At 73.8% G+C, this 114,805-nt stretch carries 93 protein-coding genes and 3 tRNA genes (2 of these 96 running past the window's edge); 59 read left to right on the top strand and 37 right to left on the bottom strand.

Going from position 1 to position 114,805, the window contains the following annotated elements; all coding sequences use genetic code 11:
• The 10 genes from ACZ466_RS02455 to ACZ466_RS02410 form a co-directional block, all read left to right on the top strand.
• Positions 1–498, top strand: the 3' portion of a protein-coding gene (locus ACZ466_RS02455; protein ID WP_378287101.1) for a transporter substrate-binding domain-containing protein. 342 nt of this gene lie to the left of the window's left edge; 498 of the gene's 840 nt are visible here — the last part of the coding sequence; its start codon lies beyond the left edge, outside the window; it ends in the stop codon at positions 496–498.
• Between the two features lie 111 nt (positions 499–609).
• Positions 610–1,737: a hypothetical protein gene (locus tag ACZ466_RS02450; protein WP_378287102.1), complete on the top strand. Its 1,128-nt coding sequence runs from the start codon at positions 610–612 to the stop codon at positions 1,735–1,737.
• Between the two features lie 191 nt (positions 1,738–1,928).
• Positions 1,929–2,921: a DNA polymerase domain-containing protein gene (locus ACZ466_RS02445; protein WP_378287103.1), complete on the top strand. Its 993-nt coding sequence runs from the start codon at positions 1,929–1,931 to the stop codon at positions 2,919–2,921.
• A gap of 151 nt (positions 2,922–3,072) precedes the next feature.
• A complete protein-coding gene (locus tag ACZ466_RS02440) occupies positions 3,073–3,834 on the top strand; it encodes a DeoR/GlpR family DNA-binding transcription regulator (protein ID WP_378287104.1) in 762 nt (253 codons plus the stop codon).
• The gene (locus tag ACZ466_RS02435) at positions 3,831–5,198 is read left to right on the top strand and encodes a 6-phospho-beta-glucosidase (RefSeq protein WP_378287105.1); all 1,368 of its coding nucleotides are present in this window, start codon (positions 3,831–3,833) and stop codon (positions 5,196–5,198) included. Before ACZ466_RS02440 ends, ACZ466_RS02435 begins: the two co-directional genes overlap by 4 nt.
• A 173-nt stretch (positions 5,199–5,371) precedes the next feature.
• Positions 5,372–6,595, top strand: a complete 1,224-nt coding sequence (locus ACZ466_RS02430; RefSeq protein WP_378287106.1) for a carbohydrate kinase family protein — start codon at positions 5,372–5,374, stop codon at positions 6,593–6,595.
• 30 nt (positions 6,596–6,625) lie between these two features.
• Positions 6,626–7,984 (top strand): extracellular solute-binding protein, encoded by a 1,359-nt coding sequence (locus ACZ466_RS02425; RefSeq protein ID WP_378287107.1) that lies wholly within the window; start codon positions 6,626–6,628, stop codon positions 7,982–7,984.
• Positions 7,985–8,025: 41 nt separating this feature from the next.
• Entirely contained in the window at positions 8,026–8,997 is a 972-nt protein-coding gene (locus ACZ466_RS02420) for a carbohydrate ABC transporter permease (protein ID WP_378287108.1), read from the top strand.
• Positions 8,994–9,785 (top strand): carbohydrate ABC transporter permease, encoded by a 792-nt coding sequence (locus ACZ466_RS02415; protein WP_378287110.1) that lies wholly within the window; start codon positions 8,994–8,996, stop codon positions 9,783–9,785. Before ACZ466_RS02420 ends, ACZ466_RS02415 begins: the two co-directional genes overlap by 4 nt.
• A 64-nt stretch (positions 9,786–9,849) precedes the next feature.
• Complete coding sequence (locus ACZ466_RS02410) at positions 9,850–12,534, top strand: sugar-binding protein (RefSeq protein WP_378287112.1); 2,685 nt, start codon at positions 9,850–9,852, stop codon at positions 12,532–12,534.
• Positions 12,535–12,591: 57 nt separating this feature from the next.
• Here ACZ466_RS02410 and ACZ466_RS02405 read toward each other — a convergent pair whose 3' ends face one another.
• Positions 12,592–13,272, bottom strand: a complete 681-nt coding sequence (locus ACZ466_RS02405; RefSeq protein ID WP_378287124.1) for a GntR family transcriptional regulator — start codon at positions 13,270–13,272, stop codon at positions 12,592–12,594.
• 253 nt (positions 13,273–13,525) lie between these two features.
• On the opposite strand from ACZ466_RS02405, the gene ACZ466_RS02400 reads away from it, so the two are divergent.
• Genes ACZ466_RS02400 through iolD form a run of 6 tightly spaced genes read left to right on the top strand, consistent with a single transcriptional unit; the run spans position 13,526 to position 19,946 of the window.
• Positions 13,526–14,524, top strand: coding sequence for a Gfo/Idh/MocA family protein (locus tag ACZ466_RS02400; protein WP_378287113.1), 999 nt, complete (start codon positions 13,526–13,528; stop codon positions 14,522–14,524).
• Positions 14,521–15,402: a TIM barrel protein gene (locus ACZ466_RS02395; RefSeq protein WP_378287115.1), complete on the top strand. Its 882-nt coding sequence runs from the start codon at positions 14,521–14,523 to the stop codon at positions 15,400–15,402. Before ACZ466_RS02400 ends, ACZ466_RS02395 begins: the two co-directional genes overlap by 4 nt.
• Before the next feature lie 17 nt (positions 15,403–15,419).
• Positions 15,420–16,346, top strand: a complete 927-nt coding sequence (gene iolC, locus ACZ466_RS02390; RefSeq protein ID WP_378287125.1) for a 5-dehydro-2-deoxygluconokinase — start codon at positions 15,420–15,422, stop codon at positions 16,344–16,346.
• Positions 16,343–17,251 carry a Cgl0159 family (beta/alpha)8-fold protein gene (locus ACZ466_RS02385; protein ID WP_378287116.1) on the top strand — a complete coding sequence of 303 codons (909 nt, stop codon included), beginning with the start codon at positions 16,343–16,345 and terminating at the stop codon, positions 17,249–17,251. The genes iolC and ACZ466_RS02385 overlap by 4 nt, the downstream gene beginning before the upstream one ends.
• A gap of 2 nt (positions 17,252–17,253) precedes the next feature.
• A complete protein-coding gene (iolB, locus tag ACZ466_RS02380) occupies positions 17,254–18,120 on the top strand; it encodes a 5-deoxy-glucuronate isomerase (protein ID WP_378287117.1) in 867 nt (288 codons plus the stop codon).
• Positions 18,117–19,946 carry a 3D-(3,5/4)-trihydroxycyclohexane-1,2-dione acylhydrolase (decyclizing) gene (iolD, locus tag ACZ466_RS02375; RefSeq protein ID WP_378287118.1) on the top strand — a complete coding sequence of 610 codons (1,830 nt, stop codon included), beginning with the start codon at positions 18,117–18,119 and terminating at the stop codon, positions 19,944–19,946. The genes iolB and iolD overlap by 4 nt, the downstream gene beginning before the upstream one ends.
• Positions 19,947–20,020: 74 nt before the next feature.
• Here the strand turns inward: iolD and ACZ466_RS02370 are convergent, their stop codons facing one another.
• The 4 genes from ACZ466_RS02370 to ACZ466_RS02355 form a co-directional block, all read right to left on the bottom strand.
• Positions 20,021–23,095, bottom strand: coding sequence for a PQQ-dependent sugar dehydrogenase (locus tag ACZ466_RS02370; RefSeq protein ID WP_378287119.1), 3,075 nt, complete (start codon positions 23,093–23,095; stop codon positions 20,021–20,023).
• A 102-nt stretch (positions 23,096–23,197) separates the two neighbouring features.
• Positions 23,198–24,364, bottom strand: coding sequence for a sugar phosphate isomerase/epimerase family protein (locus tag ACZ466_RS02365; protein ID WP_378287120.1), 1,167 nt, complete (start codon positions 24,362–24,364; stop codon positions 23,198–23,200).
• 147 nt (positions 24,365–24,511) lie between these two features.
• The gene (locus ACZ466_RS02360; RefSeq protein ID WP_378287121.1) at positions 24,512–25,687 is read right to left on the bottom strand and encodes an ROK family transcriptional regulator; all 1,176 of its coding nucleotides are present in this window, start codon (positions 25,685–25,687) and stop codon (positions 24,512–24,514) included.
• Between the two features lie 288 nt (positions 25,688–25,975).
• On the bottom strand, positions 25,976–28,831 hold the full coding sequence (locus ACZ466_RS02355; RefSeq protein ID WP_378287122.1) for an AfsR/SARP family transcriptional regulator: 2,856 nt from the start codon (positions 28,829–28,831) through the stop codon (positions 25,976–25,978).
• Between the two features lie 118 nt (positions 28,832–28,949).
• Here ACZ466_RS02355 and nuoH point away from each other — a divergent pair, with 118 nt between their 5' ends.
• The 4 genes from nuoH to ACZ466_RS02335 all read left to right on the top strand — a co-directional run bounded on the left by nuoH (position 28,950) and on the right by ACZ466_RS02335 (position 36,965).
• A complete protein-coding gene (gene nuoH, locus ACZ466_RS02350) occupies positions 28,950–30,206 on the top strand; it encodes an NADH-quinone oxidoreductase subunit NuoH (RefSeq protein WP_464042742.1) in 1,257 nt (418 codons plus the stop codon).
• Positions 30,207–30,267: 61 nt separating this feature from the next.
• Complete coding sequence (locus ACZ466_RS02345; RefSeq protein WP_464042740.1) at positions 30,268–33,627, top strand: DUF4132 domain-containing protein; 3,360 nt, start codon at positions 30,268–30,270, stop codon at positions 33,625–33,627.
• A gap of 90 nt (positions 33,628–33,717) precedes the next feature.
• Positions 33,718–35,544, top strand: a complete 1,827-nt coding sequence (locus ACZ466_RS02340; protein WP_378287846.1) for a glycoside hydrolase family 3 protein — start codon at positions 33,718–33,720, stop codon at positions 35,542–35,544.
• A gap of 167 nt (positions 35,545–35,711) precedes the next feature.
• Entirely contained in the window at positions 35,712–36,965 is a 1,254-nt protein-coding gene (locus ACZ466_RS02335; protein ID WP_378287845.1) for a DUF6777 domain-containing protein, read from the top strand.
• A 49-nt stretch (positions 36,966–37,014) separates the two neighbouring features.
• On the opposite strand, the gene ACZ466_RS02330 is transcribed toward ACZ466_RS02335, so the two are convergent.
• Both ACZ466_RS02330 and ectB read right to left on the bottom strand, forming a co-directional pair.
• A complete protein-coding gene (locus tag ACZ466_RS02330; RefSeq protein WP_378287844.1) occupies positions 37,015–37,281 on the bottom strand; it encodes a hypothetical protein in 267 nt (88 codons plus the stop codon).
• A gap of 21 nt (positions 37,282–37,302) precedes the next feature.
• On the bottom strand, positions 37,303–38,550 hold the full coding sequence (ectB, locus tag ACZ466_RS02325; RefSeq protein ID WP_378287843.1) for a diaminobutyrate--2-oxoglutarate transaminase: 1,248 nt from the start codon (positions 38,548–38,550) through the stop codon (positions 37,303–37,305).
• A 548-nt stretch (positions 38,551–39,098) separates the two neighbouring features.
• Here ectB and ACZ466_RS02320 point away from each other — a divergent pair.
• Together ACZ466_RS02320 and ACZ466_RS02315 are read left to right on the top strand one after the other, a co-directional pair.
• Entirely contained in the window at positions 39,099–43,394 is a 4,296-nt protein-coding gene (locus ACZ466_RS02320) for a Pls/PosA family non-ribosomal peptide synthetase (RefSeq protein ID WP_378287842.1), read from the top strand.
• A 127-nt stretch (positions 43,395–43,521) separates the two neighbouring features.
• Positions 43,522–44,124, top strand: coding sequence for a hypothetical protein (locus tag ACZ466_RS02315; RefSeq protein ID WP_378287841.1), 603 nt, complete (start codon positions 43,522–43,524; stop codon positions 44,122–44,124).
• Between the two features lie 113 nt (positions 44,125–44,237).
• Here ACZ466_RS02315 and ACZ466_RS02310 read toward each other — a convergent pair whose 3' ends face one another.
• From ACZ466_RS02310 to ACZ466_RS02265, 10 genes are all read right to left on the bottom strand, one after another.
• A complete protein-coding gene (locus tag ACZ466_RS02310) occupies positions 44,238–45,773 on the bottom strand; it encodes a class I adenylate-forming enzyme family protein (protein ID WP_378287840.1) in 1,536 nt (511 codons plus the stop codon).
• Positions 45,774–45,798: 25 nt separating this feature from the next.
• Positions 45,799–46,566 (bottom strand): TetR family transcriptional regulator, encoded by a 768-nt coding sequence (locus tag ACZ466_RS02305; RefSeq protein ID WP_378287839.1) that lies wholly within the window; start codon positions 46,564–46,566, stop codon positions 45,799–45,801.
• Between the two features lie 192 nt (positions 46,567–46,758).
• Positions 46,759–47,601, bottom strand: a complete 843-nt coding sequence (locus ACZ466_RS02300) for an SDR family oxidoreductase (protein WP_378287838.1) — start codon at positions 47,599–47,601, stop codon at positions 46,759–46,761.
• Positions 47,602–47,673: 72 nt separating this feature from the next.
• The gene (locus ACZ466_RS02295; protein WP_378287837.1) at positions 47,674–48,492 is read right to left on the bottom strand and encodes an enoyl-CoA hydratase/isomerase family protein; all 819 of its coding nucleotides are present in this window, start codon (positions 48,490–48,492) and stop codon (positions 47,674–47,676) included.
• A gap of 23 nt (positions 48,493–48,515) precedes the next feature.
• Positions 48,516–49,556, bottom strand: a complete 1,041-nt coding sequence (locus ACZ466_RS02290) for a phosphotransferase family protein (protein ID WP_378287836.1) — start codon at positions 49,554–49,556, stop codon at positions 48,516–48,518.
• A gap of 1 nt (position 49,557) precedes the next feature.
• A complete protein-coding gene (locus tag ACZ466_RS02285) occupies positions 49,558–50,658 on the bottom strand; it encodes a TIGR03857 family LLM class F420-dependent oxidoreductase (RefSeq protein ID WP_378287835.1) in 1,101 nt (366 codons plus the stop codon).
• Between the two features lies 1 nt (position 50,659).
• A complete protein-coding gene (locus tag ACZ466_RS02280; RefSeq protein WP_378287834.1) occupies positions 50,660–51,865 on the bottom strand; it encodes a cytochrome P450 in 1,206 nt (401 codons plus the stop codon).
• Positions 51,866–51,906: 41 nt separating this feature from the next.
• Positions 51,907–53,094 carry a cytochrome P450 gene (locus tag ACZ466_RS02275; protein ID WP_378287833.1) on the bottom strand — a complete coding sequence of 396 codons (1,188 nt, stop codon included), beginning with the start codon at positions 53,092–53,094 and terminating at the stop codon, positions 51,907–51,909.
• Between the two features lie 13 nt (positions 53,095–53,107).
• Complete coding sequence (locus ACZ466_RS02270; RefSeq protein WP_378287832.1) at positions 53,108–53,950, bottom strand: SDR family oxidoreductase; 843 nt, start codon at positions 53,948–53,950, stop codon at positions 53,108–53,110.
• Positions 53,951–53,960: 10 nt separating this feature from the next.
• Positions 53,961–55,427, bottom strand: coding sequence for an aldehyde dehydrogenase (locus ACZ466_RS02265; RefSeq protein WP_378287831.1), 1,467 nt, complete (start codon positions 55,425–55,427; stop codon positions 53,961–53,963).
• Positions 55,428–55,569: 142 nt separating this feature from the next.
• Between ACZ466_RS02265 and ACZ466_RS02260 the strand changes: the two genes are divergently transcribed.
• From ACZ466_RS02260 to ACZ466_RS02240, 5 genes are read left to right on the top strand one after another with little or no spacing between them, the layout of a single operon-like run.
• A complete protein-coding gene (locus tag ACZ466_RS02260) occupies positions 55,570–56,319 on the top strand; it encodes an SDR family oxidoreductase (RefSeq protein ID WP_378287830.1) in 750 nt (249 codons plus the stop codon).
• A 58-nt stretch (positions 56,320–56,377) separates the two neighbouring features.
• A complete protein-coding gene (locus ACZ466_RS02255; protein WP_378287829.1) occupies positions 56,378–57,640 on the top strand; it encodes a hotdog family protein in 1,263 nt (420 codons plus the stop codon).
• A complete protein-coding gene (locus ACZ466_RS02250; RefSeq protein ID WP_378287828.1) occupies positions 57,637–58,824 on the top strand; it encodes an acyl-CoA dehydrogenase family protein in 1,188 nt (395 codons plus the stop codon). Before ACZ466_RS02255 ends, ACZ466_RS02250 begins: the two co-directional genes overlap by 4 nt.
• Positions 58,821–59,615 (top strand): enoyl-CoA hydratase/isomerase family protein, encoded by a 795-nt coding sequence (locus ACZ466_RS02245; protein ID WP_378287827.1) that lies wholly within the window; start codon positions 58,821–58,823, stop codon positions 59,613–59,615. The genes ACZ466_RS02250 and ACZ466_RS02245 overlap by 4 nt, the downstream gene beginning before the upstream one ends.
• Positions 59,616–59,621: 6 nt before the next feature.
• Positions 59,622–60,872 (top strand): acyl-CoA dehydrogenase family protein, encoded by a 1,251-nt coding sequence (locus ACZ466_RS02240; RefSeq protein WP_378287826.1) that lies wholly within the window; start codon positions 59,622–59,624, stop codon positions 60,870–60,872.
• Positions 60,873–60,877: 5 nt separating this feature from the next.
• On the opposite strand, the gene ACZ466_RS02235 is transcribed toward ACZ466_RS02240, so the two are convergent.
• From ACZ466_RS02235 to ACZ466_RS02225, 3 genes are read right to left on the bottom strand one after another with little or no spacing between them, the layout of a single operon-like run.
• Positions 60,878–62,017 (bottom strand): acyl-CoA dehydrogenase family protein, encoded by a 1,140-nt coding sequence (locus ACZ466_RS02235; RefSeq protein ID WP_378287825.1) that lies wholly within the window; start codon positions 62,015–62,017, stop codon positions 60,878–60,880.
• Positions 62,018–62,027: 10 nt separating this feature from the next.
• Positions 62,028–62,891 (bottom strand): SDR family oxidoreductase, encoded by an 864-nt coding sequence (locus tag ACZ466_RS02230; RefSeq protein ID WP_378287824.1) that lies wholly within the window; start codon positions 62,889–62,891, stop codon positions 62,028–62,030.
• 1 nt (position 62,892) lies between these two features.
• A complete protein-coding gene (locus ACZ466_RS02225; protein WP_378287823.1) occupies positions 62,893–64,245 on the bottom strand; it encodes an ABC transporter substrate-binding protein in 1,353 nt (450 codons plus the stop codon).
• Positions 64,246–64,395: 150 nt separating this feature from the next.
• Between ACZ466_RS02225 and ACZ466_RS02220 the strand changes: the two genes are divergently transcribed.
• The 4 genes from ACZ466_RS02220 (at position 64,396) to ACZ466_RS02205 (ending at position 67,985) form a co-directional block, all read left to right on the top strand.
• A complete protein-coding gene (locus ACZ466_RS02220; protein WP_378287822.1) occupies positions 64,396–64,839 on the top strand; it encodes a nuclear transport factor 2 family protein in 444 nt (147 codons plus the stop codon).
• Positions 64,840–64,910: 71 nt separating this feature from the next.
• Positions 64,911–66,017 (top strand): acyl-CoA dehydrogenase family protein, encoded by a 1,107-nt coding sequence (locus ACZ466_RS02215; RefSeq protein ID WP_378287821.1) that lies wholly within the window; start codon positions 64,911–64,913, stop codon positions 66,015–66,017.
• Positions 66,011–67,141 (top strand): acyl-CoA dehydrogenase family protein, encoded by a 1,131-nt coding sequence (locus ACZ466_RS02210; protein ID WP_378287820.1) that lies wholly within the window; start codon positions 66,011–66,013, stop codon positions 67,139–67,141. The genes ACZ466_RS02215 and ACZ466_RS02210 overlap by 7 nt, the downstream gene beginning before the upstream one ends.
• 46 nt (positions 67,142–67,187) lie before the next feature.
• Positions 67,188–67,985: an enoyl-CoA hydratase/isomerase family protein gene (locus tag ACZ466_RS02205; RefSeq protein ID WP_378287819.1), complete on the top strand. Its 798-nt coding sequence runs from the start codon at positions 67,188–67,190 to the stop codon at positions 67,983–67,985.
• Here ACZ466_RS02205 and ACZ466_RS02200 read toward each other — a convergent pair.
• On the bottom strand, positions 67,970–68,683 hold the full coding sequence (locus ACZ466_RS02200; protein WP_378287818.1) for a GntR family transcriptional regulator: 714 nt from the start codon (positions 68,681–68,683) through the stop codon (positions 67,970–67,972). The two genes, ACZ466_RS02205 and ACZ466_RS02200, sit on opposite strands and share 16 nt — an antisense overlap.
• A 218-nt stretch (positions 68,684–68,901) precedes the next feature.
• On the opposite strand from ACZ466_RS02200, the gene ACZ466_RS02195 reads away from it, so the two are divergent.
• The 3 genes from ACZ466_RS02195 to ACZ466_RS02185 all read left to right on the top strand — a co-directional run bounded on the left by ACZ466_RS02195 (position 68,902) and on the right by ACZ466_RS02185 (position 71,884).
• Positions 68,902–69,882 carry a Rieske 2Fe-2S domain-containing protein gene (locus ACZ466_RS02195; protein ID WP_378287817.1) on the top strand — a complete coding sequence of 327 codons (981 nt, stop codon included), beginning with the start codon at positions 68,902–68,904 and terminating at the stop codon, positions 69,880–69,882.
• On the top strand, positions 69,875–70,573 hold the full coding sequence (locus ACZ466_RS02190; RefSeq protein WP_378287816.1) for a TetR/AcrR family transcriptional regulator: 699 nt from the start codon (positions 69,875–69,877) through the stop codon (positions 70,571–70,573). The genes ACZ466_RS02195 and ACZ466_RS02190 overlap by 8 nt, the downstream gene beginning before the upstream one ends.
• A 72-nt stretch (positions 70,574–70,645) precedes the next feature.
• On the top strand, positions 70,646–71,884 hold the full coding sequence (locus ACZ466_RS02185; RefSeq protein WP_378287815.1) for an amidohydrolase family protein: 1,239 nt from the start codon (positions 70,646–70,648) through the stop codon (positions 71,882–71,884).
• A gap of 12 nt (positions 71,885–71,896) precedes the next feature.
• Here ACZ466_RS02185 and ACZ466_RS02180 read toward each other — a convergent pair whose 3' ends face one another.
• Entirely contained in the window at positions 71,897–72,559 is a 663-nt protein-coding gene (locus tag ACZ466_RS02180) for a TetR/AcrR family transcriptional regulator (RefSeq protein ID WP_378287814.1), read from the bottom strand.
• Between the two features lie 176 nt (positions 72,560–72,735).
• Here ACZ466_RS02180 and ACZ466_RS02175 point away from each other — a divergent pair, with 176 nt between their 5' ends.
• From ACZ466_RS02175 to ACZ466_RS02105, 15 genes are all read left to right on the top strand, one after another.
• Positions 72,736–73,449 carry a GntR family transcriptional regulator gene (locus ACZ466_RS02175; protein WP_378287813.1) on the top strand — a complete coding sequence of 238 codons (714 nt, stop codon included), beginning with the start codon at positions 72,736–72,738 and terminating at the stop codon, positions 73,447–73,449.
• Between the two features lie 92 nt (positions 73,450–73,541).
• Positions 73,542–74,087, top strand: coding sequence for a TetR/AcrR family transcriptional regulator (locus tag ACZ466_RS02170; protein ID WP_378287812.1), 546 nt, complete (start codon positions 73,542–73,544; stop codon positions 74,085–74,087).
• Entirely contained in the window at positions 74,084–74,542 is a 459-nt protein-coding gene (locus ACZ466_RS02165) for a hypothetical protein (RefSeq protein ID WP_378287811.1), read from the top strand. Before ACZ466_RS02170 ends, ACZ466_RS02165 begins: the two co-directional genes overlap by 4 nt.
• A gap of 176 nt (positions 74,543–74,718) precedes the next feature.
• A complete protein-coding gene (locus ACZ466_RS02160; protein WP_378287810.1) occupies positions 74,719–75,465 on the top strand; it encodes an SDR family NAD(P)-dependent oxidoreductase in 747 nt (248 codons plus the stop codon).
• Positions 75,465–76,814: a class-II fumarase/aspartase family protein gene (locus ACZ466_RS02155; protein WP_378287809.1), complete on the top strand. Its 1,350-nt coding sequence runs from the start codon at positions 75,465–75,467 to the stop codon at positions 76,812–76,814. The genes ACZ466_RS02160 and ACZ466_RS02155 overlap by 1 nt, the downstream gene beginning before the upstream one ends.
• Complete coding sequence (locus ACZ466_RS02150) at positions 76,814–77,764, top strand: thiamine pyrophosphate-dependent dehydrogenase E1 component subunit alpha (protein ID WP_378287808.1); 951 nt, start codon at positions 76,814–76,816, stop codon at positions 77,762–77,764. Before ACZ466_RS02155 ends, ACZ466_RS02150 begins: the two co-directional genes overlap by 1 nt.
• Entirely contained in the window at positions 77,757–78,803 is a 1,047-nt protein-coding gene (locus ACZ466_RS02145) for an alpha-ketoacid dehydrogenase subunit beta (RefSeq protein ID WP_378287807.1), read from the top strand. The genes ACZ466_RS02150 and ACZ466_RS02145 overlap by 8 nt, the downstream gene beginning before the upstream one ends.
• A gap of 45 nt (positions 78,804–78,848) precedes the next feature.
• Positions 78,849–79,847 carry a sugar ABC transporter substrate-binding protein gene (locus ACZ466_RS02140; protein WP_378287806.1) on the top strand — a complete coding sequence of 333 codons (999 nt, stop codon included), beginning with the start codon at positions 78,849–78,851 and terminating at the stop codon, positions 79,845–79,847.
• Entirely contained in the window at positions 79,841–81,415 is a 1,575-nt protein-coding gene (locus ACZ466_RS02135) for a sugar ABC transporter ATP-binding protein (RefSeq protein WP_378287805.1), read from the top strand. Before ACZ466_RS02140 ends, ACZ466_RS02135 begins: the two co-directional genes overlap by 7 nt.
• Entirely contained in the window at positions 81,405–82,703 is a 1,299-nt protein-coding gene (locus tag ACZ466_RS02130; protein WP_378287804.1) for an ABC transporter permease, read from the top strand. The genes ACZ466_RS02135 and ACZ466_RS02130 overlap by 11 nt, the downstream gene beginning before the upstream one ends.
• A gap of 4 nt (positions 82,704–82,707) precedes the next feature.
• The gene (locus ACZ466_RS02125; RefSeq protein WP_378287803.1) at positions 82,708–83,187 is read left to right on the top strand and encodes a VOC family protein; all 480 of its coding nucleotides are present in this window, start codon (positions 82,708–82,710) and stop codon (positions 83,185–83,187) included.
• A complete protein-coding gene (locus ACZ466_RS02120; RefSeq protein WP_378287802.1) occupies positions 83,184–83,531 on the top strand; it encodes an L-rhamnose mutarotase in 348 nt (115 codons plus the stop codon). The genes ACZ466_RS02125 and ACZ466_RS02120 overlap by 4 nt, the downstream gene beginning before the upstream one ends.
• Positions 83,528–84,430, top strand: coding sequence for an amidohydrolase family protein (locus ACZ466_RS02115; RefSeq protein ID WP_378287801.1), 903 nt, complete (start codon positions 83,528–83,530; stop codon positions 84,428–84,430). Before ACZ466_RS02120 ends, ACZ466_RS02115 begins: the two co-directional genes overlap by 4 nt.
• Positions 84,423–85,499 carry a Gfo/Idh/MocA family protein gene (locus ACZ466_RS02110; protein WP_378287800.1) on the top strand — a complete coding sequence of 359 codons (1,077 nt, stop codon included), beginning with the start codon at positions 84,423–84,425 and terminating at the stop codon, positions 85,497–85,499. The genes ACZ466_RS02115 and ACZ466_RS02110 overlap by 8 nt, the downstream gene beginning before the upstream one ends.
• Entirely contained in the window at positions 85,496–86,533 is a 1,038-nt protein-coding gene (locus ACZ466_RS02105; protein ID WP_464042736.1) for a LacI family DNA-binding transcriptional regulator, read from the top strand. Before ACZ466_RS02110 ends, ACZ466_RS02105 begins: the two co-directional genes overlap by 4 nt.
• Before the next feature lie 57 nt (positions 86,534–86,590).
• Here ACZ466_RS02105 and ACZ466_RS02100 read toward each other — a convergent pair whose 3' ends face one another.
• From ACZ466_RS02100 to ACZ466_RS02075, 6 genes are all read right to left on the bottom strand, one after another.
• On the bottom strand, positions 86,591–89,362 hold the full coding sequence (locus tag ACZ466_RS02100) for a glycosyl hydrolase family 95 catalytic domain-containing protein (RefSeq protein WP_464042734.1): 2,772 nt from the start codon (positions 89,360–89,362) through the stop codon (positions 86,591–86,593).
• 687 nt (positions 89,363–90,049) lie between these two features.
• Positions 90,050–90,121: transfer RNA gene (locus ACZ466_RS02095), tRNA-Val, on the bottom strand.
• 22 nt (positions 90,122–90,143) lie between these two features.
• Positions 90,144–90,214, bottom strand: a tRNA-Cys gene (locus ACZ466_RS02090).
• Between the two features lie 42 nt (positions 90,215–90,256).
• A tRNA-Gly gene (locus ACZ466_RS02085) sits at positions 90,257–90,329 on the bottom strand.
• A gap of 43 nt (positions 90,330–90,372) precedes the next feature.
• Positions 90,373–91,347, bottom strand: a complete 975-nt coding sequence (locus ACZ466_RS02080; protein ID WP_378287798.1) for a CHAP domain-containing protein — start codon at positions 91,345–91,347, stop codon at positions 90,373–90,375.
• Between the two features lie 145 nt (positions 91,348–91,492).
• Entirely contained in the window at positions 91,493–92,281 is a 789-nt protein-coding gene (locus tag ACZ466_RS02075) for a universal stress protein (protein WP_378287797.1), read from the bottom strand.
• Between the two features lie 103 nt (positions 92,282–92,384).
• On the opposite strand from ACZ466_RS02075, the gene ACZ466_RS02070 reads away from it, so the two are divergent.
• Positions 92,385–92,975, top strand: coding sequence for a YceI family protein (locus ACZ466_RS02070; RefSeq protein ID WP_378287796.1), 591 nt, complete (start codon positions 92,385–92,387; stop codon positions 92,973–92,975).
• Positions 92,976–92,996: 21 nt separating this feature from the next.
• Here ACZ466_RS02070 and ACZ466_RS02065 read toward each other — a convergent pair whose 3' ends face one another.
• A complete protein-coding gene (locus tag ACZ466_RS02065) occupies positions 92,997–93,905 on the bottom strand; it encodes a LysR family transcriptional regulator (protein ID WP_378287795.1) in 909 nt (302 codons plus the stop codon).
• Between the two features lie 236 nt (positions 93,906–94,141).
• On the opposite strand from ACZ466_RS02065, the gene ACZ466_RS02060 reads away from it, so the two are divergent.
• The gene (locus ACZ466_RS02060) at positions 94,142–96,499 is read left to right on the top strand and encodes a LuxR C-terminal-related transcriptional regulator (protein ID WP_378287794.1); all 2,358 of its coding nucleotides are present in this window, start codon (positions 94,142–94,144) and stop codon (positions 96,497–96,499) included.
• A gap of 18 nt (positions 96,500–96,517) precedes the next feature.
• On the opposite strand, the gene ACZ466_RS02055 is transcribed toward ACZ466_RS02060, so the two are convergent.
• The 4 genes from ACZ466_RS02055 to ACZ466_RS02040 form a co-directional block, all read right to left on the bottom strand.
• Positions 96,518–97,045 carry a DinB family protein gene (locus ACZ466_RS02055; protein ID WP_378287793.1) on the bottom strand — a complete coding sequence of 176 codons (528 nt, stop codon included), beginning with the start codon at positions 97,043–97,045 and terminating at the stop codon, positions 96,518–96,520.
• 28 nt (positions 97,046–97,073) lie between these two features.
• Complete coding sequence (locus ACZ466_RS02050; protein ID WP_378287792.1) at positions 97,074–97,784, bottom strand: hypothetical protein; 711 nt, start codon at positions 97,782–97,784, stop codon at positions 97,074–97,076.
• A gap of 28 nt (positions 97,785–97,812) precedes the next feature.
• Complete coding sequence (gene atpB, locus ACZ466_RS02045) at positions 97,813–98,619, bottom strand: F0F1 ATP synthase subunit A (protein WP_378287791.1); 807 nt, start codon at positions 98,617–98,619, stop codon at positions 97,813–97,815.
• Between the two features lie 80 nt (positions 98,620–98,699).
• Positions 98,700–99,476: a maleylpyruvate isomerase family mycothiol-dependent enzyme gene (locus ACZ466_RS02040; RefSeq protein ID WP_464042730.1), complete on the bottom strand. Its 777-nt coding sequence runs from the start codon at positions 99,474–99,476 to the stop codon at positions 98,700–98,702.
• A 57-nt stretch (positions 99,477–99,533) separates the two neighbouring features.
• Between ACZ466_RS02040 and ACZ466_RS02035 the strand changes: the two genes are divergently transcribed.
• The 4 genes from ACZ466_RS02035 (at position 99,534) to ACZ466_RS02020 (ending at position 104,001) form a co-directional block, all read left to right on the top strand.
• Positions 99,534–100,457: a MerR family transcriptional regulator gene (locus ACZ466_RS02035; protein WP_378287789.1), complete on the top strand. Its 924-nt coding sequence runs from the start codon at positions 99,534–99,536 to the stop codon at positions 100,455–100,457.
• Positions 100,458–100,530: 73 nt separating this feature from the next.
• Entirely contained in the window at positions 100,531–101,655 is a 1,125-nt protein-coding gene (locus ACZ466_RS02030; RefSeq protein ID WP_378287788.1) for an LLM class flavin-dependent oxidoreductase, read from the top strand.
• On the top strand, positions 101,652–102,248 hold the full coding sequence (locus ACZ466_RS02025; RefSeq protein WP_378287787.1) for a CE1759 family FMN reductase: 597 nt from the start codon (positions 101,652–101,654) through the stop codon (positions 102,246–102,248). The genes ACZ466_RS02030 and ACZ466_RS02025 overlap by 4 nt, the downstream gene beginning before the upstream one ends.
• A 31-nt stretch (positions 102,249–102,279) precedes the next feature.
• A complete protein-coding gene (locus ACZ466_RS02020; protein ID WP_378287786.1) occupies positions 102,280–104,001 on the top strand; it encodes a hypothetical protein in 1,722 nt (573 codons plus the stop codon).
• A 22-nt stretch (positions 104,002–104,023) separates the two neighbouring features.
• On the opposite strand, the gene ACZ466_RS02015 is transcribed toward ACZ466_RS02020, so the two are convergent.
• The gene (locus ACZ466_RS02015; RefSeq protein WP_378287785.1) at positions 104,024–104,509 is read right to left on the bottom strand and encodes a MarR family winged helix-turn-helix transcriptional regulator; all 486 of its coding nucleotides are present in this window, start codon (positions 104,507–104,509) and stop codon (positions 104,024–104,026) included.
• 65 nt (positions 104,510–104,574) lie between these two features.
• Positions 104,575–105,141, bottom strand: a complete 567-nt coding sequence (locus tag ACZ466_RS02010) for a TIGR03086 family metal-binding protein (protein ID WP_378287784.1) — start codon at positions 105,139–105,141, stop codon at positions 104,575–104,577.
• Positions 105,142–105,254: 113 nt separating this feature from the next.
• On the opposite strand from ACZ466_RS02010, the gene ACZ466_RS02005 reads away from it, so the two are divergent.
• Positions 105,255–107,627: a terpene synthase family protein gene (locus tag ACZ466_RS02005; RefSeq protein WP_464042727.1), complete on the top strand. Its 2,373-nt coding sequence runs from the start codon at positions 105,255–105,257 to the stop codon at positions 107,625–107,627.
• Here ACZ466_RS02005 and ACZ466_RS02000 read toward each other — a convergent pair.
• Complete coding sequence (locus ACZ466_RS02000) at positions 107,572–108,912, bottom strand: acyltransferase family protein (protein ID WP_378287782.1); 1,341 nt, start codon at positions 108,910–108,912, stop codon at positions 107,572–107,574. The two genes, ACZ466_RS02005 and ACZ466_RS02000, sit on opposite strands and share 56 nt — an antisense overlap.
• A 196-nt stretch (positions 108,913–109,108) precedes the next feature.
• On the opposite strand from ACZ466_RS02000, the gene ACZ466_RS01995 reads away from it, so the two are divergent.
• Positions 109,109–109,759 carry a TetR/AcrR family transcriptional regulator gene (locus ACZ466_RS01995; protein ID WP_378287781.1) on the top strand — a complete coding sequence of 217 codons (651 nt, stop codon included), beginning with the start codon at positions 109,109–109,111 and terminating at the stop codon, positions 109,757–109,759.
• Between the two features lie 17 nt (positions 109,760–109,776).
• On the opposite strand, the gene ACZ466_RS01990 is transcribed toward ACZ466_RS01995, so the two are convergent.
• Entirely contained in the window at positions 109,777–112,728 is a 2,952-nt protein-coding gene (locus ACZ466_RS01990) for a hypothetical protein (protein ID WP_378287780.1), read from the bottom strand.
• Between the two features lie 372 nt (positions 112,729–113,100).
• On the opposite strand from ACZ466_RS01990, the gene ACZ466_RS01985 reads away from it, so the two are divergent.
• Together ACZ466_RS01985 and ACZ466_RS01980 are read left to right on the top strand one after the other, a co-directional pair.
• Positions 113,101–114,282, top strand: a complete 1,182-nt coding sequence (locus ACZ466_RS01985; RefSeq protein WP_378287849.1) for a zinc-dependent alcohol dehydrogenase — start codon at positions 113,101–113,103, stop codon at positions 114,280–114,282.
• Between the two features lie 64 nt (positions 114,283–114,346).
• Positions 114,347–114,805, top strand: partial view of a Ppx/GppA family phosphatase gene (locus ACZ466_RS01980; RefSeq protein WP_378287779.1) — the 5' portion only. 588 nt of this gene lie beyond the right edge of the window; only the first 459 of its 1,047 coding nucleotides appear in the window; it begins with the start codon at positions 114,347–114,349; its stop codon lies off the right edge, out of view.

Here is a 114,805-nt window from a genome sequence, read left to right as displayed (position 1 = left end):
AAGCTCAGGCTGGCGTTCGCGGGGCCCTACTACCTGTCGTACCAGGACATCCTCGTCCGGTCGGACGAGCGCGGCGTGCGCGCGGTGCGCGATCTGCGGGGCCGCAGGCTGTGCGCCGTCGAAGGGTCCGGTGCGGCCGAGCAGGTGATCGAGGAGCGGCAGGTGGCGGCCGTGCCGGTGCCGGCGCGCAGCTACGACGAGTGCGCGGCCATGCTCGCGGCCGGCCGGGTCGACGCGATCACCACCAACGACACGATCCTCGCCGGGCTGCAGAAGCGGCAGGGCCGGGGCTTCCGGCTGGTGAACGCCAGGTTCGGGGAGCGGCGCACCGGGATCGGGATGCGGCGCGACGACCCCGCCGGATGCGAGGCGGTCAACAAGGCGATCACCGAGATGTACCAGGACGGCACCGCGGCCAGGCTGCTGGCCAAGTGGTTCGGCGGCTCGGGCATGGACCTGTCGGTCGTGGAGGTGCCGCAGTTCGAGGGCTGCGAGTGAGCCGTCCCCGGTGGACGCGCCCCGCACCCGGCGGTAAGTGAGTTGCCCACGCGACGGCTATAACGATCCGCGTTCGCATCGCTACACACTGTGGGTGAAAGGGGTGATGGCGTGCGTTTCTGGTTCGGACGCCCAGCGGTGGCCGCCGCGGACGCCGCGAACGTGCCGGGGCTGGCGCCCCTGGGCTCGTTCGCCGGCTCGTCCTGGGACGCCAAGTTCAAGGCGGCCCTGTCCTACGCGGGCGCGCAGACCTACCGCCCGGTGATCGTGCTGCCGAACGACAAGATCGAGCTGTCCGGCGGCCCCTACCCCTTCCTGGACGGGCTGCGGCTCTCCGGCCCCCCGGGCGGGGCGGAGCGCGAGTTCGGGTCGCGGGGCCCGCAGACGATCGTCACCGCCAAGGGCAAGCCGCTGTTCTCGATGCCCAAGGACGGCGTCCGGTCGATGTGGATGCGCGGGATCCAGTTCCGCGCCTCGGGGACGGTCGACTGGATGGTCCGCGAGACCGACTTCGCCGGCGGCCCCATCATGAGCGACGCCACCTTCCTGGACGTCGGCTGGGTCGGATTCCGCTCGGTCATGCACGCCCGGCACCTGCGCGTGACGATCGACCGCGCCTACATCAACAACGGCACCGACGTGCAGCTGAAACTCGGCGGCAGCGACAACTACTACTTCACCGCCGGCCCGTCGTACATGTCCGGGTCGCTGAAGCCCACCGCCGCCGCGTACGTCCACTTCACCAGCATGTCCCGCACCCGCGTCGGCCCGCTCTACATCACCCCGCAGCAGGCCACGGCGTTCCGGATCGAGAGCGGTTTCGGCGGCCTGTCGTTCGAGGGCACGATCATCGACTGCACGGGACGGGACAAGGAGACCGCCTGCCAGGGTGCGGCGATCTACGTGCTCTCCGGCGAGGGGCACCTCTTCTCCAACCTCTGGTTCTTCAACTGCGCGACCGATCCCGGCTCCACCGGGCGGGTGGGCGAGAAGGGGCAGGTCTACATCGGCAAGGCCGCCAAGGAGATCGCGTTCGTCGGCTGCCAGTGGTCGGGCGGGGCCAAGCAGCGCGTCTTCACGCCCGCGGGCACGCCCGCGATCTACTGCGCGTCCGGGGCGTCGGGCGTCCGGGTGCGGGCGCCGCTGGCGCCCAACGGCGGCGAGAAACGCCTCCAGCAGGCCACCGCCGGCGCGCTGACCTGCGACGACCCCGGCTGGAAGATCGTCACCTCAAGCTGAGGGGGGCGCGGGCCGGGCGGCGCCACCGGGGGCGCCGCCCGGTGACCCGCGCCGGTTCAGATCCGGGCACGCCATGGTCGTCGGTCCCGCGACCGTCCTCGTGCCCGGCCCTCCACTGTCACGATCCGGTCTCGGCGGACCGCTCGCCGCCCGAGGGTTGACCTGCGGCTCTGACATGGCAGAGTGACACGATGGGCGCCGATGACGCGAGGGGCGAGGCCAAGGGCGAGGTGCGGGACGGGGTCGCGCTGACCAACCTCGACCAGCCGCTGTTCGCGGGGGCGGAGGCGAGCAAGCGCGACCTGGTCGACTACCTCGACGCCGTCGCCGACCGGCTCGTGCCGCAGCTGGCGGGGCGCCCGCTGTCGGTGGTCCGCGTGCTGCGGGGCCAGAAGCCGTTCATGCAGAAGAATGTCCCCAAGTACACGCCGCCCTGGGTGCGGACGGTGACGCTGTGGGCCGAGAGCTCCCGGCGGGAGGTGTCCTACGCCCTGTGCGACGACCGCCGCACGCTGCTGTGGTTCGCCAACCAGCGCGCGGTGGAGTACCACCCGACGCTGGTCCGGGCCGACGCCCTCGGCGAGCCCACCCACCTGGTGATCGACATCGACCCGCCGGAGGGCGAGGCCTTCGCCTCGGCCGTGGCCGCCGCTCTCCTGGTGCGCCGGGCGCTGGCCGACGCGGGGCTGGAGGGCGCGGTGAAGACCAGCGGCGCCAAGGGCGTGCACGTGTTCGCGCCCGTCGAGCCCGCCTCGGCGGTCGACGTGGCCGCGGCCACCCGCGCCGTCGCCGCCCGCGCCGAGCGCCTCGACCCGCGGCTCGCCACGACCGCGTTCATCCGGGAAGACCGCGCGGGCAAGGTGTTCCTCGACTCCACCCGCGCCGGCGGCGCCACCGTGGCCGCCGCCTACAGCCCGCGGATCCGGCCCGGCGTGCCGGTGTCGTTCCCGGTGCCGTGGGACGAGCTCGACCGCGTGCGGCCGGGCGACTTCACCCTCCGCACCGCGGCCCGCCGCATCGCCGAGGACGACCCGTGGGCCGCCCTGATGCCCGTGCCGCGGCCGCTGGACGCCGATCTGGTCGCCGAGGGGCACACCATCCCGATCGCCCGCGTCCAGGCCATGCACGAGGGCAAGCGGCGGGCCCGCGCCCGCCGGGACGCCGGGTCCGGCGACGGAGCGTAGCCGGGCGGTGGAAGGCGCGTCCTGACAGACGCGCCTGACTCCGCGGAGATCGTGCGCGAGTGTGTGCACGTCAGGCGGCCGATTGACGGACTTCGCGCAAACTCGCGGTGACTAGTGACCGAAGTCGCGCATGGGTGCTAGCTTCCCGTGCGTGACATCGAGCATGCGGCGCGCGCGGATCGTGTCGTCCCTGCGTACGAAGGGGGCGGCCTCCGTCCGGGAGCTGGCCCAGACCCTCCAGGTGAGCGAGTCCACGATCCGCCGCGATCTCGACGTGCTGGACCGCAACGGCGAACTGGTCCGGACCTACGGCGGGGCGGCGCTGTCACCGCAGGCGGCGGTGCCGGAGATCTCCTTCGCCGCGTCCGCCGAGCGCGACAGCGCGGGCAAGCTGGCGGTGGCCGAGCGCGCCGCCGCGCTGGTCGAGGACGACATGGTGGTGGTGCTCGACATCGGCACCAGCACCCGGCTGATCGCACGGCGGCTGCGCGGCCGGCCCGTCACCGTCATCACCGCCAACCTGGCCGTCTTCGACGAGCTGCGCGACGACGAGGCGGTGCGGCTGTGCCTGCTGGGCGGGGTGGTGCGGCGCAACTACCTCTCGCTGGTCGGCTCGCTCACCGAGGCCGCGTTCCGCCAGGTCAGCGCCGACCTGGTGTTCCTCAGCTGCACGGGGGTGCGGCCCAACGGCCATGTCGTGGACGACATGGAGGTCGAGACGCTGAACAAGCAGGCGATGATCGAGGCCGCGGACCGGGTGGTGCTGGTCGCGTCCGAGACCAAGTTCCCCGGCACCGGATCGCTGCGCGTGTGCTCGCTGGCGCGGATCGACACGCTCGTCACCACCTCCGGTGCCGATCCCCAGACTCTCGAGCTCTGCCGCGAGGCGGGCGGGAAGGTGATCATCGCATGAAGCTGGCCATTCTCGGGGGCGGCGGGTTCCGGGTGCCGTACGTGTACCAGGCCCTGCTGCGCGACCAGGGCTCCCCGCGGATCGGGGAGGTCTGGCTGCAGGACTCCGACGCCGGCCGCCTGGAGGTCATGGCGGCGGTCCTGGCGCGGATCGCCGAGGGTGCCCCGGGCGCGCCGAAGGTCGTCACGACCACGGACCTGGACCGGGCGCTGGAGGGGTCGGACTTCGTGTTCGCCGCCATCCGGGTCGGCGGCCTGGCCGGGCGGGTGTGCGACGAGCGGGTCGCGCTCGACCTGAACGTGCTCGGCCAGGAGACCACCGGTCCGGGCGGGCTGGCGTACGGGCTGCGCACCATCCCGGTGATGGTGGACATCGCGCGGCGGGTGAAGGCGCTGGCCCCGGACGCGTACGTCATCAACTTCACCAACCCGGCCGGGATGATCACCGAGGCGATGCAGGGGGTGCTGGGGGACCGGGTGCTGGGCATCTGCGACACCCCGTCCGGGCTGGGCACCCGCGTGGCCGCGGCCCTGGGCCTGGACCCCGCGCGGCTGCGCCTCGACTACGTCGGTCTCAACCACCTCGGCTGGATGCGCCGCATCCTGCACGACGGGGTGGACGTGCTGCCCGGCCTGCTCGCCGACGACGACCTGCTCGGCGGGCTGGAGGAGGGGGTGGTGTTCGGCCGCGAGTGGCTGCGCGACCTCGGCGTCATCCCCAACGAGTACCTGTACTACTACTACTTCAACCGCGAGGCGGTGCGGGCCACGCTGGACGCCCCCCAGACCCGCGGCGAGTTCCTCCTCAAGCAGCAGGAGGCGTTCTACGAGCGGGTCGCGCGGGCGTCCGGCGGCGCGGCCATGGAGCTGTGGCGGGAGACCGTCGCCTCCCGCAGCGCGAGCTACATGGCCGAGATGAAGGGCGCCGAGACCGGTCAGGAACTGGCGGACCACGCCGGGGTCGACCCGGTGGACGAGGGCTACGCCGGGGTCGCGCTGAGCGTGATGGCCGCGATCAGCCGCGACGAGCCCGCCACCATGATCCTGAACGTGCGGAACGGCCCGACCGTCGCCGCGCTCCCCCCGGACGCGGTCGTCGAGGTGCCGGTCACCGTCGACGCCGCCGGCGTCCACCCGCTCGCCGCCGACCCGCCCGACCTGGCCCAGACCGGGCTGATGCAGCAGGTCAAGGCGGTGGAGCGGCTCACGATCAGCGCCGCGCTCACCGGCTCGCGGGCCGACGCCGCCAAGGCGTTCGCGCTGCATCCGCTGGTCGACTCGGTCTCGGTCGGGCGCCGGCTGCTCGACGGCTACATCGACCGCGTCCCCGAGGTGGCGGCCGTCTTCGCGGGCGGCCGGCCATGATCCGCTCCGGCCGCTGACCGCGGCCGCCCCCGTGCCGCCCCGACCCGGGCCGCCCTCTCCCCGTCCCCGTCTCCCCGTCCCCGATCCGACCATCACCTCTCGATCCGAAATCGTCCTGACACGCGGTCGAACAGACCGCTGAGGATCACGACGGCCCTCGAAGAGGAGGCGCCTTGACCGAGACCCTGAACGAGGCCCCGGCCGCGGGACCCGCGGCGGCGGGCCCCGCGGACACGACCGGCCGCCCGGAGACCGCCGGGCACCCGCCCGAGCCCTCGCTGGCCGATCCGTGCGCCGAGCGCGGCCAGGCCGGCGAGCGGCTGCGCCGCGCGGGCGATCCCCGCGACGAGGCAGCCCTGCCCGACCTGGACGTGTTCCTGAGCGGCCAGGTCTTCATGGACATGATCTTCACCGGGCTGCCCGGGCTGCCGCCGCCCGGGACCGAGCTGTTCACCGAGGGGCTCGGCTCGGCGCCCGGCGGGGTGGCCAACATCGCGGTGGCGATGAGCCGCCTCGGGCTGCGCGTCGGCCTCGCCGCCCCGTTCGGCGACGACCTGTTCGGCGCGTACCTGTGGCGCACCCTCGCCGAGCAGGAGGGCATCGACCTGGCCAGGTCCCGCCGGGTGCGGTCCTGGCCCACGCCCGTCACGGTGTCCCTGGCCTACGACTCCGACCGCAGCATGGTCACCTACGCCAAGCCGATGCCGGACGGGGCGGGGGAGGGGGCGGCCGGAGGGCCGTTCGCCTCGCCGCCGTCGGCGCGGGCCTGCTTCGTGGACATCGAGCGCCCCGTCCCCGACTGGACGAGGGAGATGCGGCGCCGGGGCACCACGGTGTTCGCCGACCTCGGCTGGGACGCCACCGAGACCTGGTCGCGGGAGGTCCTGGACCGGCTGGAGCACGTGGACGTGTTCCTGCCGAACGCGGTGGAGGCGATGGCCTACACCCGTACCGGCTCGCCCGAGGAGGCCGCCCGCGCGCTCGCCGGCCGGGTCCCCGTCGTGGTGGTCAAGCGCGGCGGCGACGGCGCGATCGCGATCGACGCCGCGACCGGCGAGGTCGCCGAGACCGAGGCGCTGCCGGTGGAGGCGCTCGACGCGACCGGCGCGGGCGACGTGTTCGCCGCCGGGTTCGTCTTCGGCACGCTGGCGGGCCTGCCGCTGGCCGAGCGGCTCCGCTTCGCCAACCTGTGCGCGGGACTGTCGGTGCGGCACCGCAGCGGCTCCCTGGGGGCGCCCTGCTGGGGGGAGATCGCCGCGTTCGGCGAGTCCGCCGAGGTCCCCGAGGCCGTGCTGGAGGACTACGCCTTCGTCGTCCCCTACATCCCCGATTCGGCCACCGACACGGTCGTGCGGGCCGAGCCCACGCTGCGGGCCGACCTCCCGCAGCCCTCCTGACCCCGCCGCCCCCCGAAAGGAGTCGCAGGAATGCCGACACTCATGAGGCGAGGGACGCTCGCACTCGCGGCGGCCCTGGTGACCGCGCTCGCCGCCGCCTGCGCCCCGGGCTCGTCCAACGACGAGCCCGAGGCCAAGGCGCCCTCGGCGATCAGCACCGACGTCGCCAAGGCCGGGAACGTGACGCTGACCGTCTGGGACCAGGAGGTCCAGGGCGGCCAGAAGAAGCAGATCGAGGAGCTCAACAAGCGGTTCCAGGCCAAGTACCCGAACGTCAAGATCAACCGGGTGTCGCGGTCGTTCACCGACCTGCAGAAGACGCTGCGGCTGGCGCTGTCGGGCGACGAGCCGCCGGACGTGGTCGAGGCCAACCAGGGGTACGCGGCGATGGCGCAGTTCGTCAAGGCGGGCATGCTGCTGCCGCTGGACTCCTACGACGCCGCCTACGGCTGGAAGAAGCGCTACCCCAAGGGCCTGATCGAGCTCAACAGCGTCACCAAGGACGGCAAGCTCATCGGCTCGGGCAGCCTGTACGGCGTCTCCCTCAACGGTGAGATCGTCGGCCTCTACTACAACAAGGAGAAGCTCTCCAAGCTCGGCATCCAGCCGCCCAGGACGTGGGCCGAGTTCGACCAGGCGCTCGCCACCGCCAAGGGCAAGGGCGAGACGCCGATCGCGTTCGGCAACGTGGAGAAGCTCCCGGCGATGCAGCTGTACGGCATCGTCCAGGACGGCCTGGTGCCCAAGGAGAACGTCCGCAAGCTGGTGTTCGGCAGCGGCGGCGCCTGGACCGACGCGCCGAACGTGCAGGCCGCGCAGAAGCTGGCCGACTGGGGCAGGCAGGGCTACTTCACCAAGGACGCCAACGCGGTGAAGTGGGACGACACCCCGGTGAACTTCGCCAAGGGCGAGGGCGTGTTCATGTTCGGCGGCACCTGGTGGGCGCCCGATCTGAACGACAGCATGAAGGACAAGGTCGGCTTCATGCTGCCGCCGCCGGCGCAGGCGGGCGCGCCCACGGCGACGATGGGCGGCGAGAGCCTGCCGTGGGCGATCACCTCCAAGTCCAAGCACCCGGACGTGGCGGCGGCCTACATCAACTTCATCACCTCGCCGGAGGCCATGGACGTCTCGGTCGAGACCGGGAACCTGCCGGTCCTGCAGGCGCCGTCCAAGCAGCCGTCGGCGGCGCTGATGAAGGAGGTGTCGGCGGCCTGGGCGACGCTCAGCAAGGACGACGGCACCACGCCGTACATCGACTACGCCACGCCGACCTTCACCGACGCGTTCGGCGGCCCGCTGCAGAAGCTGGTGGCCGGGCAGGCGACGGCGCAGGAGGTCATGAAGGCGGCCCAGGACGACTACGCGGCCTTCCAGCAGAAGAAGTAACGAGCAGTAAGCCGTAACGAGCAGCCCGAGGGAGCGCGCACATGACGACCGTCGCGCGGCACAAGAGGCCCGGTTCCCGGCGCGGCGCGCCCGGACCGCGGGACGCCGGGACCGGTGCCGGGGCCCGGTCCCGGCCGGCCGGGGAGCCCGGCCGCATCGGCTGGCTCTACATCCTGCCGGCGCTGCTGGTGTACGGGGCGTTCCTGCTGTGGCCGCTGGTGCGCGGGGCGCAGTTCTCCCTGTACGAGTGGGACGGTCTCGGCCCCGCGACCTGGGCCGGGATCTCCAACTACACCGCGACCTGGTCCGATCCGGTCCTGCGGGGCGCGTTCGGGCATCTGCTGGTGCTGGTGGTGTTCTACGCGGTGCTGCCGTGCTGCATCGCGTTCGTGCTGGTGGCGGCGATGTCCCGGACGAAGATCCGCGGGCTGACGTTCTTCCGCACGGTGCTGTTCCTGCCGCAGGTCGTCGCGATGGTGGCGGTGGCGGTGGCCTGGCGCTGGGTGTACTCGGCGGACGGGCCGGTCAACACGGTGCTGGGGTGGCTGCACGCGCTGGGGCTGCCCGACTGGTCCCGCGGCTGGCTGGGCGACTTCACCTTCGCCCTGCCGGCCGTGGGGGTGATCGGCACCTGGGTCGGGATCGGGCTGGCGCTGGTGCTGTTCCTGGCCGGGGTGCAGAAGATCCCGACGGAGCTGTACGAGGCGGCGCGGATCGACGGCGCCGGGCCGGTGCGGGAGTTCTTCGCGGTCACGCTGCCGGGGCTGCGGCGCGAGCTGGCGGTGGCGCTGACGCTGACCACCATCATGGCGATCCGCAACTTCGACCTGATCTACAACGCGACCGGGGGCGGGCCCGGCGACGCGACCAAGGTGCCGGCCTACGAGGTCTACAACCGCACGTTCAACACCGGCGAGGTCGGCCTGGGCTGCGCCATAGGCGTCACGCTGGCCGTGCTGGCGTTCGCGGTCACCGCCGGCATCGGCCGCCTGGTCGAGGGGAGGGCCCGATGAGCACCCGCACCGAGCGGCTGGTCAACCACGCGATCCTGGTGGTGTTCGCGGTCATCGCGGTGTTCCCGATGATCGGCGTGGTGGTGCAGGCGCTGCAGCTGCCCGACCCGGACTTCGGCACGTTCGCGGAGGCGTGGCGGGAGGGCCGCTTCGGCACGTACATGCGCAACAGCGTGATCGTCACGGTGGTCACCGTGTCCGTGGCGTCGGTCCTGTCGATCATGGCCGGGTACGCGCTGGGCACCATGCGGTTCCGCGGCGCCTCCGTGCTGTTCCTGCTGTTCCTGGCGGGGCTGACCATCCCGACCGAGGCGATCGTGGTGCCGCTGTACTTCGACCTGCGCACGGTGGGGCTGGACAACACCTACGCCGGGCTGATCCTGCCGCAGATCGCGATGTCGGTGGCGTTCGGCACGTTCTGGATGCGGGCCTACTTCCGCAGTGTGCCGCGCTCGCTGGTGGAGGCGTCCCGGCTGGACGGCGCGTCGAGCTGGACGACGCTGTGGCGGGTGCTGGTGCCGATGGGCCGCCCGGCGATCCTCACCATGGTCGTGCTGACCAGCATGTGGACGTGGAACGAGTTCCTGCTGCCGCTGGTGATCGTCAACTCCGACGAGGGGCTGCGCACCGCCCCGCTGGGGCTGTCGTTCTTCCAGGGGACGCACAAGACCGACTACTCGCTGCTCATGGCGGGCGCGCTGATCATCGCGGCGCCCATCGTGTGCGTCTATGTCTTCCTGCAGCGCCAGTTCATCGCAGGAATGCTCTCGGGGGCCGTCAAGGAGTGAAGGAGTCGGGGGCGTGCCACCCCACCGACCCCTCGCGGGCCGGACAACCGAACAGGAGAGTTCATTGCGAAGACTCGCGCTACCCGCCGTCCTCTCGGCCGTGCTGGCGGCCTCGGCGCTCGCGCTGGCCGGAGCCCCGGCGCGGGCCCAGGCGGCGCCGCCGCCCGACCCGGGCGGGCTGGACGTCCTGTTCGTCGGGGCGCATCCCGACGACGAGGCGGGCGCCCTGTCGACCTTCGGGCAGTGGAACGAGTTCGACGGCGCCAGGGTCGGGGTGCTGACCGTCACCCGCGGCGAGGGCGGCGGCAACGCGGTGGGCACCGAGGAGGGCCCGCCGCTGGGCCTGCTCCGGGAGAACGAGGAGCGCCGCGCGGTCGGGAAGGCCGGGGTCGGCGACGTCCACTACCTGGACAAGGTCGACTTCTACTACACCGTGAGCGCGCCGCTGACCGACGAGGCGTGGGGGCACGACGAGAGCCTCGCCAAGGTGGTGCGGCTGGTCCGCGCGACCCGGCCCAAGCTGATCGTGACCATGGAGCCGGCGCCGCTGCCGGGCCAGCACGGCCACCATCAGCAGGCGGCGCGGCTGGCGACGGAGGCGTACTTCGCCGCGGCCGACTCCAAGAAGTTCCCCGAGCAGCTCGGGAAGGAGAGGCTGCGGCCGTGGTCGGCCGGGCGGCTGTTCCTGGCCGGCGGGGCGTCCGGGGCCACCGGGTCGGCGTGCGCCCGGGACTTCACCCCCGCCACCCCGGCGGCGCTCGCGTACGGCGTCTGGAACGGCCGTGCGTCGGCCCGCAACGGCGGCAAGACGTGGGCGCAGGTCGAGCGGGACGCGGCGCGGACCTACGTCAGCCAGGGCTGGGGCGGCTTCCCCGACGTCCCGGTCGATCCGGAGAAGAACGGCTGCGACTACTTCACGCAGATCCACAGCCGGGTGCCGTTCACGCTCGGCAACACCGACCCGACGGGCATGCTCGAGGGCGCGCTGAAGCCGTCCAAGGGCGGGCTCCCGCTGGGCACCGAGTTCTCCCTGACGACGGAGTCGTTCGGGGTGACGGCGGGGAAGGCGTTCACGGTCACGGCGCACGCCCGCTCGCCACGGGCGCTGCCGGGCGGCAAGGTCGCGCTGTCGGTCCCCTCCGGCTGGACGGTGACGGGCTCGGGCGATCTCGGCACGGTCGGCTCCAGGGAGCGCACCGCGCGGTTCACCGTCACGCCCCCGGCGGGCGCCGCCAACGGGCGCGCACGGCTCGCGGCGAACCTGACCACCGGGCAGGGCTCCGGGCAGACGGCCGTCCCGGTGGAGGTCCGGCCAGCCGTCACGGGCGTCCAGGAACCGCTGCCGCGCGTGGCCGACTTCGACGCCTGGGCCGAGAAGACCGGCGTGCCCGCGCTGAGCGGCCGGATGAAGCGCGTGCTCACGCTGGCGTCCGGCAAGTCGCGCACGGTCCGCGTCGACCTGGCCAACAGCGCCGGCTCCGCCCAGCAGGGGACGGTCAAGCTCGGCCTGCCCGAGGGCTTCGCGGCGGACGCGGCGTCCAAGCCGTACGAGCTGGCGGCCGGGGCCAAGGGATCGGTGACCTTCACCGTCACCAACACCGACGCCTCGCTGCCCACCTCCAACCAGGGCGGCACCGGCGGGGACTACGACTTCACCGTCACCACCGCCTCCGCGTCCGGCGGCACCGACGTGCAGCGGGGCGGCCTGGAGCTGGTTCCCACCGCCGAGCTGCCCAAGGCGCAGAACGCGCCGGCCGTCGACGGCAAGGAGGGGCCCGGCGAGTACCCCGGGCCCGAGCTCGACCTGTCCCGGCTCTGGGAGGGAACGGCCTGCGAGTCGGCCGCCGACTGCTCGGCCACCGGCAAGGTGACCTGGACCGACGAGGCCCTCAACGTCCTGGTCAAGGTCCGCGACGAGGCGCGCGGCACGGTGCTGGGCGCCGACGACTGCAAGCGGCACTGGCGCACCGACTCCGTCGAGATCGCCGTCGACCCGCGCGGCGACTCCGAGAACACCTCCACCACGTTCAAGACCGGCGTCTTCCCGGGGATGGCGGACGGGAAGCCGTGCTTCGAGCGCGACGCCGACCACCACCAGGGGCCCGGTGGGGAGACCGCCCCCGGCATGAAGGTCGCGGCCACCGTCAACGAGCCCTACGACGGCTACGTGATCGAGACGAGCATCCCGTTCACGGCGCTGCCCTCGGCCGTCGACCCGGCGCGGATGGGCCTGAACATCTTCGTGTACGACTCCGACACCCGGGACAAGGTCGGCCAGACCCGGATCGGCTGGTCCACCTGGGGCGGCGTGCAGGGCGACCCGTACCGCTGGGGCCTGGTGTCGCTGCCGGGCCACACCCCGCCGTCCGGGGTGCCGGGCACGCCGGAGCCGCCGGTGATGCCGACGGACGCGGCGGTCTCGGTGGACTCGCCCGAGTCGATCGTCCAGGCGGCCCGTACGGGTGTGCCGCTCGCGGGCGGTCCGGCCGCGCCGCCGTGGCGCACGGCGCGCATCGAAGGGAAGCCTGCGGTGTCCGGCGGCTCGGTCACCTTCAGGCTGGCGGCGACCGGGCCGGGCACGGCCCACGTCCACGTCTGGGACGGCAAGGTCCTCGGCACGAAGAAGGTCGCCGTCGACCGCGCCGGGACCCGGACGGTGACGGTGCCGGGCGCGAGCGGCGTCCTGGCCGTGGCCTTCGAGGCGAAGGGGGGAGGGACGGCGAGCAGCGCGGCCCCGATCTCCGGGTGACCCGCTGATCGCGCCGGCTCCGGCGCCCGGGTCCGCCGGGCGCCGGGGCCGGCCGGGCTACTTGCCGACGAGGGTGTGCGAGAACGAGTACCGGCCGGCGCGGTAGACGTGCGTCGCGTACTCGACGGCGGTGCCCTTGTCGTCGAAGGCGGTCCGGGTCATGGTGAGCAGCGGCGTGCCGCGCCGCTCGTCGAGCAGCCGGGCCTCGGCCGCGGTGGCGGCGCGCGCCCCGATCGTCTGGTGGGCGATCCGCAGGTTGACCCCCGCGGCGCGGAACGTCTCGTACAGGCCGTGCTCCTCCAGTTCGGCGGCGGTGACCTGGAGCAGCCCGGCGGGCAGGTGGTTGGTCATCAGCGCGAGGGGCTCGGCGCCGGTGAGGCGGAGCCGGTGCACCCGGACGACCGGGGTACCGGGCGCGACGCCGAGCCCGGCGGCGATCTCGGCCTCGGCCGGGACGGTGTCCAGTTCCAGCACGCGGGTGCGCGGCTCGCGCCCGGCGGCCTTGAGGTCGTCGTAGAGGCTGGACAGTTCGAGGGGGCGCTGCACCTGGGACTGGACGACCTGGGTGCCGACCCCGCGGCGGCGGACCAGCAGGCCCTTGTCGACCAGGTGCTGGATGGCCTGCCGCACGGTGGGCCGCGACAGCCGGTGGCGGGCGGCCAGCTCCAGTTCGTTCTCCAGCCGGCTGCCCGGGGAGAGCTCGCCCGCCAGGATCGCCGCTTCGAGCTGCTGGGCCATCTGGAAGTAGAGCGGGACGGGGCTGCCGCGGTCCAGGGTGAGGACGGGCGTCGGGGCGGGGCCGGGTGCGGTGCGTGCCACGGGGGCGGCTCCCTAAGGTCGGTCCTCCTGAGAATACCGGACTGTCCGAAAGCAAGTCGTAAAGTCCATATGTCCAGACATTCTCTTGACATGTATTGGAGCGTTCCATGAGACTCGCTCACATGGGCGCCGTACCGGGGAGCCGAGGACGCCTCCCCACGAGGAGGGCTGCATGAGGGTCGGACTCGCAGGAGCAGGGCGGATCGGCGCGGGGCACGCGGAGACGCTGCGCGGCCTCGCCGAGGTCGAGGAGGTCGTCGTCGCCGACGCCGACCCGGGGCGGGCCCGGGAGGTGGCCGGCAAGCTCGGCCTGCGGGCCGTGGACGGCGTCGACGCGCTGTTCGCGGCCGGCCCGGACGCGCTGGTCATCGCCACCCCGACCGCCGCCCATGCCGAGCTGCTGGTCAGGGCGGTCGAGGCGGGCCTGCCCGCGTTCGTGGAGAAGCCCGTCGCCGCCGGCCTGGACGAGACGATCAAGGTGCTGGCCGCGATCCGCGGCGCGGAGTCCCCCGTCCAGGTCGGGTTCCAGCGCCGCTTCGACCCCGGCCACGTCGCCGCCCGGGACGCGGTCCGCTCGGGCCGGCTCGGCTGGGTGCACACGGTCCGCTCGACCACCTTCGACCCCGCGCCGCCGCCGGACGCCTACATCCCCACCTCGGGCGGGCTGTTCCGGGACTGCTCGGTGCACGACTTCGACGGCGTCCGGTTCGTCACCGGGCGGGAGGTCGCCGAGGTGACCGCGGCCGGCGCCAACCGGGGCGCGCCGGTCTTCACCGAGCACGGCGACGTCGACACCGGCTCGGCCCTGCTCACCCTGGACGACGGCACCCTCGCCGCCGTCTCCGCCACCCGCTACAACGGCGCCGGGTACGACGTGCGGCTGGAGGTGTTCGGCTCCCGCGACAGCGTGGTGGCCGGGCTCGACGACCGCACGCCGCTGTCCCCGGCCGGCGAGGGCTTCCACCCCGCCGGCCTGCCGCACGCGGGCTTCCTGCAGCGGTTCGCCGAGGCCTACACCGCCGAGCTGCGCGCCTTCGTGGACGTGGCCGCCGGGCGCGCGCCGAGCCCGTGCCCGCCCGAGGAGAGCCTGGAGGCGTTCTACGTCGCCGAGGCGTGCGAGATCTCCCGGAGGGAACGGCGCGCCGTGACGGTCGAGGAGGTCCGCCGATGATCCCCGCGCGGCGCGTGGCCGCGGCGCCGATCTCGTGGGGCGTGTGCGAGGTGCCCGGCTGGGGCCACCAGCTCTCCGCCGGACGGGTGCTCGCCGAGATGCGCGAGCTGGGCGTGGCCGCCACCGAGTTCGGCCCCGAGGGGTTCCTGCCCGCCGACCCCGGCGAGCGGGCCCGGCTGCTGGGCTCCCACGGGCTGCGGCCGGTCGGGGGGTTCGTCCCGCTCGTCCTGCACGACCCGGACCGCGATCCGCTGCCGGAGGCGGCGCGCGTCCTCGACGCGTTCGGGGACGCGGGCGCGACCGTCGTGCTCGCCGCCGCCACCGGCCTGGACGGCTACGACGGCCGGCCCGCGCTCGACGACCGCGCCTGGACGACCCTGCTGCGCAACCTGGACCGCGTCACCGCCTGCGCCGCCGAGCGCGGCCACCGCGCCGCGCTCCACCCGCACGTCGGCACGGTCGTCGAGGACCGCGCCGACGTGGAACGCGTGCTGGACGGCTCGCAGGTGCCGCTCTGCCTGGACACCGGCCATCTCCTCATCGGCGGCACCGACCCCCTCGACCTGGCGCGGGAGGCGGGCGACCGGATCTCGCACGTCCACCTCAAGGACGTCGACGCCGCGCTCGCCGAGGCCGTCCAGACCGGGCGCACCCCCTACACGCAGGCCGTCAGGGACGGGATCTACCGGCCGCTCGGCCGCGGCGACATCGACGTCCGCGGCATCATCGGCGCCCTGGAGAAGACCGGGTACGACGGCTGGTACGTCCTGGAGCAGGACACTGTCCTGACCGGCGAGCCCGCCCCCGGCGCCGGGCCCCGGGACGACGTCCGCGCCTGCCTGGACTTCCTCGCGCCCCGGGAAGAGGAGGACGCGTGAGCCACGACCTGATCACCATGGGCCGGGTCAGCGTGGACGTCTACCCGCGCGACGTGGGCGTCCCGCTGGAGGAGGTCGAGACGTTCGGCAAGTACCTGGGCGGGAGCCCGACCAACGTGGCCGTCGCCGCCGCCCGCTACGGGCACCGGACCGCCGTCGTCACCCGCACCGGCGACGACCCCTTCGGCCGGTTCATCCACCGGGCGCTGCGCGAGTACGGGGTGGACGACCGGTTCGTCACGGCGGTGCCGGGCCTGCCGACCCCGCTCGCCTTCTGCGAGATCTTCCCGCCCGACGACTTCCCGCTCTACTTCTACCGCTACCCCAAGGCGCCCGACATGGAGATCCGCGCCGGGGAGCTGGACCTCGGCGCGATCGCCGCCGCGCGGATCTTCTGGGCGACGGTCACCGGGCTGTCGGCCGAGCCCAGCCGGGAGGCGACGCTGGCCGCGCTCGCCGCGCATCCCGGCACCACCATCCTGGACCTGGACTACCGGCCGATGTTCTGGGCGTCGCCGGAGGAGGCGCGGCGCCGTACCGCGCCCGCCCTGGAGCACGCCTCCGTCGCGATCGGGAACCTGGAGGAGTGCGAGGTAGCGGTGGGGGAGCGCGAGCCGCGCGCCGCCGCCCGCGCCCTGCTGGACCGCGGCGTGTCGGTCGCGATCGTCAAGCAGGGGCCCCGCGGGGTGCTGGCCGCGTCCGCGGACGAGGTCGTGGAGGTCCCGCCCACCCCGGTCGAGGTCGTCAACGGGCTCGGCGCGGGCGACGCGTTCGGGGGAGCGGTCTGCCACGGCCTGCTGGAAGGCTGGCCGCTGGACAGGATCCTGCGGTTCGCGGGCGCGGCCGGGGCGATCGTCGCCTCCCGGCTCGCCTGCGCGGACGCCATGCCGACCGCGGGCGAGGTGGAGCGGTTGATCGAACGGAACGCGGAGGCCACGCCATGAGCGGGAACGAGAGCATCGGCGCGGGCGCGTTCGCCGCGCGCTACGCCGAACTGGTGGAGGTCAGGGCGGCCCGGCCGCAGGCGATCGCCGAGGCCGCGGCGCGCCGCGTCCGCCCCCCGGCGCCGCCGGGCGCGGCCGGACCACTGATGATCATCGCGGCCGACCATCCGGCCCGCGGGGCGCTGGCCGCGGGCCCGGCCCCGCTGGCCATGGGCGACCGGCGCGACCTGCTGGAACGGGTCTGCGCCGCGCTGGCCCGGCCGGGCGTCAGCGGCGTGCTCGGCACCCCCGACGTCATCGAGGACCTGCTGCTGCTCGGCGCGCTGGACGGCAAGTTCGCCATCGGCTCGATGAACCGGGGCGGGCTGGCGGGCGCGGCGTTCGAGATCGACGACCGGTTCACCGCCTACACCGCCGCGGCGATCGCCGCCGCCGGGCTGGACGGCGGCAAGATGCTGCTGCGGCTGGACCTGTCCGATCCGGCGACCGCCCGTACGCTGGAGTCCTGCGCGCACGCCGTGACCGGGCTGGCCGGGCACGGGCTGATGGCCATGGTCGAGCCGTTCCTGTCGGCCCGGCGCGGCGACGGCAGGGTCGGCAACCTGCTCACCCCGGAGGCCATGATCAAGGCGATCGCGATCGCGTCCGGGCTGGGCGCCACCTCCGCCCGCACCTGGCTGAAGGTCCCCGTCGTCGACCGGATGGAGGAGGTCATGGCGGCCTCGACGCTGCCCGCGCTGCTGCTGGGCGGCGAGGTGACCGGCGACCCCGGCGCCGCGCTGGCCGGATGGAAGGCGGCGCTCGCGCTGCCGTCCGTCCGCGGCCTGGTCGTCGGGCGCACGCTGCTGTACCCGCCGGACGACGACGTCGCCGGCGCCGTCGACGCCGCCGTGGGGGTGCTGTGACCATGCCCGTCACCACCGAGATCACCCCCGAGGGCGCGGGCTGGACCTACTCCGGGCTGCGCGTGGTGACGCTCGCCCCCGGCGAGCAGGCCGCGGTCGAGACCGGGGACGCCGAGACGCTGGTGCTGCCGCTGTCAGGGGCGTGCGAGGCGGCGATCGAGGTCCCGGCGGACGAGGCCGCGGTCACCTTCCGCCTCGACGGCCGCCCCGACGTGTTCTCCCGGGTCACCGACTTCGCGTACGCGCCCCGCGACGCGACGGTCGTGCTGTCGTCCCGGGACGGCGGCCGGTTCGCGCTGCCGTCCGCGCGCTGCGAGCGCCGCCTGCCGCCCCGCTACGGCCCGGCCGAGCGGGTCCCGGTCGAGCTGCGCGGCGCCGGGACGATGAGCCGCCAGGTCAACAACTTCTGCACGCCCGAGGCGTTCGAGGCCGACCGCCTCATCGCGTGCGAGGTGCTGACGCCGGGCGGCAACTGGTCGTCCTACCCGCCGCACAAGCACGACGAGGAGACGCCGACCGAGGCGGTGCTGGAGGAGATCTACTACTTCGAGGTCGCCGCGGGACGGGAGGGCCGGGAGGGCATGGGCTACCAGCGCGTGTACGGGACCGCCGAGCGCCCCATCGACGTGCTGGAGGAGGTCCGCACCGGCGACACCGTCGTCATCCCGCACGGCTGGCACGGCCCGTCCATCGCCGCGCCCGGCTACGACCTGTACTACCTGAACGTGATGGCCGGGCCGGGCGCCGAGCGCGCGTGGCTGATCTGCGACGACCCGGCGCACGCCTGGATCCGCGACACCTGGCCGGGGCGGCCGGCCGACCCGAGGCTGCCGATGTGCTCGGCCGCCGGACCGGAGGGAGAGCGATGACGGGGACCGAGCGGCTGACCGTCGGGCAGGCGGTCGTGCGCTTCCTGGCGAACCAGTGGACCGAGCGCGACGGGACGCGGCGCCGCTTCTTCGCGGGCTGCTTCGGCATCTTCGGGCACGGCAACGTGGCGGGCCTGGGGCAGGCGCTGCTGGAGTACGGCGACCTGCTGCCGTACCGGGCCGCGCGCAACGAGCAGGCGATGGTGCACGCGGCGGCCGGGTACGCGCGGATGACCGACCGGCTGGAGGCGTGGGCGTGCACGACCTCCATCGGGCCCGGCGCGACGAACCTGGTGACGGGCGCGGCGCTGGCGACGATCAACCGGCTGCCGGTGCTGCTGCTGCCGGGCGACGTGTTCGCGACCCGTCCGGCCAATCCCGTGCTGCAGGAGTTGGAGGACGCGCGGTCCTACGACGTGTCGGTCAACGACTGCCTCCGGCCGGTGTCGAGGTTCTGGGACCGGATCAACCGTCCCGAGCAGCTCCCCTCGGCGCTGCTGGCGGCGATGCGGGTGCTGACCGATCCGGCGGAGACGGGCGCGGTGACGCTGGCGCTGCCCCAGGACGTCCAGGCCGAGGCGTACGACTGGCCGGCCGAGCTGTTCGCCGAGCGGGTCTGGCGGATCCGGCGGCCCGTGCCCGAGCCGGAGGCCGTCGCCGAGGCGGCCGCGGTGCTGACCGCCGCGGAGCGGCCGCTGATCGTGGCCGGGGGCGGGGTGATCTACTCGGGGGCGACCGCCGAGCTGGCCGCGTTCGCGGAGGCGACCGGGATCCCGGTGGCCGAGACGCAGGCGGGCAAGGGCTCGCTGCCCTGGGACCACGCCTGCTCGGTGGGCGCGGTCGGCGCGACCGGGACCACCGCCGCCAACGCCCTCGCCCGCGAGGCGGACGTGGTCCTCGGCATCGGGACCCGCTACAGCGACTTCACCACGGCCTCGCGCAGCCTGTTCGCCCGGCCCGGTGTCCGCTTCGTCAACCTCAACGTCGCGACGCCGGACGCCGTCAAGCACGCGGGCGTGCCGCTGGTCGCCGACGCCCGGACGGGCCTGGCCGCCCTGCGCGGCGCGGCCGGGGCGTACGCGGTGGCGCCCGCGTACCGGCGGGAGGCCGCGGACCTGGCCGCGCGCTGGAACGCCGAGGTCGACCGCGCCTACGCGCTGGGCCACGCACCGCTGCCCGCCCAGTCCGAGGTCATCGGCATCGTCAACGAGGTGAGCGGTCCCCGCGACGTGGTGGTGTGCGCGGCCGGTTCGATGCCCGGCGACCTGCACAAGCTCTGGAGGACCAGGGACCCCAAGGGGTACCACGTCGAGTACGGCTACTCCTGCATGGGCTACGAGATCGCCGGCGGGCTCGGGGTGAAGCTGGCCGCGCCCGACCGCGAGGTGTTCGTGCTCGTCGGCGACGGCTCGTACCTGATGATGGCGCAGGAGCTCGTCACCGCCGTCGCCGACGGGATCAAGCTCGTCGTCGTGCTGGTGCAGAACCACGGGTTCGCCTCGATCGGCAACCTGTCGGAGTCGGTCGGCGCCGAGCGCTTCGGCACCCGGTTCCGGCTGCCCGGCGACCTGGCCGCGAGCGCCGCCGCGATGGGCGCCGACGTGCTGCGCGCCGGCACCGCCGCGCAGTTCCGCGACGCGCTGCGGCAGGCCCGCGACTCCGCCCGCACGACGGTCGTGCACGTCGAGACCGACCCGCTGGTGCCCGCGCCCGACGGCGAGGCCTGGTGGGACGTCCCCGTCGCCGAGGTCTCCGGGCTGGAACCGGCGCGCCGGGCCCGCGCCGGATACGAGGAGGCCAAGAAGACCCAGCGCCCCTTGATCTAGGGGCGGCCCCACGCGTGCCGCGTCCCCGGGAGGCCGTGCCGGTACGGCCTCCCGGGGACGCGGTTCTCAGCGGGTCAGGAGCTCGCGACCACCTCGAACTTCACGGTCTTGGTGGTGGCGTGCCCGGCCCGGTCGGTGGTGGTGACGACCAGCTCGTGCGCGCCGGGACCGAGTTCCCTCAGCGGGATGGGCTTCCCGGAGGCGATCTTGTCGCCGTCGATCTCCGCCCTGAGGGTGCCGACGCCGGAGACGGCGTCGGCCGCGGAGAACACCGGGGTGATCGTCTCGGCGAGGCCGTACTGCTTGGCCTCCACACCGGTCACCGTCAGGCCCGGAGCGGTCTTGTCGATCTTCACCTTGGCCCGGCCGACCTCGGAGAGGTTCCCGGCGCTGTCGACCGCCCGGTAGCGGACCTGCGTCTCGCCCTCGGCGCTCAGCACCAGCCCGGCCGCCGGGACGTTCACCCAGGTGGCGCCGCCGTCCAGGGAGTACTGGCGGGCCGACACCGCGCCGTCGTCGCTCGCGTCCACCCGGACCGTCACGTTGGTCTTGTACCAGCCGTGCGACCCGTCCGGCTGGGCGGGGCTGAGCGTCAGCGTGGCGGACGGCGGGGTCGCGTCGGCGATCCCGTCGCCCCGGAAGGTGAACGAGTCGACGTCCAGGCCACCGGTCGAGGTGACGTACAGCCTGCCCGTCCCGGCGGGCGGCTTGCCGAGGTCGGTGGTGACCGTCCGCCAGCCCGAGCCGCGCTCCACCGGCACGGTGGCGAACGGCTTGGCCGTCGGCGAGTTCCACCGCAGCGACAGCGTCCCGGCGCCCGCCGCCCGCGTCTCCACCGACTCGATCCCGGTGAGGTTGACCGGGTCGTAGGCGATCCAGTCACCGGCGTCGAACGAGGTGATCTTGAACTTGCCGGAGGCGGTGTCGTCGGCCGTTCTGGTCACCCCGCTGGTGGCGTCGCCGTGTTCGGCCTGCATCAGCTTGGGGTTGACGATCAGGGTGGCCTCGCCCTGCGCGGGCGGGACGCCATTGGCGCCGTTGTCGCGGTAGGTCACGACGATGACGCCGTAGATGTTCTCCGTCTCGCCGTGCTCGGGCGCGTTCGCCGGGGTCGGCCAGGCCCCGCCGCAGCCGGTGCCGGTCGTCTCCGGGTGGGCGTGCGAGTCGTGGCCGAGCCCGAACGTCCACTGCACCCGGGAGCAGACGGGGCTGTTCCCGTCCTCGGCGTCCGACACGCCGATCTTGAACGGGAGCGGCTGGCCCCAGTCGAAGAACCCGCCGTTGGCCGGGGTCTGGATCGTCACCTCGGGCGCGGTGTTGCCCACCGAGATCTCGGTGGAGGTCAGGCCCGCCCGGCCGCCGGAGTCGGTGACCCGCAGCCGCGCGATGTACTGCCCCAGGTCCGTGTAGGTGTGCGAGGCGGTGACCCCGGTGGCGTCGAACGTGCCGTCGCCGTCGAAGTCCCACTCGTAGGTCAGCGCCCCCGGCTCGGTGTCGGTGGAGGTGGAGGCGTCGAACGCCACCGTCAGCGGCGCGGTGCTGCTGGACGCCTTGTCCACCCTGATCTTCGCCTGCGGCGTCTTGTTGTCGGGCGAGTAGTCGATCCGGTAGAGGCCGGCGTCGGGGTTGGCCCGGAAGAAGCCGTCGCCGTAGTCCAGCACGTACAGCGACCCGTCCGGGCCGAACTCGATGTCCATCGGGCTGTCGGTGATCGGCATCGCCGCGTTGCGCAGCGCGCTGTTGGGCAGGAAGTGCTCGATGGAGGTGACCGGCCCGTCGGGGTGCGTCACCCCGAACGCCGCCAGGTAGTCCTGCGAGAACTCGGCGAAGAACGCCTTCTTGTCCCAGTACGCCGGGAACTTGCTCTTGGACGGGTTGTCGGCGTCGTAGTGGTAGACCGGCCCGCCCATCGGCCCCTGCCCGCCCTGCGGGTCGAAGTCGACGAGCCCGGCCCACTCGGCGGGCTGGTGGGTGGCGTTGTCGCCGTAGTAGAGGTCCGCGGGCACCGCCGCCGGCAGCTGCTCGATCCCGGTGTTCCACCGCGAGGTGTTCTTCGGACCGGCCGCGCAGTCGAACCACTCGCGCGGCTGCGAGGTCGCGAAGTTCCAGTCGTTGTAGTTGAAGTTGTCGCCCGTGCAGTACGGCCAGCCGCTGTTCATCGGCTTGCCGATCGGGGTGATGTTCCACTCGACGTAGCCCAGCGGCCCGCGCTGCGCGTTGCCGGTGCCGGCGTCGGGCCCGTAGTCCGCCCACGACACCGTGCCGGTCTTGGCGTCGACGTCGATGCGGAACGGATTCCGCACCCCGGTCACGAAGATTTCGGGACGCGTTTTCGGGGTGCCCGGCGCGAACAGGTTCCCCGCCGGGACGCTGTACGACCCGTCCGCCGCCACCTTGAACCGCAGGATCTTCCCGCGCAGGTCGTTGCTGCTGCCCGCGCCGCGCCGGGCGTCGAACCCGGGGTTCATCCGGGGCGCGTCGTTGTTGGGCGCGTAGCCGTTGGCGCCCGGCGTGCCCGCGGGCGTGTTGTCACCGGTGGCCAGGTACAGGTTGCCGTCGGCGTCCCAGTCCATGTCGCCCGCGACGTGGCAGCACTGCCCGCGCTGCGCCTCGACCTTGATGATGACCTGCTCGGTGGACAGGTCCAGCGCGCTGCCCGTCCACTTGAAGCGGGACAGCTGGTTGTAGCCCTTCCACCGGTCCCAGTACGAGTCGTCCTCGCCCTCGGGCAGCGAGTTGGGCGCCGACCCGGCCGGGGTCGTCTCCGGGTAGGGCGCCGTCATCGTCCTGGGCGCGTAGTAGACGTAGACCCACTTGTTCTGGTCGAAGCCGGGGTCGATCGCGATGGTCTGGAGGCCGTCCTCGGAGTTGGCGTACACCGGGATGGTGTTGATGACCCGGGTGACGCCGCTGGACGGGTCGGTCAGCCGGACCTCGCCGTTGCGGGCGGTGTGCAGGACCCGCCGGTCGGGCAGGACGGCCAGGTCGATCGGCTCGCCCACGTTCTTGGTCAGCGTGATCTTCTCGTAGTTCGTCCACTCGGTGGCCGGATCATGGCCCGGATGGGCCTGGGCCGGCGTGCCGAGCGCCGTCAGCACGAGCGCCGCGGCCGCCGCGAGGGCGCCGAGCACCGCTGAAGTACGCTTCATGGTGATGCTGCTCCTGGGGGAGTGGTGTGGGCCCGGGCCGCCACGCCCGCCGCGGCAACGGCGAGGCGCATGTGGCGGCCCGGCTTCGCGTCCGGCCTCGGATCAGCGGCGCAGCGCGGACATGTTGTCGTAGCTCAGTTCGGCGAACCGGAGTGACTGCCCCGGGTCGGCGGTGCCGCCGGGCGCGTTGTCCTGCTCGTACATCGGGTAGTGGTGGCCGCTCTTCAGCTCGCGGAAGAACGCGGCGTAGTCGATGTCGCCGGTCCCGAACGGCACCATGTCGTAGCCGTTGGCGTTGGCGGGGTTGCTCCGGCCGTCCTTGGCGTGGAACAGCGGGAAGCGCCGCTCCACCGGCCTGACGACGGCGACGGGGTCGAAGACGTCGGTCTGGACGGAGCCGTCGGGCGCGGTGAAGGTCCTGAACCTGTGCTGCGCGACGTGCGCCCAGTAGATGTCCATCTCCAGGTACACGTACTTCGGATCGGTGATCTTGAGGAAGTACTCCAGCCTGCGGATGCCCGACGAGCGGGTCGGCCGGCCCAGGGCGTCGGGCGGGCCGCTGTCGAGCAGGAAGTTGTAGGCGGCGTCGTGGTTGTGGGTGTAGAGCTTGGTCCCGCCGGCCTGCCTGGCGATGGCGCCGAGCTGGTGCCACTTGTCGGCCGCCACGTCCCAGTCGGCCTTGTACGCGCTGGAGGTGGGGTCGGACCCGGTGCCCATGTGGTCCAGGCCGAGGATGCCGGCGATCTCCAGGGTCCGCTTGAAGCGGTCCAGGTCGGCCTGCGTCAGCGGCCACGAGGACGGGATGAAGCCGTGGTTGCCCTCGGCCCGCAGCCCGTTGTCGTCCAGCCACCGGCGCAGCAGCCGCGCGCCCTCGACGGTCTCCAGGTCGGCGCCGCCCTCGGCGTTGGCGTGCTGCCGGTAGCCGGCGAACTCCACGCGCTCGAAGCCGATCTCCGAGAGCGCCTCCAGGACCCGGCGGAAGCCGGACGGCAGGTTCGTGGTCAGCGGGTCGCGCGAGATCGCGTCCCGGACGGTGTAGAGGATGATGCCGCGCTTGCTGTCGCGGATCAGCGGCCCGTCCGCGGCGGCCTGGCGCGGGAAGGCGGGCAGGGCCGCGGCGGCGGCGATCCCGGTGCCGGCCGCCAGGATCTGGCGGCGGCTCAGGCCCAGCCTGCGGCCCAGGACGGCGTCCTGCTCCTGCCCGGCGAGCGCCTCGTCGGACGGCTGGAACTCAGGTGAACCGGAACGGGGTGGGTGAGGGAAGGCCACGCACGTATCCCTTCTCGGGGAACGCGTGCGCCGACCGCGTCGCGTCGAACCGTTCTCCGGCCCGTCCGGCGTGCCACCGCCGTCCGGCCTGGATCGCCCACATTGTCATACGCGGGTGTGGCGAGGTCAATGGTGCGTCGCAGGTCCTCAACCGGCCACGGTCCGGTCGATGGTGTCGGGCGCGAGCACGTACTCCACCACCATGACCGCGGCCCCGACGACCCCGGCCCGGTCGCCGAGCTCGCTGGCGCGGATGCCCAGGTGCTGGGTGGCCAGCGGCAGCGAGCGGCTGTAGATGACCTCCCGCACGCCCGCCAGGACGTGCTCGCCGGCCTCGGCGATGTCGCCGCCGATGACGATGACCGACGGGTTGAAGAAGTTCACGATGGAGGCCATCACGCCGCCGACCTCGCGGCCCGCCTGCCGGACGAGCTGCGCCGCCCTGGTGTTGCCCGCGCGCATCAGCGCCACCACGTCGCGGCTGCCGGAGGCGTCGATGCCCTCGGCCCGCAGCGCCGCCGCCAGCGCCGCGCCGCCCGCGACCGCCTCGACGCAGCCGACGTTGCCGCACCGGCACAGCACGTCGGAGCCGCCCAGGCGGATGTGGCCGACGTCGCCCGCGGCGCCCTGCGCGCCGCGGTGCAGCCGGCGGTCGGAGACGATCCCGCAGCCGATGCCGGTGCCCATCTTGATGAAGATCATGTGGTCGGCCTCGGGGCGCGCCGCCCAGTGCTCGCCCAGCGCCATGATGTTCACGTCGTTGTCGACCAGGACGGGCGCGCCGAGCCGCCCGCCGAGCCACTCGGGCACGGGGAAGCCGTCCCAGCCGGGCATGATCGGCGGGTTGACCGGCTGCCCGGTGGTGTGCTCGACCGGGCCGGGCAGGCCCACCCCGACCCCGCACACCTGCGCCGGGTCGCGCCCGGCCTCGGCGAGCATCTCCCGGAAGGCGGTGACCAGCCAGCCGAGCGTGGCCTCGGGGCCCCGGTCGATGGGCAGCTCCGCGGCCCGTTCGAGCAGGACGGTCATGCCGAGGTCGATGACGGCCAGCCGGGCGTGGGTGGCGCCCAGGTCGGCGGCGAGCACGACCCGGACGCTCTCGTTGAACGCGAACGCGGCGGCGGGCCGTCCGCCCGAGGAGATCGCGTCCTCGGTGGCCACCACCCAGCGGTGGTTCATCAGGGCATCGAGCCGCTGCGAGACCGTGGAGCGGGCCAGCCCGGTGAGCTGGACCAGCTCGGCCCGGGTCCGGGCCCGGCCGTCCCGGAGGATCGTCAGCAGTGCCCCCGCACCGATGTTCTGACTGCTGGCTTCTCCTGGCATGCGGCCCCTCTTTGTCCGAACTGCGACAGACTTCCGTTGACAGAAATCATAAGTCGAGCTTATCGTCCCCAAATATGCCGGAGATCGGGGATCGGTCGCGCGGAATACCCGGTACCGCCGGGCGACCGGCCCCCACGGCGTGCTCGTCGATCACCACCCCGCCGCCCGGCGGGTCCGGTCCGGTTCCCCCTCCGTCGTCGCGCCGAGACGCGGGGATCGGGGAGTGCCACCCTGTCCGGATCCGCCAGGCGGTGAGGCCCGCCCTGCAGAACCCGGGCGAGCCGCCGGTCACCCGGCGGTTCGTCCACCCCATGCCGGGCCGAGCCCCGGCTCCCGCGCCTGCTCCGCGACCGGAGCGGGACGGCGGATCCCCGACAGGGTCGCCGCCGCCGAGTCGTGCCCGTGGCGGTCGCCCAGATCCAGGAAATGTGAGGCGGCGCGCTCGGCCAGCGCGGCGGCCTCGTCGTGACGGCCGCGCGCCAGCGCGATGAGGGCCGACTCCCGCAGCAGCCAGGCCGCGCTGCGGCGGTCCTGGAGGCCGTCCAGCAGCCGCATGGCCTCCTGGCACGCCTCGGCCGCCCCGTCCGCGTCGCCGAGCTCCAGGGTGCACCGGGTGATGCGGCTGAGCGCCGTCGCCTGGAAGTGGGGCTCGCCGAGAGTACGGGCCAGGCCCAGGGCCTCCTGGGCGGCGGCCAATGCCTCGTCGTAGCGTTCCGAGGAGACCAGGGCGTCGGCCTTGGCGCTGAGGGCCACGACCTGGGCGCGTTGGTCGCCCGCCTCCCGCGCCAGGCCCACGGCACGCCCGGCCAGAGTGAAGGACTCTTCCCAGGCCGTCACCTCATCCGGAGCCTGGACCTGGAGAAAGGTCAGCATGCTCAGCGCGTACGACTGCTCGCGGTGCATGCCGAGCCGTTCAAAGGCCGACGCGCACGCCCGCGCCGCCTCGGCCGCCTCGGCGGGCGGCGCGGCGTAGAGGGTCAGGACGGCGAGCCCGTACTCCTCGCGCCACATGATCGGCTCATCCTCCGCGTCCCGGGCGGCGTCGCGCACGATCCGCCGCAGCCGCCGCAGCGCCGCGGCGTCGACCTGGCGGTGCAGCAGCGGCACCACCAGGTCCACCAGCCGGGCCGCCGGCTCGTACAGCCCGGCCGCGCACGCCCGGCCGACGGCCTGCTCGATCAGGGAGCGGTGCGCGGCCAGCCAGTCGATCGGCTCGCCCGCGCCGCCCCGGAACGCGGCCGGAAGGAGGTCCGCGTCGATCGCCGACGGCCCCGCGCCCGCGACGTCCTCGGCCGGCAGGTCGTTGGACGAGCGCGCCCGCGCGTGCTGGGCCAGCGCGGCCAGCGCCGTCAGCGCGGCGGTGAGCCGGACCAGCGCGGCCCGGTTGGCCGGACGGTCCGGCGGCCCGGCCAGCTCGGCGGCGAAGTCGGCGGTGAGATCGTGGAACCGGTAGCGCGGCTCCCCGGACGCGTCCACGCCCGAGGGCTGCAGCAGACCCGCGTTCACCAGGTCCTCCAGCGGGCGCTCCCGGTCGCCGCCCGACAGCAGCGAGAGCAGCCACGCCGTGACGTCGGCCCGCGCGACCAGGCCCAGCCTGCGGAAGGCGCCGGCTGCCGCCGCGTCCAGCGCCCGGTAGCCGACCCGCAGCCCGGCCCGGACCTCCAGCCCGCCCACCGACAGCTCGTCCAGCCTGCGGCCGTCCTCGCGCAGCCGCCGGTCGAGCGCCGCCAGCGCGACCGACGGGTGCGCCGCCAGCCGCGCCCCGGCGATCCGCAGCGCCAGCGGGAGGTGCCCGCACGCCTCGGCGACCCGGCGGGCCGCCTCGGGCTCGGCGGCGACGCGCCCGTCCCCGACCATCCGGCGCAGCAGCCCCGCCGCCTCCTCCGGCGTGAACGGGGCGAGCCGGACCGCCCGGTTGCCCGGCAGCTCGGCCAGCGGGCTCCTGCTGGTCACCAGCACGGCGCAGCCCGCGGTCCCCGGCAGCAGCGCCTCCACCTGCCCGGCGCCGGACGCGTCGTCCAGGACCAGCAGCACGCGCCGGTCGGTGAGGCGGGCCCGCAGCGCCGCCGCCCGCGCCTGCGGCCCGTCGGGAACGGCCTCCGGCGGCACGCCCAGCGCCCGCAGGAAGTCCCCGGCGACCTCGGCCGGGTCGCGGTCCCCGAGGGAGGCGTACAGCTGGCCGTCGGGGAAGCGCTCCCGCGACCGGTGCGCCGCGCGCACGGCCAGCGCCGTCTTGCCCACTCCGGCGGTGCCGCACACCGTGACGACCGGGGCCGCGAACCCGCCCGGCGCCAGGAGCCGCTCCACCTCCGCCAGCTCACGGACGCGCCCGGTGAAGTCGCCCGGGGGAGAGGGAAGCTGGCACAGCGCCCGCCAGGGCACCGCCGGGTGGACGCCCCGGTCCTCGGTACGGGTGAGGATCGCCTGCCGCAGCTCCTTCAACGCGTCGCCGGGATCGAGCCCGAACTCCTCGCCCAGCGCGGCGGCGGTGCGGTCGTAGGCGTCCAGCGCCTCCGCCTGCCGCCCCGACCGGTACAGGGCCCGCATCAGCAGGCCGTGCAGCGATTCGCGCAGCGGGTGCGCCGCCGCCAGCGCGCGGAGGTCCGCGACGGCCGCCTCATGATGGCCGAGGACCAGCTCCAGCTCGTAGCGCCGCTCGACCGTCTTCAGGCAGCGCTCGGTGAGCTTGGGCGTCTCCTCGGCGTGCAGCGAGGACGAGGTCACGTTCGCCAGGATCGGCCCCCGCCACAGGGCCGTGGCCGCGCGCAGCGCCTTCAGCGCGCCCTCCAGATCGCCGGCCTCCCGCGCCCGGTCGGCGCCGTCGGCGAGCGCGTCCAGACGGCGGAGATCGTCGGGGCCCTGCTCCATCAGGTAACCGCCCGGCCGGGTGCGGACGATCTCCGCGTCGCCCAGGGCCCGGCGCAGCCGGAACAGGTGCACCTGCAGCGTGCCGCGCGCGTCGCGCGGCGGATCGTCGTCCCAGAGCCGGTCGACCAGCGAGGCGACGGGCACCGGCCGCCCGGCGGCCAGCAGCAGGCAGGCCAGCAGAGCGCGCTGCCGTCCCGAGGCCAGCGGAACCTCCCGCCCGCCGCGGACCGCCTCGAGCGGGCCGAGCACGCGGAATTCCAGGCCGGGGGCGTCCATCGCGGCTCAACGTACCAAGGCGCCCCGGCCTTAAGCACCGTGAAGCCGATCTGAAAGCGGCCCCTGATCTACTGATCCGCCGACGTAATCGGCCGCCGATGTTGCACAGGAGCCCCGCATGCCCGTTCGCGCCGTCCCCCCGGCCGACCCGACGCTGGAGGACTTCGGCCGCGACCCGTGGTGGCTGATCGGCGGCAAGGTGCTGGCGATCTTCGCCTTCCTCATGGTGACCATGCTGGTCGCGATGTGGGTCGAACGCCGCGTCATCGGCCGGATGCAGCTGCGCACCGGACCGAACCGGGCCGGGCCCGCCGGCCTCCTCCAGGGCGTGGCCGACGCTTTCAAACTGGCGTTGAAGGAGGACATCGTCCCGCGCCAGGTCGACAAGGTGGTGTTCGTGCTGGCGCCGATCATGTCGGCGGTTCCGGCGTTCATCTCCTTCGCGATCATTCCGTTCGGGCCGACGGTGTCGGTGTTCGGGCATCACACGCCGCTGCAGGGCACGGACCTGCCGGTGGCGGTGCTGGTGGTGCTGGCGATGTCGTCGATGGGCGTGTACGGGATCGTGCTGGCCGGGTGGTCGTCGATGTCGCCGTACTCGCTGCTGGGCGGGTTGCGGTCCTCGGCGCAGGTGATCTCCTACGAGATCGCGATGGGGCTGTCGTTCGTGGCGGTGTTCCTGTTCGCGGGGACGATGTCGACCACGGGGATCGTCAACGCCCAGGCCGACCGCTGGTTCATCCTGCTGCTGCTGCCCTCGTTCATCATCTATGTGATCACGATGATGGGGGAGTCGAACCGGATCCCCTTCGACCTGCCCGAGGGTGAGGGCGAGCTGGTCGGGGGGTTCCACACCGAGTACTCCTCGCTGAAGTTCGCGATGTTCTTCCTGGCGGAGTACATCAACCTGGCCACGCTGTCGGCGCTGGCGACGACGCTGTTCCTGGGCGGGTGGCGGGCCCCGGCGCCGATCTCCACGGTGTGGGAGGGCGCGAACACGGGCTGGTGGCCGGTGCTGTGGTTCCTGGTGAAGATGTGGGCGTTCATCTTCTTCTTCATCTGGCTGCGGGGTTCGCTGCCGCGGGTGCGCTACGACCAGCTGATGCGGCTGGGCTGGAAGGTCCTGATGCCGGCCTCCCTCGGCTGGATCCTGCTGGTGGCCACCGTTCGCGCGCTGCGCAACGAGGGCTACGACATGCGGCAGATCGCGCTGTACACCGCGATCGTCGCCGGCGTGGTGCTGGTGGCCACGGTCCTGTGGGAACTGCTGCGCGGCGAGGGCGACAAGGACGAGCAGATCGTCCGCGAGGTCACTCCGACGGCCGGATTCCCCGTCCCCCCGATGGACGCCCCGCACTACCACGGCCACCGATAGCGCCTGGGGATTGGGGCGAATCGCGGTGGGATGTCGGCGGCCGGGCCTACGGTGAGGCGCCATGAACGATCACCTCCCGTCGCTCCCCGATGAGGACGACCTGGTCATCCCGAGCGGCTGGCGGCGCCGCATCCACCCTCGCCGCGGCGGGGCCCCCGGACCCAAGATCACGCTGGACGGGGGCGCGGCGAAGACCGTCGCGGCGTTCCTGGAGGAGGCCCGGGACGACATCGACCGCGTCCTGGGCGCGCCCGGCACCGACCCGGCACTGGCCGCAGCGACCCGTGCCCACCTTGGCGGCGACCCGGACCCGCGCGGCGCGGCCGTCGTCGCGCTGATCGCGCTGGGAACCACGGGCTGGGCCCGGTTGGGCGAGGACCACGTGGACGCCTGGACGTTCGCGCACGGCGTGGTGTTCGCGGCCTGCGCGCTCGCCGAGATGGCGGCCCTGGACGTGAAGATCGTGCAGGCGCCCGGCGGGTGGCGGAGCGAGTCCGTCCGCGCGGTCGAGCCGGGAAGGGCCGACGGCGTGCTGCTGGAGGACGGCGCGCTGCGCGCCCGCACGCTGCTGGCCGCCGCCACCGACGCGGAGTACGCGGAGGCCGTCGAGCGGCTCGCCGGGTACCGCACCCTGTTCAGGCAGCGCGTCCTGACCGCCTACCTGGTCCCGACCCGCCAGGACTGGGTGACCGAGCTCTGCGAGGATCCCGGTACGGCGGTGCCGCGCGACCTGCTGCTCAGCTCCCTCGGCTCGGTGGAGCAACTCGTCCTGCTCGGCGACTGGGCGACGCTGACCTATCCCGACTGCTACCACCCGGAGACGCTGCGCGCGTTCGCCGAGGGCGTCGGCCCGGCCGTGGCTCCGCTCATGGCCGATGCCCTGGACCGGATGTCGAATTCCGCGCCGCGGCGCAAGGCGCTGCTGGAGGTGCTGGGCGTCCTGCCGTCGGACGAGGCGTTCCGCGCGCTGGTCGAGCGCCGTTCCAGCAAGCAGGTGAGCGCCGAGCTGATGAAGGCGATGAAGCGGTTCCCCGTCCGGGCGCTGCGGGAGCTGGCCGCCGCCGGGGCTTCGGACCTGCTCGAGGAGCACGTGCACGGCAACCGCGAGCTGGCCGAGGCGGCGCTGCCGGTACTTCCCGCTCCGGCCCGCGCGGCGGTCGAGGCGATCATCGGGAGCACGTCCCGGGTGCCGGAGGCCGCCCCGGGCGACCTGCCTGCCCTGCTGGCCGACCCGCCGTGGACGCGTGCCCCCGCCAAGGCCGGGGCCGTCGTGGTCAAGGGCCTGGCCGTCCCGGACCGGCACGCCGTCCGCTGGGCCCGGGACGAGCGGGATCGCTGGGCGCGGACCAAGCTGCTCTACCCGACGGAGCTGATGGGAGGCGGCGTCAGCAACACCTGGGGGAGTCCCCCGGTGTGCGACAGGACCCCGCGATGGGACCGGCACGCCGCCGACTTCGCCGCCGGGCGCCTGACCGGCCGGCTCGAACTGGGCGTGCTGGTGATCGGCCCGGACGAGCTGACCCGCCCCCTCCTGGCCGGCTGGTCGCTGAACGACCCCCACAGCTACACCGACGCGCCCGAGGACTGGGGCAGGGTCCTGGCCGCCCGCTACGAGCTGGACGCCCTCCCGATCCTGGTCGCCGAGGCCAGGAGCGATCCGAGGGACTGCGGCCCGCTGCTCGTCCCCTTCCTGACCGCCGAGGTGGCGGCGATGATGGCCGACTGGCTGGTGCGGCTCAAGACGGCCCGCGCGCACGCGGGGGCGTGGCTGGCCCGCCACCGGGGGGACGCGGTCCCGCTGCTGGTGCCGGACGCCCTCGGACGGCCGGGCCGCAGGCGCCGCGCGGCCGAGGCCGCCCTGCGGCGCCTGGCCGCCGACCTGGGCGGCCCGGCGGTCGTCGCGGAGGCACGCGTCCACGGGGACGCGGCCGCCGAGGCCGTGGAGACGCTGCTGGCCGACGGCGCGGAGGACGCGCCCGCGCCCAAGATCCCGAAGCTTCCGGGCTGGGCGGATCCGGCGGTGCTGCCGCAGGTCCTGCTGAAGGACGGGCGCCGGGCCCTGCCGGGCCCGGCGGTACGGCACGCGCTGACGATCCTGGCGATGTCCACGCCGGAGGAACCCCACCCCGGCGCCGCCGTCCTGCGGGAGACCTGCGACGCCGGGTCGCTGGCCGGTTTCGCCCGCGACCTGTTCGGACGCTGGCGGGAGCACGGCGAACAGGCCGGCGACGCGTGGGCGCTCACCGCGCTGGGCCTGCTCGGCGACGACGACGCGGCCCGCGCCCTGGCCCCGCTGATCGGCGCCTGGCCCGGCCAGAACGGCCACTCCAAGGCCGTCAAGGGCGTGGACGCGCTCGCGCTGATCGGCTCCGAGACCGCGCTGACGCTGCTGGACGGCATCGCGCGGAAGGCGAAGTTCACCGCGCTCAAGGACTACGCCCGGTGGAAGATGGGCGCGGTCGCCGACGGCCTCGGCCTCAGCGGCGAGCAGCTCGCCGACCGGCTCGTGCCGGACTTCGGCCTCGACGCCGCCGGCGGCATGACGCTCGACTACGGGCCGCGCCGGTTCCGGGTGGGCTTCGACGAGGCGCTCAAGCCGTACGTCACCGACGAGGACGGCACGCGCCGCAAGGCCCTGCCCAAACCGGGCGCCAAGGACGACCCCGTCCTCGCGCCCGAGGCGCACCGGGCGTTCGGCGAGCTGAAGAAGAACGTCAGGACGGTCGCCGCCGACCAGGTCGGGCGGCTGGAGCGGGCGATGGTCACGGGCCGCACCTGGACGCCGCGGGAGTTCGGCGACCTGGTCGTCCGCCATCCCCTGGTCTGGCACATCGCCCGGCGGCTGGTGTGGACGTGCGACGGCGTCGCGTTCCGCCTCGCCGAGGACCGCACCTTCGCCGACGCCGCCGACGACACGCTGACGCCGGACGCGGGCGCCGCGATCGGACTGGCGCATCCGGTGACGCTCGGGACGGCGGTGCGGGACTGGTCGCGGGTCTTCGCCGACTACGAGATCGTCCAGCCGTTCCCGCAGCTCGCCCGTCCCGTCCACGAGCTGTCCGAGGAGGAGAGGGAGGCCGTGCGGCTGTCCCGCTTCGAGGGGCTGAGCGTGCCGTTCGGGAAGGTCCTCGGCCTGACGCGGCGCGGCTGGGAGCGCGGCATGCCCCTCGACAACGGCGTCGAACGATGGATCTCCCGGCCCCTGCCCGGCGGCCTCCACCTCGTCGTCAACCTCGACCCCGGCTTCCTGGTGGGCAACCTGGACCACGACCCCGAGCAGCGCCTCCGCGAGATCTGGCTCGGCGACGCGCCCGGCGACCGCGCCCCGGACGGCCGGGACGCGCGCCCGTTCGGCGCGCTCGACCCGGTGACCGCCTCCGAGATCCTCGCCGACCTCGCCGATCTGGCGGTACCTGGCTGAGCGTCGTCGATCCTTGCCGTGGACGGGCGGTCCGCGCCGGGCTAGCGTGCGAGGAAAGTGATCATCTTTCGGGGGGCGGAAGGAGCCGACATGGCCGGTTCCCGTGCACACCGGTGCCTGGCCGCGTTCACCGCCGCGGCCGTCGCGGCGAGCTGCCTCGCCGCGCCCGGTGCCCGTGCCGACGGCAAGGACCCGCGGCTGCTCAGGCTGATGCGGTCGATGACGCTGGAGGAGAAGGCGGCGCAACTGTTCGTCCTCCAGGTGTACGGCAAGAGCGCCGACACCGCCGACCCCGCGGACGTCGCCGCCAACCGGAAGCTGTACGGCGTCGACAACGCCGGCCAGGTCATGGCCCGGTACCGTCCCGGCGGGTTCATCTACTACGCCGCGAGTCCCGCCAACGTGGCGAGCCCGCGGCAGCTCGCCGCCTTCTCCAACGGCATCCAGCGCGCCGCCATGGCGCAGCGCGTCCCGATCCCCGCGACGATCGCGACCGACCAGGAGGGCGGCGTCGTCGCCCGGGTCCCGCCGCCCGCGACGCAGTCGCCCGGCAGCATGGCGCTGGCCGCCGGGCGCCGCACGGCCGACGCCCGGGCCCTCGCCCGGATCACCGGCCGGGAACTGCGGGCGATCGGCATCAACCAGAACTACGCGCCCGACGCCGACGTGAACGTGAACCCGGCCAACCCGGTGATCGGCGTCCGGTCGTTCGGCTCCGATCCGGCGCTGGTGTCGGACTTCGTCGCCGCCCAGGCCGCCGGGTACCGGGACGGCGGGGTGACCGCCACGATCAAGCACTTCCCCGGGCACGGCGACACCACCACCGACAGCCACATCGGGGTCCCCGAGATCGGCCACACGCGCGAGGAGTGGGAGCGGTTCGACCTGCCGCCGTTCCGCGAGGCGATCAAGCGGGGCGTCGACTCGATCATGACCGCGCACATCATCGTCCCCGCGCTGGACGCCTCGCGGGACCCGGCCACCCTGTCCCGGCCCATCCTCACCGGCATCCTGCGCGAGCGGCTGCGGTACCGCGGCGTGGTCGTCACCGACGCCCTGGACATGCAGGGCGTCCGCGACAAGTACGGCGACGAGCGCGTCCCCGTCCTGGCGCTCAAGGCCGGGGTCGACGTGCTCCTCAAGCCCCCCGCCGACGCCGCCGGCAACGGCGTGTTCGCGCGTCAGCTCGCCGCGGTGGTGGCCGCGGTCCGGAGCGGGGAGCTGACCGAGCGCCGCGTCGACGAGTCGGTCTACCGGATCCTGGAGCTCAAGCAGCGCCGCGGGCTGTTCCGCGACCCCTACGCCGACGAGTCGAGGATCGACGAGATCGTCGGGGCGCCGCGGCACCTCGCGACGGCCCAGAGCGCCGCGGACCGCACCACCACCCTGGTCAGGAACGACGCCGGCGTCCTCCCGCTGCGCCCGGGAGCGCGGAAGGTGCTCGTGGCCGGATGGGGCGCCGCCCCGACCGGCGCCCTCGCGGCCGAGATCGCCAGGCGCGGGGCCACGACGGCGGTACGGGAGAGCGGGCTCAGCCCGGGGCAGGCGCAGATCGACCAGGCCGTCGCCGCCGCGCGGGACTCCGACCTGGTGGTCGCCGTCACCAACCGGGCCTGGGACGTGAAGCCCGAGAGCCCGCACAACGGCCCCGGGCAGATGAACCTCGTCAAGGCGCTGGTCGCCACCGGCAAGCCCGTCGTGGTCATCGCCGCGCGCGACCCGTACGACATCGCCTACTTCACCGAGGCGACCACCTTCGTGGCGACCTACTCCCACACCGCCGAGGCGCTGCGATCGGCGGCCAAGGTGCTGTTCGGCGAGCTCGATCCGGTGGGACGGCTGCCGGTGACGATTCCCGTCCGCGACCAGGCCGGCACCCTCTACCCGTTCGGACACGGGCTCGGCTACCAGCGCTGATCTCCCCTTCCGGGCCCCGGCTCGGACGCCCTATCCCTTGCCCGCACGGCGTTTCTCTATGGCTGGTCTGCTTTTTGCCGCCATATGGGCGTCGAATTACGCACAAATCCGGCCGGAGCGGGATCGGAGTAGGTGTCCGAAAAAATGGCCCTTGAAGAGGAGTGCAATTGGGCACGGTTAAGAACATCGGTCGCCGCGTGGCCCTCGGGTCGCTGGCCGGCGTGTTCGCCATCGGCGGAGTCTCCACGGCCTACTCGGCCTTCGCCGACGGGCAGGCCAACGCCGACACCATCACCCGCATGACCGTGGGCACCCCGGGCGCCGCCCCGTACACGCCCACCGCCGGCACCGACCACATGTCCGGCAGCGCGCAGACGCCGGGCACCGGCCTGCCCGGCACCGGGCCGGCGACGGGCAGCGGGCAGACGCCGGGCACCGAGCTGCCGGGCACCGGGCCGGCGTCCGGCTACCGGCAGACTCCGGGCACCGAGTTGCCTGGTACCGGGCCTGCGACGGGCAGCGTCGGGCACTCGGCCCCCTGCGACCCCGTCAAGCTGGCGGCCACCCTCCAGGCGCAGCCCGCCAAGGCTCAGGCCTGGGCGGACGCCCACGGCATCAGCACCCAGCAGATCCCCGGTTACCTGTCGCATCTCACCCCCACGTACCTGAAGACCGACACGCTGGTGATGAACCACTCGTACCAGAGCGGCAAGGACACCAGCACCACCGCCGTGCTCCAGGCCGGCATGGGCGTCCTGGTGGACCAGTCCGGCGCGCCGGTGGTGAAGTGCAACTGCGGTAATCCGCTCACCCGGCCGTCCAAGGACATATCGACAAAGGACGCCACGTACATCGGCCCGATGTGGAACGGGTTCAGTAAGGAGCACGTCGCCAAGCCCTACGGCGGCCAGACCGGCAACGGCAACGGCACGTGGAACGGCAACAGCAACAACAACAACGGCAACGGCAACGGCCACGGCACGTGGAACGGCAACGGCAACGGCAACGGGAACGGCACGTGGACGACGAAGAAGCGTCCGCGCACCTATCAGGAGTACATCGCCTGGTGCAAGGGCGTGAAGGGCCCCGCTCCGGACGTCGACTGCACCTCGCCGCCCCCGCCGCCGGGCCAGACCGGTCAGCAGCAGCCGGGCCAGCAGGGGCAGCAGCCGGGGCAGACCGGGCCCGGGTCCGGTGGCCGGCTCCCTGGCAGCGGTACCGGCGGTAGCACCGGGACCGGCGGCACGCAGCCCGCACAGCCCGCACAGCCTGTCGGCCCCGGCCAGAGCGGCCAGACCGGCTCCGGCCAGACCGGCGGGACGGGGCAGTCCGGCAGCACCGGCCAGCCCGGTGGGGCGCAGCAGCCCGGTGGGGTGCCGCAGCCTCAGCCCCAGATGAATCCCCAGGGGGGAACGCCCTGACCCCTGCCGTGACCGGTGAGGCCCGGAGACCGATGAAGGTCTCCGGGCCTCACCCTTGCCGTTCCTGCCGGCGCAGTTCGCGCAGCCGGTCCAGCCAGCCCCGGATCTGCTCCTCGTCGTGGAGGTAGGCGCCGCCGGGGCCGTGGCCCATGTCGATCCCGTAGAGCTTGTCGAGCGCCCAGAGGCTGACCTCGTCCCACTCCAGGGAGTCGTCGGCGAACCATCGGCCCGCCCAGCGGTCGACGGCGTCCCGGGTCTCGCGGCCTTCCAGGAGCGCGACGAAGCGCTCCTCGATCTCGTCCAGATCGGGTTGCACCCCGCCAACGCTAGCCGCGGGCTAGCGCGCGCAGGCCGCGTCCACCGACCGGGCGAGGATCTCCAGCCCTTCGGCCAGCTCCTCATCGGTGGTGGTGAGCGGCGGGAGCAGCTTGACGACCTCGGACTCGGGCCCGGAGGTCTCCATCAGCAGGCCGCGCTCGAAGGCCGCCCGGCACACCGCCGACGACCGGGCGGGGTCGGCGAAGGCGAGGCCCCAGACCAGCCCCCGGCCGCGGACCTCGGCGACGGCGTCGCGGTGGTCGCCGGCGATCCGCTCGAGGGCCGTCCTGACCCGCTCGCCCTTGGCGAGGGTCTGGCCTTCCAGGCCGTCGCCGGTCCAGAAGTCCAGCGCGGCGGTGGCGGTGACGAAGGCGGGGTCCGTCCCGCGGAAGGTACCGTTGTGCTCGCCCGGCTCCCAGACGTCCAGTTCGGGACGGAGCAGGGTGAGGGCCAGCGGCAGGCCGTAGCCGCTGAGGGACTTCGACAGGCAGACGATGTCGGGGACGATCCCGGCGATCTCGAAGCTGAAGAAGGGGCCGGTGCGGCCGCAGCCCATCTGGATGTCGTCCACGATCAGCAGGACGTCGTGCCGCTCGCACAGGTCGGCCAGGTCGCCCAGCCACTGCGGGCCGGCCGTGTGGACTCCGCCCTCCCCCTGGAGGGTCTCGACGATCACGGCCGCGGGCTGGTCCAGCCCGCTGCCCTTGTCGTCGAGCATGCGCTCCAGGAGGGGGAGGTGCGAGGGCCGGTCGAGGTAGTGGTCGTAGGGCATGGTGACCGAGTGCCCGAGCTGGACGCCCGCGCCGCCGCGCTTCATGGCGTTGCCCGTGACGGCCAGCGAGCCGAGGGACATGCCGTGGAAGGCGTTGGTGAAGCTGACGACCGTCTGGCGGCCGGTGTACTTGCGGGCCAGCTTCAGCGCGGCCTCGACCGCGTTGGTTCCGGCCGGGCCGGGCATCTGGACCTTGTACCGGAGTTTGCGGGGGGCCAGCACGATCTCCTGGAAGGCCTCCAGGAACCGTCGTTTGGCGACCGTGCGCATGTCGAGGCTGTGCACGACGGAATCGCCGTTCAGGTAGTCCAGCAGCCGCTTCTTGAGGTGGCGGTTGTTGTGGCCGTAGTTCAACGCCCCCGCCCCCGCGAAGAAATCGAGGAAGGGGCGGCCGGTCTCGTCGTAGAGACGGCTTCCCAGGGCGGTGTCGAAGACCGCTGGCCAGCTCCGGGAATAGCTCCGGACCTCGGATTCGAGCAGATCGAAAACATCCATGGCAAGCACCGTGAAAGTCGACGTCAAGGACCGTTCGAGTGTCGCCATTTCAATGGGCCATCACCTGCCCTGGTTGTGAACGGGGCCTCCGGCCCGTCGCGGTCGCGGTGGGCCGTGACGGTGCGGTGCCCCAGGCGCCCCCGTGCGCCTTCCGGTCAGCGTACCGCAGGGTAGCGGCGGCTCCCGGGGCGCTGAGCAGGCCGGATGCCCGGACCGCCGAGTGCGGCGAGGCGTTCCGGGGGCTTCCCGCGGGGGCGGCCGCCCGGTCCGGAATCCGGAAATCCCGAGGACATGATCGGTCACGTTCCGGCCATCCGGAGCCGACGGCGCGGCGGCGCTGTCAAAGCCGAGGAAAAGCGCGGTGACTCCAGGAGTCAAGTTGCCGGTCGGGATCGGCCGTGAAGGCGATTACCGGCCACTGGGGGTAGGTTCGTCCGGGGTTGGGCCAACTAGACTCGCAATGGTGTTGGTGGGCACCACCCCGCGGGCCCGACATCGTCACGAATCACGAGTGGTAATTGATGGGTTACCAGTCCTGGGGAGCGAGGATGACGGCGAACGGCATCGACTGTGCCACCCTCGGGAGGGCGATCGGCCACATCTCGGCCGGGCACGTCCTGGCCTGCTCGAGGAGCGGGCAGGGGACGCGCTGGCGGAACGGGGAGCGCCTGGAGCACCTGTTCGAGGAGCGCTGCGATCTGCTGCGGGCGGAGGGCCCGCACGGCCAACCGGCCGTCGACGCCGGCGACTTCACGCTCACCTACGGCGAGCTGGACGCCCGGGCCAACCGGCTGGCCCGCCACCTGCTGGCGGGCGGGGTCGGGCCCGGTGACCGGGTCGGCCTGCTGTTCGACCGGGCCGTCCACTCCTACGTCGGCATGCTGGCCGTCCTGAAGATCAACGCGGTGTACGTGCCGCTGGATCCGGGCTACCCGCCCGACCGGCTGTCCTTCATCGCCGGGGACGCGGGCGTCCGGACGGTGCTGTCGCTGGCGCACCTGCGCGACCAGTTGCGGGACGCCGGGGCCGAGGTCCTCTGCCTGGACGAGGCGGAGCCGCGGGTCGCCGAGCGTCCCGGCCACCGCCTCACGGACGCGGAGAAGGGCGTCCCGGCCGACGACCTGTGCTACATCGTCTACACCTCGGGCTCGACGGGACGCCCCAAGGGCGTGGCGATCGAGCACTCCGCCATCTGCAACTTCGTGCGGGTCGCGGGCGAGGTGTACGGCATCGAGGGGTCGGACCGCGTGTACCAGGGGATGACGATCGCCTTCGACTTCTCGGTCGAGGAGATCTGGGTGCCCCTGGCGGCGGGGGCGACCCTGGTGCCCAGGCCGCCCGGCGCCGCGCTGGTCGGCGCCGAGCTGGGCGAGTTCCTGCGGGACCGGCGGATCAGCGCGCTGTGCTGCGTCCCGACGCTGCTGGCCACGCTGGACCGCGACGTTCCGGGGCTGCGCTTCCTGCTGGTCTCGGGCGAGGCGTGCCCGCAGGACCTGGTGGCGCGGTGGCACCGGCCCGGCCGCAGGTTCCTGAACGTCTACGGGCCGACGGAGGCGACCGTCACCGCGACCTGGACGGAGCTGCGTCCGGACCGGCCGGTCACGATCGGCGTCCCGCTGCCCACGTACTCGGTGGTCATCCTCGACCCGGTGGAGGACCGGGCGCTGGAGCCGGGGCGGAGCGGCGAGATCGGCATCGCGGGGCCGGGGCTGGCGGTCGGGTACGTCAACCGCGGCGATCTGACCCGGCGCCGGTTCGTGCGCGACTTCCTGGGGATCGAGCCGAACCCGTCGGGGCGGATCTACCGCACGGGGGACCTGGGCCGGTTCAACGCCGAGGGCGAGATCGAGTACCACGGGCGCATCGACACCCAGATCAAGATCCGGGGCTACCGGATCGAGCTGTCGGAGATCGAGTCGGTGCTGTCGGAGGTGCCGGGGATCGCGCAGGCGGTGGTGGGCACCTACGAGCCCGAGCCGGGAATGATCGAGCTCGTCGCGTACTACACCTGCCAGAACGGCCACGGCAACGGCCACGGGAGCGGCAACGGCCACGGCAACGGCCACGCCCTCGCTAACGGCCATGCCCACGGCAACGGCCACGTCCACGGCAACGGCCACGCCGGCGGCCACCACGCCAACGGCCACCGCGAGCGCCTGCACCGGCGCGCGCGGGAACGGCTGCCCGGTTACATGGTGCCGGCGTACTTCGAGGAGCTCGACGTCATCCCGATGCTCCCCAGCGACAAGGCCGACCGCAAACGGCTTCCGGTGCCCAAGGGCCCGCGCAGCATGGCCGTCTCCGGGAACGGCCACTCCGCTCCGTCGACCGCGACCGAGCGGCTCCTCGCCGCCATCCTCTGCGAGGTCATGCACCTGGAGAGCGTCCCGGCCGACGCCCATTTCTTCGAGGACCTGGGCGCGAACTCGCTGCTGATGGCGCGCTCCCTCGCCGCGCTGCGGGAGCGGTCGGGCCCGGCGGCGCTCTCGATGGCCGACGTCTACAAGAACCCGACGGTCAGGAAGCTGGCCGCGATGCTGGACGCCCCGGGCCCGGCGGCCGCCGGAGCGGCGGCCGAACACGCGAGCGGCGCGGACCAGGGCGGGGCCACGGCGGTGGTGCGGGCGCCGAGGCGGACCTCGCAGTACGTGCTGTGCGGCGTCCTGCAACTGCTGCTGTTCCTCGGGACCGTCTTCCTCAGCGCCCAGGTCGCCCTCGGGTACCAGTGGGTGACCGCCGCGTCGGGGCCCGTCGAGATCTACCAGCGGGGCGTGCTCTACGGCTGCGTGTTCTTCGGGTTCCTGTGCGTCGTGCCGGTCCTGGCGAAATGGGCGCTCATCGGACGCTGGAAACCGTGCGAGATCCGCGTGTGGAGCCTGTCCTACGTGCGCTTCTGGACGGTGAAGACGCTGGTCCGGACCAGTCCGCTGATGCTCTTCGCCGGGTCCCCGCTGTACGTGCTCTACCTCAGGATGCTGGGGGCCAGGATAGGCCGCGGAGCGGTGATCTTCTCCCGCACCCCGGTGTGCACCGACCTGATCAGCGTCGGCGCCGGGACGGTGATCCGGGAGCGCGTCGCGATGGCCGGCTACCGCGCCGACGACGGCGTGATCACCACGGGGCGCGTCACCCTCGGCGCGGGCGCGTTCGCCGGCGAGCAGACCGTGCTCGACATCGGCACGGCCATGGGGGACCGGGCCCAGCTGGGCCACGCCTCCTCCCTGCACGCCTCGCAGGTCATCCCCGCGGGCGAGCGCTGGCACGGCTGCCCGGCCCGGCCCACCGGGTCCGCCACCGACTACGTCCCGATCCCCGGGGCCCGCTGCGGCACCCTGAGGAGGTTCGCCTACGGGTTCACGCAGCTGTTCGTCATGCTCACGGTCACCATGCCGCTGGCGACGGTGATCCTGGTCGAGGGATTCTCGTACGTCCCGGTGCTGGACCGGGTGATCGGCCCGCATCCGGCGGGGCTGGCCAGCGTGGCGTTCTTCCGGGACGCCCTGGTGATGTCGCTGGTGCTGTTCTTCGGCGGGGGGCTGGCCGGGCTGGTGCTGGTGGTCACCCTGCCGCGCCTGGTCGGCCTCCTGGTCAGGCCCGGCCGGGTCTACCGGCTCTACGGCATCCACTTCTGGGCCCAGAACGCGGTCAGGCGCGCCACGAACGCGAAGTTCTACACCCTGCTGTTCGGGGACAGCTCCTACATCGTTCCCTACCTGCGCGTGCTCGGGTACCGCTTCGCGCGCCCGATCGTGCAGACCGGCACCAACTTCGGCACGGAGCTGCGCCACCACTCGCCGTACCGGACCACGGTCGGCAGCGGGACGATGGTCTCCGACGGGCTGTCGATCATGAACGCCGACTACTCCAGCACCTCGTTCCGGGTGGCCGAGGTGCGGATCGGGGCGCGGACCTTCTTCGGCAACAACATCGTGCTGACACCGCAGTCCGCCATCGGCGACAACGTGCTGCTCGGGACGAAGACGGCGCTGCCCGTGGACGGCCGGCCCCGCGAGGGCATCGGGCTGCTGGGCTCGCCGCCCTTCGAGATCCCCCGGTTCGTCCAGCGCGACCGCGCCTTCGAGCACCTGGAGACGGGGGCGGAGTTCCGCCGGCGCCTTTCCGGCAAGAACCGCTACAACCTCGCCACGATGGGCCTTTTCCTGCTGGTGAGGTGGTTCGGCTTCTTCGTGGTGACCACGCTGTGGACGGTCTCCGAGGAGATGTTCCAGGGGAACCGGGCGCTGGCGATCGTCACGGCGGTCCTCACCAGCCTGGTGTCCGCCGTCGTCTACGCCGCGCTCGTCGAGCGCGCCGTGGCGGGGTTCCGCTCGCTCAGGCCCCGGCTGTGCTCGATCTACGACCCGTACTTCTGGTGGCACGAGCGCCTGTGGAAGCTGAGCGGGCCGACGCCGTTCAACGGCACCCCGTTCAGGAACCTGGTGTGGCGCCTCCAGGGCGTGCGGATGGGCCGCCGGGTCTTCGACGACGGCTGCCAGATGCCGGAGCGGACAACGGTCACCATCGGGGACGACGCCACGCTCAACGCCGGCTGCACGATCCAGTGCCACTCCCTGGAGGAGGGCGTCTTCAAGCTGGACCGCATCGCGCTCGGCGCTGGCTGCACGCTGGGGGTCGAGTCCTTCATCCACTACGGGGTGACGGTGGGGGAGGGCGCCACGGTCGACGCCGACTCCTTCCTCATGAAGGGCGAGGAGGTCCCGCCCAACGCCGTGTGGCGCGGGAACCCGGCCGGGCAGATCCGCGCGTCCGCCCGCGAGGTGGCCCCGCCGCCCCCGGTCACCGTCCCGGTCCCGGCCGGGGGCCTCCGCCGGGCCTTCCCGTGACATCTGTCATGTGACCTTGTGACGGGCCCACGTCTTCCCCTGTGGTCCGGCACTACCGGCGGCCGTCCGCGTCCTCCAGCCTGGATACGGAGATACCCCTCCACCGTATCCAGTCAGGGAGGCATTCATGATCGACACGTGCTCCGGCCACGGTTCCCGGATCGACGCGCCGTCCGGCGCCCCTTCGCACGGCCGCCGGCTGCGCTCCCGGTGGCCCGTCCTGGCGGGGATGGTCGCGGCCGGCCTCACCGCGTACGGCCTGGCCGAGGGTGCCGAGCTGGCGCCCGTCCTCACCGCGTCCGCGCTGGTCTACCTCGCCGCCGCCGCCCTGCGGAAGCCCGCGGCGGCGTGGCCGCTGTTCTGGGGAGCGTTCGCCGTCATCGCCCTCGCCAAGGTCATGGTCCCCGCCGTCGACCCCACGTGGGTCCTGCTCGGCACCGCGCTCGCCGCCGTGGTGTACGGCCTGCTCACCGGCGCGGCCCGCCCGGCCGAGGGGCTGCCGCTGCAGACGGTCGCGATGGCCGGCTTCGGGCTGGTCGCGGCCGTCACCGTGGTCGCCGGCGCCGAGTTCGGGGCGTACCTGGTGGCGGCCGGGCTGCTCGGCCACGCCGCGTGGGACGTCCGCCACCACCGGACCGGCAAGGTCGTGGTGCGCTCGCTGGCCGAGTTCTGCTTCGTCCTGGACGCGCTGGCCGCCGTGGCCATGGTGATCGTCGCCGTGCGCGGCTGACCGGGGCGGCTCAGGGACGCGGGAGGAGGGCGGCGATCTCCCTCGTCCAGCGGCACGCGCAGGGCCGTGTTGATCCAGGACCGGAGCGCCGCCTCGGCGCTCTGGTCCGAAGGTCAGTCGCGCGGATGCGGCCGCCGCTGCCGGGCCACGGCGTCCTCGGCGCGGCGGCGCAGCTCGGTGCGGTCGATCTTGTACGTGGCGTTCACCGGCAGGTCGTCGAGCCACACCACGATGTCGGGCGCCTTGTAGTCCGCGATCCGGCCGCGGCACCACGCCCGGATCTCCGCGGTCTCCGGGGGCGGCCCCGCGCCGGCCGGGACGGCGAAGGCGACGCCCAGCTCCCCGATCACCGGCGCGGGCGCGCCCACGACCGTGGCCCGCTGGATCCGCGGATGGGCCAGCAGCACCGGCTCCACCTCCGACGGATGCACGTTGTAGCCGCCGCGGATGTACGCGTCGTCCGCTCGCCCGACGATCGTGAGGTTGCCGGCCGCGTCCAGCGAGCCCAGGTCGCTGGAGGCGATCCAGCCGTCGGGGGCCATGGTCTCGGCGGTCGGCCCGGGCTCCCGCCAGTACCCGCGCATCGACCCCCGCGACCGCAGGTACACCCGGCCGGTCACGCCCGGGCCGAGCCGCGTGCCGTCCCCCGCGCGGATCTCCGCCCGGACGCCCCCCAGGGCGCGTCCCACGGTCGAGGCGACCAGCTCGACGGGATCGTCCAGATCCGTCCCGAAGCACAGCGGCACCTCCGTGGAGGCGTACCGCACGACCACCGGGCAGCCCAGCCGCTCGCGCATCGCGCGCACCAGCGAGGGCGGCACGCGGCCGGCCCCGGTGGAGACCAGCCGGAGCCGCGACAGGTCCGCGCCCGCCAGCTCCTCCAGCGCGACCAGCTTCTCCCACTGGGTGGGCACGCCCTGCCCGACCGTGACGCGCTCGCGCACGAGCAGGTCCAGCATGCCGCGCGCCGTCCACTCGCGCGGCGTCAGGACCAGCGCGCTGCGGTGGATCAGCTGGTCGTGGACGCGGGTCATGAACGCCGCGTGGGCGAACGGCACCGGCATCAGCTTGCGGTCGCCGGGCCGGCTCAGCGGCCCCATCTCGCGCGCCATGATCTGCAGCGACCGGTGGTCGAACCAGGCGCCCTTGGGCCGCCCGGTCGTCCCGGTCGTCCAGACGATCACGGCCGGGTCCGCGGGGGACGACGGCGCCGCGCCCGCCATCTCCGCGCCGCCCTCCAGCAGTTCGGCGGGACTCCGGACGGCGGCCGCGCCGGCCGGCGGCAGCGATCCCGGAGCGTCGGTCACGATCACCGCGGGCGACGTCCTGCCGATGATGTGGGCGATCTCGTCCGGCCCCAGCCGGGGGTTGGCGGCCGTGACGATCGCGTTCAGCCGCATCGCCGCCACGTAGCACACGGCGAAGTCCGCGGAGGACGGCAGGACCAGGCAGACCACGTCGCCCGCCCGGACCCCCAGGCCGGACAGCGCGGCCGCGGCGATCCCCGACCGCCGCCACCACGCGCCGAAGGTGAGGCGCAGCTCGCCGTCGACGACGGCCTCGGCGCCGGGCGCCTCCCGCAGGACGGCGTCGAAGCACGCGTGCAGGCCGTTCGGGTCCGGGAACCGCCGCCGGCCGTCGCCGCTCATGCCGCCCCCTCGGAGCCGTGGACGGTCAGTGCCGGGCCCTCGTCCCCTCCGGAGACGACGCCGCGGCCGCGAGCACCTGCCGGACGACCTCCGGGCCCTCCTCGCCCCGCCGGGCGGCGACGCCCGCCAGCACGGTCGCGACCCGCTCGGCGAATGGAGCGCGCCTCAGCGAGCCCCCTTCCAGCAGCCGCCGGACGCGCGGCATCGCGGCCTCCGGACGCCCCGCCAGCACCCGGCGCAGGGCCAGGTCCAGCGGCTCGCCCGCCTGCGCGTCCCGGCCGTCCCGGATCTCCGAGATCGCACCGCCCAGCGCGCACTCGGAGACCAGCTCGTAGAGGTCGAAGGCGTCCTGCTCGGAGAACCCCTGCCGGACGCAGAGGCCCATGGCCGCCTCGATGTGGTCGGCCATCACCGTGGCGCCGAGGGCACCGTCGATGTACTGCTTCAGCAGCTCCGGGTCGGCGACGAACGCCCGCCGGGTGTAGTCGGCCCACTGGTAGCACCACGCCGCCCAGTGCCGGCCCTCGTCCCGGGGCAGCGTCATGCGCAGCCCCGACTGCTCGGCCGCCAGCCGCAGCAGCTCGTCGCGGCCCGACACGTGGTGGTAGAGCCCCGCGACGCTCACCCCCAGGCGCTCGGCGACCGAGCGCATCGTGAGCTCCTCCAGCGGCAGCTCGCCCGCCGCGCGGGCGATCGCCGCGCGGTCGATGCGCGGCGGCCGGCCCACCCGGCGGGAGCCCCCGCCGGACCGCCCGCCCGCCGGTCGTGCCGGCGCGTCGCCGCCCTCGGTCACCGCATCCCCTCGTCACTCGTGCCCGGCCCATGCCGGTCCGTGTCGAGGATGCCATGGCCGCCCGCGACCGTGGGCTCCTCGCCCCTCGGGGTGCTGGACGACCATCGCCGCCTCCCTTACCGGATGCATTTTCGAAATCCGTTCAAAAATGCATCGACGCGGCGCCCCTGTCAAGACCCCGGGTACCACGGCTCAGGAGGGCGGCTCGAAGGTCAGCCCGCGCAGCGCGGACTCGCCGAACAGCGGCTCGAAGAGCGCGGAGTAGTCCGGCCCGCGCCGCAGGTGGTGCCCGCCGTCGACGTTGAGGACCTGACCGGTGATCCAGGACGACTCCGGCCCGGCCAGGAAGCGCGCCGCGGCGGCGATGTCCTCGGGCTCGCCCACCCTGGAGATCGGCATGCAGGACAGGTAGTCGTCGAGGACGGGCCCGGGGCCGGTGATCCCCGCGACGAGCTCGGTGCGCACCAGGCCGGGCCGGATGCCGTTCACCCGGATCCCCGCGCCGCCCAGCTCGTCGGCGGCCAGCCGGACCAGGTGGTCGACGGCGGCCTTGGACACCCCGTAGGCGCCGAACCAGCGGTGGGTGCTGGACGCGGCGATCGAGGAGATCGCCACGACCGCCCCGCCGCCGGCGGCCGCCATCGCCCGCGCCGCGTGCTTGATGGTGAGCATGGTGCCGGTGACGTTGAGGTCCAGGGTGTCGCGCCAGGCGGCGGCGTCGAGCATGCCGACCGGGCCGATGGACCCGGAGCCGCCCGCGCTCGCGACCACCGCGCGCAGCGGGCCCCGCTCGGCCGCGGCCCGCACCGCGGCGGCGACCTGCTCCTCGTCGGTCACGTCCGCGACGACGTAGGACAGGCCGCCGGGCGCCGCCGCGACGGCCTCGCGCAGCCGGGCCTCGGTCCGGCCGCAGATGGTGACCGCGGCGCCGTCCGCCGCCAGCCGGGCCGCGCAGCCCAGCCCGATGCCGCTGCCGCCGCCGGTCACCAGCGCGGCCGTGCCCTCCAGGGCCTTGCCGCCGCCGGGATCGTCCATGCTCGCCTCGTCTCTGTGTCGGGGACGGGGGGTGCGGCGGCGACCGGCCGCCGCACCCGGTACGGCGGACGCTCAGCGCAGCCGCCACTCGGGGCGGCGCCCCGAGGCGAAGGCGCGCTGCCCCTCGGCCATGGTGTCCTCGTCGATGCTGAGCTGGACGAGCGTCTTGCCCACGTCCAGCGCCTGCCGGTGCCCCAGCTCCTGGGCGTACCAGACGGACCGCACGGTGGCCTGGACGGCGAGCGCCGGCTGGCTGGCGATGGCCTTCGCCGCCCGCGCCGCCGCCTCCCGCAGCTCCCCGGCGGGCACGACCTCCTGGACCAGGCCGATCTCGTAGGCGCGGCGCGCGGTCAGCCGCTCGTGCGCGCCCATCAGCGACATGCGCATGACCTCTCCCAGCGGCATGCGCTGCAGCATCAGCATCGGCTCGAACACCGCCGCCATCCCGGTCGTGGTGTGCGGGTCGAAGAAGGTGGCGTGCTCGGCGGCGATGATGAACTCCACCTCGCCCAGCATGTAGAACGCGCCGCCGCAGGCCATGCCGTTGACCGCGGCGATCACCGGCTTCCACAGCTGCGCCCCGGTCTTGGGCGGCAGCAGGTCGACCGGGTCGTTGGCGTGCAGGGGGGTGGCGCCGCGCTGCTGCCCGAACTCCTTCGGCGCGTCCGGGTTGCTCACGGCCCCGCGGTCGAGTCCCGTGCAGAACGCCTTGTCGCCCTCACCGGTCAGGACGATCGCCCTGACCTCGTCGTCCTCCCGGAGCGCCCGCCAGCACGCGTGCACCTCGCGCATCATCTCCAGGTCGAAGGCGTTGTGCACCTCGGGGCGGTTCAGCGTCACCCACGCGACACCGTCCTCGGTCTCGCAGCGGATGGTCTTGTAGTCCGGCATGCGGCGCTTCCTCCGTCGGTCGGTCAAATGAGGTCGAGCGAGCCCAGCTCCCGGATCGCGGCGCAGGAGCGGGCCGCCATGGTCAGGAACATCTCGTCGCCGCGCTCGGTCCGCGTCCCGTACGCGCAGCCCAGCACGGTGATGAGCGGTCCCTGGAGGGCGGCGAAACGGTAGTCCTCGAAGCAGGTGTCCAGGTCGTACCCTTTCACGCCGTACCAGGCCAGGGCCGCGTGGTACGCCTCCACCAGCGCCCGCTCATGCGCGGCCCGGTCACCGGGATCCAGGCTCGTGCACAGGAAGTACGCCAGGTCGCGCGCCGGATGGCCGATGCTGAGCGTCTGCCAGTCGACCGCCGTCACGCCCCGCCCCGGCGCGGGCGGGAAGAGCAGGTTGTCGAGGCGGTAGTCGCCGTGCACGAGCCCGAACCGGTCGGCGCGCGCCAGCACCCACGCGGCTATGGCGCCCGCGGTGTCCCGGAGCGTGCCCGCGTCACGCTCCGCGAGCCGTCCGGTGAAGCGCTCGACGAACGTCTCCACCGCCGGGCCGAACGCCCCGCCGAGACCGGCGGCGTCGTCCTCGCTCACGGCGCTCAGCCAGGGCAGGTCGAGCAGGGCCGGGTCGCACCAGCGGGGCCCGTGCAGCCCCGCCAGGTTGACGACCGCGTCGGCGGCCCGCTCCGGCGTGCACCCGGTGAGCTGGTCGCCCTGCGCTGCGGGGAACAGGTCGTCCAGCAGCAGGACGAACGTCGCGCCGTCCTCGGCCAGGGCGGCGTAGTGGCAGCGCGGCGTGCGCACCGCGACGGTCGCCGCCAGCTCCTCGTAGAACGACACCTCGGCGCGGTAGGCGGAGGCGAGGAAGGAGCGGACGGCCACGTCCTCGGAGGCCAGCTTGGCGACCAGCCGCCGCGGCACGCCCTCGGCCCCCTCCAGCTCCAGCCGGTAGCAGGCGCCGATCTGGCCCGAGCCGACCCGCCGCCGGTCCACCGCCGTCACGGTGCCGCCGAGGGCCTCGCTCAGCCATTCCGGGGTGAGGTCCGCCGCGTCGGCGACCACGGAAGCGCCCATCTCAGCTCCTTCCAGGGTTGAGGACCGCGCTCTTGGCGGCCGGGCCCGCCGGGCGCACCTCGCGGTAGGCCGCCACGACCGGCTCGACCTCGGCCGGGGTCACGCCGTGCAGGATGACGCCGTCCGCCCCGGCGCCGAACTGGTCGAGGACGCGGCGCGCGCACCGGTCCGGCGAGCCCGTCGCCGAGGCCGCGAGCCAGTGGTCCGGGAGGAGCCCGGCCAGGTGCTCCAGCTGCTCCGGCGTCGCGACGGCGTCGAACGCGCCGGAGAACCCCCGCACGAGCTCGTCGTCGCGGAAGCGCGCCAGGTCGGCGGGATCCCAGCCGTTCACGCGGACCAGCAGCTCGCCGTACCCCTGGAGGTAGGTGGTCAACCGCCCGACCAGCTTGCGCAGCCGCGCCTCCTCGTCGAGATGGTCGCCGACGGTGGCCAGCACCGACCACACCCGGACGGCGGCGGGGTCGCGCCCGGCCCGCTCCGCGCCGCGCCGGACGGCGGCCACCGAGCGCTGCAGGGTCTCGTCGGTGAAGAAGGTGTGCAGCACGACCCCGTCGGCCACCGCCCCGGCGAACTCCAGCGTCCGCCCGCCGATGGCGGTCAGCATGATCGGGATGTCCTCGTCGAACGAGGCGTCCTGCATCAGGTACGGGAAGTCGCCGGCCGGGCCGTGGTGGTCCACCACGGCCTCGCCCTTCCAGAGCCGCCGCAGGATGCCGATGGCGTCCTCCATCCGCGCCATCGTCACCCGCGGCAGCCCCATCACGTCGAAGAGCGGGTCGAACCCGCGGCCCAGGCCCAGCGCGAACCGGCCGCCGGTCAGCCGGTGCATCGTCGTGGCGAACGTGGCGGTCAGCAGCGGATGGCGGGTGTTGTGGTTGGTGGCCGCCGTCGCGATCCCGAGGCGCTCGCTCACCGCGCCGGCCGCGCCCGACAGCGTCGCGGCCTCCTTGGCGTTGAAGCGCTCCGACAGGAACACCGCGCCCAGGCCCAGCCGCTCGCCGTAGGCGACCTGCCCGAGCAGGTCGCGCGGCGTGCCGGAATGGCCCGCCAGCCCGTAGAAGCCGATCTCAGGGAGTTCGGGGAGTTCGGGGAGTTCGCTCATGTCAGCCTGCCTGCGCCGCGGTCGGGGTGAACCTCACCTTGAACGTCTCGTAGCCGGAGACGAAGTTGGCGGGCCGGCGGGCCGGCTCGCCGTCCTCCAGCGGCTCCATGTCGGGCAGCCGGGCCAGCAGCCGCTCGAACATCACCTTCAGCTCCAGCCGCGCCAGGCTGCTGCCCAGGCAGAAGTGCGGGCCGTTGCCGAAGGCGACGTGGTCGTTGGGGGACCGCCCGGCGTCGAACCGGAACGGGTCGTCGAAGACCTCCTCGTCCCGGTTGGCCGAGGGGTAGAGCAGCAGCATCTTGTCGCCCTCGCGGATCCGCCGCCCGCCCAGCTCGACGTCCTGGACCGCCGTCCGGTTCATGTTCTTGATCGGCGAGACCCAGCGCAGCATCTCCTCCACCGCGGCCGGGATCCCGCCCGGATCCTCGATCAGCGCCCGCCGCTGGCCGGGATGGACGCACAGCTGGTACATCCCGCCGGAGATCACGTGCCGGGTGGTCTCGTCGCCGCCGATGAGGATCAGCAGCGACTCCTGGACCAGCGAGTCCCGGTCCAGCCGGTCGCCGTCGATCTCGGCGTGGACGAGCACGCTGAGCAGGTCGCCGCGCGGCGCGGCCCGCCGCTCCTCGACCGCCCGGGAGGCGTACCCGGTGAACCCGGCGAACGCCTCGCCCGCCCTGACCAGCAGATCCGGATCGTCGCCCCCGGTCAGGGCGCGCACCATGTCGTCGGACCAGGTCAGCAGCCTCGCGCGGTCCTCCGGCGCGACGCCGAGCGCGTCGCCGATCACGATCAGCGGCAGCGGGGCGGCCAGGTCGGCGACGACGTCGCACTCGCCGCGCTCGCAGACCGCGTCGATGATCTCGTCGCAGACCCGGCGCAGGTAGTCCTCCTGCGCCGCCACCCGGCGCGGGGTGAAGCCGGCGCTGACCAGCCTGCGGCGGACCTTGTGCGCGGGATCGTCCATGTCGATCATCATCGACAGCGGGCCGGAGTCGGGCCGGATCCCGTGCGCGCTGGAGAACACCTCGGGCATCCGGGAGACCCGCCGGACGTCGGCGTGCCGGGAGATCCCCCACACGCCGGCGTTCTCGTCGCGGTAGACGGGCGCGTTCTCCCGCATCCACCGCAGCTCCTCGTGGGGATCGCGGCCCCAGAACTCGCCGCTGACCAGGTTGATGGCGTCGTTGACGGGGTGGTCGGTCATCGCCGCCGCTCCTCTCGGGGATCTCGGCGAACTCGGCGAACTCAGACGGCCGCGGACCGCTCGACCAGCAGGGGCAGGCTGGACAGGCCCCGCACGTTGCTGGAGTAGTGCCGCTCGACGCCGGTCTCGTCGAAGGTGAAGTCGGGGAAGCGCCGGAGCAGCTCCTCGAACGCGACCCGGGTCTCCAGCCGGGCCAGCGACGCGCCCAGGCACAGGTGCCGCCCGAACCCGAAGCTGACGTGCCGGTCGATGGCGCGGTGGATGTCGAACAGCTCGGGGTCGGGGTACTTGCGCTCGTCGTGGACGGCCGACCCGGTCACCAGGACGACCCGCCGCCCGGCCGGGATGACGGTGCCGTGCAGCTCGACGTCCTTGAGCGTCCAGCGGCCCTGGTAGTGCGAGGGCGGGTCCCAGCGCAGCATCTCCTCCACCGCGCCCGGGATCAGCGACGGGTCGGCCACCAGCTCGCGCCGCTGGTCGGGGTACCAGCTCAGCGCGATCACCCCGTTCGGGATGAGCTTGGCGACCGTCTCGTGCCCGGCGAAGGCCAGCTCCAGGAACCGGGAGGCCAGCTCGGCGTCGCTGAGCGAGCGCGTGCCGCCGTCCTCGTCCTCCACCGGCGTGTTCATCAGCAGCGTGATCACGTCGTCGCCCGGGTTGGCGCGCCGGTCCTTCACCAGCTCGGCCAGCAGCGCCCACAGCTCGGCGCTGGCCTCGTAGCCGTCGGGCGGCATGCTCATGTCCTCGGTGCGCGCGGCGATCCGGTCGCTGAGCTCGTGGATCCGCTCGCGCCGGTCCTCCGGGATGCCGATCAGCTCGCTGATGACGTCCAGCGGCAGCCGGAACGAGAAGTCCTGCACCAGGTCGAAGCGGTCGGCGTCCAGCAGCCGGTCCAGCAGCCTGGCGGCGGTGCGGCGGATGAACGGCTCCAGCAGGCCGATCCGCCGCTGGGTGAACAGCCGCGCGACCACCTTGCGGTGCATGGTGTGCTCGGGCGGGTCCTTGGTGATGAGGAACGGCGCGCCCTGGTCGGCGCCCTCGATCGTCACGCCGTGGGCGCTGGAGAAGACGTCGGTGTCCAGATGGGCGTCGATGACGTCCTGGTAGCGCGACAGGGCCCAGAAGTCCAGGTCCTCGTTGTGGTAGACGGGCGCCTCGTCGCGCAGGCGCCGGTAGATGGGGAACGGGTTGTGCACCGTTTCCTTCACGAAGGGGTTGTACTCGACCATTGAGCGCTCCTGGTCAGGGGGTCGGGGAGCCGGCCGGGGCGGTACGGCCCGCGGCCGATCGGGAGATGGCGCCGCCGAAGGCGCCGACGACCGGGGACGGCGACCGGACGGTCAGATGGTCGAGGCCGATCGCGGGCCGTCCCGCGGCCGCCGCGATCACCTCGGCCAGCACGTCGGCCACCTCTTCGGGCGACATGAACTCCTCCTGGGCCAGCCCGCGCACGCTCCAGTCCTCCAGGGCGCGGTGCAGCAGGCCCGGTTCGAAGCCGGTGCCGAAGTCGGTGGGGAAGGTGGCGCCGACCTTGACGACGGTGAACCGCAGGCCGGGATGCTCCGTCCGCCACCCCTCGACCAGCCGTTCCAGCGCCGCCTTGGTGGTGGCGTAGCCGCCCAGCGCCGTGCGGGGCTGGCCGACGGTCTCCGACGACAGCACCATCGCCATGGCGCCGGGCGCCAGCTCCGGGAGGCAGGCGCGCAGCAGGCGGTGCGCGCTCAGCACGTTGGCGTCGAACAGCCCGCGCAGCTCCTCGCCGGTGGTGTCGGCGATCATGCGGAGCTTGGCGGCGCCCACGCAGAAGACCAGGACGTCGATCCCGCCCAGCGCGCGGCGCGCGGTCGCCGCGATCCGGGCGCAGTCGTCGTCGCGGCACAGGTCGGCGGCCAGCCGCTCGCCGCCGCCCGCCTCCGCCACCGCCGATTCGAGCAGCTCGGCCCGGCGCGCGGTCAGCAGGACGCGCGCGCCGTCCCGGACCGCCCGCACCGCCAGCGCCCGCCCGATGCCCGCGGACGCGCCCGCCACCAGGATCCGCCTGCCCGCCAGGGAGCCGCCGTCCGTCACGGCGTCGTCGTCGTCCATGGTCCGCCGGTCACCCCGTCTCCGCGATCGTCTTGATCTCCAGGTACTCCTCGAAGCCGGCCACGCCGCTCTCCCGCCCGACACCGCTCTGCCGGTATCCGCCGAAGGGGGCGTCGGCGCCGTAGAACAGGCCGCCGTTGACCGAGATCGTCCCGGTCCGGACCCGGTGGGCGACCGCGCGGGCGCGCTCGTCCGACGCGCTGACCACCATGCCGGACAGGCCGTACCGGGAGTTGTTGGCGATCCGGACGGCGTCGTCGTCGCCGTCGTGCGCCAGCACCGCGATGACCGGGCCGAAGATCTCCTCCTGGGCGACCGTCGCGTCGGGATGGACGTCGGCCAGCACGGTCGGCTCCACGTAGTGGCCGGTCGGCAGGTGGGCGGGCACGCCGCCGCCGAGCGCGAGCCGGGCCCCCTCCCGGAGGCCGGTGGCGATGTGGCCGCGGACGCGCTCGCGCTGCCGCTCGCTGATCAGCGGCCCCATCAGGTTGCCCGGATCGGTCGGATCCCCGTACGGCCAGCCGCGCAGGGTCTCCACCAGCATCTCCAGCCCCTCCTCGTAGCGGGACCGGGGCAGCACGAGCCGGGTGAGGATGGCGCAGCCCTGACCGGCGTGCGTGGTGATCTGGAACGCCGCGTTGCCGACGGCCTTCTTGAGGTCGGCGTCGTCCAGGGCGAGGAGGGCCGACTTGCCGCCCAGCTCCAGGAAGACCTTCTTGATGGTGCCCGCCCCGGCGCGCATGACGGTGCGTCCGGTCGCGGTGGACCCGGTGAAGGAGACCATGTCGACGCGCTCGTCCTCGGCCAGGAGCTGGCCGATCTCGTGGCGGGACGAGGTCACGACGTTGAGCACGCCCGGCGGCAGGTCGGTCTCCTCGGCGGCGAGGCGGCCGAGGAGGGTGGCGGTGTACGGGGTGTCGGGCGCGGGCTTGAGCACGACCGTGTTCCCCGCCGCCAGCGCGGGTCCGACCTTCGCCAGGTTGATCTGCATGGGGAAGTTCCACGGGGTGATGGCCCCCACGACTCCGACGGGTTCCCGGCGCAGGTAGCGGTGCGAGCGGATGCCATACGGCTCGGCGACGCCCAGGTCGGTGGTCCAGGCGTACCGCTCGGCGAGGTCGGCGACCCAGCCGAGGCCCTCGACGGGGATGTCGAGCTGGGCGCCGTGGGTGAGGGCCACCGGCGCGCCCGCCTCGGCGACGATCGTCGCGCGCAGCTCCTCGGCGTGCTTGGCCAGCGCCTGCTGGAGCTGGCGCAGGCAGCGGGCGCGGAACGCGGGGTCGGCGGCCCAGTCCGTGCCGTCGAAGGCCGCGCGCGCCGCGCCGATGGCGGCGTCCATGTCGGCGGCGGTGGCGTCGGCGGCCACTCCGATCCGCTCCTCGGTCGCCGGGTTGACGTCGGGGAACGTGCCGCCGCCGGACGCCGGGACGAGCCGGCCCCCGATCAGCATCCGCTCCTCGCACTCGACCTCCGGCATGGGGCCTCCAGGGTGCTCGGCCGTTTTGTAGACTTGATGATATATATTATCCGCACAACTCAGAACAGCCAATGCCGGGCCAGCGCCGCCCGCCGGCACGGGCCGCGGACGGGGCTCCCGCGCAGCGTCGAAGGGTGCGCCCATGCGCTTCGAGGAACGGGTCGCCGTCGTCACCGGTGCGGGTCAGGGCATCGGCGAGGCCTACGCCAAGGCCCTGGCCGCCGAGGGCGCCAGGGTGGTGGTCGCCGATCTCAACGGCGAGCGCGCCGCGGCCGTCGCCAAGGACATCGAGGCCGCGGGCGGCACCGCCCGCGCCGTCGTGACGGACGTGGCCGACCCCGAGAGCGCGCGGGCGATGGCCGACGCGGCGGTGGAGGCCTACGGCGGCATCGACCACCTGGTCAACAACGCCGCGATCTACGGGGGGATGAAGGTCGAGGCGCTGACCAAGGTCGACCTCGACTACTACCAGCGGTTCATGGCGGTGAACCTCAACGGCGCGCTGCACTGCACCCGCGCCGTGTACCGCTCGATGCGCGAACGCGGCGGCGGCTCCATCGTCAACCAGTCGTCGACGGCGGCCTGGATGGCGGGCGGCTTCTACTCGATCGCCAAGGCGGCCCTCAACAGCCTCACCGTCAATCTCGCCGCGGAGCTGGGCTGGATGAACATCCGGGTCAACGCCCTCGCGCCCGGCCCGACCGACACCGCCGCCACCCGCGGCGTCGTGCCCGAGGAGTTCATCGACCCGATGGTCCAGGGGCTCGCGCTCAAGCGCCTGGGCACGCCGCAGGACCACGTGGGCGCCCTGCTCTTCATGCTCTCCGACGACGCGCCCTGGATGACCGGCCAGATCGTGGCCGTCGACGGCGGCCACATCGTGCGCATCTGAGCGGAGCGCCGGGCGGCCGCCCTTGAAGCCAGAGATCAATATTGTATAAAATAGTTTGGTGAGCGACTTGGCTACCGGCACGATCACGGACGAGGGAGTGGAGCGGCTGCGCGCCCGCATCGGCGTCCCCCAGGTCTACCCCGCGCCGCCGCACTACCGCCGTCCCGGCGAGGACGCCTTCCGCCACGTGGCGTGGGCCTACGGGGACGACAACCCGCTGTGGTCGGATCCCGGGTACGCGGCGGGCACGCGCTGGAAAGGCGCCATCGCCCCGCCCGCCCTGGTCGGCGGCGACAGCCTGATCGGCGAGGACGCCCTCAACGACGCCGAGCTGGAGCGCCAGGGGGAGTTGAAGGGCGATCCGCTGCGCGGCGTGCACGCCTTCTATGCCGCGAGTGAGCGCGAGTGGTGGGCGCCGTTGACCGCCGACCACGAGATCCTGCGCCGCACGGCCCTGGTCGGCGTGGTCGACAAGCCCAGCGACTTCGGCGGGCGCGGCGTGCAGGAGTGGACCGCCCAGGCGTTCCAGACCGATGCCGGGACGCTGCTGGGCGCCCAGTACCGGATGATGTTCCGCACCGAGCGGGGCAAGGCCCGCGAGCGCAAGAAGTACGACGACGTCGCGATCGAGCCCTGGAGCGAGGAGGCCGTCGCCGACCTCGACTCCCGGTACGCCGCCGAGGCCCCGCGCGGTGCCGAGCCGCGCTGGTGGGAGGACGTCCAGGTCGGCGACCCGGTGGGGCCGCTGGTCAAGGGGCCGCTGACCGTCACCGACATGGTCTGCTGGCACGTCGGCATGGGCATGGGGATGTACGACGTGGCGCCGCTGCGGCTGGCGTACAAGAACCGGCGGCGGATCCCGCGCTTCTACCACCGCGACGAGCTGGGCGTGCCGGACGCCATGCAGCGGGTGCACTGGGATCCGGCCTTCGCCCGCAAGTCGGGCAATCCGACCACGTTCGACTACGGGCGGATGCGGGAGACCTGGCTGATCCACGCGTGCACGGACTGGATGGGCGATGACGGGTGGCTGTGGCGGCTGCGGGTGGAGTTCCGCCGCTTCAACTACGTCGGCGACGTCCAGTTCGCCGAGGGCGAGGTGACCCGCCGCTACCTGGCCGAGGGCGACCGCCCGGCGGTCGATCTGGAGTTGCGCACCCGCAACCAGCGCGGCGAGATCACCTCGCCCGCCACCGCGACGGTGCTGCTGCCCAGCCGCGAGCACGGCCCGGTCCGGCTCCCCGACCCGCCCGGCCGGGCCACCACGCTGGAGGGGGCGTTCGACGCCACCATCGAGCGGTTCGCCCGGGAGCGGGCGTGAGCGCGGCGTCCGGTGACGAGCTGGCCCTGCTGCGCGACTCCGTCCGCGAGGCGCTGCGGGACCTGTCGCCTCCGGCGGAGGTCAGGCGGCAGATGGACACCGGGCGCGGCTGGGACCCCAAGACCTGGCGGCGCCTGTGCGGCGAGCTGGGCCTGGCCGGGCTGGTGGTCCCCGAGGAGCACGGCGGGGCCGGCTTCTCCTACGTGGAGCTGGGCGCGGTGTTCGAGGAGGCCGGGCGCGCGCTGCTGTGCGCCCCGCTGCTGTCCACCACCGGACTCGCGATCCCGCTGCTGCTCTGCCTCGACGACCCGCCAGCGCGGCGCGAGTTCCTGCCGGACCTGTGCTCGGGATCGCTGGTGGCGACCGTGGCGCTGACGGACCCCGACGGTCGGCTCCTGCCGGACGGCGCCGTCGCGGAGGCGTCGGCGCGGGGGGAGGGCCACGTGCTGGACGGTGCCGCCGGGTTCGTGGTCGACGGCGCGTCCGCCGACCTGCTGCTCGTGCCCGCGCGGCTGGACGGCGGCGAGACGGCGGTGTTCGCGGTCAGGGCCGGGGCGCCCGGGTTGACCGTGACGCCGCTCGTCACGCTCGACCCCACCAGGAAGCAGGCCGCGGTGGCCTTCGACGGCGCGTCCGCGCGGCGGCTCGGCGAGGCGGACGCGGCCGGGGCGCTGCGCCGGGCCCTGGACGTCGGCCGCGCCCTGCTGGCCTGCGAGCAGGCGGGCGGGGCGGCCCGCTGCCTGGACGCGGTCGTCGAGCACGCCGGCTCGCGCGTGCAGTTCGGCCGTCCGATCGGCTCCTTCCAGGCGGTCAAGCAGCGGGCCGCGGAGATGCTCATCCGGGTCGAGTCGGCGCGGTCGGCGGCGATGGCCGCCGCCCAGGCCGCGGCGGAGGACCCGCTCGCCGGGTCCGGCCGCGGCTCGGGCGACCTGCGCGACCTGCCGGGGCTCGCGGTGGCCGCCGCGGTCGCCGGGTCGTACTGCTCAGAGGCGTACGCCTTCGTCGCGGCCGAGACCATCCAGCTGCACGGCGGCATCGGCTTCACCTGGGAGCACGACGCCCACCTGTACTACAAGCGCGCCTGGACGAGCGGCGAGCTGCTCGGCAGGCCGGCCGACCACCTCGAGAGCCTCGCCCGGCACCTGGAACACAGCCATCCGGCGGAACGGACTGACTCCCCATGACCTACGAGACCCTCGTCGTCGAGCGGCGCGGCCATGTCGGCTGGCTGATCTTCGACCGTCCCGACCGGCGCAACGCGATGAACAACCAGATGCGCGACGAGCTGCGCGCCGCCTGGACCGAGCTCGCCGAGGACCCCGAGGTCCGGGTCATCGTCAACACCGGCAACGGCCCGGCCTTCCAGACCGGCGCCGACGTGATGGAGCTGGCGAGCGACGGCGTGGGCATGGAGCGCTACCGGGAGTCGGTGGAGCGCTGGGACCTGGGCTTCACCTCCTGGTTCCTGGGCATCGACAAGCCGGTGATCGCGGCCGTCAACGGCGTCTGCGCGGGCGGCGGGCTGCACTTCGTCGCCGACGCCGACATCGTGCTGGCCGCCTCCGACGCCACGTTCACCGACCCCCACGTGTCGGTCGGGCAGGCCAGCACCATCGAGATGATCGGCCTGATGCGCAAGATGCCGGCCGAGGCCGTGCTGCGGATGGCGCTGGTGGGCCGGTACGAGCGGATGTCCGCGGCGCGGGCCCGCGAGCTGGGCATGGTGAGCGAGGTCGTCGATCCGCCCGAGCGGCTGCGCGAGGCGGCGGCGGAGCTCGCGGAGAAGGTCGCGCGCAACTCGCCCGCGGCGCTGCGCGCGACCAAGCGCGCGCTGTGGGGGGCCCTCGAACAGGGGCTCACCGACGCGTGCAGGGCGGGCGCCGCCGAGCTGACGGGGCTGTGGGGCCACCCGGACCAGGCCGAGGGCCCGGCGGCCTTCGCGGAGAAGCGCGAGCCGCGCTGGAAGGCCGAGTAGGACACCATGAACCACCAGGACACCCCCGGACGCACGGCCTTCCGGGAGCTGGCCCGCGCCTGGCTCGCCGCGAACGCCCCCGCCTTCGCGGGCACGGTCCGGCACCGGCTGCACTTCGAGTCCGCGCCGTCCGCCGAGGAGTACGAGAAGGCCGAGGCCGAGAGCGTGCGCGCCGCGCAGGCGTGGCAGGCCCGGCTGCACGAGGGCGGCTGGGCCGGGATCTCCTGGCCCGAGGCGTTCGGCGGGCGCGGCCGCACCCCGGCCGAGGAGGCGGTCTTCGCCGAGGCGGCGGCGGCCTTCGACGTCTCCGTGGGCCCGCTGCTGATCGGGCTGTCGATGGTCGGGCCCACCCTCATGCGCCACGGCACGCCGGAGCAGCGCGCCGCGCACCTGCCGCCGCTGCTGCGCGGCGAACGGGTCTGGTGCCAGCTCTACAGCGAGCCCGAGGCGGGGTCCGACCTCGCCGCGCTGCGCACCCGCGCCGTCCGGGACGGCGACGACTGGGTCGTCACCGGGCAGAAGGTGTGGAGCTCGCAGGCCAGGTCGGCCGACTGGGCGATCCTGCTCGCCCGGACCGACCTCGACGTGCCCAAGCACCAGGGCATCACCTACTTCCTGCTCGACATGCGCTCGGCGGGCGTCGAGGTGCGGCCGCTGCGGCAGATGAACGGGTCGTACCACTTCAACGAGGTCTTCCTCGACCAGGTCCGCGTCCCCGCCGGCGACGTGGTCGGCGAGCCCGGCGGCGGCTGGGCGGTCGCCCACACCACCCTCGCCAGCGAGCGCGCCATGATCGGCGGCGGGGGCGGGGCCAGGGCGGCCGAGCTGCTGGCGCGGGCGCGGGCGCGCGGGCGCGACGGCGACCCCCTCGTCCGCCAGGCGCTCGCCCGGGTGCACACGCTGGACGAGGTCCTGCGGATCCTGGGCCTGCGGATGCGCGCCGCGCTCGACCGGGGGGAGCGGCCCGGCCCCGAGGGATCGATCATGAAGCTGCTGGTGACGCGCCGCGCCCACCAGGCCGCCGAGCTCGGCCTCGCCATCGACGGCCCCGGCGGGCTGCTCGCCGGGACGGGCGCCCCCGGCGGAGGCGATCCGCAGCAGCAGCTGCTGAGCGCCCAGGGGCTGCGCGTCGGCGGCGGGACCGACTCCATCCAGCGCAACGCCATCGCCGAGCGCATCCTCGGCCTGCCCAGGGAGCGGGCGGCCGACCGCGACCTGCCGTTCCGCGACGCCCTGAAGGCCCCTGGCGACGCCTGAGGGCCTCAGCCGGTGGCGGCGGCCTCCAGGCGGGCGACCAGGCTCTCCCGGTGGTGGTCGGTGTCGCCGAAGAGGAGCTGGGAGCTCTTCGCCCGCCTGAAGTACAGGTGCGCGGGGTGCTCCCAGGTGACGCCGATCCCGCCCAGCACCTGGATCGTCTCGGTGGCGACGCGCATGAAGGCGTCGGCGCAGCAGGACTTGGCGAGCGCCGCCGCCGCACGCGGATCCGCGACGGCGTCCGGGCCGGGCCCGGCCGCCGTCCACATGGCGTGGTGCGCCGTCGCCCGCGCCGACTCGACGTCGATGTACATGTCGGCGCACGCGTGCTTGACGGCCTGGAACGCCCCGATCGGGCGGCCGAACTGCACGCGGGTCTTGGCGTGCTCGACGGCGGTCTCCATCATCCGCTGGGCGCCGCCGACGCACTCGGCCGCCAGCGCCACGGCCGCGTGGTCGAGCGTCTGGGCCACGATCGCCGTCCCGGCGCCCGGGGCGCCCACCGGAAGCGCCGGCGTGCCCTCGAACTCCAGGCGCGCCAGCCTCCTGGTCGGGTCCAGCGCGTCCAGCCCGGTCCGGGTCATGCCCTCGGCGTCACCGGCCACCGCGTACAGGCCGGTGCCCTCCTCGCCGGCGGCGGTGACCAGGACGAGGTCGGCCGCGCAGCCGTCCAGGACGAGGTCCTTGACGCCGTGCAGCAGCAGCCGCCCGCCCGACCGCCGCACCGTGACGTCCCGGGCGGACGGTTCCCAGCCCCGCCCCGGCTCCTGGAAGGCCAGCGTCGCCACGGTCACCCCGCAGGCGATGCCGGGCAGCAGCTCGCGGGCCGCGCCCTCGTCGCCCGAGGCCAGGACGGCGCGGACGGCCATGACGCCGGTGGCCAGGTACGGCGCGCACAGCAGCGCCCGGCCCATCTCCTCCAGCACGATGCCCGTCTCCACGGCGCCGCCGCCACCGCCGCCGTACTCCTCGGGCACGGCCAGGCCCTGGAGGCCGAGCTGGGCGCCCATCCGCGTCCAGGCGTCCCGGTCGTAGCCGGTGGCCGAGACCATCAGCCGGCGGACCTCCGTCTCGGGCGAGGTCTCGGTGAGGAACGCGCGCACGGTGCGGCGCAGTTCGTCCTGCTCCGGGCTGAAGATGAGGTCCATGCGCATCCCCCTAGTGCGGGCCGAGGCCGAGCTGCTCGCGGACCGGCACCACGGGCGGGTTGGTGAGGGTGCGGCGCTGCCAGTTCGCGCCGTCGACGACCAGCGTGTGGCCGCTGATGAACCCCGCGTAGGGCGAGGCCAGGAACGTGGCGGCCCAGCCGAGCTCGTGCGGGCTGCCGACCCGGCCCACGGGCTGCCGGTCGTCCTTGTCGTGCGCCCGGTCGAGGTTGCCGCGGATGTCGGCGGTCATGTCGCGGTGCGGGAACATCCCGGGGACGAGCCCGTTGACGGTGATGCCGTAGGGGCCCCACTCGACCGCGAGCGACTCGGTGAGGTTCTTGACCCCGGCCTTGGCCGCCGCCGAGTGGGCGAACCCCGGCCCGCCCGTCCAGGCGTACGACGCGCCCACGTTGATGATCGTGGCGGGCGTGTCGGCTGCCAGGTGGCGGCGGGCGAACTCGCGGGCGCACAGGAACGTGCCGTTGAGGGTGATGTCCACGACGGTGCGCCAGGCGTTCGGGCTCATCTCCTCGGCCGCGGCCGGGAAGTTGGCCGCGGCGTTGTTGACCAGCACCCGGGGCCGTCCCCCGAACGCCTCCTCCACCGCGTCCAGCGCCGCCGCGATCCGGTCCGGGTCGCGGATGTCGCAGGGGTGCGCGGTGGCCGTCCCGGGGAACTCCGCCAGTGCCGCGAGCCCGGCCCGCAGGTGCTCGTCCTTGCGCGACAGGACGGCCACGTCGGCGCCGAGCCGGGCGAACTCCACCGCGATCGCGCGGCCCAGCCCGGTGCCGCCGCCGGTGACGACGACGCCCGTGCCCGTGAACGCGCCCGGGTGCAGGGCGGAGCGGCCCAGCGGCGGCGGGGGGACGGGCATCTCAGCGCTCGCCCTGCTTCAGCAGCGGGGAGCGGGTGTTGGACGGCCACGCCGGCCGGTGGTAGCCGCGGAAGTGCAGCTCGCCGCCGCGCAGCTCGCGGACGGTGAGGAAGTCGCCCTTGTAGCCGCGGTGGTCGTACTCGGCGAAGGTCAGGTAGCAGCCGGGTCCGCCGTTGGTGCACGGCATCCACTTGATCTTCTCCAGCCCGGTCTTGACCTCCTCCGGGGTGGCGATGCGGGCGTTGGCGATGCCGTGGATCGCGGCGCGGGCGCTGTCGTAGGACAGCGCCACCACGACGTTGCGGGACACGCGGCCGAAGCGGGCCTCGAAGCGCTCCAGCATGGCCTCGTAGTTGGGGTTGGCGCCGTCCTCGCCGAGCTGGTCGACGCCGTGCCAGCCCTCCAGGCCCTCGGCCCACTTGTTGGAGTTGGAGTAGAACATGAACGCGGTGCCCATGAAGCGGGGCGGGTCCCAGTCGAGGGCCTTGAACGCCTCGGCGAAGTGGAAGGTCGAGTAGCCGTACCCCATGTAGACGATCGCCTGGGCGCCCTGGTCGCGCATGGTCGCCAGGTTCTGCTGGAAGTTCCTGGGGTTGGGTGTGAGCCGGACCTCCTTGATGACCTCCAGGTCGTACTGCCGCGCGGCCGTGCGGAAGTAGTCGGCGTACAGGTCGCCGGAGGAGCCCTGCTCCCAGAAGAAGCCGATCTTCTCCAGGCCGTTCTGGAAGCACCAGCTCGCGGCCATGGCGCCCTCGGTGGGGATGTCGCCGTTGGCGACGGTGAAGCAGTACTCGCCGTGGAACAGGGTGGTGCCGGTCCAGCTGAGGGCGGACACCCCGGCGGCGTTGACGGTGTCGCGCAGGTTCAGCGCGTTGTCGGAGATGAACGGGCCGATGACCACCGTGCAGCCCGCCTCGACCAGCTTCTCGTAGCCCTGGCGGACCTTGCGGTAGTTCTCCCTGGGCAGGCCGCGGGCGTCCACCGTGAGGATCTCGACGGGACGGTCGTAGACCCCCTCGTTGAGGGCGTCCTCGACGGCCAGGATGATCGGGTCGATGGTGTCGGCCAGCAGCTGGCCGAGGTCCATGTCGATCAGCAGGCCGATCCGGACCGGCTCGAACGGGTCGCCCTGGCCCACCACGCCGCGGGTGGGCGGGTAGATCACGATCGACTCCACGGCCTTCTCGCCGATCCGGCCGCTGCCCTGGTACCACAGCTCGTTGCGGTGGCCGCCGGCCTCGGTGTCGGTGCCCGAGCGGACCGTGGCGACGGCCCGGTCCGGGCGGGCGATGCCGTGGTCGACCGGGGCGGGGAACATGCGTTCCGCGTGGCGGGCACCGTCCTGCTCGGTCATCGGGTGATCCCTCCTTCGGGCCGGCACCGCGCCGGCGGCGCCCTGCCGGGCCTGGTCTTCGTGGACAGCCGTCGTCAACTTATATATAAAATCCAGAATCAGACAAGCAGCCGGATCGCCCGGACGGGCGCGGGGCGGAGGTGGGCGGCGATGACCGGTGCGGCGGGCGCCGACGGCGCGGGGGAGTTCCGGGCGGTCCGGGACGAGCTGGAGATCCGGGGCGCCCTCGCGCGGATCGCGATGCTGTCGGACATGGGCGACCTGGACGACTACGCGGCGCAGTTCACCGAGGACGCCGTCTGGGAGATGCCCGGCGTCCCGGTGAAGCGGGGCCGCGCCGAGATCCGGGCGGCGGGCGCGGCGCGCCGCGCCGAGGGGGCCACCGGCCCGGGCAGCGGCACCCGCCACGTCATCGGCACCACCGCGGTGGAGGTCGGCGGCGACGGCGGGACGGCGGTGGCGGAGTCGTACTGGCAGTTCTACGTCCGCACCGGCGCCGAGCCGCACCTGCGGTCGATGGGCCACTACCGCGACACCTTCCGCCGGGAGCCGGCGGGCTGGCGGCTGGCCCGCCGGGAGATCACCCCCGGTTGACCCGCCTTCTTTATGTTATATATTTTCTGCAATCTAAGGGATGCCGGGCACGCGGCGGCGCGGAGGTGCGGGTGGACGTCAGCCTGACCGAGGAGCTGCGCCTGCTGGCCGAGTCGGTCGCGTCGCTGGCGCGCCGCCACGCCACCACCGGCGGGCACCGGGACGGCGCGGCGATCGCCGGTCCCGGGCCCGACCGGGCGTGGCGGGCCGTGGTGGAGATGGGCCTGCCGGGCATGCTGCTGTCCGAGGAACCGGGCGACGGCCCCGGAACCGCCACGTCCCGGCCCATGGCGAACGCGACCCTCGCCGCCGCCCTCGCGGTGGAGGAGCTGGCGCGGGGGCTGGTGCGCGCGCCCCTGATGGGCACCCTCCTGGCCACCGCCCTGCTCGCCCCCGCCGCTGCCGAAGACCCCTCGGGAAGGGCCGCCGAGGCGGCACGCGCCCTGGCCCGCGGTGAACGGCCCGGAAGCGTCGTCCTCGACGGCGACCTGCTGGCCCCCGCCGCCCACGGCATCGCCTGGGACTGGAGCGACGGCGCCCTCGTCGTCGCCGTGGACGGCCCCGGCCTCGCCGAGACCGCCACGACCGGGCCCGCCGAGAGCGCCGACCCGACCCGAGGGCTCGCGAGGACGGCGAGCGCCGTCCAAGGCCCCCGCCTCGGCCCGGTGGAACCGCACCACCTGGTGCGCTGGGAGGCCCTCGCCCTCGCCCTGCTCTGCGCCGACCTGGTCGGCACCCTCGCGGGGACGCTCGACGCGGCCCTCGTCCACGCCCGTACCAGGCACCAGTTCGGGCGGCCCATCGGTTCGTTCCAGGCCGTCCAGCACCTGGCCGCCGACCAGCACGCGCTCATCGAGGGCGCCCGCAGCTGCGCCTGGCACGCCGCGTGGGCGGTGGACGCGCTCGGCCCCGAGGAGGCCCGCGACGCGGCGCGCGTCGCCAAGGCGTTCTGCTCGGAGATCGCCCGCCCGGTCGCCGAGGCCGCCCTGCAGATCTGGGGCGGGCTCGGCATGACCTGGGAGTGCGTCGCCCACCTCTACCTCAGGCGGGCGCTCCTTGACCGCCGGGCCCTGGGCGACGAGGAGCACCACTTCGGCGTGCTCGCCGACCGCCTGGGCGCCGTCCCCGCCGGAGCCCGTGCATCCGGAGCCGGCGCATCCGGAGCCGGTGCATGCTGACCTACGAGGACTCCCCGCAGGAGGCCGACTTCCGCGCCGCGCTGCGCGCCTGGCTCGCCGGGCACACCCCGGCCGGTCCGCGCCCGCTCGGCGGCCCCGAACGCGCCGCCTTCGACACCGCCTGGCACCGCGCCCTCTTCCGGGACGGCTGGATGGGGCTGTCGTGGCCCGCCGACTACGGCGGCCGCGGCCTGCCCCCGGTCTACGAGGCCGTCCTCGCCGACGAGGTGGGGGCCGCCGGCGCCCCGCCCGTTCCGCACTCGGCCTTCCTGGGCAGGGCGCTGCTCCACCACGGGACCGCCGAACAGCGCCGCCGCTTCCTGCCGGGCCTGCTCAGCGGGGAGGAGATCTGGTGCCAGGGCTTCAGCGAGCCGGACGCCGGCTCCGACCTCGCCGCCCTGTCCACCCGCGCCGAGCCGGCCGGGACCGGCTACGTCGTGACCGGCCGGAAGATCTGGACCAGCGACGCCGCCTGGGCGGACCGCTGCCTGCTGGTCGCCCGCACCGACCCGGGCGCCGCCCGCCACCGCGGGCTGTCCGCCCTGGTCGTGGACATGGGCGAACCCGGGGTGACGGTCCGGCCGATCCGCCAGGCCAACGGGGACGAGGAGTTCAACGAGGTCCTCCTGGACGGCGTGCGGGTCCCCGCGGGACGGGTCGTCGGACGCCCCGGAGACGGCTGGCGGGTGGCCATGACGACGGTCGCCTACGAGCGCGGGCCCGCCGACATCGGGTTCTCCTCCCGGTACGCCCGCGCCATCCGGCGGCTGGCCGGGCAGGCCGCGCACGCGGACCGTCCGCCGGCGGTGCGCCGCGCCGTCGCGCGGGCCTTCGTGCACACCGAGATGCTCAGGCTGCACGTCCTGCGCAGCCTGTCGGCGCGTTCGGACGGCGCGCCGCCCGGCCCCGAGAGCTCGGTGGACAAGCTGCTGTCCACGCGCACCGAGCAGCTGCTGTACCAGGTGGCCATGGACGCGCTGGGCACGGCGCCGCTCCTCGGCGACGAGGGCCCGGCGCTGTTCGACTACCTCTACTCCAGGGCCGCCTCCATCGCCGGGGGGACCAGCCAGATCCAGCGCTCCATCGTCGCCGAGCGCCTGCTGCACCTGCCGCGGGCCAGATGAGGGAAGCCCACGACCCCACGACCCCACGACGCTGAAAGGGGCGAGCATGGCGGACGCGCCACCCGCCGGGGACCGGATCCGGTACGAGACCGACGGACCCGTCGCCGTCATCACCAACGACCATCCCGGCAAGCACAACGCCTTCGACGACGCGATGGACCTCAGGCTGTTCGAGATCCTGGAGGAGATCGCCGCCGACGCGCGGATCCGCGCGGTGATCTGGCGGGGCGAGGGCCGCTCGTTCTCCTCGGGACGCGACGTCGGCGCGATCGGCGCCGGAACCGCGGAACTGACCCACCACGAGCTGATGACCCGCGGGCACCGCGGCATCCAGCGGCTGCTGGACCTGGAGGTCCCGGTCCTGGTGGCCGTGCAGGGGTGGGCGATCGGCGCCTCGTTCCAGCGCGCCCTGCTGTGCGACGTCCGGGTGGCGGCCGAGGACGCGCGCTTCATGCTCCCCGAGGTCGCGCACGGCGTCATCCCCGACACCGGCGGGGTGGCCCGCCTGTTCCAGATCTGCGGGCACGGCGTCGCCTCCGACCTGGTCCTCACCGGCCGCGCGATGGACGCCGAGGAGGCCCTCCGGCACGGGATCGTGTCCCGGGTCGTGCCGCGCGCGGACCTGGACGCGACCGTCCGGGAGATGGCGGAGAAGGTCGCCGCGGCGCCGTTCCTGACCGTCCGGATGGCGCGCCGGACGATCCGGAGCCTCGGCGAGCCGCAGGTGAGGGCGTCCATGGCGGAGGAGCTGATCGCGCAGACCTTCGTCCAGGGGTCCCGCGACTACGGCGAGTTCCGCGTCGCGCGGGCCGAGGGGCGGGAGCCGCGCTACACCGGCAGCTGAGGGCCGGACGCGGCGAACAGGCCGCGCTCCCGGAACAGCAGCGCGACCAGGTCGCCCTGGCGCCGCAGCATCCGCGCGTACGCGTCGGCGGCGCGGCCGGGGTCGCCCGCGCGGACCGCGTCCAGGATCGCCCGGCTCCCTGCCCGCTCGGCCTCGATCGCCCCCGGGACCAGCGCGAAGAAGTTGCCGGGCACGACCCCGACCATTGCCCGCAGCACCGCCCGCAGCCGCGGCGAGCTCGCGGTCTCCAGGATCAGCCGGTCGAACTCCCGGTTCAGCTCGGCCACGGCCGCGGGATCGTCCTCGCGCTGCAGCGCCGCGCACAGATCGGAGAGCCGGTTCGCGAGCTCCGGCGTGCGGCGCTCGGTGGCGCGCCGGGCCGCGAAGCCGAACACCAGCCCGTACAGCGCGTAGTGGTCGCGCACGGCCGCCTCGTCGAGCGAGCCGATGAACGCGCCGCGATGGGGCCTGATCGTGATCCAGCCCTCGCGTTCGAGCGACAGCAGCGCCTCCCGGACGGGGATCCGGCTGACGCCGAGGGCGCGCGCGATGTCGCCCTGCGGGACGCGGTCGCCCTGCCGCAGCCGCCCGTCGAAGATGAGCCTGCGGATGTAGAGCGCCGCCTGCTCGCCGCTGCTGCGCCGGACCAGCGAGTCGTCGGGGGCCGGCAGGGGCGAGCCGGGCGGTACGGGGCTCACGGCGCGCTCCCGTCCGCTCTGACGAGGGCGCCGTCCCGCACCGAAAGCCGCACCAGTTCCGCCACCCTCGCCCTCCGTTCCACGGACACCGCTGACGTTTTATTATATATAAAATCAAGTGTGAATCGCAGGTGTGGTCGGCCGCCCCGGCTGGCCGGGGCCCGCGAGCCGGTGTTACCGTCGATTGAAGAGACCTCTTTATTTCCGAGGAGGAACGCATGCCGCGCTTCCCGTTCCCCGTCCCGAACGGCTGGTTCGCCGTCGCGCGCAGCGACGAGCTGGCGGCCGGCGAGGTCAAACCCGCCCGCTACTTCGGCCGCGACCTGGTGCTGTACCGCACGGCCTCGGGCGACGCCCGGGTCATGGACGCCTACTGCCCGCACCTGGGCGCCAGCCTCGCCCACGGCGGCAAGGTGGCCGGCGAGCTGCTGGAGTGCCCGTTCCACGCCTGGCGCTTCGACGGCGTGTCGGGCCGGTGCCTGGACGTGCCCTACACCGACGCCGAGCCCTCGCCCAAGGCGGTCGTGCGGGCGTACCCGGTCGTGGAGCGGTTCGGGCTGGTCTTCGCCTGGCACCACCTGGGCGGCGCCGAGCCGTACATCGACATGCCGGTGATGGAGGAGTTCGACGAGGAGGACTGGACCGACCCGGTCTTCCACGAGTTCGAGATCGCCACCTGCTGCCAGGAGATGGCCGAGAACAACGCCGACTACGTGCACTTCAAGTACGTGCACGGGATGGACACCGTGCCCGGCGGCGAGGTGGAGTACGACGGCTTCGTCAAGACCGTCACCGAGCGCCAGGAGTTCAGGAGCAAGAGCGGCAAGCTCTACCCGCTCGACTTCACCCGCAAGTCCTACGGGCTGGGGCTGGGCGCGCTGCGGCTCAAGGGCGTGATGTCGTTCGTGTCCTCGGTGACGCCGGTCGACGAGGAGAACGTGCACATCCGCTGGGTCTTCACCGTGCCGGAGTCGATGAAGGACTTCTCCGCGAAGATGATCAAGACGTTCGTGGACGCCGTGGCCGAGGACATCCCGATCTGGGAGAACAAGGTCTACGTCGAGAAGCCGTTGCTGATCCGCGGGGACGGCCCGGTCATCGAGTTCCGGCACTGGGCCGGGCAGTTCTACGGCGAGGGCGTCCCCGAGCGGCCGTGGCTGCCGCCCCGGGTCAAGCGGCTGGAAGGCAGCGGTGTCTGAACGGTCCCCCGGCCCGCGCGGGGCGGAGACGCGGGAGCGGATCCTGGACGCCGCGGAGCGGCTGATGGCCGAGCGCGGCATCACCGGGGTGTCGCTCAACGAGATCAACACCGCCGCGGGCCAGCGCAACACCGCCGCCCTGCACTACCACTTCGGCGGCCGGGACGGCCTGCTCCGCGCGATCATGCGCCGGCACGGCGACTGGCTGCGCGACCGGCACGACGAGCTGTACGCGCGGGTCGCCGCGACCGCGACCGGGACCGGGCGGGACGTGCGCGGGCTGGTCGAGGTGATCGTCCTCCCGGTGGCCGAGTACATCGGCCTGGGCGCCCGCCAGCGGCACGGCGTCCGGGTCTGGACCTCGGTGCTGGCCCAGCCGCGGCTGGCGATCGAGGAGGTGCGGTCCGTCGTGGACCCGTCCCTGACTCTCGCCGGGCGCGCCCTGGTGGAGATCATGGCCGCGGACATGCCCCGCGACCTGGCGGTCGAGCGGCTGGTCGTGGCGTCGCAGTCGGCCATGCACGTGCTCGCGGACCGGGCGGTGCTGGAGGACGCGCCGGAGCGCCGGCGCGAGCCGCTGCCGCTGCCCCTGGTGGCGCGCAATCTCGTCGACATGACCGTCGCGGCCCTCCTGGCGCCGGTCGGCGCCGCCACCCGCGAGGAGGCCGCCGGCACCCTCGGCGCGGTCTGAGCCGCCCGGGGGCTCGTCAAAGGTTCCCTCGACACGTAACATGTATAAAGAATCCAGTATAAGGAGAAGCCCGTGACCGAACAGGTGGCCCGCCCGGACCTCCTGGGGGAGCGGCTGGCGAAGATCCCGCCGCTGGTCGACGTCGACGCCCATGTCGTCGAGCCCCCCGACCTGTGGAGCACCCGGCTGCCCGCCCGCCACCGCGAGGCCGGGCCGCGGATCGAGTACGCCCCCGCCGGCGAGGTCGAGCTGGTGGACGGCCGGTACGTCGAGACCCCGGGAACCGAGGGCCCCGACGTCGCCTGGTGGGTCTACGAGGGGGCCCGGAGCCAGATCAAGCGCTACATCGCCGCGGCGGGCGTGCCCGCCGACGAGGTGACCAACGAGGGCATCACCTACGACGACATGCGCGCCGGGTGCTGGCAGCCCTCCGAACGCCTCGCCGACATGGACGTCAACGGCGTCCAGGCGCAGATGTGCTTCCCCAACTACCCGCGGTTCTGCGGGCAGATCTTCCTGTGGGGCAAGGACCGCGAGCTGGCGAGGCTGTCGGTCGAGGCCTACAACGACTGGATGGTCGAGGAGTGGTGCGGCTCGTCCGGGGGCCGGCTCATCCCGCTGTGCGTCGTGCCGCTGTGGGACGTGGAGCTGGCCGTCGCCGAGGTCCGCCGCAACGCGGCCCGGGGCGTCCGCGCGGTGGCGTTCAGCGAGCTGCCCGCCTACCTCGGCCTGCCGAGCCTGCACGCGCGCTACTGGGATCCGTTCTTCGCCGCGTGCGAGGAGACCGGGACGGTGCTGTGCATGCACATCGGCTCGGGCACCAAGACCCCGCAGACCTCGGCGGACGCCCCGCCCGCGGTGGGCGCCACCATCATCTTCGGCAACAGCGTGGCCAGCATGACCGACTTCCTGTTCTCCGGCGTGCTGCACCGCTTCCCGCGGTTGAAGCTGCTGTACGCGGAGGCGCAGATCGGCTGGATCCCGTACCTGCTGGAGCGGATCGACGACGTCTGGGAGACCCACCGCGGCTGGGCGCACACCCGCGACAACTGCCCTGAGCCGCCCTCGATGTACTACCACCGGCAGATCCACAGCTGCTTCTTCAAGGACGAGGTGGGCGTGGAGATCCTGCACAAGGTCGGCCTGGACAACGTGATGTTCGAGACCGACTACCCGCACCAGGACGGCACCTGGCCGCGTTCGCGCGAGGCGGCCGCGCTCCAGTTCGGCCACCTCGACCGGGAGTCCGTCCACAAGATCGCCCGAGGCAACGCCATCCGCCTCCTCGGCCTCGACCTCCCCGAAGGCTGAGGCCGCCGGGCGTCACCGTCCAGCGCCCCCGGCGGGCGGGCCCTCCACCGCGAAGGCGGCGCCGAGGACCTCGTGCAGCCGGCCCAGGGCGAGCCGTCCCTCGGCCTCCGAGGGCGGCGCGCCCGCGTCCAGCTCGGTGATCTGGAACGCGCTGACCAGGCCGGTGAACATCCGCGCGAGCAGCACCGGGTCGCCGTCCCTGAGGTCCCCGGCCTCCTGGCCGAGCCGGAACAGCTCGGCCTGCATCCGCTGGGCGGCGCGGAAGTTCTCCAGGATGCGGCCGTCGCCGGGCGGTTCCGACAGCGGCGGCGCGATCGCCCCGCCGCGCAGCACCAGCCGCCCGAACTGCGGGAACCGCCGGAAGAACCCCACCTGCCAGTCGGCCAGGTCCAGCAGCCGGCGCCGCGGCGGCAGGTCGGAGGCCACGATGCGGCGCATGCCGGGCAGGAACTCGGCCGCGCGGCGCAGCATGACCTCGCGGTAGATCTCGTCCTTGCCGGTGAACAGGCCGTACACGGTCCCGACCGAGAACTCCGCCAGTTCGGCGATCTCGCGCAGGGACGCCTCGTGGTAGCCGGCGCGGGCGAACACCTGCTCGGCCGAGTCGAGGATCTGGTCCCTGCTCAGCGCCCGGCGCCGCTCCCGGCGCTGTTCCCGCAGACTGCGCTCGGTCATCGGTGGTGGCGTCTCCCCTCTGGCGGCAGAGTGCATCGTCACCGCGCGCCACCCCGGGGGACCGGCGGACCCGTCCGTACGCGGAGTGATTGGATACCGACTAAAGTATATCTTCTGGGTGATGGACGGGGCCGCCGTCGTCGGCCGGCACGGACGGACCACGACCGCAGGGGGGCATGATGCAGGACTGGGGCGAGGTGTTGCCGGGGCACGATCTCTCCCGGATGAGCAGCGGCGAGCAGGTGCGGCTCTACCTGCGCCGGCTGATCTTCGACGGGGTGCTGCGGCAGGGGCAGCGGGTCCCGCAGGACGCGATCGCGCAGGCGCTGGGCGTGTCGCGGATCCCGGTGCGGGAGGCGCTGATCGCGCTGGAGCGCGAGGGCTGGATGACGATCATCGCCCATCGCGGCGCCTTCGTGAACGCGCTGGACGAGTCGGCGGTGCGCGACCACTACGAGCTGTACGGGCTGTTCTACGGCTTCGCGGTGCGGCGCGCGGTGGAGCGGCAGGGCGCGGAACTGGGCGCCAGGCTGGCCACCGTCCAGCGCGAGATCGCCAAGGCCGAGAGCCCGGAGTCGCTGCAGGAGCTGACGATGCGGTTCCACCGCCTGGTGGTGGACGGCGCGCAGTCGCCCCGCCTCAAGAGCATGCTCAAGCAGATGACCGGGATCGTCCCGGGCAACTTCTTCGAGCTGGTGCCCGGCGCGCACGGCGTGGAGAAGCGCGGTACGGCGGCGATCGTGCGGGCGATCAAGAAGGGCGACGCGGCCAAGGCGGAGGAGGAGTACGCCAAGATGCTGCGCAACCAGGGCGACCTGGTGGTCAAGCTCTTCCGCGGCCGGGGCATGTTCGAGGAGCCCGCCGCCGAGGCCGGCGCCGCCTCCCGCTGACCCCGCGCGCACGCGCCGGGAGGGCGTTGCGGGACCTTTGTGTACGTTGATACTAGTACTGATGTACACATCGCCTGGACGGAAGGCGCGCCGTGGGTGCTTCCCGTGATCCGGAGGGGCGCCGCCGCGCCATCATCGAGGCGGCGGGCCAGCTGCTCGCCGAGGTCGGCGCCGGCAGGCTCACCCACCGGCTGGTGGCCGAACGGGCCGGGGTTCCGCTGGGCGCCACCACCTACTACTTCTCCTCCCTGGAGGACCTGGTCGCCCAGACGGTGGAGTACGTCGGCGAGCGGGCGGCGCAGGACCTGAGGATGCTGGGCGAGCGCCTGGCGCACGGCGGTGACGTGGCCGCCACCCTGGCCGAGGTGTTCGCCGAGTACTCCCGGGAGACCAGGCAGGCGGTGCTGGTGGCGGAGATGTACCTGGCCGCCGCCTACCGTCCCGAACTGCGGCCGGTGGCCCGCCGCTGGTTCGACGAGATGGCCGGCCTGCTGGCCGGCTACGTGCCCCGGCCCGTGGCGGTGGCCGTCACGACCTACCTCGACGGCATGTGGATCCGGGTGATGCTGCACGAGGAGCCCCCGGACCGCGACGCGCTGGCCGCCTCCCTGCGGGCGCTGCTGGCCCTGGAAGCATGACCGGCCCCGGCGGGCGGAGCGGTCGCCGGCTGGCGCGCCTTCTCGTCTCGCGCGGCCTGCGCGCCGTGCGGGAGCGGAGGCGGGGGCGCGGGGAGCACCCGCCCATGTGGGAGCTCTGCGACGGGGGAGCCGCGCCGGACCGGGTGCACCTGGTGTGCCGGCCCGCCACCTGGCGGACGCTGAACGCGCTGCTGGACGACGGTCCCGGCCAGCCCGCCGGCCCGCTCGCCGGCGGCCTGGTGGAGATCTCCCTCACCCGGTGCCAGGTGGCCGCCCTCGTCCAGCGGATCGCCGGGATGCGCTGGGATCTGTGGAAGCCGCGGGCGCCGCAGCAGGAGGCCGCGATCCGCTTCTACCGCGCCGTCGACCGCGCGCTGGAGGAGCTGGCGCGCGCTCGGAGGCCCCTCGCCCAGCCCCTGCGCGTCGTCGTGGACGAGCCCCTCCCGCCCGCCTGATCGGCCCTGCCCGCAGGGTGCCGGGCGGAGCCCGTCCGGGGCGGGGCAGAACATCTGATGCCCGTCCGCCGCGGGTGACGCAGGATTCGACAGATTCGACGTCGTCGGGGGCTTGTGTCGGATGTGTGTCCTCGGTTACCTTGCTGCGGCAGTCAAACGATTGAACGGAGGTGGCCGTGGAGCTGGCACTCAGTGGGCGCCGGATCCTCGTGACGGGGGCCGCCGGGGGACTGGGACGGGCGATCGCGGAAGGCCTCGCCGGTGCCGGAGCCCGCGTGGCGGCGGCCGACCTGCGCGAGGACGGGCTCGCCGGGGCAGGGGCGGTGCCGCTGGCGGCCGACCTCGCCGACCCCGACCAGGCCCGCGCCCTGCCCGGACGGGCGGCCGAGGCGCTCGGCGGCCTGGACGGGCTGGTCAACTGCGCCGGTGTCATGCAGACCAAGCCGCTGGCGCAGCTCGACCCCGAGGAGTGGCGGCGGGTGATCGACCTCAACCTGACCTCGGTGTTCCACGTCGTCCAGCGGGCCGCCGAGGTCATGGACCGCGGGGCGATCGTCACGCTGGCGTCGGTGGCCGCGCGGTCGGGACGGCCGGACGCGGCGCACTACGCGGCGTCCAAGGCGGCGCTGCTGTCGCTGACCAAGTCGGCGGCGCTGGCCTACGGCCCGGCGATCCGCGTCAACGCGGTGTGCCCGGGAGTGTTCATGACGCCGATGTGGGAGGGGATCATCGCCGAGCGCGAGCGGAGGTTCGGGGCCGGCGCGGGCCGCCGGTACCTGGACGAGGTGACCGCGGCGAGCGCGCTGAAGCGGGACGGGCGGCCCGCCGAGCTGGCCGGCGTGGTGGCGTTCCTGCTCAGCGACCTGGCCTCGTACGTGACCGGGCAGGCGGTCAATGTCGACGGCGGACTGGAGATGGACTGATGGGGCAGGCGTTCCGGCTGCTGTCCGCGCTGTACCACGACGAGCCGATGCTGGAGATCTGGTCGCCCGAGGCGACCGTGGCCGACTGGCTGCGGGTGGAGTCGGCGCTGGCGCTGGCCCAGGCGGAGACCGGCCTGCTGGCCCGGGAGGACGCGGAGGCCATCGCGGCGGCCTGCCGCCCGGAGCTGATCGACCTGGACGAGCTGTGGGAGGGCGCCCGCACGGTCGGGTACCCGATCCTGCCGCTGGTCCGGCAGATCGCCGGGCAGCTGCCGCCGGGCCCGGACGGGCGGGTGCACTACGGCGCCACGACCCAGGACATCATGGACACCGGCCTGGCGCTGCAGCTCGTCCGGTCCTGCGACCGGCTGGTCGAGCTGGCGCTGGAGCTGGGGGACGCGCTGGCCGCGCTGACCGAGTCCGGCGCCGGCCTGGTGGTGGCCGCGCGGACGCACGCGCAGCAGGCCGTCCCGACCACCTTCGGTGCGAAGACGGCGGTGTTCCTGGGCGAGGTCACCCGGGAGCTGGCCGAGCTGCGCCGGCTGCGGCCGGTGGTGGGCGTGGTGTCGCTGTTCGGCGCGGGCGGCACCAACGCGGCGATGGGCGAGGACGCGGCGCGGGTGCGGGCGGGGCTGGCCCGGCGGCTGGACCTGGTCGACACCGAGGTGCCCTGGCACGTGGCGCGCGACCGGGTGGCCCGGTTCGGGCAGGTGTGCTCGCTGCTGGCCGCGACCTGCGTGCGGTTCGCGCGGGAGGTGGTGGACCTGTCCCGGACCGAGGTCGGGGAGGTCGCCGAGCAGGACGGGCACCACCGCGGCGCCTCGTCCACGATGCCGCAGAAGGCCAACCCGATCTCGTCCGAGGCGGTGATCGGGTACGGGGTCGCGGCGTCGGGCGCGGCCGGGCTGCTGGCGCGGGCGATGGAGGCCGGGCACGAGCGCAGCTCGGGGGAGTGGCAGATCGAGTGGCTGGCCGTGCCGCAGGTCGCGGAGTACACCGCCGCGGCGGTGCGGCTGACGGCCGGGACGGCGGAGTCGCTGCGGGTGTTCCCCGAGCGGATGCGCGCCAACCTGCGGCTGGACGGCGGCCTGCTGATGAGCGAGGCGCTGATGATGCGGCTGGCCCCGGCGCTCGGCCGGGAGAAGGCCCACGACCTGGTGTACGCCGCGGCCGTCCGGGCCCGGGCCGAGGGGGAGGACCTGGTCAGCGTGTGCGCCCGGGACCTGCCCGACGACCTGCGCGAGGAGATCGGCCCGCTGGACCCGTCCGGCTACCTGGGCGAGGCCGCCGCGGTCGCGTCCGGCGCGGTGCGGGAGTGGAAGACGGTACGGAACGGAGGAGGGGATTGATGGAGGTCCAGGGGAGGCTGGCCGACCTGCACGCCATGTGGCGGATCCGCGCGCTCGAGGAGAAGCTGCGCGCGATGCGGCTGGACGGCTCGGTCGTCGGCTCGGTGCACCTGAGCGTCGGCCAGGAGGCCGGACCGGTCGGGGCGTGCTCGGAGCTGCGGCCCGAGGACGCGCTGTTCGCCACCTACCGGGGGCACGGGTGGGCGCTGGCGCGCGGCGTCCCGGCCGAGGCGATGCTCGCCGAGTTCGCGGGGCGGGCCACCGGCGTGAACGGCGGCCGGGGCGGCTCGGCGTACTTCACCGCGCCCGAGCACGGGTTCCACGGCGAGAACTCGATCGTCGGGGCCGGGCTGCCGATCGCGGTGGGCGCGGCGCTGGCGGGCCGGTTCGACGGCAGCGGCCGGGTCGCGCTGACGGTGTGCGGCGACGGAGCCCTGAACCAGGGCGCCTCGCACGAGGCGCTCAACATGGCCGCCGCGTTCCGCCTGCCGGTGGTGTTCGTCTGCGAGAACAACTACTGGTCGGAGCTGACCCCGATCGACGAGATGGTCGGGGAGCCGGAGCTGTGGCGGCGGGCCGCCGGGTACGGCATGGCGGGCGAGCGGGTGGACGGCAACGACCCGTCCGCGGTGCGCGCCGCCGTCCGGACCGCCGTGGCGCGCGCCCGGGACGGCCAGGGCCCCACCCTGCTGGAGCTGATGACGCAGCGGCTCGTCGGCCACTACATCGGCGACGCCGAGCAGTACCGGCGGCCGGGCGAGCTGGACCGGGCCCGCGAGGAGGAGCCGATCGCCCGGCTGGCCCGGGAACTGGAGGCGGCGGGCGTGCCGTCCGCCGAGATCGAGGACGCGCGGACGCGCGCCGAAGCAGAGATGGAACGTGCCGCCGCGGCCGCGCTGGCCGCTCCCCCGGCCGACCCTCAGAGCGCGAAGGACCACGTGTATGCCTGAGCTCACCGCCACCAGGCCCAAGGGAGAGGCCCCGGTGGCCGAGACGCGCCGGCTCAAGTACGGCGAGGCCGTCAACGCGGCGCTCGCCCGGGTGCTGGCGGAGCTGCCCGAGACGCTCCTGTACGGCGAGGACGTCGGCAAGCCCGGCGGCGTCTTCGGCGTGACCCGCGGGCTGCGCCGGAAGTTCGGCGACCGGGTGTTCGACACGCCGATCAGCGAGGCCGCGATCCTGGGCAGCGCGGTCGGGGCGGCGCTGATGGGCGCCCGCCCGATCGTGGAGATCATGTGGGCGGACTTCTCGCTGGTCGCGCTGGACCAGCTGGTCAACCAGGCGGCCAACGCCCGGTACGTCTCGCGCGGCGCGGCGCCCGCCCCGATCGTCGTCCGGACGCAGCAGGGCAACGCGCCGGGCGCGTGCGCGCAGCACTCGCAGTCGCTGGAGGCGCTGTTCCTGCACGTCCCGGGGCTGCGGCTGGCGATGCCGCGGACCGCGCAGGACGCGCACGACGCGCTGGTCAGCGCGGTGCACGCGGACGACCCGGTGATCGTCGTGGAGAACCGCTCGCTGTACTTCGGCGACAAGGCCGAGGTGGAGCTGGGCGGGGCGGCGCGGCCGATGGGCTGGTCGCACCTGCGCCGCCCCGGCCGGGACGTCACGGTGGTGAGCTGGGGCACGGTCACCTCGCAGGCGCTGGCGGCGGCCGAGTCGCTCGCCGCGGGCGGGATCGAGGCCGAGGTGCTCGAGCTCACCTGGCTGAACCCCCTCGACCTGGACGCGGTGCTGGCCAGCGTGGCGCGCACCCGGCGGCTGGCGGTGGTGCACGAGGCCAACGTCACCGGCGGCTTCGGCGGCGAGATCGTGGCGCGGGTCGCGGAGGCGGGGATCGCCCTGGACGCGGCGCCGCTGCGCGTCGGCGCCCCGGACGTGCGGATCCCCGCGGCGCCGGTGCTGGCGGAGCCGCTGCTGCCGGACGCGGGGTCGATCGCCGCGCGGATCTCCGCGCACGTGTCGGGACAGGTCTCCGGGTCCGCGCGCTGAGCGGGCCCGGCCGCATTAGTCAATCGTTAGAACGGAGGTGCCGCGATGGCACGCAGACAGGTCGTGGCGGCCGTGGCGGCCGCGCTGGCGGCGGTGGCCCTGGCGTCGGGTTGCGGGCAGGCGGAGGAGGGCGGCGGAACGCCGGCGGCCGCGGGCAAGAAGGACCTCACGGTCGGGATCTCCACGCTCGGCCTGAGCTTCCCCTTCCCCGCCGCGATCAGCAAGGGCATCAAGGCCGAGGCCGCCCGGCTCGGCGTCAAGGTGACCGAGGTGGACGCGCAGGGCAAGGCGGAGAAGCAGTCCAGCGACGTCCAGGACCTGGCGGGCCAGCGCCCGGACGGGGTGCTGCTGCTCCCGGTCGACTCGGGCGTGGCCACCGGCATGGCCGACCAGCTCAAGAACGCCGACATCCCCACGGTGGCGGTCGCGTCCCAGGTCGGCGACCCCAAGACCCGGCAGCTGAACGACGTCTACCCGGGCCTGGCCGCGCTGGTCACGCAGGACGAGTACGGCGCGGGCCGCAAGGCCGGCGAGCTGGCGGTCAAGGCCGTGCCCAAGGGCGGCGCGATCGCGGTCGTGGAGGGCGCCGCCGGGTTCGCCGAGACCCAGCAGCGGTTCCGCGACTTCCTGGCCCCGGCCAAGCAGGCGGGCGTGAACTTCAACGTCGTCGCCCGGCAGCCCGGCGACTGGGTGCCGGACAAGGCCCAGTCCGCCTGCCAGAACATGCTGGCCGCCCAGCCCCAGATCAAGCTCTTCTACGCCGAGAGCGACGACATGGGCGTGGGCTGCGCCAAGGCCGTCAAGGCGGCGAACTCCGACGCCGTCGTCATCGGGGTCGGCGGCTCCAAGCTCGGCACCGACGCGGTCAAGGCCGGCGAGCTGTACGGGACCGTCTGCTACAAGCCCGAGGACCTGGGCAAGCGCGCGATGCAGGTGCTGCACGAGCAGCTCACCGGAACCAAGAAGTACAACGCGCAGTTCGTCACCTACGAGACCCCGCCGATCACCAAGGACAACGTCGGCGACTGCCAGCCGCAATGGTGACGGGCACCGACCACAACGGCGCAGGCCACCACGGGGACGAGCCGCTGCTGCTCCTCGACGGCGTCACCAAGACGTTCCCGAACGGGACGCGGGCGCTGCGCGGCGTCTCCCTGGAGGTGCGCCCCGGCAGCGTGCACGGGCTGATCGGCGCCAACGGGGCGGGCAAGTCCACCCTGGTCAAGATCATCTCGGGGACGCATCCGCCGACCGGCGGGACCCTGCGCTGGGCGGGCCGCGACCGGCGCTGGCGCGATCCCGGCGCGGCGCGGCAGGCCGGGATCGCGACCATCCACCAGCACGTCCCGCTGGTGCCGACGCTGACCGTCCTGGAGAACGTCTTCCTGGACCGGCGCGGCGCCTGGCGGACCCCGCCCGCGCTGCGGGAGGAGTTCGCCGCGCTGGTCGACCGGCTCGGCTACCCCGTCGACCCGGACGCCGTGGTGGACGACCTGCCCATCGGCGTCCGGCAGATGGTCTGCGTGCTGCAGGCCCTCGCGGCCGGCGCCCGGCTGGTGATCATGGACGAGCCGACCGCCTCGCTGTCGGAGCAGGAGCGGCAGGTGGTGTTCGGCGCCGTCCGCCGGCTGTCGGCCCAGGGCACCGCGTTCCTGTACATCTCCCACTTCTTCGACGAGATCTTCGAGCTGACCGACCGGGTGACGGTCGTCCGGGACGGCACGACCGTGCTGGCCGAGGCCACCGCCGAGGTGACCGAGGGCATGCTGGTCCGCGCCGTCACCGGCCGCGAGCTGCTGGCCGTCGAGCGCGCCGGCGGCGCCGAGCCCGACCCGGACGCGCCGGTGGTGCTGGAGGTCGCCGGGCTGTCGTCGTCGGTGGGACTGCGGGACGTCTCCTTCGAGGTCCGCGCGGGCGAGATCGTCGGCATCGCCGGGCTGCTGGGCGCGGGCCGGTCGGAGATCATGCGGGCCGTCTTCCGGGACGACCCGTCCGCCACGGGCGCGGTCCGGGTGAACGGCGCCGCGGTGGGCCGGTCGGCGCGGGCCGCCGTGGCGGCGGGCATCGCCTACGTGCCCGAGGACCGCGCGGGCCAGGGGCTGCACGGCGGCCTGCCGATCTGGCAGAACGTCAGCCTGCCCGACCTGGCCCGGCTGTCGCGGGGACGGCTGGTGCCGCGCACCGCCGACGAGCGGGAGCGGGCCGCGCGCGCGGTCGCCGACCTGGGCATCGTCACCGCCGGCGTGGACGCGGTGCCCGGCGAGCTGTCGGGCGGCAACGCCCAGAAGGTGGTGTTCGCCAAGTGGATGTACGCCGACCCGCGCGTGTGGCTGCTGGACGAGCCGACCGCGGGCGTGGACGTCGGCGCCAAGGCCGACCTGCTGAAGCTGGTCCGCCGCTTCGCCGCGCAGGGCAGGGCGGTCGTCATCGTGTGCTCGGAGTTCGAGGAGCTGCTGTCGGTGGCCACCCGGGTGCTGGTCGTCCGGGGCGGGCGGATCGTCGCCGAGCGGCGCGCGGCGGACACCGGCGAGGAGGAACTGCTCATGCTGGCCCACGGCCTGCGGGCGGAGCCGAGAACGGAACAGGAAGAAGAGGTGCGCCATGAGCGCTGAAGCCACCCCGGGCCGGTGGCGGCTCCCGGCCGCGCTGCGGCTGGGCAACGCGGGCGTCGTCTACGCCTTCGCCCTGCTCGTCATGGTCCTGACCTTCGCCGGGCAGGCCCAGGGACGGGTGTCCTACCTGGGGCCGACCAACGTCGCGAACATCCTCGACCAGACGACGCTGATCGGCATCCTGGCGATCACCACGACGATCGTGCTGATCAGCGGGAACTTCGACCTGTCGGTGGGCGCGGTCGCCGCGCTCGGCGCCGCGGTGTGCCTGAGCCTGTCCGACGCGATCGGGTTCTGGCCCGCGCTGGCCCTCGCCCTGGGCTCCGGCGCGCTGGTGGGGCTGTTCAACGGCGTGGTGGTGCAGTACGTCGGCATCAACGCCTTCATCGTCACGCTCGGCACCATGACCGCCGTGCGCGGGCTCGTGCTGATCGTCACCGACGGCCGCACCGTGACCGCCCCCGACGGCGCGGCGCGCGAGGGGCTGCGCGCCATCGACGGCGGATCGTGGATCACTCCGAACCTGTACCTGCTGGCCGGGCTCGTCCTGCTGGCCGCGGGCGCCTGGCGGGCGGCCCGGACGCGGAACTGGAAGGCGCCGCGGGCGCTGGTGCCGCTGGCGGCCGGGATCGCGCTGGTCGCGGCCTCGCCTCTCCTGATCTTCACGATCCGGATCACCCAGCGCACCCTGTACCTGCTGGTGCTGGCGGTCGTGGCGGCCTGGGTGCTGCGCTACACCACGATCGGGCGGCGGCTGTACGCCAGCGGCGGCAACGCCGAGGCCGCCCGGCTGTCGGGCATCGCCGTCGACCGGTACCGCGTGGTGGCGTTCGTGCTCAACGGCACGGCCGCCTCGTTCATCGGCGTGCTCTACGCCGCCCGGCTCGGCTCGATCAACCCGACCGGGCTGTCGGGGTTCGAGCTCACCGCGCTGGCCGCCGCCATCCTCGGCGGGACCTCGCTGTTCGGCGGGCTCGGCAGCGTGTCCAAGTCGCTGGTGGGCGCGCTGATCCTGACCACGCTGAAGAACGGCTTCAACATCCTCAACCTGGGCGCGAACTGGCAGGGCCTGGTCGAGGGCGTGGTCCTGATCGTCGCCGCCGGCGTCTACACGGTGTCGCTGCGGCGCCGCCAGACCCGGCGCATCCGGGAGGCCGAGACGCCCGCCGCCTCGGGACCACCGGGCGAGCAGGGACCACCGGGCGGGCAGGGCCCGCCGGGAAAGGAAAAGGAGCCGCCGCCTGAGAAGGTGGTGGCGTCCACGGCCGCCGAGCGCAAGGAGGGGTGAGGGCATGCTCACCGCCGTCTGGCACTTCAGCTTCCACGTCGCCGACCTCGACCGCTCGGTCGCGTTCTACCGCGACGTGCTGGGCATGGAGCTGGTGCACGTCCAGGACCAGGACAACGAGTACACGCGGGCGCTGGTCGGCTACCCCGACGCGCGCCTGCGGGTCGCCCAGCTCGCCGTCCCGAGGCGGGATCCGGCGCGGGTGAGCACGCACGACCTGGAACTGGTGGAGTACGTCGTCCCGCGCGGCGAGCGCCAGGACCCCGCCCGCCACCACCCCGGCGCCGCCCACATGGCGTTCGCGGTGGACGACATCGACGCCGAGCACGCCCGGCTCACCGGCCTGGGCGTCCGGTTCGTCTCCCCGCCCAACCGGATCACGGCCGGGGTCAACGCCGGCGGCGCGGCCTGCTACTTCCTCGACCCCGACGAGATCACGCTGGAACTCGTCCAGCCGCCCCCGCGCGAGGGGAGGGCCGGATGAGGATCGCCCTGCACAGCGTCCTGCGCGAGGGGCGGGAGGAGGACTACGACCGGGAGCACGCGACGGTCCCCGGCGACCTGCTGGAGGCGCTGCTGCGCGCGGGCGTCCGCGACTGGACGATCTGGCGCAGCGGCCGCCACCTGTTCCACCTGGTCGACGCCGACGACTTCGCCCGCGCCCTGGACGTCCTGGCCGGCGACCCCGCCGACCATGCCTGGCAGCGGCACATGGCCGCGTTCGTCGAAGGCTTCGAGCCGGGCGCCGACGAGCGGACCGGCGCGCTGTCCAAGGTCTGGAACCTGCGCGAGCAGAGCGGCGCCGGAGGAGAGGAGCAGGCGACATGACCGCGACGGCGCGCACGCCGATCATCGACGCCCACCAGCACTTCTGGAACCTGGACCGGGTCGCCTACCCGTGGCTGACCCCCGACCAGGGCCCGATCCACCGGACGTTCGAGGAGCCCGACCTCCAGCCCCACCTGGACGCGTGCGGGGTCGACGGGACGGTGCTCGTCCAGTCGGCCGACTCCTACGAGGACACCGACTACATGCTGGAGGTCGCCGACCGGTGGCCGCGCGTGCGCGCCGTGGTGGGATGGGTGCCGCTGCTGCGCCCGGACGAGGCCGCGCGCGCCCTCGACCGCTACCGCCGCGATCCCCGCTACGCCGGCGTCCGGCACCTGATCCACGACGAGCCCGACCCCGACTGGCTGCTGCGCCCCGAGCTGCGCGACGGCCTGGACGCGCTGGCCGAGCGCGGCCTCACCTTCGACGTCGTCGCGGTGCGGCCGCGCCATCTGGAGCACGTGCCGGTGCTCGCCGAACGCCACCCCGGGCTGCGGCTGGTGATCGACCACCTGGCCAAGCCGCCCATCAAGGAGCGGGGCCGGCGGCCGTGGGCCGACCTGCTGGCCGACGCCGCCGCCTTCCCCAACGTGTCGTCCAAGGTGTCCGGCCTGAACACGGCCGCCGACTGGGAGACCTGGACGGCGGCCGACCTGCGCCCCTACGTCGAGCACGCGCTGGAGCTCTTCGGCGCGGACCGCCTGATGTTCGGCGGCGACTGGCCGATCTCCGTCCTGGCCGGCGGCTACCGCAAGGTGTGGGACGAGACCGCCGGGCTCCTCGACGGCCTCGCGCTCACCCCCGCCGACCGCGCCCGCCTCCTCGGCGGCACCGCGATCGACGTGTACCGCATCCCCGAACCGCACGAGAAGCCCGAACGAGGCCCGACCCATGCTTGAGCTGTTCACCCCGATCGCCGACCAGGCGCGGATCACGGTGCCCGAGCACCACCGCCGCCCGATCGCCGTCGTCGGCGCGGGCGCGATCGTCGACGTCGCGCACCTGCCCGCCTACCGCGCGCACGGCCTGCCCGTCCGCGGCCTCTTCGACCTCGACCAGGACCGGGCGCGGGAGGTCGCCGCCCGGCACGGCGTCGAGCGCGTCTACGCCTCGCTCGACGAACTGCTCGCCGACGAGGCGGTGGAGGTCGTCGACATCGCGGTCGTCCCGACCGCGCAGTCCGCGGTCGCCCGCGCCGCCCTCGACGCGGGCCGGCACCTGCTGTGCCAGAAGCCGCTGGCCCCCGAGATGGACGAGGCCCGCGAGATCGCCGACCTCGCCGAGAAGGCCGGCCGCCGCGTCGCCGTCAACCAGCAGCTGCGCTGGGACGAGGGGATCGCCGCGGCGCGGGCCATGGTGCGCGCCGGCTGGATCGGCACCCCCACCGCCATGTCGTTCACCGTCGACATCAGCACCGACTGGAGCGGCTGGGGGTGGCTGATGCGCTCGGACCGGCTGGAGATCATGTACCACTCGATCCACTACCTGGACGCGGTCCGCTCCATTCTCGGCGACCCGGTGCGCGTGTTCGCCGCCGCGTCCCGCACCCCCGGGCAGGCCGCGGCGGGGGAGACCCGCACGATCAGCACCCTGCTGTTCGGCGGCGGCGCCCGCGCGGTGCTGCACGTCAACCACGAGAACCGCACCGGCGACCAGCGCGCGGAGTTCCGGATCGACGGCGACAAGGGCGCGATCCGCGGCACGCTGGGGCTGCTGTACGACTACCCGCACGGCCGCCCCGACACCCTGGAGGTCAGCAGCGCCGTGGCGCCCACCGACGGATGGGCCCCCTACCCGGTGACCGAGCGCTGGATCCCCGGCGCGTTCGCCGGGCCCATGGCGGCGCTGCTGCGCTGGATCGCCGAGGACGAGCCGTCTCCCACGTCGGCGCGCGACAATCTCGGTACGCTGGCCCTCGTCCAGGCTCTGTACGACTCCATCGAAAGCGGCGAGGCTCGGCCACTGTGACCCGGTCCACCGAGGATGGCGTCCGGCGCACCCGCCGGGTGACGCTCGCCGACGTCGCGCGCAGGGCCGGGGTCGACAAGGCCGTGGTCTCGCGCGTCGTCAACGGCGACCCGCGGCTCAACATCCGTGACGAGACCCGCGCCCGGGTGCACGCGGCGCTCAAGGAGCTGGACTACCGGCCCAACGCGGCGGCGCGCAGCCTGCGCACCGCCCGGACGGGCACGGTCGGCCTGTTCATCCCCGACTTCGCCAACCCCGTCTACGCCGAGATCATCACCGGGGCGGAGGCCGCCGCGGCCACCCGCGACTGCGCGCTGATGGTCGGCTCCTCCACCGCCGGCGGCGGCGCCCGCGGCTACCTCGACCTGCTCGGCCCCGGCCGCGTGGACGGGCTGCTGCTGGCCGGGGGCGCGATCACCGACGAGGAGCAGGCCATGCTGGCCGACCGCGGCCTGCCGTGGCTGTTCGTCAACCGGCGCGGCCGCACCTCCGGCCGGCACGTCATCCTGGACGACGGGCTCGCCGCCCGGATGGCCGTCGAGCACCTGCTGGAGCTCGGGCACCGCCGCATCGCCCACGTCGGCGGCCCGGCCGGCGCCGACACCGCGTTCCGCCGCCGCGAGGGCTACGCGGCGGCGCTGCGCGCGGGCGGCCTGGAGGAGGACCCGCGGCTGATCGTCCAGGGCGACTACGGGCCGGGCGGCGGCGCCCAGGCCGTCCACCGGCTCCTGGAGGGGCCCGAGAGGCCGACCGCCGTGTTCGTCGCCAACGTCACCTCGGCGATCGGGGTGCTGAGCGCGCTCCAGGCGCACGGGCTGGAGGTGCCGGGGGAGGTGTCGGTCGTCGCGGTGCACGACCTGCCGCTGGCCGAGCACCTCGTCCCGCCGCTGACCACGGTGCGGATGCCGCTGCAGGCGCTGGGCGCCCGCGCCACCGAGCTGCTGCTGTCGGTGCCGGCCGACCACCCCGTCGAGGAGGTCGTCCGCGACCCGATCGAACTGGTCGTGCGGCGCTCCACCGCCCCGCCCTCCTGATAGAACGCGGCGGCCGCGGCACCCTTCCGGGTGCCGCGGCCGCTCCGTCATTTCCGGCTATCGCCTCCCGACCATCGTGAAATAGCTCGAGCTGCCCTGCCCCGAAACCCCGGAATTAGGTCCGAGGGTGACGCGCCCGGCCGGGAAGTCCTTCTTGAGGATGACGAACGTGGTGTCGGTCGTCTTGACGGTCGCGCCCGTTTCCGTGAAGCCGTCCTTTTCCAGCCATCCGGGCCACCAGGTGCCTTTGCCGCGTGCGTCGAAAGCGACGTGGACGGTCGCCGGCGCCTTCAGGTCGAAGGTCAGGTAGCCGGCGGGCGAGGTCATTTTGGAATCGTTGTTGGCACCGCGGATCAGTTCCGCACCGTTCAGTTCCGCGGGCAGCTCCGAGATCACGTAATGGCGGTCGACGTGCGTCGTCGCGCCCTGCTCCGCGCGCACCAGCGGGCGCAGCTTGTCCGGGGCCACCACGCTCACGAGCTCGCCCGGGATCTGCGGCACGCTCGTCTCGACGCCCAGCGTCCGGTTGCCCAGGTGCCGGACCTCCGTCGCCGGCTCCCCGGTGACGCCCTGGAACCGGAACGAGGAGACCGGGCGGTCGACCCGCTCCACCAGGTAGGAGTGGCCCTTCTTGACGCGCAGCGGGATCACCCCGGCGTCGGTCGGACCGGCCAGCGGCCTGCCGCTGACGCCGTCCGCGACCCGCACCTTCCGCCCCGGCCACGGGTTCTGGATCCGGAGGTCGTCGTCGCGCGCCGCCTGGACGCCGACCACGCCGGTCTCACCGCCCTTCACCTCCGCGCTGACCCGGTGCCCGCCCTGGACCTGCACCGAACCGGCCACGTCCCAGCCCTTCGGCCAGGCCGACGCGACCCGCACCACGCCCTCGTAGGACTGGACGAGCGACTCCTGCACGGCCGACGACACCACCGCGCCCCAGCCGTTGTAGTAGTTGCTCTCCCGCAGCGCGTCGGCGTTCTTCCCGTGCGCGGTGAACCCGCTCGGGAAGACCTGGAAGTCCTTGGTGCCCTGGATGAGCAGGTTCTTCACGTCCTCGCCGCGGCCCAGCCGGGCCGCCTGCAGCGCGTCCTCCGACCACTCCCGGGTCTGGACGTAGACGCGGTTGCGGAACGTGGACTGCATGAGCGCCGAGTCCTGGCCGTACACGCCCCAGGGGAACAGCACCTCGGTGTCGGGGTTCTGGGTGTTGCGGCCCTGCTCGTCGGTGCCCGACCACGCGATCACCTGCTCGCCGTTGCGGGTGACCGTGCGGAAGTCCGGGATCTTCGGCAGCGTCGCGCGCAGGTCGCGCGCCAGCGTCCGGTCGCCCCGCCCGTCCGCCAGCCCGGCCACGATCGGGAAGATCACCCGCATGGCCGCCAGGTCGGGGGCGGGGTCGGAGGTGTCCCACTGGGTCTCCAGCGCGTTCACGTTGTGCAGGTGCAGCTTCCCGTCGTCGCCCTCCTCGAGGATCGACAGGTAGAAGCGCGTCACGTCCCGCATGAGGGGATAGGACTCGTCCAGGATGGAACGGTCCCCCGTGTACCGGTACTGCAGCCAGAGGTTGTAGACCACCTCGGGCCCGGTCGTGACGATCCGGTTCAGCCAGTCGGGCGGCCTGGTGCTGTCGCAGGCCTCGGCCGTGCCGGTGTAGCGCAGGAACTCGGCCACGCACACGCCCTCGGAGCCCTTCCAGTGGGCGCGGGTCCACGCCCGCATCTCCTCGAGCCGGTCGAGGTACAGCCGGAAGTACGGGGTGTTGAACTCCTCGGTGTCCGCGCCGAAGTTGGTGTAGACGGGCTGCCGCAGGTTGAAGTGCCACCAGTGGTCGGCGGACCAGTGCACCGCGTCCTTCCACGGCGAGAACATGTTGATCACGCCGCCATGGCTGCTGGGGACGGGGCCGCGCATCGTGGCCGCGGTCATGTAGAGCTGCTGCGCGCGCAGGTTCTCCATGTACTCGCCGGAGCCGTCCGCCGAGGTGATCCGCATCGGCGCCGCGCCCGCCCAGAACCGGTGCCACCACGTCCGGTGCGCCCGGTCGATCCCGGAGCCCCCGGACCCGGCCAGTGCCGTGCGGGCCGCCTTGCCCAGGTCACCGCCGGTGTAGGAGGGGACGCCGGTGACGATGCGGAACCCGCCGTCCGGCCGCGGCTTGAAGCTCACCCGGACGGTGCGGGCGTCGACGACCTCGGCCTTGACGTCCCGGCCCAGCGCGGTGACCGCGGCGACCGCGCCCGTCCTGCCCTTGGACTCCTCGTCGGTGAAGGTCTCGGCGAGCGCCGCGGTGCCCTTGGCGGCGTGGGCGGTGGGGGTGCGTCCGTCCCAGAGCCGCAGCTCCGCGGTCTGCGTGACGTTCGGGTCCGCGCCGGTGACCTCCAGGACGAACTGGTCCTTGTCCGCGCGCACGTAGCTGCGGGCCGACATGCCGCCGCCCTGCTGGACGAGGTCGGCGTCGTGCAGGCGCAGCCGCCCCCGGTAGTCGGACGCCCGCATCAGCGGGAACAGCCCGGGGACGGTCAGCCGCCCGGCCGACTTCAGGTTGGGAAAGGTGTCGGCGCGATTGAGCTGCGCGCTGAAACCGTCCTCGGCCCAGACCGCGGCGCCGAGCGTTCCGTTGCCCGCGGGCATGCTTTGGTACGCCTGCCACGACGGTTTTTCCAGGACCAAGTCAGAACGTGAGACGACTCCGCCGGTGTCGACGCGGAGTGCGCCGTTCCGCCAAGCCGTGGTGCCGCCGGAATGGGGTTCCGCGGCGACCGCCGGAACGGCGGCGAGCGTCGTGGAAAGCGCGGCGGCGGCGAGTATCGCGATCCCGCTTCGCCTCATGGGCGCCGTCTTTTCAAGGGGACCCTCCTCGGGTTGGTCAATCGATTGACCAAATTTTCCCATGACGCCGAAATTCCGGCAAGAATGGCACCCGCTCCCCGCCCCCGGCCGCAGCGCCCACCCCCGGTGACGCCGATCACATCCATGCAGGTCAGCGCGGTGGACGGGGTACGCTCGACGACGCGAAAGTGATCTGGATCACACAGCCGTCAGGCGCCCTCCGGCTCGCGACCGAGCGCCGGGAAGCCCGCCCACCTGACAAACACGCGTCCAGAACGGCCGGGCGCACCGTGGTCGTCAGCGGCGCCCGAGCTTGGCGAAGATGTTGCCGATGTGCTTGTCAGCGGCTTTGCGGCCGGGTGGCCGGCGACCGTGGCGTTGCCGGAGGCGCAGCCTCTGACCATGGGTCAGGGATCGAGCCTCCGGACCACGTGCCGGTGGGAGCGGAGCGACCGCGTCGGGGGTTCCAGGGGGTCGCCCCCTGGGGCGATATGACGAGAGCCCGGTGGGGAGGGAGGTGCAGTCCCCGGCTGCACTGGGCCCAGGGATCGAGCTTCCGTACCACGTGCAGGTGGGAGCGGAGCGACCGCGTCGGGGGTTCCAGGGGGTCGCCCCCTGGGTCAACACGACGAGAGCCCAGTGGGGAAGGAGGCGCAGCCTCCGACCACACTGGGCCCAGGGATCGAGTGGGCGATACTGGGATTGAACCAGTGGCCTCTACCGTGTCAAGGTAGCGCTCTCCCACTGAGCTAATCGCCCTTGGAACGAGGGGGGTGAAGTGAGGTGGAGACGGGATTTGAACCCGTGTACACGGCTTTGCAGGCCGTTGCCTCGCCTCTCGGCCACTCCACCGAGCGAGGCCGTCGGCTTCGCTGGGCGTCAAGGCCTCCTCAGAGCGGACGACGGGATTCGAACCCGCGACCCTCACCTTGGCAAGGTGATGCTCTACCAACTGAGCCACGTCCGCGTGTGCTCCCGGGGGGTTTTCCCCTGGGCTCGCACGGTTAACTCTAGCGGAAGGTTGGAGTGCTTGCGTACTTGCTTTCCTCGGCAGGGGCGTCGGAGAGGGCGGCGTCGGAGTGGAGGGAGTTCCAGAAGGCGAGCTCGGCGTCCTCTTCCAGATGGGCGATCCGGCCCCAGAACTCGCGGTCCTCGGCTTCGTGGGCGGCGGCCAGGGAGAGGGCGGGCATCACGGTGGTGCCGGCGTCGGCGGCGTCGAGGTCGGCCGGGGTGAGGTCGGCGGGCAGCTCGACGGGCACGCGGTGGTGCTTGCCCCGCTTGCGGACGCGGATGGGCGAGTTGGTGGGGGCCTTGGCGGCGGCGGCGCGGCCGGCGGCCAGGGCGACGGTGCCGCACAGGACGAACGCCAGGACGCCCGTGAGGAGGACCTCCTGGGACGGGAGGTCGGGGACGGAGGCCGCCGGCTCGGTGGTCTCGGTCTTGCCGGTCTGCGTCCCGGGACCGGTGAGGGACTCGACCTTGGGGGCCGGGGCGGCGTGCTTGGGGACGTACTTCTCCGTCTTGACCTTGCCGGGATAGCCGAAGCCGACGACCGAGTCCATGTCGCGGGTCTTGCGCATGAGCTTGTAGCCGTCGGCGTTGGCCTCGATGGTGTGCAGGGTCTTGCCGTCGACCTTCTCGACGAGGCCGACGTGATCGATCCGGTCGATGTCGTCGGAGCCGTTCCAGTCGTAGAAGACCAGGGCGCCGGGGACGGGCTCGGTGCCCCAGGCGTCGTGCTTCTTGAACCACTTGGCGTGGTCGACGGTGGCGGCGAACTGGCCGGCCTGGTCGGCGACCCCGGCCTGGTCGGCGGCCCAGGCGAGGAACATGTCGCACCAGGGCGCGGTCTTGAAGTACGGATTGTGGTCGGCGTCCATTTTCTCGGTCCACCAGTTGCCGAACTTGGTGTAACCGTCGCCTTTCTCGGTATAGCCGAGATTGTCCTTGGCGATCTCGAGCAGCTTCTGCCCGATGGTGTCCATGGCGCCTCCCCGTTCCTGGTGCGGGCGGCGCCCGTCCCCGGTCGGCCCGCGACCCGTCCCAAGGTCACGTTCCGATATCGACGGAATGTAGCCGAGGTAAAGACGGGGCGGCAAGCGGTTCCCGAGAAACGGTCAATTCGGACTATTAGGAGTAGCCACGCGGGAGGACGGTGACCGGGCAGGGGGCCGCGCGCAGCACCTTGAGGGCCATCTCGCCCAGGAACACCCGGTGGGCGGAGGCGTCCTCGCTGCTCGCGCAGACCAGCAGCTCGCCCTCGGACCAGCCGGTGCGGGCCACGGCGTCCGCGACGTCGTCGCCCTCGGCGAGCTCGGCCTCGGCCTCCAGGCCGGAGGTCTCGGCGGCCAGCCGCACGGCCAGCGCCAGGTCGTCGCGGAGGCGGTGCCGCGAGTCGTCCCCCACGGCCAGGGTGAGCAGCCGCAGCGGGACCTCCAGGCGCGCGGCGACCAGCGCGGCGCGGACCACGGCCTCGTCGCACTGGGGGCGGCGCACGTAGGCGACGGTGATCCGGCCCGGCCGCTCGGCCGGCTCGTGCCCGGCCGGGGCGATCATGACGGCCTCGGGGGCGGAGTGCAGCAGGTTGTCGGCCGTGGAGCCGACGGCGATGCGGCCGCGCGCCCCGCCCTCGGTGGAGCCGACGACGATGAGGTCGGCGCCGATCCGGCTGGCCAGGACCGACAGGCCGCGGCCGACGCCGCGGCTCTCCTGGACGGCGGTCTCGGCCTCGGGGGCCTCGGCGGCGGCCTGCTCCAGGAGGGTGAGGGCCTCGCCGGCGGCGGCCGGGCGGCCGGGCGGGTGGACGGTGGCCACGGTGAGCCGCCCGCCGCTGAGCGCGGCGATCCCGCGGGCCAGGGCGAGGGCCTCGCGGGCGCCGGGGCCGGTGGTGTAGCCGGCCAGGACGTGCTCTCCGATCATGTCCGCATCGTTCCCGGTTCGAGGGACCGGGTCACGTCCCCTTTTGGGTCTTTCGGGTACATTCTGACCTCTTGAGCGAATTTGATCTGGGGGGATCAGTACAGTGACCACTGCGGCACCGGACCTCGCCGCCGGCCGTTGGAGCATCGATCCGGCGCATTCGGAGATCACCTTCACCGTGCGGCATCTGATGACCACCGTCCGCGGCTCCTTCACCGGGTTCGAGGGGGAGATCCGGGTCGCGGAGGACCTGCCGGCGTCCTCCGCCCGCGCGGAGATCTCGATGGCGTCGATCGACACCCGCAACGCCGAGCGGGACGCGCACGTCCGGTCGGCGGACTTCCTGGACGTGGAGCACCACCCGGCGATGACCTTCGTCGGCACGGGTGTGGAACGTGCCACAATCGGCCGGCGGGCCCGCCACCCCCGCTACCACCTGGACGGCGACCTCACGATCCGCGGCGTCACCCGCCCGGTGCGGCTCCTGGTGGAGTTCCACGGCGTCGAGGGGGACCCGTGGGGCGGCACCCGCGCCGGATTCACCGCGACCGCCTCGCTGAGCCGCCGCGACTTCGGCATCGAGTTCAACGTCCCGCTGCAGGGCGACAAGGTCATGCTGGGCGACACCATCGCCATCCAGCTGGAGGTCCAGGCGGTGCTGGACGCGCCCGCCGGCGCGCTCGACGAGACCTGACCGCCCCCGAGGCCGCGACCGTCACGCGCGTGACTGCCGGGTGAGGCCCAGCAGGTGGCGGGCGGGCCCGGCCGGGTGCTGCCCGGACGGCCAGACCGCGCGCAGCGGACGGCCCAGATCCAGGTCCCGGACGGGGACCGCGACCAGCCGCCCGCCCGACAGCTCGTCCGCCACGGCGAGCTCGCTCACCACGACCGGGCCCGCGCCCGACACCGCCGCCGCCTTGAGGGCCGTGGTGGAGGCGAGCTGGAGCAGCGGGGGAGCGGTGCCCCCGAACGAGGACAGCGCCCTGTCGAGCACCTCCCGGGTGCCCGAACCCCTGTCTCGCAGGATCAGAGGCGTGCCCGCCAGCTCCTCGGCCGTCACACCGTCACGGCGGCGCGCCCAGGCATGCCTGGGGGCGACCACCACGACGAGCCGGTCGGAGGCGACCACCGTGCCGCTGAGACCGGCCGGCGTACGGGCGCCCTCCACGAACCCCAGGTCGGCCTTGCCGGCCCTGACGTGCTCGGCCACTTCCGTGGAACTGGCCGCGCGCAGCGTCACCGCCGTACCGGGGCGCGCCTCGTGCAAGGCGACGAGCCATCCGGGCATGAGGTACTCGGCGACGGTGAGGCTCGCCACCACCCGCAACCGCGCGTCCTGCCGCTCCTGAAGGGCGGCGATCCCGGCGTCCATCGCCCGGGCCGCGTCCAGCACCTGCTGGGCCCACTCGGCGACCAGGGCCCCCGCCCGGGTGGGACGGGACCCGCGCGGGGACCGTTCGAACAGCGCCACGCCGATCTGCCGTTCCATCGACCGGATCCGGGCGCTGGCGGCGGGCTGGGTGACGCCGAGCTCGGCCGCCGCCTTGCCGACGCTGCCCAGCCGCACCACCGCCAGCAGCAACTCAAGGGCGCCCAGATCGGGCACGCGATGGGTGGCGGCCATGGCCCCATCCTAAGAGCGCCCATAAGGCGTTCTTATGTGCTCGTACGGAGATGTCCCCGACCGGCAAGTGTCATGGAGGGTCCGTGACGAGCCCGTTCCCGTCCCGTTTCCCTGACTGGAGCCCTTACGCCGTCGCGTAATGGAATGGTTGCGATACGTTCGGCTCTGGGTACGATGCTGCCTGACGTCCCCAAGAAGCGTCGGCCCGGGCCGGCGGGAGGCGAGCAGAGGCGGCGGTGTCGCTAACCACATCGGAGCAACGTTCGGGCCGGCTGCCGGCCGAGCTGACGAGCTTCATCGGCCGCCGCGACGAGCTGGCGGAGATCGGACGGCTGTTCGGGCAGTGCCGCCTGGTGACGCTGATGGGCCCCGGCGGCGTCGGCAAGACCCGCCTGGCGATCCGCGCCGCCAACCGGCTCGCCGCCTCGTTCGAGGACGGCGTGTGCTTCGTCGACCTGTCCGGGCTGCGCGAGTCCAGCCTGCTGGCGCAGGCGGTGGGGGAGGCGTTCGGGCTGCCCGACCAGGCGCCCGCCGCCGCGCTGGACGCGCTCGTCCACTACCTCGGCGAGCGGCGGATGCTGCTGGTCCTCGACACCTGCGAGCACCTGATCGACGGCTGCGCGATGCTGGCCGAGGTGCTGCTGCAGAACGCCTCCGGGCTGCGCGTGCTGACCACCAGCCGCCAGCCGCTCGACATCACCGGCGAGTACACGCTGATGGTGGCGCCGCTGGCCGTGCCGGACGAGCCGGCGGCCGACGCCGAGCCGGTCCCGCTCGCCGCGTCCTGCGACTCCATGACGCTGTTCGCCGAGCGGGCGGCGGCCGTGGTGTCCGGCTGGACGATCACCGAGCGCAACGTCGGCGCCGTGGCGCTGCTGTGCCACCGCCTCGACGGCATCCCGCTGGCGATCGAGCTGACCGCGGTGCAGCTGCGCGCGCTGTCGATCGAGCAGGTGGTGGCGCGGCTGGACCGGCGGATCCTGCGGCTGCGCGGCCGCCGCACCAGCATGCCCAGGCACCAGACGCTGCGCGCGGCCATCGACTGGAGCCACGAGCTGTGCTCGCCCGGCGAGCGGCTGCTGTGGGCGCGGCTGTCGGTGTTCGCCGGCGCCTTCGACCTGGAGGACGCCGAGCACATCTGCGCCGGCGGCGAGCTGCCCGCCGAGGAGATCGTCGAGCTGCTGGCCGGGCTGGTCGCCCAGTCGATCGTGCTGCGGGTGGACGCCGACGGCGCCGCCCGCTACCGGATGCTCGACACGCTGCGCGAGTACGGCGCCGAGATGCTGGAGCTGCTGGGCCAGGACGAGGCGGTCCGCGGCCGGGCGTTCGAGCGCTTCAGCGGGGCGATCCGGCGGGCCGCCGCGGAACTGGGCACCGAGGCCCAGCCGCGCTGGCTGGAGTGGTTCCGCCGCGAGCAGGCCAACGTGCGGGCCGCGATGGAGCACGGCCTGCGGGCGGCCGGTGACGAGGACATCGCGCGCGCCTTCCTCGGCCTGGGCCGGATCCTGGCGCTCCAGGGCCTCATCGGCGAGGCGCGCTACTGGGGCACCCGGGTGTTCGCCTCCCGCGACCTGACCGCGCTGCGGATCCGCGAGTCCGCCGAGCTCCTCGCGCTGTTCGGGCTGCTGGCCGTCGTCCAGGACGACCTCGCGCAGGGCCGGGAGCTGGTCGACCAGGCCGAGGCGCGGGCCCGCGCGTCCGGCGACGACGTGCGCGGGCTGGCCTACGTCCGCGAGGTGCAGGGCGTCGCGGCGCTCGGCCTCGACCGGATGGAGGACGCGGGCCGGCTGCTCGGCGAGGCCCGCGACCTGCACCGGCTCGCGGGCAACGACGACGTGCTGGCCCCGCTCAGCGACGTGTTCCTCGCGGCGGCCAAGGCCCTGGCCGGCGACATCGACGGCGCGGTCCGGGACGCCACCGAGGTCGTCGCCGCCGCCGAGGCCGCCGGCGAGCTGTGGTGCCGTTCGTACGGGCTGTGCGTGCGCGGGCTGGCGCTGGTGGTGGCCGGCGACCCCGAGCGGGGCCTGGACGACCTGCGCCCCGCGCTACGGATCAAGCTCGATCTCGGCGACCGGCTCGGTGTCGGGCTGGCCTTCGACGTCATCGGCGCGGCGCTCGTCGCGCTCGGCGAGGTCGAGCCGGCCGCGCGGGTGTTCGGCGCGGGCGACGCGGCGCTCCGGTTCACCGGGGTGTCGCTGTTCGGGCTCAAGCACCGGCTGCTGCGGGAGGCGTACTGGCGGCGCGGCGAGGAGCTGATCGGCGAGGAGGCGTTCCGGAAGGCCTACGACGGCGGGGTGGCGCTGCCGTTCGAGGCCGCGGTCGCCGAGGCCCTGGGCGAGCCGGCCGCCCCGGAGGCGCCGCCCGTCCCCGCGGCGCCGGTCGCGGTGCCCGCGCCGCGGAACGGGGACGCCCCCCTGACGCCCCGCGAGCTGGAGATCGCCGCGCTGGTCACCGAGGGACTGACGAACCGGGAGATCGCGGGACGGCTCGTCATCGCCAAGCGGACGGTCGACTCGCACGTCGAGCACATCCTGTCGAAGCTGGCGTTCACCTCCCGCACGCAGATCGCCGCCTGGTTCTCCCAGCGCGCCTGACCCGTCCGGAGGGCGGGCTCACTCGCCCACGCCGCCGTCGATGAGCTCGCGCGCGGCGTCCAGGTGCCCGAGGTGGCGGGCGTACTCCTGGAGCAGGTGGAACAGGATCCAGATCAGCGACGCGGGCCGCTCCGGGTCGTCGAACCGCGGCCCGGGGCGGGCGAACCCGCCCAGGTCGGCCGCCGCGACGATCTCCCGCGACCGCTCGCACGTGCTCAGGAACGCGGCGCGCAGGTCCGCGAAGGTCTCGTCGCCGTCGACGTGCCAGGCTCCGTCCGGCCCGCGGTCGCCCCACGGCCGTTCCACCGGCTCGCCCTGGAACCCCCACTGCAGCCAGCGGATCTCGACGTGGGTCAGGTGCTTGAAGAGCTCCAGCGGCGTCCATCCGGACGGCAGCGGCGCGGTGCGGAGCTGCTCGTCGGTCAGGCCGTCGAGCTTGCGCAGCAGCGCGTCCCGGTAGTAGTCGAGGTAGCCGTCCAGCAGCTCCCGGGGATCGGTGAGCCGGTCGGGCGGCTCGGCGGGCGGAACGGTGCCGTCTGTGACCATACGTGGAGGCTAGTCATATTCGTTCAGGTCAGGTGCGGAGGTGGGCGCGGAGGTCCTTGAGGAGCAGGTGCGCGTCGTTCAGCCGCGCGGTGTCCTTCAGCGACCGGTAGATGCCCCACTTGGGGGAGATGCCCTGCGTGCCCAGCCAGGTGTCCAGGCCGTCGCGCTCCACCTCGACCGCGGTGGCGTCCTCGGTGGTGACGCGCCAGCGGACCCGCCCGCCGTCGCCGCGCGCGAAGCCGACCTCCAGGTCGACGCCGATCCAGCGGCTGCGCAGCGGCCGCAGGTCGGTGGCGCCGACGACCACCCCGGCGTGGTGGGCGTTCAGCTCCAGCAGGTCGCGGCCCTGGCGGCGGCGCAGCGAGATCATCATCAGCGGCCCGCCGCCCGGCCCGGAGGCGAACAGCTGGTGCACGTGGGTGAAGCTCGTGGTGGCGCGCAGCGCGGCGGGCAGGTACCACGACCACCCGAACCGCCAGGTCTCGCCCTCGGCGGCGCGCCGTTCGCGGCCGTCGACGCGCATGTCCTTGACCTCCTGGCGCTGCCGGTCGGGATAGGTGTCCACATCGCCGGGGTAATGGATGTCGAACCGGTACATGGTCCCGAGCGCCCTGATGTGCGGGACGCCCGGATGCGACCCGGCGCGGTCCTCCTCGATCCGGGTGAAGGCGCGCAGCCCGTCCCGGCGCGGTACCGGGCTCCACATCAGCCGCCACGAACCGGCGCCGTCCGCCGCCATCGGCACGCTCCGTTTCCCGCCGCCGGGCTCAGTGATCCGGATGCAGCGCGCCGTCGATGTACGACGCGGCCAGCAGCGTGAAGATATACGCCTGCAGAGCCTGCACGAAGATCTCGAACGCGGTGAGGACGACGGTCATCACCAGCCCGAGCAGGCCCACCCCGACGCCGGCGAGGGTGAGCTTCTCGATCAGGAACCAGTACGCCACCGAGGCGAAGAACGCCAGCAGCAGGTGCCCGGCGAACATGTTCGCGAACAGCCGGATCGAGTGCGTGGCCGGGCGCAGCACCAGGTGCTGCAGCAGCTCGATCGGGGCGAGGATGAGGTACACCCACCACGGCTGGCCGGGCGGGAACATCACGTTCTTCAGATAGCCGGTCAGGCCCTGCGTGCGCACGCTCAGGTACAGGTAGAGGCCGTAGACCGCGAGGGCGAGCAGCAGCGGGATCGCGAAATGCGAGGTGGCCGTGAACTGCAGGACGGGCACCGTGCCCATCAGGTTCATGGCGAGGACGAAGAAGAAGACCGAGACCAGGAACGGCATGAAGCGGTCGCCGTCCTTGCCGATCGTCGGCCTGGCGATCTGGTCCCGCACGAACAGGTAGGCCAGCTCGCCCAGGCTCTGGAAGGTCCCCGGGACGAGGGCCGGACGGCGGAACGCGGCCCGGAAGAAGCCGATGACGAGCACCGCCGCGAGGCCCACCAGCAGCACGGGCTTGGTCAGCCAGCGCAGCCACGGCGGCCCGTCCGGGAACAGCGGCCCCCATTCGAAGATTCCGCTGTCGGGGGCCTGGAAATCCGAACCGGTGGTCACGAGCGCGTGGGCGATGATCACGTTGCGGTCCCTTTCCAGGAGGCCGACGGGATCCCATTATCCCGGAATGGAATCCCGCCGCCGTTTTGGGGTCCCTTGACTCAGAACGCGGTGCGCTCGAGCCAGTGGGCGAGCAGTCCCGCGTCGCCCTTCACCTGGACGCGCGGGTCCTCCGGCGGGATCCTGCGCGTGAAGACCAGCAGCAGGTCGGCGGCCCGGCCGTGCAGGACGACGTCGCCTTCCTGCACGGCCGGGCCGCCCCCGTCCCGCTCCCAGGCGATGCCCTCGGGGGTTCGGGTGATCAGCCAGCCGTCGCCGTCCCGAGGCTGGAGCCGCAGCGTCTGCCCGTCGCCGCGCAGCCCGGCCAGGGCGGGCCGCGCCTGCTGCGCGCCCGGCCAGGCCAGCAGTTCCAGGCCCTCGCCGAGCGCGTCGGCGGCGAGATCGTCCGCGAGCGCGAACGGGCGTCCCAGCGCCAGCGCGGCATCCGCGTGATGGACGGCGGTGTCGTGCAGCATGCGGCGCACCCAGAAGGCGGCCGGGCGCGGCCCGAGGAAGGTCCACACCTCCGTGCCGGCCTCGCGCACGCCTGCCTCGGCCATCCGGTCGGCGCCCTCGTTCAGCCAGGACGCCCAGTCCGCGGGTTCCACGTCCGTGGCGGGCGGGACGAGCGACTCGGGGCCCGCCGCGCGGGCCTCGACCAGGTCGCGCGTCCAGCGGTGCGCGGCGCCGACGTGCACCACCAGGTCCGTGATCGTCCACTCCGGGCAGGTGGGCACCCGGCCGGCGGGGTCGGCGCCGTCCACGGCGGCCGCGAGGGCGGCGGTCTGCTCCCGCAGCCCGGCCGCGAGCCGCTCCACCGGCGGTGTCGACGTCTTCATGATCGCCTCCAGAGGTCGCTGTTCCGTCGCTGGCCGTACCGTAGGAGTTCCAGTCGGGTGGAGGTTCAAGTGGCCGTGGGCGACGACACGATCGGGATCGGGGAGTTGGCGCGGCTGGCGGGCGTTCCGGTGCGGACCGTCCGCTTCTACTGCGACGAGGGCGTTCTGGAGGCCCGGCGCAGCACGGGCGGGCACCGGCGCTTCGACCGGGGCGCGGTGGAGCGGCTGCGGCTGGTGCGGCGGCTGCGCGCGCTGGGGCTGGGCCTGCCCGCGATCGTCGGGGTGCTGACCGGCGAGCGGGCGCTGGACGAGACGATCGCGGCCGAGCGCGCGGCGCTGGATCTGGAGATGGCCGGGCTGGCGTGGCGGCGGGCGTCGCTGCGGGCCGTCGAGGAGGCCGCTCCGGCCGAGCGGGCCGCGCGGCTGGGCTTGCTGGCCGTGGTCGAGGGCGGCGGGCGGGCGGCGTACGAGGCGGTCGCGTCGCTGTGGCGGGACCTGGCCGTGGCGCCGATGCCGCCCGCGATGATGGACGCCCTCGTGGCGGGGGTGGTGCCGGAGCCGCCCGCCGAGCCGGCCCCCGGGCAGGTCGTCGCGTACGCCGAGCTGGTCGTCCTGACCGCCGACCGGGCGCTGCGCCGGCGCCTGCACGAGCGCGCCAAGGCCAACGCCCCGCACATCGCCGACGAGTCCGCGCTGCTGACCGGGATCGACGAGGCGTGCGCCATGGCGGCGCCGGGCTTCCTGGCCGGGGAGCCGCCGGGGCCGGGGCCGGCGCTCGACCGGCTGGTCATGGCGCACGCGGAGGTGCGCGGCGGGAGCGACACCCCGGAGTTCCGGCGGGCGCTGTACGACCGCCTGGTCGCGCAGGCCGAGCCGGAGATCGACCGCTACTGGCGGCTGGCCGCCGAGGTGACCGGCGACCCGGTCACGCTCGGGGCCGCCCACGGCTGGCTGGTGAGGGGCCTGGCGGCCGCCGTGTAGGGGGTGGAATAGATGGCCGGGGCGCCGGGTTCCGGTAGCATAGTTGAAACTTCTACTACTTGAAGGAGGCGGCGTGCAGTTCGGAATCTTCTCCGTCGGCGACGTCACCACCGACCCGACGACCGGCCGCACGCCGACCGAGGCGGAGCGGATCAAGGCGATGGTGACCATCGCCCTGAAGGCCGAGGAGGCGGGTCTGGACGTCTTCGCGACCGGCGAGCACCACAACCCGCCGTTCGTGCCGTCGTCGCCGACCACCATGCTGGGCTACATCGCCGCCCGCACCGAGCGGCTGATCCTGTCGACGTCCACCACGCTGATCACCACGAACGACCCGGTGAAGATCGCCGAGGACTTCGCGATGCTGCAGCACCTGGCCGACGGCCGGGTCGACCTGATGATGGGACGCGGCAACACCGGCCCCGTCTACCCCTGGTTCGGCAAGGACATCCGCGAGGGCATCCCGCTGGCCATCGAGAACTACCACCTGCTGCACCGGCTGTGGCGGGAGGACGTGGTCGACTGGGAGGGCAAGTACCGCACCCCGCTGCAGTCGTTCACCTCGACCCCGCGCCCGCTGGACGGGGCGCCGCCCTTCGTCTGGCACGGCTCCATCCGCAGCCCGCAGATCGCCGAGCAGGCCGCCTACTACGGCGACGGCTTCTTCGCCAACCACATCTTCTGGCCGAAGGAGCACTTCATGCGCCTGATCGAGCTGTACCGGCGGCGGTACGAGCACTACGGCCACGGCGCCGCGGACCAGGCCATCGTGGGCCTGGGCGGGCAGGTCTTCATGCGCAAGAACTCCCAGGACGCCGTGAACGAGTTCCGGCCGTACTTCGACAACGCCCCGGTCTACGGGCACGGGCCGTCCCTGGAGGAGTTCACCGAGGAGACCCCGCTGACCGTGGGCAGCCCGCAGCAGGTGATCGACCGGACGCTGTCGTTCCGCGACCACTTCGGCGATTACCAGCGGCAGCTGTTCCTGATGGACCACGCGGGCCTGCCGCTCAAGACCGTCCTGGAGCAGATCGACATCCTCGGCGAGGAGGTCGTGCCGGTGCTGCGCAAGGAGTTCGAGGCGCTGCGCCCGGCGCACGTCCCCGCCACCGCGCCCACCCACGCCGACCTCGTCGCCGCCGCCCGCCCGGCCGCGGCGCCGGGAACGAAGGAAGAGGAAGAGGAGGCCGTCCGATGACCGACCACCGCACTCTCGCCGTCGTCTCGGCGGGGCTGAGCGAGCCGTCCTCGACCCGCCTGCTGGCCGACCGGCTGGCCGGGGCCGCGGCGGCGGCGCTGCCCGGCGAGACCGGGATCGTCACCGTCGAGCTGCGCGACCACGCCCACGACCTGGCGAGCAACCTGGTCACCGGGTTCGCCCCGGCCGCGCTGCGCGGCGCGGTCGAGGCCGTGACCGGCGCGGACGGCCTCATCGCGGTCACGCCGATCTTCAACGCCTCCTACAGCGGGCTGTTCAAGACCTTCTTCGACGTCCTGGACAAGGACGCGCTGGAGGCGCGGCCCGTCCTGCTGGGGGCCACCGGCGGCACCGCCCGGCACTCGCTGGCGCTGGACTTCGCCGTGCGGCCGTTGTTCGCCTACCTGCGGGCGCGGCCCGTCCCGACGGCCGTGTACGCCGCGTCCGAGGACTGGGCGAGCCCCGGCCTGCTCACCGAGCGGATCGCGGCCGCGGGCGGCGAGCTGGCCGCCGCGGTCGCCGACCGGCCCCCGGTGACGCGGGAGGACCCGTACGCCGACCCGACGCCGTTCGAGGAGCTGCTGGCCGGATGATCTCCGGCCGCGCCGGTGCCATCCTTGGGGGATGCGGGAGACGGCGCGGCAGGGGGACGGACCGGCGTTCGCGCAGCCGGTGCTGTCCCTCCTGGAGGACGGCGACGTCGAGGAGCGGCGCGCGCCCGGGAACGCGATCTCCGCGCAGGCCGCGGAGATCGCGGGCGGCGGCGTGCACGACGCCGACCGCCTGGTGGCCGGGCTGCGCGCCCGCCGGCCCGGCGTCCACGACCGCGCCGCCCGCCTCGGCGTCCTGCTGGCGGCCGGGGAGCTGGCGCGCGGCTGCTCCGCCGCCGTGCTGCCCGAGACCCTGATCTGGCTGCGCGGACTGCGGGACGCGCGAGGCGGAGATCCGCATGTCCGGCTCGCCGCCGCGATGGCGCTGGCCTTCGCTGTCGAGACCGAACGGCCCGGCGCCGCGATCGGCGCCCTGGCCGAGGCCCCCGACACCGAGGTGTGGCGGGAGGTCCCGTGGGTCGGGGTGATGCCCGCCGAGCTGACCGGGCTGCTGGGCGGCACCGGCGCCGCGCTGGTCAGGTGGGCGGGCGACGCGCTCGGCGTGGCCGCCCGCACCGAGCTGTGCCTGACGCTGGCCGGGCACCCGGACGGCGACCGCCGGACCGGCGCCGTCCAGGTCGCCGCCAAGCTCGTCACGCGGTGGCGGTCCCCGGCCGCGCCGCTGCTGCCCGCCCTGACCGAGTGGACGGGCGATCCGGTCGTCGCGGTCCGCGAGTACGCGACCCACGTGCTGGCCGCCCTGCGCGCAGGCGCCGACGCGCTCGCCGGACGCCTCGGCGACCGCGCCGCCCGTTCACCCGATCTGAGGTACCAGGTCGCCGACATCGCGGCCTGGGGACTGGCCAGGCAGGGCGATCCGCGCTGCGTCCCGCACCTGGTGGAACGGCTCGACACCGGCCGGGAGCTCGGCCAGGGTGGGGACGGCGGCGCCGCCCCCTACGGCTACTCGCCGGTCCCGCCGGGCATCGCGGCAGCGCTCGTGCCGATGCGCGCGCACGCCGCGGCGCTTCTCCCGCCCCTCCGCGCGAGGCTGCGGGACCACCAGGACGGCGCCGCCACGCTCCTGCGCGTCCTCGCGCGATGGGAGGACGACGCCGCCCCGGCCCTGCCGGAGATCATGCCGCTGCTGGAGACCGGGGCGCACGACGCGGCGGTGTCCGCCCTCGCCGCCACCGGGTCCGCCGAGGCCGCCGCGGTGCTCGAAGGACTTCTCGACCGCCCGCCCGGACGCCTTCCCACCTGGAACCCCGGGCTGTCACGGCTCGGGGAGGCCAGGGCGCACTGGAGGCTCACCGGAGACCCCGGCCGCTTCGCCGCGGCGCTCGACGCGGTGTTCCGGCCGGAGCACGTCCAGGCGCATTGGCGGGACCTCGCCGCGCTGGGCCCGGACGCCGCCGCCTTCACCGGCCGGCTCCGCCCTCTGCTCGCACACCGGGACCTCCTCAAGCGCGTGGCCGCGGCCTACGCGCTCTTCAAGATCACCGGAGACGCGGGCCAGGCGAGGGACATCCTCTGGGAGGCCGTCCACCCGATCGCCGCCCGCTCCCACAGCGAGGTGGCGTGGACGGCGCTGCGCCACCTCACCGAGACGGGCCCGGCCCAGCCGAGGATGCGGCCGATCCTGGAGGAGATCCTCGCCTCGGACCGCCGGCACCGCGCCCACGACGGGTTCCGCGCCGTGGACGAGGACGCCGCCCTGCGCGCCGACGCCGCCGCCCTCCTCGCCGACGACTGAGGGGGCGGAACGGGGCCTGCCGTCAGGGGGAGGCGGAGGCGACGGCGGCGTCCAGACGCTCGGTGACCCGCCCCAGCAGCGCGTGCAGGGTGCGCAGCTCGTCGACGCCGAGACCGGTCGCCTCCATGATCCGCAGCGGCAGCCCCGCGGCCCGCTCGCGCAGCGCGGCGCCCCGCCCGGTCAGGTGCACCGAGACCGAGCGCTCGTCGCTGCGCCCGCGCCGCCGCTCCACCAGGCCCGCCGCCTCCATCCGCTTGACCAGCGGGGACAGCGTGCCGGAGTCGAGCCGCAGGCGCGCGCCCAGCTCCTTGACGGTCGGCCCGTCGGACTCCCAGAGGGCGAGCATGAGCAGGTACTGCGGGTAGGTCAGGCCCAGGTCGCGCAGCAGCGACCGGTACAGCGCGTCGAACGCTCGCGAGGTCGTGTGCAGCGCGAAGCACACCTGGTGGTCGAGCCGCAGCAGTTCCCCCGGGGGCAGCGCCGCGAGATCGGGGTCCGGGACGCTCATGGCGTGATTCTACCGTTACCTGGACGGCGATTGAATTGCCCGCAATTGTTCGGTTTCCTGCGGGTTCATCCCGTCCAGAAGGGGTCGCGACCCGTCCGGCCGATGAGCCGGTCCAGCGGCGGCGCCCCCTCGGGCACGCCGACCGCCGGCCCGAACAGCCCCGAGTCCGCCGGCGCCTGGGACACGAACGCCAGGCAGGCGTCGGCCTCCTCCTCCGAGACGGTGTACGGGCGGCCCGTCGCGCGGGCGATGTCCCAGCCGTGCACGACCAGCTCGTCGAGCGCGACCAGGCCCGCGACCTCGCCGGGCAGGTCGACCCCGCCCGCCTGGGTCATGCCGGTCCAGGCCGCCGGGTCGCGCCAGGCCCCGGCGAGGGCCTCGAGGCGCTCGGCGTACAGCTCGCGCCAGCCTTCCTCCAGCTGGGACGCGTCCGCGGACGGGCCGCCCGCCGACAGCGCGGTCTTGGGGTCCTTCGTCGCGGCCCAGGTGAACGCCAGCGACAGGCCGCCCACATGGTGGACCAGATCGCCGACCGTGTACTTCTCGCACGGCGTGGCGGCGCCCAGCGCGTCGTCGGGCACGGCGGCGAGCAGCGCGGCGGTGCGCCGCGCGGCGGGCGTCAGATCGATCATCGTGTTCGTCTCCTTCGAGGTGGTTCCGGGGATGCGGACCCGGTCATCCCCGAAAACTCATCGGCGCCACGAAAGTATTACTTTCTGTCGCTGAACGAGTGCCGTACGTTGCTGTGCTGACGCAGGACGCGAACGCCGACAAGACCGCAGGAAAGACGCAGAGAAGAGGTCGGAACCGCCCCATGCAGCAGCCGTTCGAGCTTCCGGAGTTCTACGTCGTCCACCCCGCCCGCCTCAACCCGCACGTCGAGGGAGCCCGCACGCACAGCACGCGGTGGGCCCGGACGATGGGCATGCTGGACGACGCCCGCGACCCCGGCACCCCGGAGATCTGGAGCGAGAGGCAGCTCGCCGCGATGGACTACGCGCTGCTGTGCGCCTACACCCATCCCGACTGCGCGGCCCCCGAGCTCGACCTGATCACCGACTGGTACGTGTGGGTGTTCTACTTCGACGACCACTTCCTGGAGGTCTACAAGAAGCCGCGCGACCGGGACGGCGCCAGGGCCTACCTCGACCGGCTGTGCTCGTTCATGGGCCCCGAGCCGCCCGCGCCGGAGAACGCGTGCGAGCGCGGCCTGGCCGACCTGTGGGCGCGCACCGTCCCGGCGAGGTCGGCGCAGTGGCGCGCGCGGTTCGCCGAGAGCACCGAGGCGCTGCTGCGCGAGTCCCTGTGGGAGCTGGCCAACATCAGCGCGGACCGGGTGCCCAACCCGGTCGAGTACATCGAGGTGCGGCGCCGGGTCGGCGGAGCCCCCTGGTCGGCCGACCTGGTCGAGCACGCGGTGGGCGCCGAGGTGCCGGCGCGGGTGGCGGCCTCCCGGCCGCTGCGGGTGCTCAAGGACGCCTTCTCCGACGGCGTGCACCTGCGCAACGACATCTTCTCCTACCAGCGCGAGACCGAGACCGAGGGCGAGGTCAACAACTGCGTGCTGGTGGTCGAGCGGTTCCTGGAGGTGGACGCGCAGCGCGCCGCCGAGGTCGTCAACGAGGCGCTGACCTCGCGGCTGCGGCAGTTCGAGAACACCGCGCTGACCGAGGTCCCGCACATCTTCGAGGAGTACGGCCTCGACCCGGCCGAACGGGCCGCGGTGGCCGCCTACGTCAAGGGCCTGCAGGACTGGCAGTCGGGCGGCCACGAGTGGCACCTGCGCTCCAGCCGCTACATGAACAAGGGCGGCGGCTCCGCGTCCGGCGCGGGCGGCGGGCCCAGCGGCCTGGGCACGGCGGCGGCGCGCATCGCCACCGTGCTGCGGGCGGCGGCGCCGTCCCCGCTGGCGGCCCCGTACCGGCGGGTGGGGCCGACCGCGCTGCCGGAGTTCACCATGCCGTACACGGCGCGGGTCAACCCGAACCGTGCGCGCGCCCGCCGCGCCACCATCGCCTGGTGCGGGGAGGTGGGCATGTACGAGCCGGTGGCGCGGCTGCCCGAGCCCCTGTGGAGCCGGAGCGACCTGGAGGGGTTCGCGTTCGAGATCTGCGCCGCCTCGATCGACCCCGACTCCACCGCCGGCGAGCTCGACCTGTCGACGCAGTGGCTGGCCTGGGGCACCTACGGCGACGACTACTTCCCGGCCGTCTTCCACCGCGACCGCGACATGGCCGGGGCCAAGGTGTTCGCGGCCCGGCTGCCGCTGTTCATGCCGCTGGACTGCGGCGCCGTCCCTCCGCCGACCGGCCCCGTTGAGACCGGGCTGGCCGACCTCTGGCGCCGTACGGCGGAGCCGATGGCGAGGGAGGACCGCGCGTGGTTCCGCGCCGCCGTGGAGGCGATGGTCGATAGTTGGCTCTGGGAGCTGCACAACCACATGCAGGACCGCATCCCCGACCCGGTCGACTACCTGGAGATGCGGCGCCAGGCCTTCGGGTCGGAGCTGACGCTGAACCTCACCCGGATCCGGCGCGGTCGCGGCATCCCGCCCGAGCTCTACCGCAGCCGCACGATCGAGGGCGTCGAGAACGCGGTCATGGACTACGCCTGCCTGCTGAACGACGTGTTCTCGTACCAGAAGGAGATCGAGTTCGAGGGCGCCCGGTCGAACGGGGTGGTGGCCGTGGAGCACCTGCTGGGCTGCGGGCGCGACACGGCGGTGGCGATCGTCGACGATCTGATGGCCTCGCGGCTGCGGCAGTTCGAGCGGACGGTCGCCGACGAACTGCCCGTCCTGGCCGAGGAGTACGGCCTGGAGGCCGAGGCCCGCGAGTCCCTCGACGCCTACGTGGACGACCTGCGCAACTGGATGGCCGGAATCCTCAAGTGGCACCGGGAGACGCGCCGCTACGGGGAGGAGGAGCTCCTGGAGCGGTACGGCCCCCGCGTGCCCGCCGCCTCGCCGGGCGCCGCGTCCGCGGAGCGGCCCGGGACGGCGGGAGCCCTGGCCCCCGGGGCGCTCCGCAGGCCGATCGGGCCCAACGGGCTCGGCACCTCCGCTACCCGGATCCGGCTTCCGCGCGGCGTCTCCGCCGGTCCTGGCGCATCCGGATGACGCGCCGGCCGAGGCGCTGCGCCGGAAGCTCGACATGGCGGTGCGCCAGCGTGCCGAACACCAGCACCGCGATGATCAGCACGGTCAGCCACAGCAGCCGCACCGGCGTGCCCAGGGTCTCCGGCTCGTCGGTGACCTGCCAGATGATCTGCAGCACCTGGAAGTGCAGGAGGTAGACCGAGTAGCTGATCACCCCGAGCCAGGGCAGGAAGCGGGGGAAGCGGCGGTGGCGCAGCAGCAGCCCGGCCAGGAACGTCAGCCAGGCGGCGGCCACCGCCGTCGGCCACCCCCACACCCCGGTGGCCTGCCAGGCGCCGGTGCGGCCGGCGATCGCCAGCCCGGCCCCGGCGCCGACGGTGAGCACGGGCACCAGCACGACCATCGCCACCGGGCGCCGTCCGGTGGCCTGGCCGCTCTGGATCCGGTAGATCGCGGTCCCGGCGAACATCGTGGCGATGATGGCCAGGCTCTCCACCCCGCCGACCCGGCTGTTGACCGTGACCAGCGCGAGCGCCAGCACGCCGAGGACGACCACGCCGCAGCGCCGGGCGGCCGGCCGGCCGCTCATCACCGCCAGCAGGCCCGCGGCCATCAGCACCGCGGCCGCCACGATCCCGCCCTGCGGGAAGCGGGAGGTGAGCAGGCCGGTCGGCAGCACGGCCCCGACGACCGCGGCGCCGGCCGCGAACGACAGCGCGGTCCCCGCGCTGGCCCGGTGCACGCCCGCGACGAACATCGCCGTGATGAGCAGGTAGAACGCCATCTCGTACGACAGCGTCCAGAAGACGTTGACCGCGTTGGGCACCGACAGCAGGTCCTGGAGCATGGTGAGGTGCGCCAGCGCGGACAGCCCGGGGCGGTCGGTGAGCTGCTGCGGCGGGCTCCAGGTGAGGCCGGCCAGGCCGATCCCGACGCCGATGACGGCGGCCACCGCCCACAGCGGGTACAGGCGGAACATCCGGCCGATCCAGAACCGCCGCACGCTGCCGCGCCGCTCCAGCGAGGCGGGCACGATGTAGCCGCTGACGATGAAGAACACGAAGACGCCGTAGCGGCCGAAGTCGAACCAGGGGCTCGCGCCCGCGCGGATCTCGGGGAACAGCACGTCCAGGGAGTGCTCGAAGACCACGACGATGGCGGCCAGGCCGCGCAGGGCGTCCAGCCATTCCAGCCGCGCGCCGCCCGGGGCGGGCGGTGACGAGGTCGAGGGCGGCGGCGCTGTCGAGGCCGGTGCGGGCCGGGAGGCGGACGGGACGGTGGCGGAGGGCGAGGTGCTTGCGGGCATCCCGGCCACGCTAGGGCATGTCGCTGCGTGAATGCTCCGGCGAACCTGAACACTTCCTGAATCCTGACCTTCCGGGAGTTCGGCCGGGAGTCAGGATCCGGGGCGCCGCCGAGGGATTCTGGAATCCGATTCGGTAATCTGGTGAGCGGTGCCGGCGGAGCGCGCCGGAGCCGGGAGAGACGGACATGGGGATCTGATGGCACGCAAGTCGAGCGGCCGTACGGGCGAGGCGTCCTGGCAGTGGAGCCGTACCGCCGAGACCCGCAGGGTGATGCTGCGGGCGGCCCGCGACGTGTTCGTCGAGCACGGCTTCGCCGAGTCCAGCGTGGCCGAGGTCGTGGAACGCGCCGGATCCAGCGTCGGCAGCCTCTACCACCACTTCGGCGGCAAGAGCGAGCTGTTCCTGGCCCTGTGGGAGGACCACCAGGACGCGCACGAGAGCAGCGCGGCCGGCGCCGTCGCCAAGGCCCGCGCGGCGGGCGAGGAGGACCCGCTGGAGCTGTTCGTCCAGGGCGCCCGGGCGTTCCTGCGGGACTGCTGGGAGCGCCGCCGCCTGATCCTGCTGTTCATGGACGGCGACGCCCCGCCCGGGTTCGAGCTGATGCGCCGCACCCGCAGCCGCGAGTGGGTCCGGCAGAACGCCGTCCTGCTCGGGGCGGGCACCGGGCCGGAGGACCGGGTGACCGTGACCGTTCTCACCACCGTCATCGGCGAGGCGGGGCGCGAGGTCGCCGCGTGCGAGACGGCGGAGGAGGCGGCCGCGGTGGTCGACACCGCCATCCGCCTCATCCGCCGTCTGGACCCGCTCACCGCGTTCACCACCGGCACGACGGGCACCCCAAGCTGACCGCCGGGGGAGGGGCGTCAGTCGTCGTCCTTGCTCCCGACGGTCTCCCACCACTCGGCGGCGCGGTCGTGGTCGAGGCCGGTCGTCCACAGGTCGGCCGGGTCCAGCGGCATCAGGAACTCGCGGAGCTCGCGGTCGAGCCGGTAGGACCGCTTGGTCTTGGAGCCGGGCTCGCCGGTCTCGGGGTCGTCGTAGAGATCGAGGATCTCCTGCGGGTAGGCCTCGCGCTCGTTCTCCCGGCCCGCGAAGAACGGGAAGCCGAACGCCGCGGACGCCACCTCGGGCAGCAGCAGGCCGGTGCGGGCGGCCAGGCCGCGGACGCCGTCGATGTCGTAGGGCGCGGGCCCGCGCTCGGCGCGCAGCCGGTCGAACTCCGCGATCCGCCCGGCGCCGCCCCAGCCCTGCGCGACGACGGGACGCAGCGTCGCCCAGCCGGGCATGTCGAACGGCTCGAAGCGCCCGTCCGGCGAGTACTCGACCGCCTTGGACTCCCGGTCGGGGTGCCCCTGGAACGACAGCATGATCAGTGACCCGGACGGGGTCCGCCACAGCTCGCCCTGGGGCTTCTGCGTTCCGCCGCGCGAGGTGAAGGAGTGCAGCCGCCACCGCCCGCTGCCGTCGCCCCAGGGGGTGTCGCCCCAGGCGCGGAGGGTGTCGAACAGGCGGGCGCGCTCGTACTCGACCGTCCAGGGCCAGGCGGCCAGCAGGGCCTTGCCGCCGAGTTCGCCGAAAGGGAACCAGATGCCCCCGGTGCCGGGCGGGAGTGCGATGGTGCCGAGCGGGTAGGCGGTGGCCGTGCCGGACGACGGGCGGACCGTGCCCGCGCCGGACGCCTCGGCGGCCTCCGCCAGCGCCTCGGCCAGGACGCGCACCGTGACGACCTGGGAGATCCCCCGTCCCGAACGCAGGCCCGACTCGCTGCGGATCAGCGCCGGGACCCGCTCCGGACGGTCCGTGCCGAGCCGGTCGTGCAGCCGCAGCGTCTGGGGGAGGAGCGCGGTGGCGCGCGTCACCAGCGTCTCGATCGCCTGCTTGAGGCGGGGCGCGGTGACCGAGGGGAGCAGCCGGTCGATCGCGGCCGCGCGCTCCTCCGGGCCGCGCAGCGCCGCGTTCACCAGCTCCTCGGCGGTCTCGCGCGTGAGCCCGCGCAGCGCCGCCGACCCGGCGGGGTCGGCCGGGCCGAGCCTGGGCCACCAGCCGGGCGGCGGCAGCACGGGCTCCTGGGCGGGCCCGGACGGGCTGTAGGCGGTGCGGGAGGTCAGCGTCCCGTCCGGCGCCGTGATGTGGATCATCGCCCGGTGCAGCCGGACGAACGCGGGCTCGGCGGCGCCCGGGAAGGTCACCTGGGCGGCGGGCGGGGCGTCCGGCCAGCGGGCGAGCGCGCCGGTGTCGAAGCTGATCTCCTTTCCATCCACCAGGCGGAAGGTCTTGCGCAGGCTGCTGACCCGGTCGAAGTCGGAGAGGTAGAAGGACTCGCCGTCGTACCAGGGGGTCCCGCCGCCGGCGTTCGGGACGGTGGCGCGGTGGACGACGCCGTCCGGGCCGTGGACCTCGGCCTTCCCCTGGTCTGTCGCGAGGGTGAGCAGGTCGCCGTGCTGGACGGCCGACACGCGTCCCCCGTCGGCCGCCTTCACGACGGGGAGGTCGAGCTCTTCGGGGATGCCGGTGCGCAGTGCCCGGTACAGGACGTCCACGGGGTCGGTGAGCGTCAGGTCGCCGAACGCCTCGGGGGCGAGGCCGGCGTGTCCGGCGTCGGCGAGCGGCACCAGGTGGGGCAGCGCGATCTCCAGGCCGAGCAGGTCGCCGGCCGAGGCCTCCGCGATCCAGTCCCGGACGTGCTCCGACAGCGCGTCGCGCAGCTCGGGCCGCCCCCAGACGCGGCGGAGCGCCGCGGGGTAGTCGATGTTGGCGTAGTGGTTGAGGGTGCGGACGAACCAGTCCATGTCGTCGGCGAACCGGGCGGGCTCGTCCCGCAGCCGCCCGGCCAGCTCGTCGAGGTCCTTGATCCGGTCCCATTGGGGCCCGCCCTCGCTGAACCGGGGGCGGTTCTTGTCGAGGTTGCGGAAGGCCAGGGGGTGCGCGCCCGCCCACGACACCATCGGGTCCGAGCCCGGGTCGAGCCGCACGCCCGAGGGCGGCGGGAAGAGCCGGTCGGCCGCCTGGCCGGCGAGCCGGACGAGCGGGCGGATCGGGGCGGGGCCGAGGGAGACGAACCAGTCCCGGGACAGCCGTGCGCCCGCCCCGGCGCGGTCCAGCAGCTCCAGCCACTCCAGGCGGAGGCGGGCGTCGAGGTCGGCGTCGTCGTACACGCCGGGTGCGGGCTCGGCCGCGACCAGCAGGTCGAGCAGCTCGGCGGAGCCCCTGCACAGCCGTTGCAGCGCGGGGCCGGCGGCCTCCCAGACCGGCAGCGCGGCCCGGCTCAGCAGGCCGCCGCGCAGCAGCCGCTCGGCGAACCAGTCCTCCTCGGCCTCGCGGGCCGCGCCGGCCGCGGCGGCCACCGCCACCAGGTCGGCCATGAGGTTGGGGTAGGGGAGGACGCCGCCGGCGAGGAACGCCTCGACGATCTCGCGGGCCTCGGCCTGGGAGCCCGTGCGGTCGACGCGGGCGGCGAGGCCGGCGAGGTGGTCGTGCAGCAGGCTCGGGGTGATGACGCCGGTCGGCACCAGCTCCAGCAGCGTGCGGTGCGCCCGCGCCGTGTCGGGGGCCAGGCCCAGCAGCGTCCGGTGGGCCTCCTCGACCTTGCGGGCCCTGCCGAGGAACGTCGAGGCCAGGCCGGTGTGCCCGGCGGCGTGGAAGGCGCGGCAGGCGTGCTCGAAGAACTCCGGGAGGGATCGGACGGGCAGCCCGGCGGCCAGGGCGACGACCCGGTCCTCCGCTCCGCGCGGATCGCCGGCGGCGCTCCCCAGCGCGTCCGCGATGTCCGGCCATTGCGTTATGGCGGTGCTGCCCTGCGTGCCCTCATCGGCCATGCGTGTCCCCCTCTGGCGGTGATCTTCGCCAGGAGGGTAGTGCTCGGGACCGACGTCCGGGGGCGCGACCGCGAAGAAGGGGTGAAGGAGTGGCGGAGAGCCGCCGGTCCCGTTCCGTGGCAGCGCTACGGGACCGGCGGCCTGCCGGAGGGAGTCCCTTGCGGGACCCGCTCCGCCCCTTCTAACCGGACGCATCCGCTTCAAACACCTTCCTTCCGGACGATGTCTGCGATCTGCCCTGATCTGCCCCGATGCCGTCCCGATGTCGTGTTTCGGTCCGGGCGGCCGGGTAGGGCCGACCACGACCGGTCGGCGATCGCGACGCGACGGGCCCGGCGCGGTGACGCCGCGGGCCCTCTCGGGAGGACGATGATGAAGGCGCTCACCTGGCATGGCAAGCGCGATGTGCGCGTGGAGCAGGTGCCCGACCCGGTGATCAAGGAGGACACCGACGCGATCATCCGGGTCACCAGCACCGGGATCTGCGGATCGGACCTGCACCTGTACGAGGTGCTGGGCCCGTTCATGGGCGAGGGCGACATCCTGGGCCACGAGGCCATGGGGGTGGTGGAGGAGACCGGCTCCTCGGTGACCGGCATCCGCCCGGGGGACCGGGTGGTGATCCCGTTCAACATCTCCTGCGGCCACTGCTACATGTGCGACCGCGAGCTGTACGCGCAGTGCGAGACGACCCAGGTGCGGGAGCACGGCACCGGCGCGGCCCTGTTCGGCTACACCAAGCTCTACGGGCAGGTGCCGGGCGGTCAGGCCGAGTTCCTGCGGGTCCCGCAGGCCCACTTCGGCCCGGTCAAGGTCCCGGAGGGGCCCTCCGACGACCGGTTCCTGTACCTGTCCGACGTGCTGCCGACGTCCTGGCAGGCCGTGGAGTTCGCGGACGTCCCCGAGGGCGGCACCGTCGCGGTGCTGGGGCTCGGGCCGATCGGGCAGATGTGCTGCCGCATCGCCCGCCACCGCGGCTTCCGCGTCATCGGGATCGACCGGGTGCGCGAGCGGCTGGACGTCGCCCGCCGGCACGGCACCGAGGTCGTGGACGAGTCCGAGGCCGACGACCTGGGCGACGCGGTGCGCGGGATGACCGGGGGCCGCGGCGCCGACTCGGTGATCGAGGCGGTGGGCATGGAGGCGCACGGCTCGCTGGCGGGCCGGCTCGCGCACACGATCACCGGGCTGGTGCCCGGCCGGGCCGCCGCCCCGCTCATGTCGCGGGTCGGGATGGACCGGATGGCGGCGCTGCTGGAGGCGATCGAGATCGTCCGGCGCGGCGGCACCATCTCGGTCATCGGCGTGTACGGCGGGATGACCGATCCGCTGCCGATGCTGCGGATGTTCGACAAGGGCGTCACGCTGCGGATGGGCCAGGCCCACGTCAAGCGGTGGATCGACGCGCTGATGCCGCTGGTGGCCGACGACGCCGACCCGCTCGGCGTGGAGGGCCTGGCCACCCACCACCTGCCGCTGGACGAGGCGCCGCACGGCTACGAGATCTTCCAGAAGAAGCAGGAGGGCGCGCTGAAGGTCGTCCTCAATCCCTGACTACGGCCCGCCCGCGACCGGACGGTCCGGGATGGAACGGCTCCGGGCGGGGTAACTGCCGTCCATGCGAACTGCCATCTTGGACATCGGCTCCAATTCCGCCCATCTGAAGGTCGTCGATCTCGAGCCGGGAGAGCCGGTGCGGCCGATCCGCTCGGTGAAGCGGCCCACCCGGCTGGCCGAGGCGATCACCCGGGGCGGCCGGATCGGGCCGCGGGCCTCCGGCCGGCTGTCGACGGCGGTGGCGGAGGCGCTGGTGGCGGCCCGGGACGAGGGCGCCGACGAGCTGGTGGCGTTCGGCACCGCCGCGCTGCGCGACGCGTCCAACCGCGCCGAGGTGGTGGCCGGGCTGGCCGCCCGCACCGGGGTGGAGCCGTCGTTCCTGTCCGGGGTGGACGAGGCGCGCCTGACGTTCCTGGCGGCCCGCGGCTGGTACGGCTGGTCGGCGGGGCCGCTGCTGCTGGCCGACATCGGCGGCGGCTCGCTGGAGATCGCCGCCGGGGACGGCACCGAGCCCGGGTTC

It is taken from the genome of Actinomadura rugatobispora, from assembly GCF_055379765.1.
This window is presented reverse-complemented; position numbering and strand designations above follow the sequence as displayed.

What these genes read in the sequence shown, in the direction of transcription:
- ACZ466_RS02445 (WP_378287103.1), top strand. Translation starts at nt 1,929, where the DNA reads ATGGGCGCCGATGACGCGAGGGGCGAGGCCAAGGGCGAGGTGCGGGAC.
- ACZ466_RS02435 (WP_378287105.1), top strand. Translation starts at nt 3,831, where the DNA reads ATGAAGCTGGCCATTCTCGGGGGCGGCGGGTTCCGGGTGCCGTACGTG.
- ACZ466_RS02425 (WP_378287107.1), top strand. Translation starts at nt 6,626, where the DNA reads ATGCCGACACTCATGAGGCGAGGGACGCTCGCACTCGCGGCGGCCCTG.
- ACZ466_RS02420 (WP_378287108.1), top strand. Translation starts at nt 8,026, where the DNA reads ATGACGACCGTCGCGCGGCACAAGAGGCCCGGTTCCCGGCGCGGCGCG.
- ACZ466_RS02415 (WP_378287110.1), top strand. Translation starts at nt 8,994, where the DNA reads ATGAGCACCCGCACCGAGCGGCTGGTCAACCACGCGATCCTGGTGGTG.
- ACZ466_RS02405 (WP_378287124.1), bottom strand. Translation starts at nt 13,272, where the DNA reads ATGGCCCAGCAGCTCGAAGCGGCGATCCTGGCGGGCGAGCTCTCCCCG.
- ACZ466_RS02400 (WP_378287113.1), top strand. Translation starts at nt 13,526, where the DNA reads ATGAGGGTCGGACTCGCAGGAGCAGGGCGGATCGGCGCGGGGCACGCG.
- ACZ466_RS02395 (WP_378287115.1), top strand. Translation starts at nt 14,521, where the DNA reads ATGATCCCCGCGCGGCGCGTGGCCGCGGCGCCGATCTCGTGGGGCGTG.
- iolC (WP_378287125.1), top strand. Translation starts at nt 15,420, where the DNA reads ATGGGCCGGGTCAGCGTGGACGTCTACCCGCGCGACGTGGGCGTCCCG.
- ACZ466_RS02385 (WP_378287116.1), top strand. Translation starts at nt 16,343, where the DNA reads ATGAGCGGGAACGAGAGCATCGGCGCGGGCGCGTTCGCCGCGCGCTAC.
- iolB (WP_378287117.1), top strand. Translation starts at nt 17,254, where the DNA reads ATGCCCGTCACCACCGAGATCACCCCCGAGGGCGCGGGCTGGACCTAC.
- iolD (WP_378287118.1), top strand. Translation starts at nt 18,117, where the DNA reads ATGACGGGGACCGAGCGGCTGACCGTCGGGCAGGCGGTCGTGCGCTTC.
- ACZ466_RS02370 (WP_378287119.1), bottom strand. Translation starts at nt 23,095, where the DNA reads ATGAAGCGTACTTCAGCGGTGCTCGGCGCCCTCGCGGCGGCCGCGGCG.
- ACZ466_RS02360 (WP_378287121.1), bottom strand. Translation starts at nt 25,687, where the DNA reads ATGCCAGGAGAAGCCAGCAGTCAGAACATCGGTGCGGGGGCACTGCTG.
- ACZ466_RS02355 (WP_378287122.1), bottom strand. Translation starts at nt 28,831, where the DNA reads ATGGACGCCCCCGGCCTGGAATTCCGCGTGCTCGGCCCGCTCGAGGCG.
- nuoH (WP_464042742.1), top strand. Translation starts at nt 28,950, where the DNA reads ATGCCCGTTCGCGCCGTCCCCCCGGCCGACCCGACGCTGGAGGACTTC.
- ACZ466_RS02345 (WP_464042740.1), top strand. Translation starts at nt 30,268, where the DNA reads ATGAACGATCACCTCCCGTCGCTCCCCGATGAGGACGACCTGGTCATC.
- ACZ466_RS02340 (WP_378287846.1), top strand. Translation starts at nt 33,718, where the DNA reads ATGGCCGGTTCCCGTGCACACCGGTGCCTGGCCGCGTTCACCGCCGCG.
- ectB (WP_378287843.1), bottom strand. Translation starts at nt 38,550, where the DNA reads ATGGATGTTTTCGATCTGCTCGAATCCGAGGTCCGGAGCTATTCCCGG.
- ACZ466_RS02320 (WP_378287842.1), top strand. Translation starts at nt 39,099, where the DNA reads ATGACGGCGAACGGCATCGACTGTGCCACCCTCGGGAGGGCGATCGGC.
- ACZ466_RS02315 (WP_378287841.1), top strand. Translation starts at nt 43,522, where the DNA reads ATGATCGACACGTGCTCCGGCCACGGTTCCCGGATCGACGCGCCGTCC.
- ACZ466_RS02310 (WP_378287840.1), bottom strand. Translation starts at nt 45,773, where the DNA reads ATGAGCGGCGACGGCCGGCGGCGGTTCCCGGACCCGAACGGCCTGCAC.
- ACZ466_RS02300 (WP_378287838.1), bottom strand. Translation starts at nt 47,601, where the DNA reads ATGGACGATCCCGGCGGCGGCAAGGCCCTGGAGGGCACGGCCGCGCTG.
- ACZ466_RS02295 (WP_378287837.1), bottom strand. Translation starts at nt 48,492, where the DNA reads ATGCCGGACTACAAGACCATCCGCTGCGAGACCGAGGACGGTGTCGCG.
- ACZ466_RS02290 (WP_378287836.1), bottom strand. Translation starts at nt 49,556, where the DNA reads ATGGGCGCTTCCGTGGTCGCCGACGCGGCGGACCTCACCCCGGAATGG.
- ACZ466_RS02285 (WP_378287835.1), bottom strand. Translation starts at nt 50,658, where the DNA reads ATGAGCGAACTCCCCGAACTCCCCGAACTCCCTGAGATCGGCTTCTAC.
- ACZ466_RS02280 (WP_378287834.1), bottom strand. Translation starts at nt 51,865, where the DNA reads ATGACCGACCACCCCGTCAACGACGCCATCAACCTGGTCAGCGGCGAG.
- ACZ466_RS02275 (WP_378287833.1), bottom strand. Translation starts at nt 53,094, where the DNA reads ATGGTCGAGTACAACCCCTTCGTGAAGGAAACGGTGCACAACCCGTTC.
- ACZ466_RS02270 (WP_378287832.1), bottom strand. Translation starts at nt 53,950, where the DNA reads ATGGACGACGACGACGCCGTGACGGACGGCGGCTCCCTGGCGGGCAGG.
- ACZ466_RS02265 (WP_378287831.1), bottom strand. Translation starts at nt 55,427, where the DNA reads ATGCCGGAGGTCGAGTGCGAGGAGCGGATGCTGATCGGGGGCCGGCTC.
- ACZ466_RS02260 (WP_378287830.1), top strand. Translation starts at nt 55,570, where the DNA reads ATGCGCTTCGAGGAACGGGTCGCCGTCGTCACCGGTGCGGGTCAGGGC.
- ACZ466_RS02245 (WP_378287827.1), top strand. Translation starts at nt 58,821, where the DNA reads ATGACCTACGAGACCCTCGTCGTCGAGCGGCGCGGCCATGTCGGCTGG.
- ACZ466_RS02240 (WP_378287826.1), top strand. Translation starts at nt 59,622, where the DNA reads ATGAACCACCAGGACACCCCCGGACGCACGGCCTTCCGGGAGCTGGCC.
- ACZ466_RS02235 (WP_378287825.1), bottom strand. Translation starts at nt 62,017, where the DNA reads ATGGACCTCATCTTCAGCCCGGAGCAGGACGAACTGCGCCGCACCGTG.
- ACZ466_RS02230 (WP_378287824.1), bottom strand. Translation starts at nt 62,891, where the DNA reads ATGCCCGTCCCCCCGCCGCCGCTGGGCCGCTCCGCCCTGCACCCGGGC.
- ACZ466_RS02225 (WP_378287823.1), bottom strand. Translation starts at nt 64,245, where the DNA reads ATGACCGAGCAGGACGGTGCCCGCCACGCGGAACGCATGTTCCCCGCC.
- ACZ466_RS02220 (WP_378287822.1), top strand. Translation starts at nt 64,396, where the DNA reads ATGACCGGTGCGGCGGGCGCCGACGGCGCGGGGGAGTTCCGGGCGGTC.
- ACZ466_RS02210 (WP_378287820.1), top strand. Translation starts at nt 66,011, where the DNA reads ATGCTGACCTACGAGGACTCCCCGCAGGAGGCCGACTTCCGCGCCGCG.
- ACZ466_RS02205 (WP_378287819.1), top strand. Translation starts at nt 67,188, where the DNA reads ATGGCGGACGCGCCACCCGCCGGGGACCGGATCCGGTACGAGACCGAC.
- ACZ466_RS02195 (WP_378287817.1), top strand. Translation starts at nt 68,902, where the DNA reads ATGCCGCGCTTCCCGTTCCCCGTCCCGAACGGCTGGTTCGCCGTCGCG.
- ACZ466_RS02180 (WP_378287814.1), bottom strand. Translation starts at nt 72,559, where the DNA reads ATGACCGAGCGCAGTCTGCGGGAACAGCGCCGGGAGCGGCGCCGGGCG.
- ACZ466_RS02175 (WP_378287813.1), top strand. Translation starts at nt 72,736, where the DNA reads ATGATGCAGGACTGGGGCGAGGTGTTGCCGGGGCACGATCTCTCCCGG.
- ACZ466_RS02165 (WP_378287811.1), top strand. Translation starts at nt 74,084, where the DNA reads ATGACCGGCCCCGGCGGGCGGAGCGGTCGCCGGCTGGCGCGCCTTCTC.
- ACZ466_RS02155 (WP_378287809.1), top strand. Translation starts at nt 75,465, where the DNA reads ATGGGGCAGGCGTTCCGGCTGCTGTCCGCGCTGTACCACGACGAGCCG.
- ACZ466_RS02150 (WP_378287808.1), top strand. Translation starts at nt 76,814, where the DNA reads ATGGAGGTCCAGGGGAGGCTGGCCGACCTGCACGCCATGTGGCGGATC.
- ACZ466_RS02145 (WP_378287807.1), top strand. Translation starts at nt 77,757, where the DNA reads ATGCCTGAGCTCACCGCCACCAGGCCCAAGGGAGAGGCCCCGGTGGCC.
- ACZ466_RS02140 (WP_378287806.1), top strand. Translation starts at nt 78,849, where the DNA reads ATGGCACGCAGACAGGTCGTGGCGGCCGTGGCGGCCGCGCTGGCGGCG.
- ACZ466_RS02135 (WP_378287805.1), top strand. Translation starts at nt 79,841, where the DNA reads ATGGTGACGGGCACCGACCACAACGGCGCAGGCCACCACGGGGACGAG.
- ACZ466_RS02130 (WP_378287804.1), top strand. Translation starts at nt 81,405, where the DNA reads ATGAGCGCTGAAGCCACCCCGGGCCGGTGGCGGCTCCCGGCCGCGCTG.
- ACZ466_RS02125 (WP_378287803.1), top strand. Translation starts at nt 82,708, where the DNA reads ATGCTCACCGCCGTCTGGCACTTCAGCTTCCACGTCGCCGACCTCGAC.
- ACZ466_RS02120 (WP_378287802.1), top strand. Translation starts at nt 83,184, where the DNA reads ATGAGGATCGCCCTGCACAGCGTCCTGCGCGAGGGGCGGGAGGAGGAC.
- ACZ466_RS02115 (WP_378287801.1), top strand. Translation starts at nt 83,528, where the DNA reads ATGACCGCGACGGCGCGCACGCCGATCATCGACGCCCACCAGCACTTC.
- ACZ466_RS02110 (WP_378287800.1), top strand. Translation starts at nt 84,423, where the DNA reads ATGCTTGAGCTGTTCACCCCGATCGCCGACCAGGCGCGGATCACGGTG.
- ACZ466_RS02100 (WP_464042734.1), bottom strand. Translation starts at nt 89,362, where the DNA reads ATGAGGCGAAGCGGGATCGCGATACTCGCCGCCGCCGCGCTTTCCACG.
- ACZ466_RS02080 (WP_378287798.1), bottom strand. Translation starts at nt 91,347, where the DNA reads ATGGACACCATCGGGCAGAAGCTGCTCGAGATCGCCAAGGACAATCTC.
- ACZ466_RS02075 (WP_378287797.1), bottom strand. Translation starts at nt 92,281, where the DNA reads ATGATCGGAGAGCACGTCCTGGCCGGCTACACCACCGGCCCCGGCGCC.
- ACZ466_RS02065 (WP_378287795.1), bottom strand. Translation starts at nt 93,905, where the DNA reads ATGGCCGCCACCCATCGCGTGCCCGATCTGGGCGCCCTTGAGTTGCTG.
- ACZ466_RS02055 (WP_378287793.1), bottom strand. Translation starts at nt 97,045, where the DNA reads ATGGTCACAGACGGCACCGTTCCGCCCGCCGAGCCGCCCGACCGGCTC.
- ACZ466_RS02050 (WP_378287792.1), bottom strand. Translation starts at nt 97,784, where the DNA reads ATGGCGGCGGACGGCGCCGGTTCGTGGCGGCTGATGTGGAGCCCGGTA.
- ACZ466_RS02040 (WP_464042730.1), bottom strand. Translation starts at nt 99,476, where the DNA reads ATGAAGACGTCGACACCGCCGGTGGAGCGGCTCGCGGCCGGGCTGCGG.
- ACZ466_RS02025 (WP_378287787.1), top strand. Translation starts at nt 101,652, where the DNA reads ATGACCGACCACCGCACTCTCGCCGTCGTCTCGGCGGGGCTGAGCGAG.
- ACZ466_RS02020 (WP_378287786.1), top strand. Translation starts at nt 102,280, where the DNA reads ATGCGGGAGACGGCGCGGCAGGGGGACGGACCGGCGTTCGCGCAGCCG.
- ACZ466_RS02015 (WP_378287785.1), bottom strand. Translation starts at nt 104,509, where the DNA reads ATGAGCGTCCCGGACCCCGATCTCGCGGCGCTGCCCCCGGGGGAACTG.
- ACZ466_RS02010 (WP_378287784.1), bottom strand. Translation starts at nt 105,141, where the DNA reads ATGATCGATCTGACGCCCGCCGCGCGGCGCACCGCCGCGCTGCTCGCC.
- ACZ466_RS02000 (WP_378287782.1), bottom strand. Translation starts at nt 108,912, where the DNA reads ATGCCCGCAAGCACCTCGCCCTCCGCCACCGTCCCGTCCGCCTCCCGG.
- ACZ466_RS01995 (WP_378287781.1), top strand. Translation starts at nt 109,109, where the DNA reads ATGGCACGCAAGTCGAGCGGCCGTACGGGCGAGGCGTCCTGGCAGTGG.
- ACZ466_RS01990 (WP_378287780.1), bottom strand. Translation starts at nt 112,728, where the DNA reads ATGGCCGATGAGGGCACGCAGGGCAGCACCGCCATAACGCAATGGCCG.
- ACZ466_RS01985 (WP_378287849.1), top strand. Translation starts at nt 113,101, where the DNA reads ATGAAGGCGCTCACCTGGCATGGCAAGCGCGATGTGCGCGTGGAGCAG.